110 protein-coding genes (1 of these 110 only partly in view) are annotated in these 113,851 nt (G+C 58.8%); 58 read left to right on the top strand and 52 right to left on the bottom strand.

Translation table 11 applies throughout. The features are described from left to right. Window positions 1–314, bottom strand: partial view of a ParA family protein gene (locus ACR0C9_RS04825; protein ID WP_480780502.1) — the 5' portion only. The gene continues 442 nt to the left of window position 1, outside the view; only the first 314 of its 756 coding nucleotides appear in the window; its start codon is at window positions 312–314; its stop codon lies off the left edge, out of view. A gap of 3 nt (window positions 315–317) precedes the next feature. Continuing rightward, window positions 318–1,838, bottom strand: a complete 1,521-nt coding sequence (locus ACR0C9_RS04820; protein WP_170451234.1) for a CHAD domain-containing protein — start codon at window positions 1,836–1,838, stop codon at window positions 318–320. A 302-nt stretch (window positions 1,839–2,140) separates the two neighbouring features. On the opposite strand from ACR0C9_RS04820, the gene ACR0C9_RS04815 reads away from it, so the two are divergent. Then, on the top strand, window positions 2,141–2,488 hold the full coding sequence (locus ACR0C9_RS04815; RefSeq protein ID WP_170451236.1) for a TfoX/Sxy family protein: 348 nt from the start codon (window positions 2,141–2,143) through the stop codon (window positions 2,486–2,488). A 55-nt stretch (window positions 2,489–2,543) separates the two neighbouring features. Here ACR0C9_RS04815 and ndk read toward each other — a convergent pair whose 3' ends face one another. Both ndk and ACR0C9_RS04805 read right to left on the bottom strand, forming a co-directional pair. Continuing rightward, complete coding sequence (gene ndk, locus ACR0C9_RS04810; RefSeq protein ID WP_480780501.1) at window positions 2,544–2,966, bottom strand: nucleoside-diphosphate kinase; 423 nt, start codon at window positions 2,964–2,966, stop codon at window positions 2,544–2,546. Window positions 2,967–3,069: 103 nt separating this feature from the next. Then, window positions 3,070–4,272, bottom strand: a complete 1,203-nt coding sequence (locus tag ACR0C9_RS04805; protein WP_170621687.1) for a multidrug effflux MFS transporter — start codon at window positions 4,270–4,272, stop codon at window positions 3,070–3,072. A 101-nt stretch (window positions 4,273–4,373) separates the two neighbouring features. Between ACR0C9_RS04805 and ACR0C9_RS04800 the strand changes: the two genes are divergently transcribed. The 11 genes from ACR0C9_RS04800 (at window position 4,374) to ACR0C9_RS04750 (ending at window position 18,667) form a co-directional block, all read left to right on the top strand. Next, entirely contained in the window at window positions 4,374–6,227 is a 1,854-nt protein-coding gene (locus tag ACR0C9_RS04800; protein ID WP_170451240.1) for an ABC-F family ATP-binding cassette domain-containing protein, read from the top strand. After that, a complete protein-coding gene (locus ACR0C9_RS04795; protein ID WP_170451242.1) occupies window positions 6,224–6,844 on the top strand; it encodes a MarC family protein in 621 nt (206 codons plus the stop codon). Before ACR0C9_RS04800 ends, ACR0C9_RS04795 begins: the two co-directional genes overlap by 4 nt. A 42-nt stretch (window positions 6,845–6,886) precedes the next feature. Beyond that, entirely contained in the window at window positions 6,887–7,468 is a 582-nt protein-coding gene (locus ACR0C9_RS04790) for a TIGR02281 family clan AA aspartic protease (RefSeq protein WP_170451244.1), read from the top strand. A 46-nt stretch (window positions 7,469–7,514) separates the two neighbouring features. Then, the gene (locus tag ACR0C9_RS04785; protein WP_480780500.1) at window positions 7,515–8,135 is read left to right on the top strand and encodes an ImuA family protein; all 621 of its coding nucleotides are present in this window, start codon (window positions 7,515–7,517) and stop codon (window positions 8,133–8,135) included. 62 nt (window positions 8,136–8,197) lie between these two features. Beyond that, the gene (locus ACR0C9_RS04780; RefSeq protein ID WP_480780499.1) at window positions 8,198–9,412 is read left to right on the top strand and encodes an MFS transporter; all 1,215 of its coding nucleotides are present in this window, start codon (window positions 8,198–8,200) and stop codon (window positions 9,410–9,412) included. Then, window positions 9,409–10,002: a YceI family protein gene (locus ACR0C9_RS04775; protein ID WP_170621683.1), complete on the top strand. Its 594-nt coding sequence runs from the start codon at window positions 9,409–9,411 to the stop codon at window positions 10,000–10,002. Before ACR0C9_RS04780 ends, ACR0C9_RS04775 begins: the two co-directional genes overlap by 4 nt. 83 nt (window positions 10,003–10,085) lie before the next feature. Next, entirely contained in the window at window positions 10,086–11,306 is a 1,221-nt protein-coding gene (locus tag ACR0C9_RS04770) for an MFS transporter (RefSeq protein ID WP_170451252.1), read from the top strand. 226 nt (window positions 11,307–11,532) lie between these two features. Beyond that, window positions 11,533–12,222: a sterol desaturase family protein gene (locus tag ACR0C9_RS04765; protein ID WP_170621682.1), complete on the top strand. Its 690-nt coding sequence runs from the start codon at window positions 11,533–11,535 to the stop codon at window positions 12,220–12,222. A gap of 124 nt (window positions 12,223–12,346) precedes the next feature. After that, window positions 12,347–14,065 (top strand): methionine--tRNA ligase, encoded by a 1,719-nt coding sequence (gene metG / locus ACR0C9_RS04760; protein WP_170451256.1) that lies wholly within the window; start codon window positions 12,347–12,349, stop codon window positions 14,063–14,065. A gap of 282 nt (window positions 14,066–14,347) precedes the next feature. Next, a complete protein-coding gene (locus ACR0C9_RS04755) occupies window positions 14,348–15,526 on the top strand; it encodes an efflux RND transporter periplasmic adaptor subunit (RefSeq protein WP_170451259.1) in 1,179 nt (392 codons plus the stop codon). Window positions 15,527–15,529: 3 nt separating this feature from the next. After that, a complete protein-coding gene (locus ACR0C9_RS04750; protein ID WP_480581501.1) occupies window positions 15,530–18,667 on the top strand; it encodes an efflux RND transporter permease subunit in 3,138 nt (1,045 codons plus the stop codon). A 60-nt stretch (window positions 18,668–18,727) separates the two neighbouring features. Here the strand turns inward: ACR0C9_RS04750 and ACR0C9_RS04745 are convergent, their stop codons facing one another. Together ACR0C9_RS04745 and glpD are read right to left on the bottom strand one after the other, a co-directional pair. Then, window positions 18,728–19,279 carry a DUF2087 domain-containing protein gene (locus ACR0C9_RS04745; protein WP_480581503.1) on the bottom strand — a complete coding sequence of 184 codons (552 nt, stop codon included), beginning with the start codon at window positions 19,277–19,279 and terminating at the stop codon, window positions 18,728–18,730. 186 nt (window positions 19,280–19,465) lie between these two features. Continuing rightward, entirely contained in the window at window positions 19,466–21,052 is a 1,587-nt protein-coding gene (gene glpD, locus ACR0C9_RS04740) for a glycerol-3-phosphate dehydrogenase (RefSeq protein WP_480780498.1), read from the bottom strand. Window positions 21,053–21,230: 178 nt separating this feature from the next. On the opposite strand from glpD, the gene ACR0C9_RS04735 reads away from it, so the two are divergent. The 4 genes from ACR0C9_RS04735 (at window position 21,231) to ACR0C9_RS04720 (ending at window position 25,183) form a co-directional block, all read left to right on the top strand. Further along, a complete protein-coding gene (locus ACR0C9_RS04735; protein WP_480780497.1) occupies window positions 21,231–21,992 on the top strand; it encodes a DeoR/GlpR family DNA-binding transcription regulator in 762 nt (253 codons plus the stop codon). A gap of 93 nt (window positions 21,993–22,085) precedes the next feature. Further along, complete coding sequence (locus tag ACR0C9_RS04730; RefSeq protein WP_170518099.1) at window positions 22,086–22,442, top strand: DUF3302 domain-containing protein; 357 nt, start codon at window positions 22,086–22,088, stop codon at window positions 22,440–22,442. A 21-nt stretch (window positions 22,443–22,463) separates the two neighbouring features. Next, window positions 22,464–23,609 carry an HlyD family secretion protein gene (locus ACR0C9_RS04725; protein ID WP_170451271.1) on the top strand — a complete coding sequence of 382 codons (1,146 nt, stop codon included), beginning with the start codon at window positions 22,464–22,466 and terminating at the stop codon, window positions 23,607–23,609. 11 nt (window positions 23,610–23,620) lie between these two features. Then, window positions 23,621–25,183 (top strand): efflux transporter outer membrane subunit, encoded by a 1,563-nt coding sequence (locus ACR0C9_RS04720; RefSeq protein ID WP_480780496.1) that lies wholly within the window; start codon window positions 23,621–23,623, stop codon window positions 25,181–25,183. Window positions 25,184–25,186: 3 nt separating this feature from the next. Here ACR0C9_RS04720 and mprF read toward each other — a convergent pair whose 3' ends face one another. Further along, the gene (gene mprF / locus ACR0C9_RS04715; protein WP_170451275.1) at window positions 25,187–27,796 is read right to left on the bottom strand and encodes a bifunctional lysylphosphatidylglycerol flippase/synthetase MprF; all 2,610 of its coding nucleotides are present in this window, start codon (window positions 27,794–27,796) and stop codon (window positions 25,187–25,189) included. Between the two features lie 126 nt (window positions 27,797–27,922). Next, the gene (locus tag ACR0C9_RS04710) at window positions 27,923–28,351 is read right to left on the bottom strand and encodes an Lrp/AsnC family transcriptional regulator (protein WP_170451276.1); all 429 of its coding nucleotides are present in this window, start codon (window positions 28,349–28,351) and stop codon (window positions 27,923–27,925) included. 86 nt (window positions 28,352–28,437) lie between these two features. Here ACR0C9_RS04710 and rocF point away from each other — a divergent pair, with 86 nt between their 5' ends. After that, a complete protein-coding gene (gene rocF, locus ACR0C9_RS04705) occupies window positions 28,438–29,358 on the top strand; it encodes an arginase (RefSeq protein ID WP_480780495.1) in 921 nt (306 codons plus the stop codon). Next, window positions 29,358–30,401: an ornithine cyclodeaminase gene (locus tag ACR0C9_RS04700; protein ID WP_480780494.1), complete on the top strand. Its 1,044-nt coding sequence runs from the start codon at window positions 29,358–29,360 to the stop codon at window positions 30,399–30,401. The genes rocF and ACR0C9_RS04700 overlap by 1 nt, the downstream gene beginning before the upstream one ends. Before the next feature lie 261 nt (window positions 30,402–30,662). Here ACR0C9_RS04700 and ACR0C9_RS04695 read toward each other — a convergent pair whose 3' ends face one another. The 3 genes from ACR0C9_RS04695 to ACR0C9_RS04685 are packed head-to-tail and all read right to left on the bottom strand — an operon-like array spanning window position 30,663 to window position 33,776. After that, window positions 30,663–32,066, bottom strand: coding sequence for a TRAP transporter large permease (locus ACR0C9_RS04695; protein ID WP_170451282.1), 1,404 nt, complete (start codon window positions 32,064–32,066; stop codon window positions 30,663–30,665). A 3-nt stretch (window positions 32,067–32,069) separates the two neighbouring features. Then, the gene (locus ACR0C9_RS04690) at window positions 32,070–32,699 is read right to left on the bottom strand and encodes a TRAP transporter small permease (protein WP_170630200.1); all 630 of its coding nucleotides are present in this window, start codon (window positions 32,697–32,699) and stop codon (window positions 32,070–32,072) included. A 60-nt stretch (window positions 32,700–32,759) separates the two neighbouring features. Beyond that, entirely contained in the window at window positions 32,760–33,776 is a 1,017-nt protein-coding gene (locus tag ACR0C9_RS04685) for a C4-dicarboxylate TRAP transporter substrate-binding protein (protein WP_170621674.1), read from the bottom strand. 67 nt (window positions 33,777–33,843) lie between these two features. On the opposite strand from ACR0C9_RS04685, the gene ACR0C9_RS04680 reads away from it, so the two are divergent. From ACR0C9_RS04680 to ACR0C9_RS04640, 9 genes are all read left to right on the top strand, one after another. Next, window positions 33,844–34,167: a hypothetical protein gene (locus ACR0C9_RS04680; RefSeq protein ID WP_480780493.1), complete on the top strand. Its 324-nt coding sequence runs from the start codon at window positions 33,844–33,846 to the stop codon at window positions 34,165–34,167. Between the two features lie 37 nt (window positions 34,168–34,204). After that, window positions 34,205–36,169: an acetate--CoA ligase gene (acs, locus tag ACR0C9_RS04675; protein ID WP_480780492.1), complete on the top strand. Its 1,965-nt coding sequence runs from the start codon at window positions 34,205–34,207 to the stop codon at window positions 36,167–36,169. 7 nt (window positions 36,170–36,176) lie between these two features. Continuing rightward, window positions 36,177–36,860 (top strand): adenylate kinase, encoded by a 684-nt coding sequence (locus ACR0C9_RS04670; protein WP_170451292.1) that lies wholly within the window; start codon window positions 36,177–36,179, stop codon window positions 36,858–36,860. 181 nt (window positions 36,861–37,041) lie between these two features. Beyond that, window positions 37,042–37,326 (top strand): DUF4212 domain-containing protein, encoded by a 285-nt coding sequence (locus ACR0C9_RS04665; protein WP_170451294.1) that lies wholly within the window; start codon window positions 37,042–37,044, stop codon window positions 37,324–37,326. Window positions 37,327–37,341: 15 nt separating this feature from the next. Further along, window positions 37,342–39,126, top strand: a complete 1,785-nt coding sequence (locus ACR0C9_RS04660) for a sodium:solute symporter family protein (RefSeq protein WP_170451296.1) — start codon at window positions 37,342–37,344, stop codon at window positions 39,124–39,126. A 109-nt stretch (window positions 39,127–39,235) separates the two neighbouring features. Then, window positions 39,236–41,059 carry a DUF294 nucleotidyltransferase-like domain-containing protein gene (locus ACR0C9_RS04655; protein ID WP_480780491.1) on the top strand — a complete coding sequence of 608 codons (1,824 nt, stop codon included), beginning with the start codon at window positions 39,236–39,238 and terminating at the stop codon, window positions 41,057–41,059. A gap of 93 nt (window positions 41,060–41,152) precedes the next feature. Further along, window positions 41,153–41,671: a hypothetical protein gene (locus ACR0C9_RS04650; protein WP_170451300.1), complete on the top strand. Its 519-nt coding sequence runs from the start codon at window positions 41,153–41,155 to the stop codon at window positions 41,669–41,671. A gap of 2 nt (window positions 41,672–41,673) precedes the next feature. Continuing rightward, window positions 41,674–43,086 carry a 3'-5' exonuclease gene (locus ACR0C9_RS04645; RefSeq protein WP_480780490.1) on the top strand — a complete coding sequence of 471 codons (1,413 nt, stop codon included), beginning with the start codon at window positions 41,674–41,676 and terminating at the stop codon, window positions 43,084–43,086. Between the two features lie 88 nt (window positions 43,087–43,174). Further along, the gene (locus tag ACR0C9_RS04640; protein ID WP_170621669.1) at window positions 43,175–43,675 is read left to right on the top strand and encodes a flavin reductase family protein; all 501 of its coding nucleotides are present in this window, start codon (window positions 43,175–43,177) and stop codon (window positions 43,673–43,675) included. Here ACR0C9_RS04640 and ACR0C9_RS04635 read toward each other — a convergent pair. The 3 genes from ACR0C9_RS04635 to ACR0C9_RS04625 are packed head-to-tail and all read right to left on the bottom strand — an operon-like array spanning window position 43,672 to window position 45,904. Continuing rightward, on the bottom strand, window positions 43,672–44,151 hold the full coding sequence (locus ACR0C9_RS04635) for a DUF6505 family protein (protein WP_480780489.1): 480 nt from the start codon (window positions 44,149–44,151) through the stop codon (window positions 43,672–43,674). The genes ACR0C9_RS04640 and ACR0C9_RS04635 overlap by 4 nt on opposite strands. Then, window positions 44,151–44,846 carry a biotin/lipoate--protein ligase family protein gene (locus ACR0C9_RS04630; protein ID WP_480780488.1) on the bottom strand — a complete coding sequence of 232 codons (696 nt, stop codon included), beginning with the start codon at window positions 44,844–44,846 and terminating at the stop codon, window positions 44,151–44,153. Before ACR0C9_RS04630 ends, ACR0C9_RS04635 begins: the two co-directional genes overlap by 1 nt. Then, window positions 44,843–45,904, bottom strand: a complete 1,062-nt coding sequence (locus tag ACR0C9_RS04625; RefSeq protein ID WP_170621666.1) for an Mrp/NBP35 family ATP-binding protein — start codon at window positions 45,902–45,904, stop codon at window positions 44,843–44,845. Before ACR0C9_RS04625 ends, ACR0C9_RS04630 begins: the two co-directional genes overlap by 4 nt. Window positions 45,905–46,009: 105 nt before the next feature. Here ACR0C9_RS04625 and ACR0C9_RS04620 point away from each other — a divergent pair, with 105 nt between their 5' ends. Further along, entirely contained in the window at window positions 46,010–46,738 is a 729-nt protein-coding gene (locus tag ACR0C9_RS04620; protein ID WP_480780487.1) for a c-type cytochrome, read from the top strand. On the opposite strand, the gene ACR0C9_RS04615 is transcribed toward ACR0C9_RS04620, so the two are convergent. Beyond that, on the bottom strand, window positions 46,732–48,687 hold the full coding sequence (locus ACR0C9_RS04615) for a 4Fe-4S binding protein (RefSeq protein WP_480780486.1): 1,956 nt from the start codon (window positions 48,685–48,687) through the stop codon (window positions 46,732–46,734). The two genes, ACR0C9_RS04620 and ACR0C9_RS04615, sit on opposite strands and share 7 nt — an antisense overlap. A 263-nt stretch (window positions 48,688–48,950) precedes the next feature. On the opposite strand from ACR0C9_RS04615, the gene ACR0C9_RS04610 reads away from it, so the two are divergent. From ACR0C9_RS04610 to ACR0C9_RS04565, 10 genes are all read left to right on the top strand, one after another. Further along, the gene (locus ACR0C9_RS04610) at window positions 48,951–49,505 is read left to right on the top strand and encodes a DUF3305 domain-containing protein (RefSeq protein WP_170451312.1); all 555 of its coding nucleotides are present in this window, start codon (window positions 48,951–48,953) and stop codon (window positions 49,503–49,505) included. Beyond that, the gene (locus ACR0C9_RS04605) at window positions 49,502–50,071 is read left to right on the top strand and encodes a DUF3306 domain-containing protein (protein ID WP_170451313.1); all 570 of its coding nucleotides are present in this window, start codon (window positions 49,502–49,504) and stop codon (window positions 50,069–50,071) included. Before ACR0C9_RS04610 ends, ACR0C9_RS04605 begins: the two co-directional genes overlap by 4 nt. Before the next feature lie 3 nt (window positions 50,072–50,074). After that, window positions 50,075–50,686: a molecular chaperone TorD family protein gene (locus tag ACR0C9_RS04600; RefSeq protein ID WP_170451314.1), complete on the top strand. Its 612-nt coding sequence runs from the start codon at window positions 50,075–50,077 to the stop codon at window positions 50,684–50,686. A gap of 61 nt (window positions 50,687–50,747) precedes the next feature. Next, a complete protein-coding gene (locus tag ACR0C9_RS04595) occupies window positions 50,748–50,936 on the top strand; it encodes a twin-arginine translocation signal domain-containing protein (protein ID WP_170451315.1) in 189 nt (62 codons plus the stop codon). 132 nt (window positions 50,937–51,068) lie between these two features. Next, window positions 51,069–53,963: a formate dehydrogenase subunit alpha gene (locus ACR0C9_RS04590; protein ID WP_170451316.1), complete on the top strand. Its 2,895-nt coding sequence runs from the start codon at window positions 51,069–51,071 to the stop codon at window positions 53,961–53,963. 17 nt (window positions 53,964–53,980) lie between these two features. Beyond that, window positions 53,981–54,577: a formate dehydrogenase FDH3 subunit beta gene (gene fdh3B / locus ACR0C9_RS04585; RefSeq protein ID WP_039530246.1), complete on the top strand. Its 597-nt coding sequence runs from the start codon at window positions 53,981–53,983 to the stop codon at window positions 54,575–54,577. Window positions 54,578–54,647: 70 nt separating this feature from the next. Beyond that, window positions 54,648–55,856 carry a formate dehydrogenase subunit gamma gene (locus tag ACR0C9_RS04580; protein WP_480780485.1) on the top strand — a complete coding sequence of 403 codons (1,209 nt, stop codon included), beginning with the start codon at window positions 54,648–54,650 and terminating at the stop codon, window positions 55,854–55,856. After that, a complete protein-coding gene (locus tag ACR0C9_RS04575; protein ID WP_480780484.1) occupies window positions 55,857–57,119 on the top strand; it encodes a c-type cytochrome in 1,263 nt (420 codons plus the stop codon). A gap of 14 nt (window positions 57,120–57,133) precedes the next feature. Continuing rightward, window positions 57,134–57,259 (top strand): hypothetical protein, encoded by a 126-nt coding sequence (locus ACR0C9_RS04570; protein ID WP_480581542.1) that lies wholly within the window; start codon window positions 57,134–57,136, stop codon window positions 57,257–57,259. Further along, window positions 57,260–58,132, top strand: a complete 873-nt coding sequence (locus ACR0C9_RS04565) for a substrate-binding domain-containing protein (RefSeq protein WP_480780483.1) — start codon at window positions 57,260–57,262, stop codon at window positions 58,130–58,132. It abuts the gene before it with no gap. Between the two features lie 52 nt (window positions 58,133–58,184). Here the strand turns inward: ACR0C9_RS04565 and ACR0C9_RS04560 are convergent, their stop codons facing one another. From ACR0C9_RS04560 to ACR0C9_RS04515, 10 genes are all read right to left on the bottom strand, one after another. Continuing rightward, window positions 58,185–59,000 (bottom strand): substrate-binding domain-containing protein, encoded by an 816-nt coding sequence (locus tag ACR0C9_RS04560; RefSeq protein ID WP_170451320.1) that lies wholly within the window; start codon window positions 58,998–59,000, stop codon window positions 58,185–58,187. A gap of 20 nt (window positions 59,001–59,020) precedes the next feature. Beyond that, on the bottom strand, window positions 59,021–59,755 hold the full coding sequence (locus ACR0C9_RS04555; protein ID WP_480780482.1) for an ATP-binding cassette domain-containing protein: 735 nt from the start codon (window positions 59,753–59,755) through the stop codon (window positions 59,021–59,023). Further along, window positions 59,748–60,461, bottom strand: a complete 714-nt coding sequence (locus ACR0C9_RS04550; RefSeq protein ID WP_480780481.1) for an ABC transporter permease — start codon at window positions 60,459–60,461, stop codon at window positions 59,748–59,750. The genes ACR0C9_RS04555 and ACR0C9_RS04550 overlap by 8 nt, the downstream gene beginning before the upstream one ends. A 158-nt stretch (window positions 60,462–60,619) precedes the next feature. After that, window positions 60,620–61,615: an ABC transporter substrate-binding protein gene (locus tag ACR0C9_RS04545; protein ID WP_480780480.1), complete on the bottom strand. Its 996-nt coding sequence runs from the start codon at window positions 61,613–61,615 to the stop codon at window positions 60,620–60,622. A 62-nt stretch (window positions 61,616–61,677) separates the two neighbouring features. Next, window positions 61,678–62,523, bottom strand: coding sequence for an ABC transporter permease (locus ACR0C9_RS04540; protein ID WP_170518042.1), 846 nt, complete (start codon window positions 62,521–62,523; stop codon window positions 61,678–61,680). Next, on the bottom strand, window positions 62,520–63,452 hold the full coding sequence (locus tag ACR0C9_RS04535; RefSeq protein ID WP_480780479.1) for an ABC transporter permease: 933 nt from the start codon (window positions 63,450–63,452) through the stop codon (window positions 62,520–62,522). The genes ACR0C9_RS04540 and ACR0C9_RS04535 overlap by 4 nt, the downstream gene beginning before the upstream one ends. Then, window positions 63,449–63,883 (bottom strand): GNAT family N-acetyltransferase, encoded by a 435-nt coding sequence (locus ACR0C9_RS04530; protein WP_170451326.1) that lies wholly within the window; start codon window positions 63,881–63,883, stop codon window positions 63,449–63,451. The genes ACR0C9_RS04535 and ACR0C9_RS04530 overlap by 4 nt, the downstream gene beginning before the upstream one ends. Then, complete coding sequence (locus ACR0C9_RS04525) at window positions 63,876–64,673, bottom strand: ABC transporter ATP-binding protein (RefSeq protein WP_480780478.1); 798 nt, start codon at window positions 64,671–64,673, stop codon at window positions 63,876–63,878. The genes ACR0C9_RS04530 and ACR0C9_RS04525 overlap by 8 nt, the downstream gene beginning before the upstream one ends. A gap of 53 nt (window positions 64,674–64,726) precedes the next feature. Further along, on the bottom strand, window positions 64,727–66,181 hold the full coding sequence (hydA, locus tag ACR0C9_RS04520) for a dihydropyrimidinase (RefSeq protein ID WP_480780477.1): 1,455 nt from the start codon (window positions 66,179–66,181) through the stop codon (window positions 64,727–64,729). 92 nt (window positions 66,182–66,273) lie between these two features. After that, complete coding sequence (locus ACR0C9_RS04515) at window positions 66,274–67,524, bottom strand: Zn-dependent hydrolase (RefSeq protein ID WP_480581554.1); 1,251 nt, start codon at window positions 67,522–67,524, stop codon at window positions 66,274–66,276. A 170-nt stretch (window positions 67,525–67,694) separates the two neighbouring features. Here ACR0C9_RS04515 and ACR0C9_RS04510 point away from each other — a divergent pair, with 170 nt between their 5' ends. Continuing rightward, a complete protein-coding gene (locus ACR0C9_RS04510; protein WP_170734564.1) occupies window positions 67,695–68,303 on the top strand; it encodes a TetR family transcriptional regulator C-terminal domain-containing protein in 609 nt (202 codons plus the stop codon). 3 nt (window positions 68,304–68,306) lie between these two features. On the opposite strand, the gene ACR0C9_RS04505 is transcribed toward ACR0C9_RS04510, so the two are convergent. The 4 genes from ACR0C9_RS04505 to ACR0C9_RS04490 form a co-directional block, all read right to left on the bottom strand. Then, entirely contained in the window at window positions 68,307–68,786 is a 480-nt protein-coding gene (locus tag ACR0C9_RS04505) for a hypothetical protein (protein ID WP_170451334.1), read from the bottom strand. Between the two features lie 73 nt (window positions 68,787–68,859). Further along, window positions 68,860–70,164 carry an NAD-dependent dihydropyrimidine dehydrogenase subunit PreA gene (gene preA / locus ACR0C9_RS04500; protein WP_480780476.1) on the bottom strand — a complete coding sequence of 435 codons (1,305 nt, stop codon included), beginning with the start codon at window positions 70,162–70,164 and terminating at the stop codon, window positions 68,860–68,862. A 20-nt stretch (window positions 70,165–70,184) separates the two neighbouring features. Beyond that, on the bottom strand, window positions 70,185–71,021 hold the full coding sequence (locus tag ACR0C9_RS04495) for a methyltransferase domain-containing protein (RefSeq protein WP_170621651.1): 837 nt from the start codon (window positions 71,019–71,021) through the stop codon (window positions 70,185–70,187). Between the two features lie 43 nt (window positions 71,022–71,064). Beyond that, the gene (locus tag ACR0C9_RS04490) at window positions 71,065–72,399 is read right to left on the bottom strand and encodes an NAD(P)-dependent oxidoreductase (RefSeq protein ID WP_170621650.1); all 1,335 of its coding nucleotides are present in this window, start codon (window positions 72,397–72,399) and stop codon (window positions 71,065–71,067) included. A gap of 288 nt (window positions 72,400–72,687) precedes the next feature. Between ACR0C9_RS04490 and ACR0C9_RS04485 the strand changes: the two genes are divergently transcribed. From ACR0C9_RS04485 to ACR0C9_RS04475, 3 genes are all read left to right on the top strand, one after another. After that, complete coding sequence (locus ACR0C9_RS04485) at window positions 72,688–73,683, top strand: hypothetical protein (protein WP_170621649.1); 996 nt, start codon at window positions 72,688–72,690, stop codon at window positions 73,681–73,683. 71 nt (window positions 73,684–73,754) lie between these two features. Next, entirely contained in the window at window positions 73,755–75,047 is a 1,293-nt protein-coding gene (locus ACR0C9_RS04480; protein ID WP_480780475.1) for an O-acetylhomoserine aminocarboxypropyltransferase/cysteine synthase family protein, read from the top strand. A 3-nt stretch (window positions 75,048–75,050) separates the two neighbouring features. Next, on the top strand, window positions 75,051–75,761 hold the full coding sequence (locus tag ACR0C9_RS04475; protein ID WP_170621648.1) for a GNAT family N-acetyltransferase: 711 nt from the start codon (window positions 75,051–75,053) through the stop codon (window positions 75,759–75,761). 2 nt (window positions 75,762–75,763) lie between these two features. Here the strand turns inward: ACR0C9_RS04475 and ACR0C9_RS04470 are convergent, their stop codons facing one another. Further along, window positions 75,764–76,465, bottom strand: coding sequence for an SIMPL domain-containing protein (locus tag ACR0C9_RS04470; protein WP_480625900.1), 702 nt, complete (start codon window positions 76,463–76,465; stop codon window positions 75,764–75,766). A gap of 158 nt (window positions 76,466–76,623) precedes the next feature. Between ACR0C9_RS04470 and ACR0C9_RS04465 the strand changes: the two genes are divergently transcribed. Beyond that, window positions 76,624–78,585: a hypothetical protein gene (locus ACR0C9_RS04465; RefSeq protein ID WP_480780474.1), complete on the top strand. Its 1,962-nt coding sequence runs from the start codon at window positions 76,624–76,626 to the stop codon at window positions 78,583–78,585. 23 nt (window positions 78,586–78,608) lie between these two features. Here ACR0C9_RS04465 and hppD read toward each other — a convergent pair whose 3' ends face one another. Further along, on the bottom strand, window positions 78,609–79,706 hold the full coding sequence (gene hppD / locus ACR0C9_RS04460; RefSeq protein WP_480780473.1) for a 4-hydroxyphenylpyruvate dioxygenase: 1,098 nt from the start codon (window positions 79,704–79,706) through the stop codon (window positions 78,609–78,611). Between the two features lie 147 nt (window positions 79,707–79,853). On the opposite strand from hppD, the gene ACR0C9_RS04455 reads away from it, so the two are divergent. Both ACR0C9_RS04455 and ACR0C9_RS04450 read left to right on the top strand, forming a co-directional pair. Further along, the gene (locus ACR0C9_RS04455) at window positions 79,854–80,309 is read left to right on the top strand and encodes an Lrp/AsnC family transcriptional regulator (RefSeq protein ID WP_170451354.1); all 456 of its coding nucleotides are present in this window, start codon (window positions 79,854–79,856) and stop codon (window positions 80,307–80,309) included. A gap of 19 nt (window positions 80,310–80,328) precedes the next feature. Next, window positions 80,329–82,209 (top strand): monovalent cation:proton antiporter-2 (CPA2) family protein, encoded by a 1,881-nt coding sequence (locus ACR0C9_RS04450; protein ID WP_170451356.1) that lies wholly within the window; start codon window positions 80,329–80,331, stop codon window positions 82,207–82,209. A gap of 31 nt (window positions 82,210–82,240) precedes the next feature. On the opposite strand, the gene cobT is transcribed toward ACR0C9_RS04450, so the two are convergent. Then, window positions 82,241–83,251: a nicotinate-nucleotide--dimethylbenzimidazole phosphoribosyltransferase gene (gene cobT / locus ACR0C9_RS04445; protein WP_480780472.1), complete on the bottom strand. Its 1,011-nt coding sequence runs from the start codon at window positions 83,249–83,251 to the stop codon at window positions 82,241–82,243. 78 nt (window positions 83,252–83,329) lie between these two features. On the opposite strand from cobT, the gene cobS reads away from it, so the two are divergent. Continuing rightward, window positions 83,330–84,094, top strand: coding sequence for an adenosylcobinamide-GDP ribazoletransferase (cobS, locus tag ACR0C9_RS04440; RefSeq protein WP_480780471.1), 765 nt, complete (start codon window positions 83,330–83,332; stop codon window positions 84,092–84,094). Here cobS and ACR0C9_RS04435 read toward each other — a convergent pair. The 8 genes from ACR0C9_RS04435 to ACR0C9_RS04400 form a co-directional block, all read right to left on the bottom strand. After that, window positions 84,091–84,852 (bottom strand): potassium channel family protein, encoded by a 762-nt coding sequence (locus ACR0C9_RS04435; RefSeq protein ID WP_170451362.1) that lies wholly within the window; start codon window positions 84,850–84,852, stop codon window positions 84,091–84,093. The genes cobS and ACR0C9_RS04435 overlap by 4 nt on opposite strands. A gap of 118 nt (window positions 84,853–84,970) precedes the next feature. Beyond that, entirely contained in the window at window positions 84,971–85,486 is a 516-nt protein-coding gene (locus ACR0C9_RS04430) for a CarD family transcriptional regulator (RefSeq protein ID WP_170451364.1), read from the bottom strand. A 284-nt stretch (window positions 85,487–85,770) separates the two neighbouring features. Continuing rightward, window positions 85,771–86,109 (bottom strand): ferredoxin FdxA, encoded by a 339-nt coding sequence (gene fdxA / locus ACR0C9_RS04425; protein ID WP_170451366.1) that lies wholly within the window; start codon window positions 86,107–86,109, stop codon window positions 85,771–85,773. Between the two features lie 66 nt (window positions 86,110–86,175). Further along, window positions 86,176–86,544 (bottom strand): RNA-binding S4 domain-containing protein, encoded by a 369-nt coding sequence (locus tag ACR0C9_RS04420; RefSeq protein WP_170451368.1) that lies wholly within the window; start codon window positions 86,542–86,544, stop codon window positions 86,176–86,178. Window positions 86,545–86,552: 8 nt separating this feature from the next. Next, window positions 86,553–86,858, bottom strand: coding sequence for a hypothetical protein (locus tag ACR0C9_RS04415; RefSeq protein WP_170451370.1), 306 nt, complete (start codon window positions 86,856–86,858; stop codon window positions 86,553–86,555). A 6-nt stretch (window positions 86,859–86,864) separates the two neighbouring features. Further along, window positions 86,865–87,056 (bottom strand): hypothetical protein, encoded by a 192-nt coding sequence (locus tag ACR0C9_RS04410; protein ID WP_170451372.1) that lies wholly within the window; start codon window positions 87,054–87,056, stop codon window positions 86,865–86,867. Window positions 87,057–87,146: 90 nt separating this feature from the next. Next, window positions 87,147–89,960, bottom strand: coding sequence for a helicase-related protein (locus tag ACR0C9_RS04405; protein WP_170451374.1), 2,814 nt, complete (start codon window positions 89,958–89,960; stop codon window positions 87,147–87,149). Window positions 89,961–89,982: 22 nt separating this feature from the next. Continuing rightward, window positions 89,983–90,591: a tetratricopeptide repeat protein gene (locus ACR0C9_RS04400; protein WP_170517983.1), complete on the bottom strand. Its 609-nt coding sequence runs from the start codon at window positions 90,589–90,591 to the stop codon at window positions 89,983–89,985. A 30-nt stretch (window positions 90,592–90,621) separates the two neighbouring features. Between ACR0C9_RS04400 and ACR0C9_RS04395 the strand changes: the two genes are divergently transcribed. The 3 genes from ACR0C9_RS04395 (at window position 90,622) to ACR0C9_RS04385 (ending at window position 93,790) form a co-directional block, all read left to right on the top strand. After that, window positions 90,622–90,912: an SCP2 sterol-binding domain-containing protein gene (locus ACR0C9_RS04395; protein ID WP_170451378.1), complete on the top strand. Its 291-nt coding sequence runs from the start codon at window positions 90,622–90,624 to the stop codon at window positions 90,910–90,912. Beyond that, the gene (locus tag ACR0C9_RS04390; protein ID WP_170734554.1) at window positions 90,912–91,871 is read left to right on the top strand and encodes an alpha/beta hydrolase; all 960 of its coding nucleotides are present in this window, start codon (window positions 90,912–90,914) and stop codon (window positions 91,869–91,871) included. The genes ACR0C9_RS04395 and ACR0C9_RS04390 overlap by 1 nt, the downstream gene beginning before the upstream one ends. Before the next feature lie 98 nt (window positions 91,872–91,969). After that, window positions 91,970–93,790 (top strand): M3 family oligoendopeptidase, encoded by a 1,821-nt coding sequence (locus ACR0C9_RS04385; RefSeq protein ID WP_480581584.1) that lies wholly within the window; start codon window positions 91,970–91,972, stop codon window positions 93,788–93,790. A 68-nt stretch (window positions 93,791–93,858) separates the two neighbouring features. Here ACR0C9_RS04385 and ACR0C9_RS04380 read toward each other — a convergent pair whose 3' ends face one another. After that, a complete protein-coding gene (locus ACR0C9_RS04380; RefSeq protein WP_480780470.1) occupies window positions 93,859–94,737 on the bottom strand; it encodes a LysR substrate-binding domain-containing protein in 879 nt (292 codons plus the stop codon). Between the two features lie 116 nt (window positions 94,738–94,853). On the opposite strand from ACR0C9_RS04380, the gene ACR0C9_RS04375 reads away from it, so the two are divergent. Together ACR0C9_RS04375 and ACR0C9_RS04370 are read left to right on the top strand one after the other, a co-directional pair. Continuing rightward, a complete protein-coding gene (locus ACR0C9_RS04375) occupies window positions 94,854–95,603 on the top strand; it encodes an SDR family oxidoreductase (protein WP_170621640.1) in 750 nt (249 codons plus the stop codon). A 17-nt stretch (window positions 95,604–95,620) separates the two neighbouring features. Further along, window positions 95,621–96,010 carry an ectoine synthase gene (locus tag ACR0C9_RS04370; protein WP_480780469.1) on the top strand — a complete coding sequence of 130 codons (390 nt, stop codon included), beginning with the start codon at window positions 95,621–95,623 and terminating at the stop codon, window positions 96,008–96,010. 80 nt (window positions 96,011–96,090) lie between these two features. Here the strand turns inward: ACR0C9_RS04370 and ACR0C9_RS04365 are convergent, their stop codons facing one another. The 4 genes from ACR0C9_RS04365 to ACR0C9_RS04350 all read right to left on the bottom strand — a co-directional run bounded on the left by ACR0C9_RS04365 (window position 96,091) and on the right by ACR0C9_RS04350 (window position 99,613). Next, window positions 96,091–96,360 carry a DksA/TraR family C4-type zinc finger protein gene (locus ACR0C9_RS04365; RefSeq protein ID WP_170451390.1) on the bottom strand — a complete coding sequence of 90 codons (270 nt, stop codon included), beginning with the start codon at window positions 96,358–96,360 and terminating at the stop codon, window positions 96,091–96,093. Window positions 96,361–96,416: 56 nt separating this feature from the next. Continuing rightward, window positions 96,417–97,391 carry a Gfo/Idh/MocA family protein gene (locus tag ACR0C9_RS04360; protein ID WP_480780468.1) on the bottom strand — a complete coding sequence of 325 codons (975 nt, stop codon included), beginning with the start codon at window positions 97,389–97,391 and terminating at the stop codon, window positions 96,417–96,419. 144 nt (window positions 97,392–97,535) lie between these two features. Next, window positions 97,536–98,432 (bottom strand): RNA polymerase sigma factor RpoH, encoded by an 897-nt coding sequence (gene rpoH, locus ACR0C9_RS04355; protein ID WP_170451393.1) that lies wholly within the window; start codon window positions 98,430–98,432, stop codon window positions 97,536–97,538. A gap of 146 nt (window positions 98,433–98,578) precedes the next feature. After that, a complete protein-coding gene (locus ACR0C9_RS04350; protein WP_480780467.1) occupies window positions 98,579–99,613 on the bottom strand; it encodes an RluA family pseudouridine synthase in 1,035 nt (344 codons plus the stop codon). Between ACR0C9_RS04350 and ACR0C9_RS04345 the strand changes: the two genes are divergently transcribed. After that, the gene (locus tag ACR0C9_RS04345) at window positions 99,612–99,917 is read left to right on the top strand and encodes a DUF6476 family protein (protein WP_170451397.1); all 306 of its coding nucleotides are present in this window, start codon (window positions 99,612–99,614) and stop codon (window positions 99,915–99,917) included. The genes ACR0C9_RS04350 and ACR0C9_RS04345 overlap by 2 nt on opposite strands. Window positions 99,918–99,927: 10 nt before the next feature. Here ACR0C9_RS04345 and ACR0C9_RS04340 read toward each other — a convergent pair whose 3' ends face one another. The 4 genes from ACR0C9_RS04340 to ACR0C9_RS04325 form a co-directional block, all read right to left on the bottom strand. Further along, complete coding sequence (locus tag ACR0C9_RS04340; RefSeq protein WP_170621636.1) at window positions 99,928–101,835, bottom strand: ATP-grasp fold amidoligase family protein; 1,908 nt, start codon at window positions 101,833–101,835, stop codon at window positions 99,928–99,930. Window positions 101,836–101,860: 25 nt separating this feature from the next. After that, on the bottom strand, window positions 101,861–102,916 hold the full coding sequence (locus ACR0C9_RS04335; RefSeq protein ID WP_480780466.1) for a glycosyltransferase family 2 protein: 1,056 nt from the start codon (window positions 102,914–102,916) through the stop codon (window positions 101,861–101,863). A 31-nt stretch (window positions 102,917–102,947) separates the two neighbouring features. Then, window positions 102,948–103,643, bottom strand: a complete 696-nt coding sequence (locus ACR0C9_RS04330) for a class I SAM-dependent methyltransferase (protein ID WP_480780465.1) — start codon at window positions 103,641–103,643, stop codon at window positions 102,948–102,950. Between the two features lie 62 nt (window positions 103,644–103,705). After that, window positions 103,706–105,568, bottom strand: a complete 1,863-nt coding sequence (locus tag ACR0C9_RS04325; RefSeq protein WP_480708051.1) for a glycosyltransferase family 2 protein — start codon at window positions 105,566–105,568, stop codon at window positions 103,706–103,708. 401 nt (window positions 105,569–105,969) lie between these two features. Here ACR0C9_RS04325 and ACR0C9_RS04320 point away from each other — a divergent pair, with 401 nt between their 5' ends. The 6 genes from ACR0C9_RS04320 to ACR0C9_RS04295 all read left to right on the top strand — a co-directional run bounded on the left by ACR0C9_RS04320 (window position 105,970) and on the right by ACR0C9_RS04295 (window position 111,880). After that, window positions 105,970–107,076: a glycosyltransferase family 4 protein gene (locus ACR0C9_RS04320; RefSeq protein WP_480780464.1), complete on the top strand. Its 1,107-nt coding sequence runs from the start codon at window positions 105,970–105,972 to the stop codon at window positions 107,074–107,076. Continuing rightward, a complete protein-coding gene (locus ACR0C9_RS04315; protein ID WP_170517945.1) occupies window positions 107,063–107,845 on the top strand; it encodes an FkbM family methyltransferase in 783 nt (260 codons plus the stop codon). The genes ACR0C9_RS04320 and ACR0C9_RS04315 overlap by 14 nt, the downstream gene beginning before the upstream one ends. A gap of 283 nt (window positions 107,846–108,128) precedes the next feature. Further along, entirely contained in the window at window positions 108,129–108,485 is a 357-nt protein-coding gene (mobC, locus tag ACR0C9_RS04310) for a plasmid mobilization relaxosome protein MobC (protein ID WP_480780463.1), read from the top strand. Next, a complete protein-coding gene (locus tag ACR0C9_RS04305) occupies window positions 108,440–109,741 on the top strand; it encodes a relaxase/mobilization nuclease domain-containing protein (RefSeq protein ID WP_480780462.1) in 1,302 nt (433 codons plus the stop codon). Before mobC ends, ACR0C9_RS04305 begins: the two co-directional genes overlap by 46 nt. Before the next feature lie 181 nt (window positions 109,742–109,922). Further along, a complete protein-coding gene (locus ACR0C9_RS04300) occupies window positions 109,923–111,338 on the top strand; it encodes a type IV secretory system conjugative DNA transfer family protein (protein WP_480780461.1) in 1,416 nt (471 codons plus the stop codon). Beyond that, window positions 111,335–111,880: a hypothetical protein gene (locus ACR0C9_RS04295; protein ID WP_480780460.1), complete on the top strand. Its 546-nt coding sequence runs from the start codon at window positions 111,335–111,337 to the stop codon at window positions 111,878–111,880. The genes ACR0C9_RS04300 and ACR0C9_RS04295 overlap by 4 nt, the downstream gene beginning before the upstream one ends. A 387-nt stretch (window positions 111,881–112,267) precedes the next feature. Here the strand turns inward: ACR0C9_RS04295 and ACR0C9_RS04290 are convergent, their stop codons facing one another. From ACR0C9_RS04290 to ACR0C9_RS04280, 3 genes are read right to left on the bottom strand one after another with little or no spacing between them, the layout of a single operon-like run. Then, complete coding sequence (locus tag ACR0C9_RS04290; RefSeq protein ID WP_480780459.1) at window positions 112,268–112,705, bottom strand: hypothetical protein; 438 nt, start codon at window positions 112,703–112,705, stop codon at window positions 112,268–112,270. Between the two features lie 50 nt (window positions 112,706–112,755). Then, a complete protein-coding gene (locus tag ACR0C9_RS04285) occupies window positions 112,756–113,082 on the bottom strand; it encodes a hypothetical protein (protein ID WP_480780458.1) in 327 nt (108 codons plus the stop codon). A gap of 9 nt (window positions 113,083–113,091) precedes the next feature. After that, window positions 113,092–113,682 (bottom strand): recombinase family protein, encoded by a 591-nt coding sequence (locus tag ACR0C9_RS04280; RefSeq protein WP_480780457.1) that lies wholly within the window; start codon window positions 113,680–113,682, stop codon window positions 113,092–113,094. Window positions 113,683–113,851 lie beyond the last annotated feature (169 nt).

The following is a 113,851-nucleotide window of genomic DNA, read 5'->3' as shown; positions in this document are numbered from 1 at the left end:
CGCGAGCGCTTGTTCCGCATCCGAGACAGAAACACGTCAAAATCGCGGAAGGTCAGATTTGCAGGCAGAATGTCCAACCCTTCGAAATCGCTGGCCCGGATGGCGTTGGTAAAGCGCTTCACATCTTCAAAAAACCGCGCATCCGTTAGTTTTTTCGAAGGCTTGACCCGAAAATAAAACCCCGAGGCCCCTTGTGGATCAAGATCGCACAACAGAACCAGCTTACCCGCCGCGGCATAGGCATGGGCCAGATTGACCGAGGTTGCGGTTTTCCCGACACCGCCTTTGTTGCTGTAACAGGCAATGATCTTCATTCCTCACTCCTTGGGCTGGTGAAACAGGCTGCGGAACAGATGGCGTGTTTCGGGGGCATCGAATTGCTGGAAATTGGCGATCACCCGGTCACGCTCGGCCCGCTGACGTTGATCCAGTACGGCGATCAGCCCGCCAACAGCCAAACCGACCTGAGCATCCACACGGCCTTGGGCGTTTGATTGCTGAGACGTAAAAGCCAGCAGAGCCTCTTGCTGGACCGAGAAATCGTTGAACAGTCCAAGGTTATCCTGAAGCTTTTTCAGGGGCTTGAGGATCGATTTGAAATCCTTTGCGTCGAACAGGGGCGCAAAGAACTCCATCAGGTATCGGAGTTTCTTGCAGTCGATCCGAAGGCCATGCACTGATTCATCCGGAGTTTCGGGCGTGATGCTGCGCGCGATCTTGCAGACCTTGCGATAGCGTTTCCAGATCAGCGCGCAGGCATAATCATACGCCCCGCGCTGCGCATTCGGTCCCGGTTTTACGTTATCCGTCCCGTCAAACAGCGCCCTGAGGTCAGACATCTGGCTTTGGTAAGTCTTGCTGCGCAATCGGCGCGTGATGCGCGACAGTTCTTGGGCGCGTTCCTTCTGGAATTGCGCAAACATGGCGTCCAGACCAGCATGAAGCGTGCTTGGCACCAGGTTGAAATACATATCCTTTTCCAGAAGATAGACGTCCAGATCCCGCATCCGCCCTGTCGGCGCCATCAGCTCCGAGAAGGTCTTTTTGAATTCGGCGGTCTGCGCCTCAGAAAACACCCCTTTGAACAGGCTGATGACCGAGCGAATTCGACGCAGCGACACGCGGTAGTCATGCAGAAACTCGGTATCAATATCCGCGATCAGGCCACTTTCATTTTGCTGCGCAACCTTTAGATAAGTCTTGATAATATCAGCCGCGACTTGAATCGAGGGTTCGTCGGTCCCCAATGCGATCTCGGGCTTGGCACGATAACGCGCGTCGGTCGCCGATACCGCATCCGCCAGTGATTCAATGTCCGGGCTTGCCCCAACCATTGCACGGACCGCAGCGCAGGCTTTGTCAAAGGCTTTGTCGTATCCACGCAATCGCCGAAGGCGCAGGATTGTCGCCCGACCATGTTCCGTAGACAACGACACCACACTGCCGCGCACTTGCGTCTTTTGCAGATCGTCCAGCAGGGCCACGTCGCTTTCCTGCCTTTCTCCCGTGGCGATTTCCATCAAGGCGCGTAGTTTGGGAAAGCCGCTCAAAGCCTCACGCACAGGACCTGTTGGCAGATCCTGCACAAACCGGCCCCGGCCCTTGCCTTTTTGGATCCGGCGCGCACCGTCCTTCTGCAACAGGTGCAACGCCCCTTCCGTTTCCAACAATATCCGACCAGAGGCGCGGATCGACTGATCATGGCAATCCAGCAGAATAAACGGCTTACCAGCGTACGACCTGGTGACTCTCACCGACATATCAGTCAGGGCCGACGCAAACGCAGCCTGATCAAACGCGCCAAGAACAAAGAAAAGCGCCTCGGACTCAGAATTCATGAACTGCTCTTTCGTTCTGCTTCAAGGTCGTCATTGACCAGAATCTCCGTGACCTTCTGAATGCCGATGCTTTCTACAATCGAACTTTTTTCAGCAATCCAAGGGGCTTTCCCTCAAGCCAATGTGGGGTGTTTTTCGCTATTCTCCACAGTTTGGCCGAAGCCTTTGGTTCTAACCATCCAATTTTCTGCGATGGCATGACGTTATGAATGCAAGACTCTGCATTCGTTGCAAGTAAAACCGGGCGCGACCCGACGAAATGCGCGGGTGACAGCCCTGCAACGGCTGGTTAAACCAAGGGCATGTCTGATCCCGTCTCATCCATCCGCAATCTGGGTCCCGCCTTCGAGCAAGCCTGCGCCCGCGCGGGCATCCATTCAGCGCAGGAACTGCGCGAGTTGGGGCCGGATGAGGCGTATTCCCGGCTGCTACAGGCCGGAACCAAAGCGCATTTCATCGGGTATTATGTGCTGGTGATGGGCCTGCAGGGCCGCCCTTGGAACGACTGCAAGGGTGAAGAGAAAAAGCAGCTGCGTCAGCGGTTTGACGCCATCAAGGCCAGCACCAAAGCCGCTCCGGAAAACCAGATGATCTCGGATCTGGATGCGATTGGCGTGCGTGTTGCCGCCAAGGATCTGAAACAGGTCTGAACGAAAAAGACCGCCCCAAAACGGAGCGGCCTCAAAATCCGATACAAGCCGTAGCTTAGCCGACCAGTTCGATGCCCGAGAAGAAATAGGCAATCTCGACTGCTGCGGTTTCCGGTGCGTCCGAACCGTGGACCGAGTTTTCACCGACCGATTCAGCGAACTCGGCGCGGATGGTGCCGGCGGCCGCGTCAACGGGGTTGGTTGCGCCCATGACTTCGCGGTTCTTGGCAATGGCACCTTCGCCTTCCAGAACCTGAACAACGACCGGAGCCGACGACATGAATTCGCACAGTTCGTCATAGAACGGACGCTCGGCGTGGACTTCGTAGAACTTGCCAGCCTGTTCCTTGGTCATGTGGATGCGCTTTTGCGCAACGATGCGCAGGCCCGCGTCTTCGAATTTGGCGTTGATCTTGCCAGTCAGGTTGCGGCGGGTTGCATCGGGTTTGATGATCGAGAATGTGCGTTCCAGTGCCATGTCGGCCTCTCCTTAACATAGGGCGCGACACTCGCGCCGAAATCCATCGCGCGCCGCGTAGCATGGTATCGGGCGTAAGAAAAGGACAATGATTGCCTGACATTCAGATCGTGTCGGGAAGCGGGTCGTGCAGATCGATCCAACGCACATAGAGGATGGACAAAAGCCCCGCAAAGCTGCTGGCGCACATCATGCCCAACACGACAAAGGGCGCGTTCTGGGCACTGACCAGTGCGCCGGTGGCTGAGGTGAGAATAGCGCCCAACAGAACGGTGATCGCGCCGGACAATCCGGCGGCGCTGCCCGCAAGCTGCGGCCTGACCGACATCAACCCGGCCGTTGCATTGGCGACAGTCAGACCGTTGCCAAAGCCCACGAAGACTGCGGACCCAAAAAACGTCCAGACCGTGCCGAACCCGCCAAGGAATGTCAGCAAGCCGATCAGCGGACCAAGCGAGGCGATTGCCCGTCCAACAAGGATCATCGTGCTTAGTTTTGTGTGGGCGGCGAGGCGTCCGGTCAGAAAGCTGCCAGCCATGAACCCCAGCGTGATAATCCCGATCCCTACCCCTAACAAAGCCGGGTTGAGATCGAACCACGCGCCCGCGACCAAAGGCGCGCCAGTGATGAAGGCATAAAAGCCCCCGATCGAAAATGCCGCGCAGAACGAATAGCCCCAGAACCGGCGAGAGCCGAACAGCTGCGGATAAAGCCGCATCTGCGCGGCGAAAGTTGCGTTGGCGTTTGTGTTGGTCTCGCCCATATCGGCCCAGACCAGCACCAACATGGCCACGCCCAACATGGCATAAAGGACAAAACCCGCGCGCCAGCCGAACAGCATTTCAAGCACGCCGCCCAGCATCGGGCCCAGCATTGGCGCAAGGGCCATCGCCATCGAGATGTAACCCAGTTTGCTGGCGGCTTCGTTGGGCTCGTACATATCGCGCACAGCAGCGCGCGACAGCACCTGCCCCGCGATGATTGCGCCCTGCAACATGCGAAAGCCAAGAAAGACCCAGATCGACTCGGCCAAGGCGCAACCGACAGATGCCGCAACAAAAATCACCATGCTGAGCAGCAGAACGGGCCGCCGCCCGAACCGGTCGGACAAGGGCCCCATGATCAGTTGCAGAACAGCGGACAGAGCCAGATAGCCCGCGACCGCCAGATTGACCAATCCATAGTCAGCCTGCAAATCCTCACCAATATGGGCCAGTGACGGCAGGAACATATTCAGCGACAGCACCGACAGCGCGGTCAGCAGAACCAGCGTGATCAGTGTCGGGTGCGATTGGGCCGCGCGCATAAGGTGTCTCCGGTGCTTGCAGAACGCGCTAACACATTGCCCGGCGGTTGAACATGCCAAGCCGCTGGCGGCGGCATCACGGCTCTGCTAAGAGCGGCCTCATGCTACGGATCGAAGACATCACCTATGCCGTTGAAGGCCGCCCCCTGTTCGACGGGGCCAGTGCAACCATTCCCGACGGGCACAAAGTCGGGCTTGTGGGCCGCAATGGCACCGGCAAGACCACCCTGTTTCGACTGATCCGGGGGGAACTGGCGCTGGAGTCCGGCAATATCTCGGTCCCGAAACGGGCGCGGATTGGTGGGGTGGCGCAAGAGGTGCCCTCGTCCGATGTGTCGCTGATCAACACGGTTCTGGCAGCCGATACCGAACGTAGCGCGCTGATGGCCGAGGCCGACAGCGCCACCGACCCCGCACGGATCGCGGAGATCCAGACCCGTTTGGCCGATATTGATGCGTGGTCGGCCGAGGCGCGCGCGGCCTCGATCCTCAAGGGTCTGGGGTTCGATGACGACGACCAGCTGAAACCCTGTTCCGATTTCTCGGGCGGCTGGCGAATGCGCGTCGCTCTGGCAGCGGTGCTGTTCTCGCAGCCCGACCTGCTGCTTTTGGACGAACCGACCAACTATCTCGACCTTGAAGGCGCGTTGTGGCTGGAGAGCTATCTGGCGAAGTATCCGCATACTGTCATCATCATCAGCCACGACCGCGGGCTGTTGAACCGGGCCGTTGGCTCGATCCTGCATCTGGAAGACCGCAAGCTCACCTATTACGCCGTGCCTTATGACAAATTCGCCGAACGCCGGGCGGAACGTCTGGCGCAGGCGGAATCGGAAAACGCCAAGGCCAAGGCCCGCATCGCGCATCTGCAAAGTTTCGTGGACCGGTTTCGCGCCAAGGCGTCCAAAGCCGTGCAGGCCCAATCGCGCCTGAAGATGATCGAACGCATCCAACTGGTCTCAACCCCGCAAGAGGCCGCGTTGCGCGCGTTCTCTTTCCCGGAACCCGAGGAACTGTCGCCACCCATCATCAATCTCGAAGGCGGCGTCACGGGCTATGGCGAGACCGAAGTGCTGCGCCGTCTGAACCTGCGCATCGATCAGGACGACCGCATCGCGCTGCTGGGCAAGAACGGTCAGGGTAAATCGACCCTGTCCAAGCTGCTGTCCGACCGCCTGCCCCTGATGGTGGGCAAGATGAGCCGCTCCAACAAGCTGCGCATCGGCTATTTCGCGCAGCATCAGGTGGATGAGCTCTATGTGGACGAGACGCCGCTGGACCACTTGCGCCGCCTGCGCCCGGATGAGGCGCCGGGCAAGTGGCGCTCGCGTCTGGCCGGGTTCGGCCTGAACGCGGATCAGGCTGAGACCAAGGTGGGGCGTCTGTCGGGCGGTCAAAAGGCGCGGCTGTCGCTGCTGCTGGCCACCATCGACGCGCCGCATATGCTGATCCTGGACGAGCCGACCAACCATCTGGACATCGAAAGCCGCGAGGCGCTGGTCGAGGCGCTGACCGCCTATTCCGGCGCGGTTGTGCTGGTCAGCCATGACATGCACCTGCTATCGCTGGTGGCGGACCGGCTATGGCTGGTCTCGGACGGGACGGTCAAGCCGTTCGATGGCGATCTGGAGGCCTATCGTTCCTTGCTGCTGGCCCGCGACAAACCCGTGAAGGCGAAGCCGCAAACCGCCAAGCCCAAGCGCCCCTCGCGTGAGGCGATGCTGGCCCTGCGCGCCGATCTGCGCAAATGCGAGGACCGGATCGAGAAACTGACGGACATGCATGACAAGCTGTCGGCCAAGCTGGCGGACCCGGCCTTGTACGAGGATGACAAGATCAACGATCTGGAAACCTGGAACCGTAAATTCGCCGAAGTCACCGAAGCCATGCAAAAGGCCGAGGCGCTTTGGGTTGCTGCGGCTGAAAAACTGGAACAGGCCGAGAGCGCCGCATGACTGACGCCGCCTTCTTCATCACCGCCTTCACCACCTTGTTCGTGGTGATCGACCCGTTTGGCACCGCGCCCATCTTTGTCGCGATGACGCAGGATATGGACGCGCGCACCCGGCGGCGAACGGCCTATCGCACCTGCGTTGTGGCTTCGGGCATCCTGATTGCCTTTGCCGCCTTTGGTGAGGCCGTACTGGGTTTCGTTGGCATTTCGATGGAGGCGTTCAAGGTCGCCGGCGGCGCACTGCTGTTCCTGACCGCGCTGGACATGCTGTTCGAACGCCGCACCAAACGGCGCGAGGATCGGGCCGAGGAAGAGGAACACAACGATCCGTCCGTCTTTCCGCTCGCCATCCCTCTGGTCGCCGGGCCGGGATCGATTGCGACCATTATTCTGCTGTCCGGGCAGCATCCGGGCATTCAGGGAATTGCTGCGGCAGTGGCCGTAATGCTGGCCGTCATGGCGGTGGTTCTGTTGTTCTTCTTGTCGGGCGGTCTGATCGCCCGCATTCTGGGCAAAACCGGTCTGAACGTGTTGACCCGGTTGTTGGGTATGCTGCTGGCCGCCCTGTCGGTGCAGTTCATTCTGGATGGCCTCAAGGCCTTTGGTTTTGCGTCCTAAATCCCCATATAGAGGGTCAGAACCAAGGATAAGGGCAGCAGCATGAATGGCGACGATATCGGGCGTTTGGTGTATCTGGTCGTGTTGGCCGCGGCCATATTGCTGTGGTTTGTCGCCCAGAACCGCCAATCCCTGAACAAGACCCTGCAACAGGTGATGGCCTGGGTGTTCATCTTTGTGGGCGTCATCGCGGTCATTGGCTTGTGGGAGGATATCCGGTCCTCGGTCGGCCCTGCTCCGCAAATGGCCGTCACCGGCGACACCATCGAGGTTCCGCGCGCGCAGGACGGGCATTATTACCTGCCGGTCACGGTGAACGGCGAGCCTATTGTCTTCCTTGTGGATACCGGGGCCAGCCAGATCGTCCTCAGCGCGCAGGATGCGGAACGTGTGGGCATTGACCCGGATCAGCTGAACTATTTCGGGCGCGCGATTACCGCGAACGGCGAGGTCCGGACCGCGCCCGTGCGGCTGGATAGCCTGGAACTGGGGCCGATCACGGACCGCAATGTCTCGGCCTGGATCAATGAAGGTGAACTGCATCAGTCGCTGCTGGGCATGGATTACCTGCATCGGTTTTCGAACATCCAGTTCACCGATGGTCGCCTGATCCTGTCGCGCTAAACGCACCCCACTTGAGAACAAAATAAGAACATGATACGAACATATCATGTCTGCTCAGCTTCTTGGTCAAAAATCCGCGCGCGCCGCGCCGGGGGTCAAACTTCATGAGGAAATCGCCCTGCAACTGGGCCGCGTGCACGAAGTCTGCGGTCCGGCCCGGCGCAGTTTTGCCATGTGGCTGGCCGGTCAGATGCAGGGGCCGGTCTTGTGGATTTCCCCCGCGTGGGAGCCCGGACAGCTACACCCCGACGGGATGATGCCCTTTGCCGATCCCGCCCGGTTCATCTTTGTCCACCCCACCCGCTCCGAGGATCTGCTGTGGTGTCTGGAAGAAGCGCTGCGCAGCGGGGCCATTCCGCTGATCGTCGGCGACCTGCCCGGCGCGCCGGGGCTGACCCCGATCCGGCGGATGCATCTGGCTGCCGAACAGGGCGGCGCGATGGCGCGCGCGCCGCTGGGCCTGCTGCTGACCCCCGGCGATGGTGGCGCGCAAGGGGTCGAGACGCGCTGGCACATGGCCGCCAATCATAAGGGAGAGGCCCGCCGCTGGACCCTGACCCGCCGCCGCGCCCGCGCGCTGCCGCCGGTCACATGGCAGGCCACCATGACCGCCGCCCGCGCCGGTTTGCACCTGAAACGGGTCGAAACCGAGGATGTTCTGACCTGAGACCGCATCGATCACGCAAGATGTGACTGGTCAAACCCCGGACTGCACCCTAGCGTCACCGCATGACTCACCCGATCCACGATAGCCGCTACTCGTGGCTGCGCCTTCTGATCACCCTCGCCATCGCAACGGTGGCGAATGTGGGCATGTGGGCGGTGATCGTGGTGATGCCCGCAATCGAGGCCGAATTCGGCGCAGGGCGGGCCGAAGCCTCGTTGCCTTATGTTCTGTCCATGATTGGCTTTGCCCTGGGAAATATGTGGCTGGGGCAGATGGTTGACCGGCTGGGCGTGACCATAGCGCTGATCGGGGCCGCAATGCTGAGTGCGGTCAGCTATCTGCTGGCGACTTGGGCCCCGAATATCCTGCTGCTGTCGGCTGCGCATCTGCTGCTGGGTCTGGGCACATCGATTGGGTTTGGCCCCCTGATCGCCGATATTTCGCATTGGTTCATGAAGCGGCGCGGAATTGCCGTGGCGCTGGTGGCCAGCGGCAACTATCTGTCCGGCGCGATCTGGCCCACGCTGCTGTCCGACATTCTGGCCCGCGATGGCTGGCAACAGGTCTACCTGACCCTAGCCGCCCTGACCCTGCTGGTCGCCATTCCCCTGTCGCTGCTGCTGCGCCGCCAAGTCCCGGTCGAGGCGCACAGCACAGCCGCCGCGACCGCGCAGATCAACGCCCGCAGCGTTGGCGTCTCACCCCGCGCGCTGCAGTATATTCTGGGCCTTGCCGGTATCGGCTGTTGTGTGGCCATGTCCATGCCGCAGGTCCATATCGTCTCGTATTGCGTCGGACTTGGATACGGGCCCGCCGTGGGGGCCGAGATGTTGTCGCTGATGCTGCTGGGTGGCGTTGTCAGCCGGATTATCTCGGGCTTGCTGGCGGACCGGTTGGGTGGCGTCATGACCCTGCTGATCGGCTCGGTCCTGCAATGTATCGCGCTGTTTCTGTTCCTGCCTTATGACGGGATGGTCTCGCTTTATGTCATCAGCATGCTGTTCGGTCTGGCACAGGGCGGCATCGTTCCCAGCTACGCGCTGGTCGTGCGTGAATACATGCCCCCGCAAGAGGCCGGGGCGCGTGTCGGCTTTGTCATGATGATGACCATTCTGGGCATGGCCCTTGGCGGCTGGATGTCGGGATGGATTTACGACGTGACCGGAAACTATCAACTGGCCTTCGTGAACGGCATTCTGTGGAACGGGCTGAACATCGCCATCGTGCTGATGCTGCTCAAACGTTCCCGCCCCAGACGAGAGGGGGTCATGGCATGACCACCCTGACCCGCCGCTGTGTCCTTGCCGGGTTGGCTGCCCTGCCCCTGACCCGGACGGCGCAAGCCGCTTTGCAACCCTATGTTCTGTCGGCTCGGGACACCCGCGTCGGTTTCAGTTTCGATCTGTCGGGCGTTTCCCAGACCGGGTCGATGCCGATCCGGTCGGCGAATGTTCAGATCGATACGCGCCGATTGCAGAACAGCCGGGTCGACGTGGTGCTGGATGTTAGCAAGGCGCGCACACGGCTGCCGTTTGCCCGGATGCCGATGCTGGGGCAGACCGTGCTGAACGCAAAAAGCCATCCGACCATTCGCTTTGTCTCGACCGACGTTCAGCTTGGCCCGTCGGGCCGCATCTCGGACGGGGCGCGGATTACCGGCGATCTGACGGTGCGGGGCGTCACCCGTCCGGTGACCCTGGATGCGAGCCTTTATCGTCGCCCCGGAACAGCCCCGGACGATCTGGACCAATTGTCCATCGGCCTGACGGGTGCGCTGAACCGGCATGATTTTGGCGCCTCGGGCTATCCCGATCTGGTGGCAGAAAACGTCGGGCTGGACATCCACGCCGAAATCTCACGCGCCTGAAATCGGCCAAAGGTCAAAAAACGACCCCCTCGCGTCGAATAGGCGCGCGCATCTGCCTGTCAGAGCGTCAGTGTAACCCCATTATGCGCACGATCATTTCCTTCGCCGCCCTGTTTCTTTCCGTCATTCTGTTGCAACTGTCGACAGGCGGCGTCGGGCCATTGGACGCCATCTCGGGCATCACGCTTGAGTTCACGACCGAGCAGATCGGTCTGCTGGGATCGGCACATTTCATCGGGTTCTTTGTCGGCTGCTGGTGGGCCCCGCGTTTGATGGGGACTGTGGGCCATTCCCGCGCCTTCGCGGTCTGCACCGCCTTGGGTGCGATGGGGCTGATCGGGCACACACTGACCGAAAACCCCTATATCTGGGCCGCGCTGCGGATCGCATCGGGCACCTGTGTCGCCGGGTGCTATACAGTGATCGAGGCCTGGCTGAACGCAAAAGTCAACAATGAAACGCGTGGGCGCGCGATGGGCACGTACCGCATTGTCGACATGGGTGCCTCGCTGACCGCGCAGTTGATCATCGCGGTTCTGCCACCTGCCTCTTACGTGTCGTATAACCTGCTGGCCATTCTGTGCTGCGCCGCGTTGTTGCCGCTGACACTGACGCGGGCCAGTCAACCTCAGACACCTGATGCGCCTCGGTTGCGGCCAAAACTGGCCTGGCGCAGCTCGCCCCTTGCCGTTGCGGGCGTGATCGTTGCCGCGCTGAGTTCCGCATCGTTTCGAATGGTTGGTCCTGTCTATGGGCAGGAGGTCGGACTGGGCGTGGACCAGATCGCGTTCTTCCTGGCCTCATTCGTGTTGGGCGGGGCATTGGCGCAATATCCGATGGGCTGGCTTGCGGATAAATATGACCGGCGCTGGGTTCTGATCTGGCTGTCCGCCGTCGCGGTCCTAAGCTGCGGGGTCACCATGGCGGCCAGCGGCACCGGAACTGTGGGTGTCATGCTGGCGGCTGGTTTCTTCGGCTTTACCACCTTCCCGATCTTTTCGGTTTCATCCGCCCACGCAAACGACTTTGCCACAACCGAACAGCGGGTCGAGCTGTCGGCGGCGCTGATGTTCTGGTATGCGCTGGGGGCCATTGCATCGCCCTACATCTCATCAACGCTGATCCAGCAATTCGGTCCCGGGGCGCTGTTTGCCTTTGTCGCGCTGGGTCACATCTTCCTGATCGGATTTGGCCTGGCCCGAATGCGGTCGCGCCCCACGCCCGAAGAGCGAACAAATTACGTCTATGCACCGCGCACCTCCTTCACCATTGGCCGATTGCTGAAACGGTCCCGGGAAGGATAAAGAAGCAGGACCAGCATTGATCGCATCTGCCCCCAACGGTGCGAAACATGAGTGTTATACCCAAAACCCCGCGAGCGGATCATGCCTGAACGACCGTCCCAAGGCGGAACCTGCGCGAGTCCTGAAAAAAACTGACCTTCAATCTGTCCAAGTTAACGTCGGGTCGCAGGCGCTTATTCCGGAAAAGCATATAGTCTGACCCCGAATACTCGGGAGGAAGACGACAATGATGACCAGAGCAGCCATGCAGGCCTTCAGGGCGAAATACCGCGCTGGCATAAGCAAAATGTACAGCGGGTATTTCCATATGCTGTCGGTGGCCATCGCTGGCCTTTTCGTCATCTGCTACAGCCTGACCTTCGTCACGGACGTGACCGCGTCACAGTTGCTGGTGATCCCGGCGACGCTTTTGTTTGTGAACTTTGCCGAATATGCCTCGCACCGCTGGCTTGGTCACGAAAAGACCAGGGTGCTCAAACTGTTCTACCAGCGCCACACCGGGGATCATCATTCCTTTTTTCTGGACACCGACATGGGATATGAAAGCCCATTTGACTGGCGTGTGGTTCTGTTCCCGCTCTATCTGATCTTTCTGTTCACGATGGGCATTGCGCTGCCCGGTGGCCTTGTTCTGGGATGGATATTCAATCCAAATGTCGGCGCGTTGTTTGCCGCTTCGACCATCGCCGGATATCTGCTTTATGAGGTGTGTCACTTCAGCTATCACGTCCCGCCCGGCAGCCGGGCTGAGGCGATGTTCCAATCCGTACCCGGCTGGTGGCGTCTCAGGCATCTTCACGCCCTGCATCACAAACGCGAACGGATGCAGGAGGCGAATTTCAACATCACCTTTCCGGTCTTCGATATCGCATTGGGGACCTTGTATTGGGAACGCCCTGAAACAAACGGCGGCTGAACCCCTGAGGTCGCATTAGGGTCGGCAACACAGACGTTAAAATCGCTTCTGCCCGAAAGCCGGGCTTTTGCTGGCCAGTGACTTACTGTAGACGAGCGCGCAGACAGTTACGTGGACACGCAAAATGGCTCGGATTCTCATCACCTCGGCGATCCCCTATATCAACGGGATCAAGCACCTCGGCAATCTGATCGGCTCGCAATTGCCTGCTGATCTTTACGCACGTTATCAGCGTGGCCGCGGGAATGAGGTCATGTTCCTGTGCGCCACCGACGAACACGGCACCCCGGCCGAGCTGGCGGCCGCCAAGGCGGGCAAACCGGTCGCGGAATACTGCGCCGAGATGTATGGCGTGCAGGCCGATATCGCCAAGCGGTTCGGGCTCAGCTTTGACCACTTTGGCCGCTCGTCCAGTGCGCAGAACAAGGTGCTGACGCAACATTTCGCGGGCAAGCTGGACGAGGCCGGGCTGATCCGCGAGGTCAGCGAGAAACAGGTCTATTCCAACGCCGACAAACGCTTTCTACCCGACCGCTACATCGAGGGCACCTGCCCCAATTGCGGCTATGACCGCGCGCGGGGGGATCAATGCGAGAACTGCACAAAGCAGCTGGACCCGACCGACCTGATCGAGCCGCGCAGCGCGATCAGCGGATCGACCGATCTGGAAGTGCGCGAGACCAAGCACCTGTATCTGCGTCAATCCGCGATGAAGGACCAACTGGACGCGTGGATCGACTCCAAGACCGATTGGCCGATCCTGACCACATCCATTGCCAAGAAGTGGCTGCACGATGGCGACGGCCTGCAGGACCGTGGCATCACCCGCGATCTGGATTGGGGTGTGCCGGTCAAGAAAGGCGACCAGGACTGGCCGGGGATGGAAGGCAAGGTCTTCTATGTCTGGTTCGACGCGCCCATCGAATACATCGCCTGCGCCAAGGAATGGGCAGATGCGAACGGCAAGACGGATGCGGATTGGGAACGCTGGTGGCGCACCGACAAGGGCGCGGATGACGTGCGTTATGTGCAGTTCATGGGCAAGGACAACGTGCCGTTCCATACGCTCAGCTTCCCGGCCACCATTCTGGGCTCGGGCGAGCCGTGGAAGATGGTCGATCACCTGAAATCCTTCAACTACTTGAACTATGACGGCGGCCAGTTCTCGACCTCGCAGGGGCGCGGTGTGTTCATGGATCAGGCACTGGAGATTCTGCCCGCCGATTACTGGCGCTGGTGGCTGCTGAGCCATGCGCCCGAAAGCAGCGACAGCGAGTTCACGTGGGAGAACTTCCAGCAATCGGTGAACAAGGATCTGGCGGATGTGCTGGGTAACTTTGTCAGCCGTATCACCAAGTTCTGCCGTTCGAAATTCGGCGAGGCTGTGCCCGAAGGCGGCACCTATGGCGAACGTGAGAACACGCTGATCGAAGAACTGACCAAACGTGTCCGCGCCTATGAGGGCCACATGGAGGCGATGGATGTGCGCAAATCGGCGCAGGAATTGCGGGCCATCTGGGTGGCGGGCAACGAATACCTGCAGGCCGCAGCCCCTTGGTCGACCTTTAAGGAAGACCCCGAACAAGCCGCCGCGCAGGTACGTCTGGGCCTGAACCTGATCCGGCTCTATGCGGTGCTGAGCGCGCCGTTCATCCCCGACACCTCGGCCCGGATGCTGAGCGCGATGAACACGCTGGACACCGGCTGGCCCGAGGATGTGGCAGCGGCGCTGTCCGCCCTGCCCGCCGGTCATGAGTTCACCGTTCCCGATGTCCTGTTCGCCAAAATCACCGATGAACAGCGCGAAGACTGGCAAACCCGTTTTGCCGGCACCCGTGACTGAATTCAGACCATCGTGACAGATACGACACGGGGGCCGCTTCGGCCCCCGTTTTTTATGCCGATACATCGCGTGACGCATGCTGTCTTACCGGGGTGCCAAACCCTTGGGGTCCTAAGTTAGCCGAAGCACGAAGAAATTTCTGCGCCCAAGGCCGCACCAGTCGTATTCAAGAAGCTTGAGATAAAGTCTCAAAACGTCCATCCTGTCGAGGAATTCTATCGACTCGCGCCGGGGCCTTTGGGGTCCGGGCAGCTATTTCATATCTACTGTGAGGCACGCGCCATGTCCCTTGATTTGACGAATATCGGTTTTCCCATCTTCGGGTCAGCCAAAATGCTGGGGCGGCATCTTGCCTTACTGACCTGCCTTGGGGTGGCGCATGGGGCTGCGGCGCAAGATCAAAGCGACGCGCCGCCACCAAAGGTTTCCATCGCTGCGGCCTATACCCAAGAGATCACGGATGAAGCCGTTTTCATCGGTCGGGCGGAAGCCATAGACAAGGTGGACATCGTCGCGCGGGTCAACGGGTTTCTTGAGTCTCAGAACGTCGAGGACGGCGCACTGGTCCAGAAAGACGATCTTCTGTTTACCATCGAGCCCGACCTCTATGAGGCCACACTTGAGGCGCGCAAGGCCGATCTGGACCGCGCCGAGGCAAATCTGGAACTGGCAAAGGTCGATCTGGCCCGGAAAGAAGAGTTGTTCCGCCGTGATGCAACCCCGGAATCCGAACGCGACATTGCGCGCGCCAACGAACTGGTTGCCGAAGCCGAAGTCAAAGCCGCAAACGCAGCCATCCAGCAAGCCCAGCTTGACCTGAGCTACACGCAGATTCAGGCGCCGTTTTCGGGCCGCATCGGGCGCGTTGCCACAAGTGTAGGTGACGTTGTTGGCCCGTCGAACCCTCCGCTGGTCAACCTGGTCAGCGAAGCGCCGATCTACGTGAACTTCTCGCTGAACGAAAAACAATTTACTTCGGTTCTTCAACAGTTTGGCGAGAATGCCAGCACTCTGGCAGAAAGTCAGAAGAGCCCCAATGTGCACGTCACCCTGCCCAACGGGACGGAATTGGGTGAAACCGGCGAAATCGTGTTTGTCGACAACCGCATCGACCCTCTGACCGGCGCGATTACCGTGCGGGCCGAGTTTGAAAACGCGGATCGGCTGATCATCGACGGTGCATTCCTTAACGTCCAGATCGAAGCGCTGGAGCCGACCTTGCAGGTGCTTGTCCCTCAGGCCGCGCTGCAACGGGATCAGCGGGGCGAGTTTGTTCTGGTCGTCAATGACCAGCAGATGGTCGAACAGCGCTATATCACGACCGGTGACACGGTGGACACCGCCATCATCGTCACCGATGGGCTTCGCGAAGGCGAGAGCGTGATCGTCGAGGGCCTGCAAAGGGTGCGTCCTGGCGTGGCCGTGGATGCGGTCGTGGCCTCTGAGCAGCCGGGAGAATAACGGATGTTCTCAGCCCTGTTCATCAGCCGGCCCAAGCTGGCGCTTGTCATTTCGCTTGTCCTGACGATCATGGGCGGCATCGGCTATATGGTTCTGCCGGTCGCCCAGTTCCCGGACATCACACCGCCCGTGGTCAGCGTGACGACCACCTATACCGGCGCAAACGCCGAGACCGTGGAAAACACCGTCGCCGCCCCGATTGAGGCGCAGGTGAACGGTGTGGACGACATGATCTACATGACGTCAACCTCGTCCGATAACGGCTCGTATTCGCTGAATATTACCTTCGAAGTGGGCACGGACCCGGACATTGCCTCGGTCAACGTGCAGAACCGGGTGGCACAGGCCATGTCATCCCTGCCGTCCGAGGTGACATCCTCGGGCGTGGTCACTCAAAAGGCATCGACCAACATGCTGTTGCTGGTGACGCTGACCTCGCCCAACGGGACCTATGACAGTGTGTTTCTGTCCAACTATGCCTCGATCAACCTGAAAGACGCGCTGGCGCGGGTTCAGGGTGTGGGCAAGGCGGATGTTCTGACCAATCTGGAATACGCCATGCGGATCTGGATGGACCCGGACAAGATGGCCGCCCTGTCGATCACCCCCGGAGATGTAATCAATGCGATCCGCGAACAGAATATCGAAGTCTCGGCAGGCTCGATCGGGTCTCCGCCCGTGCCTGAAGGCCAGACATTCCAATACACGATCAAAACCAAAGGACGCCTGACCTCAGCCGCCGAGTTTGGCGAAATTGTTATCCGCACCGGCGATGCCGGGTCCATCGTGCGTGTGCGCGACATTGCACGAGTGGAGCTTGGGGCGCAGTTCTATTCAGCCTCGGGCTACTTTCAGGCGGTTCCTGCCACAGTGATCGGCATCTATCAGGCCCCCGGCGCCAACGCGCTTGCGGTGTCTGAACGGGTACAGGCCGAGTTGGAACGCTTGTCCCGCTCTTTCCCGACGGATGTGGAATATGAAGTGCCGTTCAATACCACCGACTTTGTCGAGGCGTCGCTGAACGATGTGGTTTCGACCCTGATCCTGACCTTCATTCTGGTGATCTCGGTCGTGTTCATATTCCTGGGGAATTGGCGAGCGACCATCATCCCGGCGGTGGCAATTCCGGTATCCTTGATAGGAACGTTTGCCTTCCTGCTGGCCTTTGGCATGTCGCTGAACACGATCTCGCTGTTCGCTCTGGTTCTGGCTATCGGGATCGTGGTTGATGACGCCATCGTGGTGGTGGAAAACGTCGAACGGATCATCGCGGATGAAGGGCTGCCCCCTGCCGAGGCGACCCGCAAGGCGATGGGCCAGATCACCGGTCCCGTGATCGCGACAACGCTGGTTCTGTTGGCCGTGTTTGTGCCCGTGACCTTCATGCCCGGCATCTCCGGACGGCTGTATTCGCAGTTTGCGGTGACGATCTCGACCGCTGTTGTGATCTCATCGATCAACGCGTTGACCTTGTCGCCCGCTCTGTGTGGCCTGGTTCTGCGTGCCCGTTCCGGCCCGCCCAAGGGGCTTCTGGCCCTGTTTGAAGGGTTCATCGGAACGGTGCGCAGCGGCTATGTCGCGATTGTGCGCAAGCTGTTGATCCTGCCCGTCGTCGCGCTGGGTGTCATTGTGGCGCTTGGGATGGGAACGGGGACGATCATGTCCAACACCTCCAGCGGCTTTATCCCGCTTGAGGACAACGGCTATCTGTTCGTGGACATCCAACTGCCCGACGCGGCCACTTTGGAACGGACCGAAACGGTCTCGGCCCGCGTGGACGACCAGATCCGCGAAATCCCGGGTGTCGCCAGTACCGTGTTGGTCAACGGCTTCTCGCTGCTGAATGGTACAACCACAAACGGCGCCGCTATCTTCGTGAACCTGACCAATTGGGATGAGCGTCAGGACGATGACCTGAGCGCCAATGCCATTTTGGCCAAGGTTCTGGCCATTGCCAACGGCGAATCCGCGGCCTCGATCGTGGCCTTCAACCCGCCGCCCATTCAGGGCCTGGGCATGTCTGCAGGGGTCGAGATGGAAGTGCAGCAGACCGGCGGCGGTACACCGCAGGATCTGGCCTCGGCCGTGGGGTCCTTTGTTTACGCGGCGAACCAACGCCCCGAGATCGGACAATCCTACACGACCTTCCGTGCAAACGTGCCACAGCTGTTTGTCGATCTGGACCGCGAGAAAGCCAAAACCCTGCAAGTCTCGGTTGCCGAGATCTTCCAGACCATGCAGGCGCAGTTGGGGTCGTACTATGTGAACGATTTCAACCTGTTTGGCCGTGTCTACCGCGTCATGATACAGGCGGATGGGACATACAGGGACAATGTCGAGGATATCTCGAACCTCTACGTCCGCTCGCAACAAGGTGAGATGGTTCCACTGGGCACGCTCATCGACGTTGAGAACGTGCTGGGTCCGGTTTTGTTGAAGCGGCATAACCTGTTCCGCTCGGCCACTGTCACGGCGGTGCCTGCCCCGGGTTTGTCCACCGGTGATGCCATCAATGTAATGACCGAGGAATCCGCGACCGCCCTGCCCCCCGGCTATGCGTTCGAATGGACCGGAACGGCGCAGCAGCAGTTGGCTTCGGGCAGTCTGGTGATCGTGATCCTTGGGCTGGCGATCCTGTTTGGCTACCTGTTCCTTGTCGGTCAGTACGAAAGCTGGTCAATGCCTGTCTCGATCCTGTTATCGGTGGTTGTCGCCCTGTTCGGCGCGGTGGCGGCGGTGGCCATCGTGGGCAGCGACATCAACCTGTATACGCAGATCGGGATGATCATGCTGGTCGGGTTGGCCTCGAAAAACGGGATTCTGATTGTGGAATTCGCGATGGAACAACGCGCCAACGGTTTGTCGATCAAGGATGCCGCAGCCGAAGCCGCCTATCAGCGTTTCCGCGCGGTGATGATGACGGCTCTGTCCTTCCTGCTTGGGGTTGTTCCCCTGCTGGCGGCAAACGGCGCGGGTGCGGCAAGCCAGAAAGCCATTGGTGTGGCCGTGTTTGGCGGGATGCTGGCCGCAACGCTTGTCGGCGTGATCCTGGTGCCGGTGCTTTACGCCCTGATGCAAAGCCTGCGCGAATGGCTGAAGGGCGGCAAGAAAGACCCGGATCCAACGGGCGAAGCAACCTGACCCCGTCAATGATGCAGAAAAAGCCCCGTGCAGGTCACGGGGCTTTTTTGATTCAGAACATTACGCAGCCACAACCCGACTGCGACGCCGGGCGGTGACGGCGCTAATGACGGCTTGCGCCTCTGCCGGTGGGGCCTGTTCGACACGTCGATAATCGCTGCAATCGCTTTGCCGGGTCAGCATTCCGCAGCCAATCATCGTGCGCCGCAATGTGGCCGGGTCGTGAAACAGATGCTCGCGCCCCAGCATGTCGTTGATTTCTTTCTCGCTCAGACTGGTGCCTGCGGGAAGGCTGGCCCACAAAGCCCACAACGCAAGGGTTTGCACCGCGCGTCGGGACGGCCATTGGCGCAAGCGGCCATGTGCATCGAATTGAAACAGAGCCCGCTCGACAATGCGCATATCGACGGGCACAAGGTCAGGCCCGGCCTCGATTCGCCGTTTCGCAGCACTTGCAGCCCGCATATGTTGCAGGTTCTGGAACCCGGCAGCGCGGGACAGCATGTTCATCAGGGTCAGATGGGACGGGCTGCCCTCACCCAATTGGCGACTTAAGCTGCGGGCAAATCCGGTCAGGTCATCCACGTGTAAAGGGACAGGTGTTTTGGTCATCGTGCATCCATATCGGGCGTTTCGCACGCTCGTCGGTCGCTGACTTGACGAAACAACGCCCCTTTTGGTTTGCGATGCCGTCTCAAACTGAATGGCAGGTTTAGCTCTCTGATGTCAGAGCAGCGACGCCTCGGTGTCTGCCGACCGTTCCCGATGGCTAACACGAACCGGCGGGTCAGCCAAGGGTCAGGCGACCTGCGCCTGAATGCGCTGCCCCATCCACTGATCGATCCGCGCGATCTGATCGGCGTTCAGACGCAGCCCCAGCTTGTTGCGCCGCCAGACCACGTCCTCGGCCGACCGGGCATATTCCTTGTCCATCAGCCACGCGACCTCGCGCGCCGTCAGGGTCGCGCCGAAATCCTCGCCCAGATCAGAGGCTTCCTTTGCGTCGCCCAGCATCACCGCCGCCTCGGTGCCATAGGCGCGGATCAGGCGCGCGGCCCAAGCGGCATTAAGGAATGGATAGTCTGCGCGCAGCGCGTCGGTAAGGGCCTGCACCCCATCAACTGGGAAGTCCCCGCCCGGCAAGGCCACTCCTGCTGTCCATGGTCCCAACAAATCCGGGAAATGCTCTGCCACTTTCTCAAGCGCGCTTTCAGCCAGACGGCGATAGGTGGTGATCTTGCCGCCAAACACGTTCAGCACAGGTGCCCCGCCATTTGCGTTCACCTTCAGCGTATAATCCCGCGTCGCCGCTGTCGCGCTGCTGGCACCGTCATCATACAGCGGGCGGACTCCGGAATAGGTCCAGACGATGTCGTCCCGCGTCACGGGCTGCGCGAAGTATTTCGAGGCAAAGGCGCACAAATAGTCCTTCTCGGCGTCGGTACAGACGGGATGTTCGGACGGTTCCGCGTGGTCCTGATCCGTTGTTCCGATCAGGGTGAAATCCTGCTCGTAGGGAATGGCAAAGATGATGCGACCGTCTTCGCCTTGAAAGAAATAACACTTGTCGTGATCGAACAGCCTGCGCGTCACGATATGGCTGCCGCGAACCAAGCGCACCCCTTCGCGCGAATTCACGTGGATTTTGGATTGGATGATGTCCCCAACCCATGGCCCCCCGGCATTTATCAGCATTTTGGCACGGATTACCCGCGTTTCATCGCTGTCGCGATCCCTGACCGTAACCTCCCACAGATCGTCGACCCGATGGGCCGAAATCACCTCGGTCCGCACCATGATCCGGGCCCCGCGCGCCTCGGCGTCGCGGGCGTTCAGAACCACCAGCCGGGCGTCTTCGATCCAGCAGTCGGAATACTCATAGGCCGTTTCGAACCTGTCCTGCAGCGGAGCACCTTCGGGCGCGCTGCGCAGGTTCAAAGAGCTGGTTCCCGGCAGGATCTTGCGCCCACCAAGGTTGTCATACAGGAACAGGCCCAACCGGATCAGCCACGCCGGTCGCCGCCCACGCATCCATGGCATCACGGTGCTGAGCAGCTTTGATGTCGGCGTCTCGGAATCGAACCGCATATCCTTGTGATAGGGCAGCACAAAACGCATCGGCCAACTGATGTGGGGCATGGCGCGCAGCAGCGTCTCACGTTCGATCAGAGCTTCGCGCACCAGACGAATTTCGAAATACTCAAGATACCGCAGACCGCCATGAAACAGCTTGGTCGAAGCGGAAGACGTAGCCGACGCCAGATCGTTCATCTCCGCCAATGTGACAGACAATCCCCGCCCGGCAGCATCCCGCGCGATGCCGCATCCGTTGATCCCGCCGCCGATGATGAACAGGTCGGTGATCTGATCGTCCGTCGATGTCATAGCTTTTGATTCCCAATCAAACCCATCTGCGCACATTAATCAGAAGGGTATTCGCATTATCAACCTTAATGTTCGTTTATTTTCGTTTTGCAACACTGATATGAATTTCACGTATTGCAACTTGCCAATTCGGCCAGAAAGAACAAAAACGAAAGAACTCTGACTATTTGGAACTGCTATGTCCCTTTCCTTCCGCCAAGCCGACATTCTTGAGATCGCAAGCACCGAAGGCCGCGTCACGGTAGAGGGGCTGGCAGAGCGGTTCGGGGTCACCGTCCAAACCATCCGGCGCGACCTGACCGAGCTGGCCGAAGCCGGCAAACTCGACAGGGTGCATGGTGGTGCGGTTCTGCGCTCCGGCGTATCCAACATCGGGTATGAGGATCGCCGCACCCTGAACGTGGATGCCAAGACCCTGATGGCGCAGGCCTGCGCACGGGATATTCCCGAAGGTGCCTCGATCTTTCTGAATATCGGCACCTCGACCGAAGCCGTCGCGCGGCAATTGCTGAACCACAAGACCCTGATGGTGGTGACCAACAATATGAATGTTGCAAACATACTGGTCGAAAACCCGGGCTGCGAGATTGTTGTGGCTGGCGGCGTGTTGCGGCGCTCGGACGGTGGTCTGATCGGCAACCAGACCGTCAACACGATCCGACAGTTCAAATTCGACTATGCGGTAATCGGATGCTCGGCGTTGGATACCGAGGGCGACTTGCTGGATTTCGACTTTCAGGAAGTGCATGTCAGCCAAACCATCATCGCACAGGCGCGGCGCACGATTCTGGTGGCCGATCATTCAAAGTTCCAACGCTCGGCCCCGGCGCGGATCGCCTCACTGGCCGAAATCGACACGGTGTACACCGATCAGCCACTGCCTGCGGACCTGTCGGAAAAATGCACCGCCTGGGACACAAACGTTCGACTGTGCCCGTGACCCGGGATTGCGACCGCCTTCCACCATAAATGGATTGACGATCGCCCCCCTACACCTGAGGATGGGGCAACCGTCCAGAAAGGAGGCACGAGCATGGGACTTCTGGGACAGCCTTTGGGCTACTACGATTACCTGACCTTCGTTGCATTGATCCTGTTGCTGGCCGCTGTGATGGCCCTGTTTCTGTTCATCATGGGTCTGCCCGGTCGCATCGCGATCAAACGCAACCATCCGCACGCCGAAGCCGTCAAGATCATGGGATGGATGGGGTTTCTGGCGGTTGTGCCATGGGTCCATGCCTTCATGTGGGCATTTCACGACGGTATCACGGTTGATATGCGTCGCGGCCCCGACGAAGAAAAAGAAGCCATCCGCAAAGACATTGAACGCTTAGGCGGGACCGTCAAAGAAGAATATCAGGCCGCGTCGGACGAGACGCAGAAAAGCTAAGGCCAAAGGAAACATCCGCACATGTTCGTCGCCCTAGGCATCACGCTTTTCTACATCATTTTCGTCTGGTTCATCTTCTTCAAGATGGAGTGGCTGAAGTTCAACATCGCCTGGGGAATTGTATCCTTTTGGGTCGGCGCGCATCTGCTGCTGATCTTTCTGGTCGCATTGCGCTTTTTCCAGCCTTTCTCGGTCGACAGTCACGTCGTACGGTCCACCATTCAGATCGTACCCAAGCTAACGCAGCCGACGATCCTGACCGAAGTTCTGGTGGAACCGAACACACCCGTCACCAAGGGCGATCCACTCTATCGCTTCGACGACACGGTGTTTTCGCTGGCGGTGGACAATGCGCAGGCGCAATTGGTGGCTGCCCAGCAGAACGCGAAAATTCTGGAACAGGATGTCATCGCCTCGACCGAAGCGGTTGAGCGGGCCATTGCGCAACTGGATTATGCCTTCACCCAGCAGGCGCGATACGAAAATCTCGTTCCCGCCGGGGGTGCACGACAGGATGAGCTGGATCGCTGGAACGAACAAGTGACCGAGGATCAGGCGGCGGTGAAACAAGCCGAAGCCAATTTGCAAAAGTCTATTCTCGCGCAGGAATCCCAGATCGACGGGGTCAATACCGGCATCCTGCAAGCACAGGCACAACTGGCCGAGGCCGAGTATTTCTTAGACAATACAACGATCTATGCCCCGGAAAACGGCATGATCGTCTCGCAACAGGCCCGCCCCGGTCTGGTCGTTGGTGACATTCGACTGGGCGCAATCGCCAGCTTCGTGACCGAGGATAACCCCTATCTTCTGGCGACGTTCCGCCAACAAAACCTGAAATTCGTCGAGGTCGGACAAGAGGTTGAAGTGGCACTTGATCTATATCCCGGCGAAATCCTACCTGGCAAGGTCGAGGCGATCTGGTGGGCGACACGACAGGGTCAGTATCTACCCTCGGGCCGCCTGCCCGGTTTCGAATTGCCGAAACTGCCCGGTCGGATTGCGGTTCAGATCACGGTCGATCTGCCCGAAGACCACATCCTGCCAGCGGGCGGTCACGCGGCGGTGGCTATCTACACGGGTCAGGGCAAAAGCTTTGAGTTTCTGAGGCGCATCAATATCCGCCTTTACTCCTTCGCCAATTTCATCCGACCGCTGGACATTTGAGGACGCAGAGCATGACACGGGCCAAACCCTTTCGATACCTGATGGGAACGGCCCTGTGTGCAGCGGTACTGACCGCCTGCACGCCGGTCGGCCCGGATTTCGTGCGCCCGAACTCTCCGGTCGTGAAAGAGTGGATCGAGGTCAACAGCCCCAGCACAGGGCCAAGCGGCCTGACCTCGCGCAGCGCGCCGGTGGTGAAATGGTGGGAGACGTTCAATGACCCGACCCTCAACAAACTGGTGGTCGAGGCTTATGCCCAGAACTTAACGCTGCAGGTTGCCGGAGCCCGCGTATTACAGGCCCGCGCGCAGTTGGGGATCGCCTTTGGCGAGCTTTACCCTCAGTCGCAGGCTATTGGTGGATCTCTGGAACGGCGACAGATCAGCGATAACCTTGGACCGATCTCGGATATCAACCGCATCATCCCGCTGGATACCGAATTTTCGACGTCGCAAGTGGGCTTTGATGCCCAATGGGAGCTGGATGTCTGGGGCGCTCAGCGGCGTGGCGTTCAGGCCGCGCGATCCAATCTGGCCCTGCAGGTGGCCAACTATGACGACGCGCTGGTGACGCTGACCGGGGATGTGGCGGCACTGTATGTCAATATCCGCGCCTTGCAGGAATCCTTGGCCGTTGCCCGCGAAAACATCACCCTTCAGCAAGAGTCGCTGGACCTGACCCAGCTACGTTTCAACAACGGCGTCACCACTGAACTGGACGTTCAGGAATCCACCGCACTGTTGAACAACACCAAAGCATTGGTGCCCGAGTTAGAGAGCGACCTGCAACAGACCAAGAATGCGTTGGCCGTCTTGCTTGGCGCAACGCCCTCACGGATGACCAGCCTTTTGGGTAACTCCGGGCGCATTCCCTCGGCCCGGTCCAATGTCGCCGTGGGCGTTCCGGCAGAATTACTGCGTCGGCGTCCGGATGTGCGCGCGGCGGAACTGGCGGCCGCCACGCAATCGGCGCAGGTGGGTATCGCGATGGCGGACCTGTATCCACAGTTCGTGTTGTCCGGCTCGATCGGCTTGCAGGCCTCGGGCGGGCGCGATCTGTTCAGTTCGAACAGCACGACGGGTCTGGCCAGTGCGGGCGTGGTCTGGAACGTGCTGAACTATGGGCGCATCCAGAACAATGTCCGCGCGCAGGACGCCGCCTATCAGGCACTGATCGCCAATTACCAGAACACCGTTCTGACCGCCTATTCCGAGGTCGAAAGCGCCATGGTCGCCTATGCACAGGCGCGCAAGCAGGTCGGGCTGTACCAGCAAAGCGTCGATGCCTCGCGCAAGGCCGCGGATATTGCCGTCAGCCAATATCGTGATGGGATCGCTGACTATTCGCGGGTTCTGAATACGCAAACCGCGCTCTTGCGGTCTCAGGCCAATCTGATCGAGGCACGGCAACAGGTCTCAAGCAATCTGGTCGCCGTTTACAAGGGCCTCGGTGGCGGATGGCAAATTCGTCAGAACCAGGAGTTCCTGCCGGAAACGGTTCTGGCCGAGATGGCCTATCGCACCGATTGGGGCGACCTGTTGCAACAGGACCCGACCCGCGCCAGCCTGAACTAAGCGTTACTTCGTCAGACCGCGCAGCCCGCCTGAAATCAGGATATTCACCTCATACAAAATGCGCGGCGCGGCCAGTCCGCCGGGGCTGGCCAGATAGTTCGGGCTCCATTCCGGGTCGAACTTCTGTTTGAACGCGCGCAGCCCTTCGAAGTGGTAGAACTGCTCGCCATGTTCATAGACAAACCCGCCGATCCGGTTCCAGAGCGAGGCCAACTGGCGGTTTTCAATGCCTGAAAACGGGGCCGCGCCCAGCGAGAACCAGTGAAACCCCTGCTCGGATCCCCAGACCATCATCTCAGCAAACAGCGCATCCATGACAAAACTGGGGCTGTCGGGTTCATACCGCATCAGATCCAGTGACAGTTCCGACTTGTTGCCGCCTTGAAACAGGTTGGCAAAGGCCATGATCTGCCCGGTCTCACCATTTCGCAGCACCGCATGATCGAAATAGGACAGGTAGTCGTCGTCGAATCCGCCCAGGGCAAAGCCTTTTTCAGCCCCTGCTTTCTGCGCCAGCCAGTCATCCGAGATTTTCCGCAGCTCCGGCAATATCGGCGCGAGGTTTTCTTTCGGAATGATCTCGAACACATACCCTTCCCGCTCGGCCCGGTTCTTGGCCTGCCGGAACCGTTTGCGGGATTTTCCATCCAGCGAGAAATCTTGCAGCGGCACGCGCGCGACCTCACCGATTTTCAGGATCGACAGGCCCAGATCCAGAAAAGTCGGCAGATACTTGGTCGAAACGCTGTAAAACGCACACAGCTTGCCTTCACGATCCGCCATCTCTCGCAACTGCCAGACCAATTGTTGCCCGGCCTTTTCATCCCCTACCGGCTCGCCCTTGGAAATGATGGCGTTGCCGGTGTCGGCATAGGCAATGAATGCTGTCTGATCCGGAGCGATCAGGAATTGCTTGTCTCCGGTCAGGGAGATTTGGGATTCGGTGTCCTCACTCTCCATCACCAGCCGCTCGACGACCTCGGGGATTTCGGTGCGGACCGGTGCCGGTATCTCGCGCCCGAACAACGAGGTCACGGCCACGATGCCCACGATTACCGCCACCACAAGGCTGGATCGCAGGAAGCGTGAGGCGTCGCCGTTCCACGCGAATTCCCACCACAGCGCATTCTGGTATTCAACATGGGAATAGGCAAAAAGACCGATCCAGAAGATCACCGCCAGCAATACGACCACGCTGATCAGCCAGGGGATGTTCAGCCGGAAGATCGACGCCCCGCTGACCCGGTAAAACGCACCTCGGAACAGCGCCAACACGGCAATCGTGACCAACAGGCCAATGGCTTCATGCGTGTCCAACCCCTTGGCGAGTGAGGCGGCAAAGCCCGCCACCATCAGCAACATCGCCACGACCCACGCCCGGTAGAGTTTGCGGAACAGACCCCGCGAAACCAGCAGCAGCAAAACCCCCACCGCGCTGCCCGCCAGATGCGACGCCTCGACAAAGGACAAGGGCAGCACGTCACGCAAGACACTCAGGTTTTGGGAATTCGACGGCAACGCGCCCGAAACCAACAGGATGATACCTGCGGTTGCGGTCACACCCGCTGCGACCATCGGCACAATCGGGCGGATGGCCCGGTACACCCAAACCGCTGCCCCGCCAATCCGGTGGCGCTGTGTCAGGGCCGAGGCGACTGCGATGGACAAGCTGGCAATTGCAAAAGGAACAAAGGTGTAAACAACCCGATACAACAGCAACGCAGCGATCACGTCCGACCGACCCGAGGCCCCCAGCCCCGCGATCAAGGTGGCTTCGAACACGCCGATCCCTCCGGGCGCGTGGCTGAGGATACCGACCGCAATGGCGGCCACGTAGATCGTGAAGAAATAGGGAAATCCGACGCCCAGATCGTCGGGCATGAGCACGTACAAAACCATCGACGCACCCAGAAGGTCGCCCAAGGCCGCCAGCGTCAGCAAGCTGGCCAGCTTGCCACCCGGCAGGTTGAACTCAAACCCTGCGAACGAGAACCGGCGCCCTCCACTTGCCAACCAGAAGAACACTGCGACCAACCCGGTCAGCAAACACAGGCCAATGATCGTCTCGACCGTTTCGCTGATCGGCAGGACTTTGGAGATCCCATCGGGATGCAGCGTTAGCAATACCCCAAGGATCAGAACCAACCCCATCCAGAACGCAACCCAGGACGTGGCGATCACCCCGGCCACACGCCCAAGGTCGAGGCCCAGCGAGGCGTAGATCCGGTACCGGATCGCTGTGCCGGTGATGTAGGAAAACCCCAAGCAGTTGGAGACCGCATAACCGCTGGCCCCCGCCAAGCCCGCAATCGGCAAGGGTACCTTGCCACCGCCTACGCTTTGCACCGCAAAGACGTCATACAAGGACAAGGAAAAATAGCTTACTCCGGCCCAGAACAGGGCGACCAGCAGCAAAGTCCAGGGCGTCGCGGCGATGTCGGATTGCACATCCGCCCATTTCACATGTGATGACAGCTCGTGCAGAACCGTCAAAGCGATCGCTGTGACCAGAACCGGAATGGCGATACGCACCCAGGGTTTTTCTAGCATCCCGGTCAGCTTTTCAGCCCATTGCATCGCCTTGGACTCGTCGCTGTGGTCCTGTGCTGTCATGCTGCGCGTCCCTGCCGTTTTCTTAACCGTGTGCGACGCCAGCCCCTTGGTCTGACGCGCCCCTTTGGGGCGACACGCAAAGAAACTCTGTCACAAATTCCTTCCGGGTCAAAGCGCTATGCCCTGTCAGAACCGACCCTTGCGAGTAGACAGCAGCAGGTTCGTCTCGGATCGGGTGATCCCCTCCATCCTGCGGATCTGAAAAATCACCTCGTCCAATTCGACCAGCGTTTCGGTTCCGATCTCGGCAATCAGATCCCAGCTGCCGTTGGTGGAATGCACGGCCCGTACCTGCTGCATTGCACCGATACGGGCCATCGTACGCTCGGTCCCGCGCCCTTCGATTTCCAACATCATCAACCCACGCACCGGGCTTTGCGCCACATCGCGGCGAGTCAGAACCGTAAAGCCGACAATCTCACCCGACTGTTTCAACCGCTGCATCCTGCTGCGCACGGTTGTGCGGGTCACCCCCAGCGTCTCAGCCAGTTCAGACAGGGACGCCCGCGCATCCCGGTGCAGCGCGCTGATCAGTCGATTGTCCAGTTCGTCCATAACTTGTTTCCGTTTCGGATTTCTTAAGTTCATTTTGAACAATTTGCCGTCTTCCAGCAAGATATATCGAACGGTTAAATGGACACATGGATATCAAGAACATCATATTGATCGGTGCACCCCTGGATGCCGGCAAACGGCGTCAGGGGTGCCGAATGGGCCCCGATGCCTATCGTGTTGCCGGGTTGGAAACCGCGCTGGCCGAGTTGGGGCATACTGTCACCGATTGGGGCGATGTGGCCCCTGACGCGGTGCAGATGCCGGAACATGAACACCTGTTTTCGCTGCCCGAATGCGTGGGTTGGACAAGCGCGCTCAGCCGCGCAACGCAGGAGGCCGCGCCCGAAGGAACACCGGTCTTTTTGGGCGGGGATCACGCCTTGTCGATGGGCACCGTTGCCGGAATGGCAGCATATGCACAACAGATCGACCGCCCGCTATTTGTCCTGTGGCTCGACGCCCACAGCGATTTTCATACGCCGACCAGCACCGGCAGCGGAAACCTGCACGGCACGCCGGTCGCCTATTTCACTGGCCAGCCGGGGTTCGAGGCGTTTCCGCCCCTGCCCGCCACAGTGCCCACAAATCGGGTCGGCATGATCGGCTTGCGTTCTGTCGATCCCGCCGAACGCGCGGTTCTCGAGCAGGACCAGGCCATGCTGGCCGACATGCGCAGTATCGACGAACACGGGATCAAAGCACCTCTGATGGCATTTCTGGATCGGGTTCGGGCCGAAAACGGCCTGCTGCACGTGTCGCTGGATGTGGATTTCCTCGATCCGGCCATTGCGCCAGCGGTCGGAACCACCGTGCCCGGCGGCGCAACTGAACGTGAGGCGCATCTGGCCATGGAACTGCTGCATGAAAGCGGATTGGTCAGCTCGCTCGATCTGGTGGAACTGAACCCGTTTCTGGACGAACGCGGGCGCACCGCACGACTGATGGTGGATCTGACCGCGTCGCTGATGGGACGCCGGATCTTTGACCGCCCCACACGGAGCTTCTGATGACTGCACCTTCCGACAAGGCCCTGGTCCCGTTCGTGTCCGTCGACAACATGATGCGGCTGGTCCACCACATCGGCGTCGAAGCGATGATCGCCAAAATCGCCACTCAGATCGAAGCCGATTTCAAACGGTGGGAAAGCTTTGACAAAACCCCGCGCATCCCAGCGCACTCACCACATGGGGTGATCGAGCTGATGCCAACATCGGATGGTGAGGCTTACGGGTTCAAATACGTCAACGGCCACCCGAAGAACACGTCCGAGGGGCTGCAGACTGTCACCGCCTTTGGTTTGCTGGCAGATGTTTACACCGGCTACCCCACTCTGTTGACGGAAATGACCATTCTGACGGCGCTGCGAACTGCGGCCACTTCGGCACTGGTGGGTCAATATCTTGCGCCCAAGGGCGCGACCACCATGGCTATGATCGGCAATGGCGCGCAGTCCGAATTCCAATGCCTTGCGTTCAAAGCAATGTGCGGGATCGAAACCGTTCGCCTCTACGACATCGACGCAAACGCGACCGCCAAATGCGCGGCAAACCTTCACGGCAAGGGCTTGAACGTGGTGGCTTGTGAAACGGCCGAGGAAGCGATCGAGAGTGCTCAGATCATCACCACCTGCACTGCCGACAAGAAATACGCCACCATCCTGACCGACAACATGGTCGGACCCGGTGTTCACATCAACGCAATCGGCGGCGATTGCCCCGGCAAAACCGAACTGCACCGCGATATCCTGCTGCGCTCGGACATATTTGTGGAATACCCCGAGCAGACGCGGATCGAGGGTGAGATTCAGGCGCTTGAACCTAATTACCCCGTCACCGAGATCTGGCAGGTTATGACTGGCCAGATCGAAGGTCGCACCGATGACAGGCAAATCACCCTGTTCGACAGCGTGGGTTTCGCAATTGAGGATTTCTCGGCCCTGCGCGTGATCAAAAGCGTGGTCGAGGGGACCGATTTCTACGAACCGCTGGATATGCTCGCTGACCCCGACGACCCGCGCGACCTGTTTGGGATGCTGATGCGGGCGGGATAGTAGCCCAACCGATCACTGCTTGAGCCATGGCCGGCAAAGGGGGCTCTGCCCCCGCCGCCCTGCGGGCGACTCCCCCGGGATATTTATAGCCAGATGAAGCAGGGATCCGCCCTCTGACCGACCGGCCAGAGAGCTTCACCTGGCGCGGTCATCGGCGTCCCCGCCTGTACCGCAGAACTCTTTTCCATCAGAATGGTTAAGGATCCGTTTCTTCATCTGGCCAAAAATATCCCGGAGCGCGAGGCAGAGCCTCGCATGGCTCTACCCGGCCAAAGACGGCAGGTAGAGAACGATCCCCGGGAACGCCACAAGCAAGGCAATCGTCGCAGCATCTGCGATGAAGAAAGGTGTGACGCCTTTGAAGACATCCTGAACACTCAGATCCGGCCGCACGCCTGCGACGACGAAACAGTTCAATCCGATTGGGGGCGTGATCAAACAGAACTCGGCCATTTTAACCACCAGTATTCCGAACCAGATGGCGCACATGGGGCCAGACATGCCAAAGGCGCTCTCGGCCGCGCTGACGGTTTCACCGCCGTTCAGGGCCATGACCGCCGGATAAACCACCGGAAGGGTCAGCAACAGCATGCCGATTGCGTCCATGAACATGCCCAGCACGGCATAGGCCAGAAGGATGCAGATCAGGATCAGCATCGGGGACATTTCCAAAGAGGTAATCCAGTCCGAGAACGCGCCCGGCAGGTCGGCGAAGCCAAGAAAGCGCACATAGATCAAAACGCCCCAGATGATCGAAAAGATCATGGCCGTCAGTTTGGCCGTTTCCAGCAGGGCGGATTTGAACTCGGGCCAGCGCATGCCATGAAACAGGGCGAAGCAGAACACGATGAAAGCGCCAATTGCGCCGCCTTCGGTTGGGGTACCCCAGGCTTTGTCTCCGAACGGGTTGTAGACAAAGCAGATGATGATCAGGATGACGGCAACGATGGGGATTGCGCCCGGCAGAGCAGCGAAACGTTGCTTCCAACTGAAGCCGGTGACGGGGGGGCCAACGGATTTGAACACAACCGCGATCCCAACGATCAATAGCCCGTAGACAAGGGCTGAAAATGCCCCCGGTATGAACCCGGCCAGAAGCAGTTTTCCGACGTCCTGTTCGACGATGATTGCGTAGATCACAAGGATCGCTGATGGTGGGATGAGAGAGGCCAATGTGCCCCCAGCGGCCACAACACCAGCGGCGAAGCGTTTGTTGTATCCGACGCTCAGCATCTCGGGGATGGCGATGCGGGCGAATACGGCAGAGGTGGCCACCGACGCGCCGGACACGGCGGCAAATCCTGCGGTGGCGAAGATGGTCGAGACGGCCAACCCGCCCGGCACCCAGGCAATCCAGCGTTTGGCCGCTTCGAACAACGCTCGGGTCAGACCGGCGTAGTAGGCCAGATATCCGATCAGGATGAAGGTCGGGATCAGGCTGAGTGTATGGGCCGCCACCTTGGAATGCGGCACCTGCCCCGCCGTTTTGACGGCAACGGTGACGGCCTTGCCGAACCGGTCAGGGTCGTAGCCGAACTTGGCCCAGAAGATCCAGATCAGGCCGAACAACCCGGCCAGACCCGCTGCAAAGGCCACTCGCATACCGGTTACAACCAGAACCAGCAGGCCACCCGTGACCCAAAGGCCGATCTCGATCGTGTCCATGCGCTAGTCCTGCCCTTCGAACTGATCGGCCTCGGCTGCGGCCTGTGCTGCGGCGTCCTGGATCAGGGGCACGGCCACCGGCGCATCCAGCCCCAGTACAAAAGCGCGCCCGTACCCCCAGACCTGCAAGACCAGCCGCAGACACAGCACGGAAAACGCCACGGGTGCCAACAGCTTGGCGGGCCACAGAGGTATTCCGATGTCGATGGAACTGTCGCGGCTCCATAACGGCGCACCAAAATCGAAGGACCGGTCGAAATGGGACCAACTGCCCCAGACCAGCGCCAGCATCAACACCAGGATCAGGATGACCGACACCGTTTCGAACAACCACAAGGCACGTCCCCGCAGGCGCGAGATCACGATGTCCATCCGGATATGTCCGCCGTCCCGCTGAACGTAGGAGATGCCCAGAAAGGCAATCAGGGGCATGGCCTGCTCGATCCAGTCCACATAGCCGGGCAGAGGTGCGTTGATTGCGTTTCGCCCGCTGACCGAGACGACGGCCAGAACCATCAGACCAAATACGGCAAGACCGCTGATCAGCGCCAAAAAACGCTCGACCGTCAGCAGACGCTGATCCAGCTGGCTGAGGCGGCTGCCGTCTTCCAGCACCGTGGCTGTACCTGCCATTCCGGTGATCCTTTATGTCAGGGATGTCCGGGCACCCAGACCGAGCGCCCGGAGATACGATCAGTTGCCGCCGCGCTGTTGCTGCAACGTGGACTGAACCAGATCATAAAGCTCTTGCGCGGGAAGACCTTGCGCGGACATGTCGGCAATCCATTGTTCACGGATCGGATCAGCGGCCTTGGTACGGAACTCTTCGATGACCGCATCATCGATCATCACCTTGGTCACGCCCTTTTCTTCCAGAACGCTGTCCCACTGTTCCAGCAAGCCGCCGTAATTGGCCAGATAGTGATCAATGGCTTCGTCAATTGAGCTGTCGAGCGCTTCGCGGTGTTCCGGTGACAAGGCTTCATACGCGTCGATATTGACAACAACCGGGCAGTTCACCGTGCCGGGGTTCAGGTTTGCGGTCCACCAGTCGGCCTCATTGATCGTGCCAAAGGACAGATGCGCGTGCTGGGCAAAGGCCACTGTGTCGACCACGCCGGATTCCATCGCGTTGAAGGCTTCGGTGGCCGGCACCGAGGTCGGGACCCCTCCAACCGCTTCAAACGCTTGCCCCAGACCACCGGTTGCACGGACGCGCATGCCTTCGAACTCGGCCAGTTGATCGCGTGGGTCGCCGGTGCCGACCAGATTGTATTGCGGCATGGGCGAGGTCATGAGCAGGCGCGCGTTCCACTGCGCCATCTCATCCTGCACGGCGGGATGGTCATAGACCGCGTGGCTGACGGCAACCTCTTCCGCCAGGTTGTTCACGCCAAGGAATGGCAGTTCCAGCACAGTGATCGCCCGGTTTTTGTCGCGGTGATAACCTGCGCAGAACTGCGCCATCTCGAAGGCACCGATCTCGATCCCGTCCAGATTCTCACGCGGCTTGGACAACCCGCCATAGCTGACATTGATGGTAAAATCCCCGCCGGTCTTTTCATTCACCAGCTCGGCCAGTTTTTCGACATGTTCGGTAAAGGCGCGGCGCTTGCCCCAGACCGAGGCATTCCATTCGGTCGCTGATGCCTCGGCGACAAAGGCAATGCTTATTGCGGCGGCGGCAGCACCGCTCAACATCTTTTTCATGTGATCTCTCCCTTATGTGCACCTCCTCCCGAGGCGCTTGGAAAAAAGCTAGCGCCAACATTCGCCGATGCCAACCCTGCACAGAGATTGGCAAAGTTTTGCCGGACACTTCGAGAGGCGCTTGATCGGTGCATCCAGCGGATCCACCCACCCAACATGGAAGCCTAAGGGCGAGCCAGCGCCGTTGGCATCATTACAACTTAGCTTTTGTTTTTTAACAATATTTAACCAAAAATTTAGATTTTGTTTACAAATTTACCCAACGGAAAGAAATTTTTTGACAAACAAATTCAAGGATTACGGCAATTTATTTCATTATTTTCTGAACCCGGCCATACTGCGATCGGGGAGGAATGGGATCGACTTTGCCCGATATTGGGGAAAGAAATGACCCAGTGATATCCAGTCCAGAGGGAGGAGCCTCAAAAATGACCACCGCTGCCCAGGCAGATGCCAAGACTTATCCGCCATCCGCAGAAACCGTCGCACGTGCGCATATCGATGCCGAGAAATATGACGCGATGTATGCAGCTTCGATCAGCGACCCTGACGCGTTTTGGGCCGAACAAGGCAAGCGCGTTGACTGGATCAAGCCTTTCTCTCAGGTCAAAGACGTCGATTACGGCTTTGGCTCGGTCAAGATCAACTGGTATGCCGATGGAACGCTGAACGTATCGGCCAATTGTCTGGACCGTCATCTGGAGACGCGTGGAGATCAGACGGCGATCATCTGGGAACCGGATGATCCAAACGACCCTGCCCAGCACATCACCTATGCCGAGTTGCACCGCCGCACCTGCCGGATGGCGAATATTCTGGAATCACTGGGTGTGCGCAAAGGCGATCGCGTGGTGATCTACCTGCCGATGATCCCCGAGGCGGCCTATGCCATGCTGGCCTGCGCACGCATTGGTGCAATCCATTCCATCGTGTTCGCCGGTTTCTCGCCGGACGCGCTGGCGGCGCGGATCAACGGCTGCGATGCCAAGGTTGTCATCACCGCCGACGAAGCACCGCGTGGCGGGCGCAAGACGCCACTGAAATCGAACGCGGATGCGGCGTTGCTGCATTGCAAAGACACGGTGAAATGTCTTGTCGTCAAACGCACCGGTGGTCAGACCACCTGGATCGATGGCCGCGACTATGATTACAATGAGATGGCCTTAGAGGCAGACGACTATTGCGCGCCCGCCGAGATGAGCGCCGAGGATCCCCTGTTCATTCTCTATACTTCCGGCTCGACCGGCCAACCGAAAGGCGTTGTGCACACCACCGGCGGCTATCTGGTTTACGCTGCCATGACGCATGAGATCACGTTCGATTATCACGAAGGCGACGTGTATTGGTGTACGGCGGACGTGGGCTGGGTGACCGGCCACAGCTATATCGTCTACGGCCCGCTGGCCAATGGTGCGACCACGCTGATGTTCGAGGGCGTGCCGACCTATCCCGATGCCAGCCGCTTCTGGCAGGTTTGCGAAAAGCACAAGGTCAACCAGTTCTATACGGCTCCGACTGCGATCCGTGCCTTGATGGGTCAGGGCAACGAGTTTGTCGAGAAATGCGACCTGAGCGATCTGCGGACCCTGGGAACGGTGGGGGAACCGATCAACCCCGAAGCCTGGAACTGGTACAACGACGTTGTCGGTAAGGGCAAATGCCCCATCGTGGATACATGGTGGCAGACGGAAACCGGCGGTCACCTGATGACCCCCCTGCCCGGCGCACATGCGATGAAACCCGGTTCTGCGATGAAGCCGTTCTTTGGCATTCTGCCCGTGGTTCTGGACCCGCAATCGGGTGTTGAGATCGAAGGCAACGGCGTCGAAGGTGTCCTGTGCATCAAAGACAGCTGGCCCGGTCAGATGCGCACCGTCTGGGGTGATCATGAACGGTTCGAGAAGACCTATTTCTCGGACTACAAAGGCTATTACTTCACCGGTGACGGCTGCCGTCGCGACGAAGATGGCGATTACTGGATCACCGGCCGTGTGGATGACGTAATCAACGTATCCGGTCACCGTATGGGCACGGCCGAGGTGGAAAGCGCTCTGGTGGCGCATGCCGCTGTGGCTGAGGCTGCTGTTGTGGGCTATCCTCATGAAATCAAAGGACAAGGCATCTATTGTTATGTCACTTTGATGAATGATCGCGAGCCTTCGGATGACCTGCTGAAAGAGCTTCGCACATGGGTTCGGACCGAGATCGGCCCGATTGCCTCGCCCGATGTAATCCAGTGGGCCCCGGGCCTGCCCAAGACCCGCTCGGGCAAGATCATGCGCCGTATCCTGCGCAAGATTGCCGAGAACGACTTTGACAGCCTGGGCGATACGTCGACACTCGCCGATCCTTCGGTTGTCGAAGACCTGATCGAAAACCGTGCGAATAAGTGAGGATGTGATGGACGCTGCCACGACCATATCCCCCGCTGTTCTGATCCTTCTCGGGCCTCCGGGCGCCGGGAAGGGTACGCAAGCGCGGATGCTTGAGGACAAATTCGGCCTCGTTCAACTCAGCACGGGCGATCTTTTGCGCGCCGCTGTGGCCGCAGGCACCGAGGCAGGTAATGCGGCAAAAGCAGTAATGGAGGCTGGCGATCTGGTCAGTGACGAGATCGTCATCGCCATCCTGCGCGACCGTATGGCGGAACCCGATTGCGCCAAGGGTGTCATCCTTGACGGCTTCCCTCGAACAACTGTTCAGGCCGAGGCGCTGGATGCCTTGCTGGCGGAAAACGACCAGAAGATCAGCGCCGCAATCAGCCTTGAGGTTGAAGACGCCGAAATGGTGATCCGCATTTCGGGCCGCTACACCTGCGCAGGCTGTGGCGAAGGCTATCACGACCGGTTCAAACAGCCCGCCGTTGAAGGCACCTGCGACAATTGCGGCGGCACCGAGTTCAAGCGTCGCGCGGATGACAACGCGGAAACGGTGGCTTCGCGCCTGACCGCCTATCACGCGCAGACCGCACCGCTGATCAGCTACTACGAAACCCAAGGCGTGCTGAAACGCACAAACGCCATGGGCCAGATTGAGGACATCGCGCGCGACCTGGAGGTGATCGTCAGCGACGCGATGAAGTAAGGGGAGGAGAAAGGCCGCAAGGCTTTGATCCTACAACAGAATACTTCAATGAACCGCCCTGGCGGAACAGAGAAGTTATGCCGGACGTCACGGGGCGTTTGGAAACATCGAGAAGCGGCCCGCAGCACTGGAGGAGTTGGGCAACGGGCCGCCCAACGAGGAAGCGAAGGAGGAACCCGCAATGGCGGATCAATCTACAAACTCCGCGCAGACTGCCGAAGCCGATAAGGGCTATTGGCAGGCCAACCTGCGCCTCATCTACATCAGCCTCGCGATCTGGGCGCTGGTGTCGTTTGGATTCGGCATTCTGCTGCGTCCGCTGCTGTCCGGCATTTCTGTTGGCGGCACCGATCTGGGCTTTTGGTTCGCCCAGCAGGGTTCGATCCTGGTCTTTCTGGTGCTGATCTTCAACTACGCCTGGCGCATGAACAAGCTGGACGCCGAATACGGCGTGGATGAAGAGTAAGGGAGAGCGGGGACAATGGATCAGTTTACCATCAACCTGCTGTTTGTTGGCGCATCCTTTGCGCTATACATCGGCATCGCGATCTGGGCCCGCGCGGGTTCCACATCGGAATTCTACGCCGCCGGTCGCGGCGTTCACCCGGTCACCAACGGTATGGCAACAGCGGCAGACTGGATGTCTGCGGCCTCGTTCATCTCGATGGCGGGCCTGATTGCCTTTACCGGCTATGACAACTCGACCTTCCTGATGGGTTGGACCGGCGGCTACGTGCTGCTGGCTCTGCTGCTTGCGCCCTACCTGCGTAAGTTCGGCAAATACACCGTCTCGGAATTCATCGGCGACCGCTTCTACAGCCAGACCGCACGTGTCGTTGCGGTTGTCTGTCTGATCGTTGCGTCGGTGACCTACGTGATCGGTCAGATGACCGGCGTGGGCGTGGCCTTTGGCCGCTTCCTCGAGGTTGACAACACCACCGGCCTGCTGATCGGTGCCGCAGTTGTGTTTGCCTACGCGGTGTTTGGTGGGATGAAGGGCGTGACCTACACTCAGGTCGCTCAGTACTGCGTGCTGATCACCGCCTACACCATCCCGGCCATCTTCATCTCGCTGCAGCTGACAGGCACACCGATCCCGGCGCTGGGTCTATTTGGCGATACCGCAAGCGGTGAGCCGCTGCTGACCAAGCTGGACGCGATCGTGACCGAGCTGGGCTTTAACGAGTACACGGCCCACCATTCGAACACGCTGAACATGGTGCTGTTCACGCTGTCGCTGATGATCGGTACCGCCGGTCTGCCGCACGTGATCATGCGCTTCTTCACCGTGCCGAAAGTGTCTGACGCACGTTGGTCCGCTGGCTGGACGCTGGTCTTCATCGCTCTGCTGTATCTGACTGCCCCTGCGGTTGGTGCCATGGCGCGTCTGAACATCAGTGACATGATGTGGCCCAATGGCGGCATCGAAGGCGGAGCCGTGTCGGTCGAGGAAATCGACAACGATCCTCGCTATGACTGGATGGCCACATGGCAGAAAACCGGTCTGCTGGATTGGGAAGACAAAAACGGCGACGGCAAGATCCAGTACTACAACGATGCCAATGCAGATATGCAGGCACTCGCTGAAGAAAAAGGCTGGGTTGGGAACGAGCTGACCAAGTTCAACCGCGACATCCTGGTTCTGGCGAACCCGGAGATTGCCAACCTGCCAGGTTGGGTTGTGGGTCTGGTTGCTGCCGGTGGTCTGGCTGCTGCCCTGTCCACGGCTGCGGGTCTGTTGCTGGCGATCTCGTCGGCGGTGTCCCACGACCTTGTCAAAGGTGCGATCAACCCGTCGATCTCTGAAAAGGGTGAACTTCTGGCGGCGCGGATCGCAATGGCCGTGGCTATCGTGGTCGCAACATGGCTGGGTCTGAACCCACCGGGCTTTGCGGCGCAAACCGTGGCCTTGGCCTTTGGTCTGGCGGCAGCCTCGATCTTCCCGGCGCTGATGATGGGGATATTCTCGACCCGCATCAACAACACCGGCGCGGTTGCTGGCATGATGGCTGGTCTGGTTGTGACCCTGGTCTACATCTTCCTGCACAAGGGCTGGCTGTTCATTCCGGGCACCAACTCGTTCACCGATGCTGACCCGCTGCTGGGTCCGATCAAGTCGACCTCGTTCGGCGCCATTGGTGCAATGATCAACTTCGGCGTTGCCTACGTCGTTGCCGGTATGACCAAAGAGACTCCGCAGGAGATCAAAGATCTGGTCGAAAGCGTTCGCATTCCCCGTGGTGCTGGCGCAGCTCAGAATAAATGAGCATGATGCGGTGCATGGATAACCTCTATGTGCCGCGTCTTTCGACTTACTGTTCCCGCCCGGCATTCCACCGGGCGGGATTTTTACTCAGACCATCCGGAGGTATCTGATGCCCCTGTCCCACGACCAGATCACCCGGTTTCTGAAATCCGTACACCCCTATGACGCGCTTCCCGACTCGGTGCTGGCGGATATCGCCCAGCAGATCGAAGTGTGGGAGGTCGACGAGGACTCTGAAGTCTATGATCTGGGCCATACCCTGCCCGGCGTATTTCTGATCTACGAAGGTCAGGTCGAAATATCCGATGAAAACGGCGCTGTGGTTTCGCAACTTGGGCTGCGTAATTCCTTTGGCGAACGCGGGCTGCTGAAGGACGGCAAGGCAGCCACCAAAGCGCGGGCGCATTCGCCATCTGTGCTGATCGTTCTGCCGCCTGATCTGGTGCGCGAGCTGATCGACGGGCACGAAATCGTATCGAAATTCTTTGACCGGTCACGCGGCGACCGGGCCGGTCCGCAAAGTCTGGCAACCAGTGCCATCGACACGCTGATGGCGCATAACCCGGCCACCTGCCCCCCTGCGACGCCGGTGCAAGACGCAGCGCGCATCATGCGTGACAAGCGCATTTCATCCCTGTGCGTGACGGATGCCGATGGCTTGGTGGGAATTGCCACGCTGCGGGACATCTCGGGAAAATACGTGGCCGATGCGCTGCCAACGGACACGCCGGTCTCGCAGATCATGACGTCGAACCCCATAACGCTTTCGCCTTCGGACATCGGATCGGATGTGCTGCATGTGATGATGGAGCGTGGGATCGGCCATATCCCGATTTGCGAAGGGGGGCGTCTGGTCGGGATCGTAACGCAAACCGACCTGACCCACTATCAGGCCGTCAGTTCGGCGGAGCTGGTGCGCCGCATCGCCAATGCCAACAGCGCCGAGGACATGGCCAAGGTCACGGCAGAGATCCCGCAGCTTCTGGTGCAGCTTGTGGCCGGGGGCAACCGGCACGAGATCGTGACCCGGCTGATCACCGATATTGCCGACACAGCCACAAGACGGCTGTTGGCGCTGGCCGAGGAAAAACTGGGGCCACCGCCGGTTCCTTACCTGTGGCTGGCCTGCGGTTCACAAGGGCGGCAGGAACAGACAGGTGTATCCGATCAGGACAATTGCCTGATGTTGGATGACAGCGCCTCCGACGCAGATATGCCCTATTTCCAATCACTTGCGAAGTTCGTCTCGGACGGGCTGGACGTGTGCGGATATTTCTATTGCCCCGGCGACATGATGGCGACCAATCCGCGCTGGTGCCAGCCTGTGCGGGTCTGGCGCGAGTATTTCAGCGGCTGGATTGCCAAACCCAACCCCGAGGCGCAGATGCTGGCCTCGGTCATGTTTGACCTTCGCCCCATCGGCGGCGCGTTCGAGCTGTTTGCCGATTTGCACGCCAACACGCTGAAAGCGGCCAGTTCGAACTCGATCTTTGTGGCGCATATGATCTCGAACTCGCTGAAGCATACTCCGCCGCTGGGCTTGCTGCGCGGGTTTGCCACCATCCGCTCGGGTGAGCATCGCAACACTTTGGATCTGAAGCATAACGGCGTCGTGCCCGTGGTCGATCTGGCCCGGATCTACACCTTGCAAGGGCAATTGACCGAGGCAAACACCCGCGCGCGCCTGAAAGCTGCCGAGGCAGCAGGCGTTCTCAGCCCGTCTGGGGCGCGGGACCTATTGGATGCTTATGACCTGATCGCGGAAACCCGGCTGGAACATCAGGTCCGGATTGTGAAAGCTGGACGGGAACCGGATAATTACCTGCCGCCCTCGGACCTGTCGGATTTTGAGCGCAGCCATTTGCGGGACGCGTTTGTTGTCATCAAGACGATGCAATCGGCTGTGGGTCACGGCAAGGGGATGTTAGGCTAAACCTGCGCCTGTGTCGCACAAGGGATCGCCTTCGGCGACCGTATTTGGAACGAGAAGAAGGGGCGTGTCGCGCCCGAAAACTGGAGGAACCGCATGTTTCTGGAACTGATCGGCACAATATTCGCGGGCTTTGCCTTTGCCGGGATCGTGATGGTGCTGAACAAACTGACGGGCGGTCTGTTGCCGCGTTGGGCCACTCCGGTTGCGGCAGGTTTGGGGATGATCGGGATGACGATCGCCAGCGAGTATTCCTGGTATGACCGCACCCGGGACACTCTGCCAGACAGTCTGGCGGTGATCCAAGAGGTCGAAAGCCGCGCGTTTTATCGTCCCTGGACCTATGCGGTGCCCTTCGTGGACCGGTTCGCCGCGATTGATACGGTCTCCGTGAAGACCAACGATCAGGTGCCAGATCAGCGTCTGGTCGATCTGTATTTCTTTGGCCGCTGGTCACCGGTCTCCAAACTGCCCGTCGCCGTGAACTGCGCCGAATATCGCCGTGCGAGCCTGGCGGATGGGGCCGAATTTGGCGATGACGGTCAGTTGCTGAACGCCGACTGGATCACAGCCGAGACCGGCGACCCGATTATCGAGGCAACCTGCGGAGTGTAACCATGCTGACCCGCCTCAGCCTTCGGATCCGGATTTTTCTGTTCTTCTGCCTTCTTGCCGCTGGCGGGGTGACCGTCAGCACCGTTGCGCTGTGGGTCAGCTATGCCCGCGCAGACATGCCGGAACTGCTGGATGCCTTTGTCTTCTCGGGCCTGTTGATCGGGTTTGGATTGCTGGCATTGATCGCGGGGGTTTGGCTGTTGTTCGACGACAACGTCGCCAAGCCCATTGAGCGCCTCTCGGCTGAATTACGGGCCCGTGCTCATGCCGGGGTCAGCACCGATATGGATGTTGATGCGGCGAAATATCTGGGTGATCTGGCCCCTGCCGCTGCGGGATTGGCGGATCAGCTATCCGACAAAACCCTGAATATCGCCGAGGCAGTCGCCGCCGAAACCGCCAATCTAGCCGCGGAAAAGCAACGCCTGACCGCGTTGTTGACCGAGATTCCGGTGGCCATGCTGCTGTCCAGCCCATCGCACAAGATCGTTCTTTATGACTCGCAGGCGGCAGAGGTTTTGGCGCAGATCGCACACCCACGCCTCAACGCGTCCCTGTTCGAATACCTCAATCCCGAGCCGCTTGAGAAAGCTTATGCCCGATTGACCAAGACCGGCATGGATGTCGAATGCACCCTGATCAGCATTGACGGCAATCAAAGCTATCAGGCTCGTATGAAGCCTTTGGGCGATGCGCCGGGCTATATGCTGATCTTCGACGACAGCGCCGCGCGGATTGCGCCTGAGGCCGCCCGCCCCCTGGTTTATGACTTCGACCTGCTGACCACGGCTGCAGAGGAAGCGTTCGAGCAGCGCGCCCTGTCGGATTTGTGCTTCGTCGTCTTTGATACCGAAACCACCGGCCTTTTGCCGCACAAGGATGAAATCGTTCAGATCGGCGCAGTGCGTGTCATCAAAGGGCGCATCGTCGAGGGCGAGCAGTTGGACATGCTGGTCGATCCGGGCATCCCGATCCCCGCAGCCTCGACCAAAGTGCACAAGGTCAGCGACCACATGGTTCAGGGCGCGCCGGATATCGCGCAGGCCGGACGGGTGTTTCACCAATTCGCACGCGACGCCGTGATCGTCGCACATAACGCGCCGTTCGACATGGCCTTTTTGCGCCGTCATGCGAAACGCATGGATGTCGAATGGGATCACCCCATTCTGGACACCGTTCTGCTGTCGGCGGTCCTGTTTGGGGCCAGCGAAACGCATACGCTGGACGCTGTGTGTGACCGGCTGGACGTCACCATCCCCGAGGCGCTGCGCCACACCGCCCTTGGGGACGCCGTCGCAACGGCCGAGGCCTTGGTCAGGATGCTGCCGATGTTGCAGGCAAGGCAGATGACCACGTTTGGCGCGGTTATTGCCGAGACACGCAAACATGGGCGTCTTCTGGAAGACCTCAACTGATCGGGAAATATGCGCGCGACATTAAGCTTTTGATGGACAAACCAGATGGCGCGTGGCACCTCAGGCGCGCCGGAACCAAGAGCGTGCAATGACCGAAAACACATTCACCCCCAGCCCCGAACAAAGCACCGCCTTCCGCGAGGCATTGGGCTGTTTCGGAACGGGTGTCACGGTCGTAACCACGCACACGGAAAACGGCCCGCGCGCGATCACCGTGAACTCTTTTGCCTCGGTCTCGCTGGATCCGCCTTTGGTGCTGTGGTGTCTTGCCAAGGATTCATACCGTTTCAACGCCTTCAACGGGTGCCAGCACTATGCAATCCATGTCATGGCACAGGAACAGCAGGACGCCGCGCTGAAATTCGCGCGCGACGGCACCGATTTCTCTCATGCCAAATGGGAACTGGATGCAGCCGGTCGCCCACAACTGGCCGAGTGTCTGGCCCGGTTCGACTGCCAGCTTCATGCCAAACACGAGGCCGGGGATCATCTGATCCTTGTCGGTCAGGTGGAACAGGTGATGTACCGCACCGGCAAGGGCCTGATCTTCAAGCGCGGTCAGTTCGGCGGCTTTGTCGACAACGTTTAATCGTCCAGCGACCCATGAACCGCCAGCGCCTCTAGCTGGGTTTCTTGCGGCGTGATCACGCGGAATGCCTCGTGTACTCCGCTTTCGGTCAGCTCACGCGCCACGGTCAGCAGCGTGTTCGGCGCGTGCTCATCGCAGAGTTCCGACATATGCTCGATTTCTGCCTGCGCCACGCCCAGCGCGTCCTCGACCGATGGCGCGCCGTAAAACTGCACGAAATGTTCGGCCAGGTTTTGGATGATCTGATCTTTTTCCGCCGCTTCGATCTGGGTCACCGCAACAAATGTCACGCGCCCGAAGGTCTCTAACCCCAACCAGCCATTGGCGAAGGCCTGCCGGGATTTCCCCTCAAGATCGCCCTGCCCCCAGTTCGAAAATTCGAACCCGCCCGAGATGCACCATTCGCCGGCCCGCGCTGGGGAATGAAACACATTCATGTCGCTTTCATCGAAATGGATCGCGCGGGCGAGTTTCATCAGGTCGTCTCCAATAATTCTGTCAGCGGGCGCAAGTGGGTGTCTTCGCCGTCCCGGATCAGCATACCGAACCGCTCATCCGTGCCCAGAAAGACGCCCCGGTCGGTCAGCGGTTCCCCGACGCCACGCAGAAGGCCCAGCCATTCGCCGTGCAACGGCGCGTTGCCGTCCTCTTGCCAGCGGTTGAGCCATGTCAGCATGTGCCGTGACCAGCTTTCCACCAGTTGGGTCGCAGATACGTCGGCGCAGCCTTCGTCATACAGCGCGGTGATGTCCGGGGTATTCCCCGGCGCATCGCTGGTTTGCAGCAGCGCCAATTCCCAACCGATCACCAGCCAGTCGGGCATCTGATCCGGGTCTGTGGTCGAGGCTGCGACGTGGAACTGTCCACATTTCGCGCCATTCACGCAGATCAGCCCGTCCCAACCAAGATGCACGGCCACTTCGGGCGGGGCCAGCGCGCCCAGCGCATTCTGGAACCCCACAGCGCACAACGGCAGCATCGCCATGGCATCCTGCAATGGCACCTCGGGCGCGAAGACGATGGCCACGCGCAAGCGGTCGGCCTGAATGTTGTAGACCACCGACCCTGCATCACAGCCCAGCGCCGCCATGGCCTGCGCCTTCTCAAACGGGTCTTCCCCGCCCTGCGCAGGATGGCCCGTCAGCAGCGGAGGGAAGACCGGTTCGGTCATGCGTTCCCCTTGGCAATCATGTCGCGGGCGATCTTGCGGAACGCTTCGGCCTGCGGGCTGTCGGGCTTGGTGACGACGATGGGCGCGCCTCCGTCAGCGGCCAGACGGATGTCCAGATGCAGCGGAATTTCACCCAGCAGCGGGACGCCCAGCGCCTCGGCCTCTGCGGTGACACCGCCATGGCCAAAGATATGCTCCTCATGCCCGCAATTGGAACAGATATGGGTCGACATATTCTCGATCATGCCCACGATGGGCGTTTTGAGCTGATTGAACATGTCGATCCCTTTGCGGGCGTCGATCAGGGCCACATCTTGCGGGGTCGAGACGACAATGGCGCCGTCCACCTGGAACTTCTGGCTCAGCGTCAGTTGCACATCGCCAGTGCCGGGTGGCAGATCGACGATCAGCACATCCAGCGCACCCCACTGCACCTGGCTCATCATCTGTTGCAGCGCACCCATCAGCATGGGTCCGCGCCAGACAACCGCCTGCCCTTCGTTGGTCATCAGACCCATCGACATCATGGTGACGCCATGGTTGCGCAGCGGCAGGATCGTCTTGCCATCCGGGCTGGCCGGACGCCCCGAGACACCCAGCATCCGGGGCTGCGAAGGGCCGTAGACATCCGCATCCAGCAGGCCCACGCGCCGACCCTCGGCCGCCAAGGCGCAGGCGAGGTTGGCTGACACGGTGGATTTACCCACGCCACCCTTGCCCGAGGCAACGGCGATGATCCGATCCACACCCGGAACCGCCTGCGGCCCGGTTTGCGAGGGTTTGGGCTTGGGCTTCAGATCCGGCGGGGCCTTGTCGGAATGCGCGGTCAACATGGCCGAGACCTTGGCGACACCGTCCACCATCTGCGCGGCCTGTTCGGCAGCGGCGCGCACGGGTTCCATGCGTTCGGCCTGCTTGGGATCGATCTCGAGCACAAACCGCACGGTATCACCTTCGACATTCAGCGCGCGCACGACACCGGCGCTGACGATATCCTGACCGGACACCGGGTCCGTGATCTTTTTCAGGTTTGCAAGAACCGCGTCACGGACACTCATGCCTTCATCCCCTTACCCTGCATCGCATGGTTGCATTTCATTGCATGTGTCTCCGTCTTTCTTCGTTCATTTGACGCATTTGCCAATTGGCCGTTAGGTTTGGCCATGCGCTTTGTCCTGTTGTGCCTCAGCCTGACGCTCACCGCCACCCCTTCCGGGTCGCAAGAGGCCATCGGCCTTGCCGCCCCGCCCGAGGTTTCAGACACGGGCCTTTTGCAACATATTCTTCCGCGCTTTTCACTCAAGACCGGGATACGCGTTATTGCCGCAGAAGACGGTGTTATGACGCTGTCGGCTGAACCCAGCGGCGATCCTGTCTTTGCCCGCGATACGGTGATCTATCATCTGAGCATTCAGGACGACCCGCGCCAGTCCCGGTTCCGTGACTGGCTGCTGTCGGACATTGGCAAGCGCACGGTCGAGAGTTTTGCACCGGATCAAGGCGCGCCGTACAGCGCCAGTTTCGAAGTCGTCACTACCGACGACACCCCGACCACCGATGGTGACACTGCATTGGGCGAGGAACTGTCGATGACCCATTGTGGTCGGTGCCATGTGATTGGCCCTCAGAACCGGATGAACGGTCTGGGCTCGACCCCGTCTTTTGCGGTGTTGCGCACCCTGCCCGACTGGTCCGAACGGTTTCAGGCCTTCTTTGCGCTGAACCCGCACCCGGCTTTCACGCAGATAGACGGGCTGACGCCGCCGTTCGACCCGTCGCGCCCCTCGCCCATTCATCCGGTTGAAATGACGCTGGACGATCTTGAGGCCATCCTTGCCTTTGTCTCGGTCATCGATGCGGCGGATCTGGGCGCGCCGCTGCAGCATCAATGATCCTTCCGTTTTGAGAAATAGTCGTCCGTCGTGACCACCCGAGGTTTCGGATTGGACTGGAACGGATTGTCCTGGATTTTGAACTGCGCATTCACCCGGCAATTGTCACACATCTGGATCATCCGCGCCTGCTCGGACGAGGCAAACATCGGATGCGTGCCTGAAAGTTTCTCCATGATGCGCTCGACCGTTGATTTTACTCCGAACAACGCGCCGCATTCCACGCAGGCAAACGGCTCTTCTTCGTTCAACACCTGCTGGGACAGGGCCGCATCGCTCAGGTCAAGTTGCGGCACCAATGTAATTGCATCTTCCGGGCAGATATTCCGGCAAAGGCCGCATTGCAGGCAGGCGTCCTGCTGGAAGTTCAGTTGCGGGTTGTCCGGGTTGTCGATCAATGCCCCCGATGGGCAGAGCGACACACAGCTGAGACACAAGGTGCAGGCGTCGGTGTTCACTGCAACTGCCCCATATGGCGCACCTTCCGGCAGTGACAAAGGCGCGTCGGCTTCTGGGTTCAGGGCCTGCGCAGCCAACCGGGTGATTTGCCGACGGTTGCCCAAGGGCAGAACCGGATCGGCCAGCGGTGTCGGAACCTCTTGCGCGTAAAGCTGATCCGACACGGTGTCCGGGTCAGCCTCATCAATTAGTCCCAATGCGCCATCTCCGGCTATGGCTTTCGCCAGTTCAAGCTCTTGGTCCAGCGCGTCCCGCTCGGTTGTGGGGGCAAGCAGTATATCGACCCGCGCAAAGCCATGGGCCAGGGCGGCCAGCATTTCTGCATGGCCAAAGCCTGAAATCACGCTCAACTCCATCGGGATCACGTTAGCGGGCAGACCCCGGCCAAAGCGCGCGGCCAGACGGATCATCTCGGCCCCGTGGGCATCATGCACCAGCAGGCGCGGCGCTGCACCTCCGGCCCGGCGGTAAGTGCGGGCCAGAACATGCATCCGGGACAGGATCGCCGACACGGGCGGGTCCTCATAGGTAATCGCGGTCGAGGGGCACAGGGCGGCGCAAGCCCCGCAACCCGCGCAGATCATCGGGTCAATCGCAACATGCTCACCCGCCGGGGTGATTGCGCCAGTCGGGCAGATGTCGAGGCAATTGGTGCACGCAACCTGTTCGGCGCGGGAATGAGCACACAGGGTTTCCTCCAACCGGACATATAGCGGCTTTTCGAAGGTCCCCACCAACTGCGCGGCGTCAAAGGCCAGACGGGCAACCGCCACCGGATCGCGCGGGTCAGCGCGCAGATACCCTTCGCGCTTGGTCGGGGCCTGAACCAAGGCCGTGCCGCCGGTCAGGTCAATCAGGATATCGCATGCGGATTTCGCACCATCGCGGGGATCTGACCATGTGAAGGCCCCGCGCCCACCCGGTTCGACCTGCTGAACCTGATCGATCTGCAGCGAGAATCCCCCCAAGGCACCAGTGACCGAACGCACTTGCCCGCGCACCACATCAAAAGCGCGGCTGAAGGGAACACTGTCCTCGGACGTCAAAACCGTGACCGCCAAGGTACCGGACAGACGTTCCGCCAATTCAAACGCAGCCTCGGCGGGGCCAATGATGCAGCATGTCCCTTCGCTGATCACATCCACGCTGGGTGTGATTGGCAAGGGCACCAACACCTCGGCGGCCAACGCGGCCATCTTGGGTGCGGCGTCCCGGGCCTGATCCGACCAACCGGCGCGGTCCCTCAAATCGACGAAGGCGGGCAAATCGACGTCGAGGTCCTCGGCCAGATCGCGGAACACTTCCTGCTCTTGCCCGCAGGCGATCAGAACCGGATCATCGCCTTTCATGAACTCGGCCACCACGCCAAGCTCGCGGGTGCACAGGGCTGTGTGGGTTCTGGAACACTCGACATCGCAGGCAGAGCCTATCCGGTCGGCGTCAACGGGCTGTGACCCTTCGCAGTCACATAGGATGAGTTTGGTGGCCATGTCCCTCCCCCGGACAGCTTCCTTACTTGTCTACATTAGATGGTATCCCGCCGCTGGCAATCCAGCCCCTGCGCGCAGGCAGCGGCAAGTTGTTTGATAAATCGGAAATCCCCTTGTTTTCCGACTGAATCGGTCGGAATTTCACATGTTAAATTCTAGGTGATCACGCCTGTTTTCACGTGATTGAGACTTGGCATGATAGCGCTATGTGTACCATAGTAGACGCTAGGTAAGGCAGGGGAGAGCCTTACGGGGAGGAGCCAGTGGCCAAGGCCGCAAGCCGTATCGAAATGCCTGTTGGCGTCGTTGTGCGCAAAACACCCGGTGTGACCCGCTGGGCCAAGTGGAACTGGCGCGCTGTTGCGGCGCTGCCCGGAGCAGGTCCGGCCGATTGGCTGGAGTTGCGGCGCGAAGGCGAAGCAGTTGAATATCACGCCGCCACCCTGCCCCTGACCTTGTGGGCAGATGAGACCGAGGCTTACATGGTCAACCTGTCTGACGGTCAGCCTTCGATCTATCTGGTTCTGCGCGATGCTTTGGACGGGAAACGCCCGATGGATGCGGTGCTGATCACCGCCTCACCCTTCGAAGGTCAGGATTACGCCGATACCGGCGAAGAGATCGTCGAAAAAATCCCGATGACCGATGGCCTGATCGCCTGGATGCGGGACTTTACCCTTGAGCACCACCGCGATGAGGTTTTCGTCAAACGCCGTCGCGACAAGAAACGGACCGATCTGATTGAGGACGGCAAGGGCGATGCGCGGATCCGGCAGGATTCGGACGTCTACCGCGCCCCGCGGAGGGTTGTGCAATGACCCAAGCCCGCGATTTCTGGTCCCGCCGCAAAGCTGCCGTTCAGGCCGAAGCCAAGGCCGAAGTGATTGCGGCAGAAGAACAGGCTATCGCAGCACAGCACACCGAACAGGACGAAAAGACCGACGCCGAAATTTTGGCCGAGTTCAACTTGCCCGACCCGGATCAGTTGCAGGCCGGCGACGATGTCTCGGGCTTCATGGCCAAAGCAGTGCCGGATCGGCTGCGTCGTCGGGCGCTACGTCGGTTGTGGCGGCTGAATCCGGTGCTGGCCAATGTGGATGGGCTGGTCGATTACGGCGAGGATTACACGGACGCCGCCTGCGTGATCGAGAACCTCCAGACAGCGTATCAGGTTGGCAAAGGCATGCTGGCGCATGTTGAAGCACTAGCTGCTGAGGCAGAGGAAGAAACGCCCCAAGATCTGGCTGAGCCACCTGAGATCGAACAGGAACCGGCTTTGGATCAAGCCCCTCCTGAACCCGTTTCGGTAGCCGCAGCCCACGAGCCGGAAGAGACTGAACTGCCCCCTTCCCCGCGCCGTATGAGATTTGAATTCGAAGGATAACGCATGACCGCAGATAACGCGCAGACCATAGACATCTCAGCCGAAGATCGGCTGCGCGCGGATTTCTACAATTTTCTGGGTCTGCTGCTGGCAGGCCCGCCCGATCAGTTGCTTTTGGATCAGATGGCGGGCCTAAGCGGCGACGACACCGATCTGGGTCAGGCCATTCAGGCGATGGCGCGGGTGGCAAAAGTCACCAAACCCGCTGCCGCCGAGCGTGAGTTCAACGCGCTGTTCATTGGGCTGGGTCGTGGAGAATTGCTGCCTTACGCAAGTTTCTACTTGACCGGGTTCCTGAACGAAAAACCCCTCGCGCAGCTTCGCAACGACATGGCCGCGCGTGGGATCACACGGGCGCAGAATGTGTTCGAGCCCGAGGACAACATCGCCTCACTGATGGAGATGATGGCGGGCATGATCGTAGGCCGCTTTGGCGCACCTGCCACGCTGGAAGACCAAAAAGCGTTCTGGAACAAACATATCGGCCCCTGGGCCGCACATTTCTATTCGGATTTGGAAGCCGCCGAAGCGTCGGTTCTCTATGCCTCGGTCGGGACAGCCGGTCGGGTGTTCATGGAGATCGAACGCGAGGCCTTCCGAATGACGACAGCGTGATGCGCTGTCACTCGCCAGCGCCCCGTTTGGCGCTAGATCGCAACTGGGACAGGAGGAGCCCATGAGCAAGACCAAGGAAGAAGGCACCACGCGCCGGAACTTCCTCAAACTGGCCGGAACCGCAGCACCCGCTGCCGTCGCCGCCGCCAGCCTGAGCGGTCAGGCCGAAGCAGCCGAGCTGCCAACGGACGAGACCCGCATGCAGGACACCGCGCACACCCGCGCATACTTCGAAAGCACGCGCTTTTGAGCGACGATGAAAGCACCCGGTTCTAGGATCGGACGTTTTCACCATCCGACTGACGGTTGCGATTGGCCCTGACGTCGGCATCACCAGCACCAAGCCAGCCATGGCTTACATGGCCAGCAAGGGAGGAAACCAATGTTAAGGAAAAAGACCAACGGGGTTGCGAGACGCCCCCAGCGGACAAGTATCCTGTCCCAGGTCGGCGAGAAAACCGTCGATCGCCGCGCATTTCTGCGTGGCTCGGGCCTGACGATCGGCGGCCTTGCCGCGATCAGCGCCACGGGTGGAACCGTGACGCCAGCCAGCGCCCAGACAGCGGCCAACACAGCCGTTGAAAACATCAAATCCGTATGCACCCACTGTTCGGTCGGCTGTACGGTCGTTGCCGAAGTACAGAACGGTGTCTGGGTCGGTCAGGAACCCGGCTGGGACAGCCCGTTCAATCTGGGTGCACACTGCGCCAAGGGGGCCTCGGTCCGCGAGCACGCCCATGGCGAACGCCGCCTGAAATATCCGATGAAAAAGGAAGGCGGCGAGTGGAAGCGCATCAGCTGGGAACAGGCGATCGACGAGATCGGCGACGGCATGATGAACATCCGTCAGGAATCCGGGCCGGACAGCGTGTACTGGCTGGGCTCGGCCAAGCACAATAACGAACAGGCCTATCTGTTCCGCAAGTTCGCCGCCTATTGGGGCACGAACAACGTGGACCATCAGGCCCGTATCTGCCACTCAACCACCGTTGCGGGTGTTGCGAACACATGGGGCTACGGCGCCATGACCAATTCGTATAACGACATCCACAATTCCCGGGCCATCTTCATCATCGGCGGCAACCCGGCCGAGGCGCACCCCGTCTCGCTGCTGCACGTTCTACGCGCGAAAGAGCAGAACAACGCTCCGCTGATCGTCTGCGACCCGCGATTCACGCGCACGGCAGCGCATGCGGATGAATATGTCCGGTTCCGTCCCGGCACAGACGTTGCGCTGATCTGGGGTATCCTGTGGCACATCTTCGATAACGGTTGGGAGGACAAAGAGTTCATCCGTACCCGTGTCTGGGGTATGGACCAGATCCGCACCGAAGTTGCCAACTGGAACCCGGAAGAGACCGAGCGTGTGACCGGCGTTCCCGGCTCGCAGCTGAAACGCGTTGCCCGGACCATGGTTAACAACCGCCCCGGCACCGTGATCTGGTGTATGGGTGGAACCCAGCACACCAACGGCAACAACAACACCCGCGCCTATTGCGTGCTGCAGCTTGCGCTTGGCAACATGGGCACCTCGGGTGGTGGCACCAACATCTTCCGCGGCCATGACAACGTGCAGGGCGCAACGGACCTTGGTGTTCTGTCCCACACTCTGCCCGGCTATTACGGCCTGTCCGCAGGGGCATGGGGCCATTGGAGCCGCGTCTGGGGTGAGGATCTGGATTGGCTTAAAGGTCAGTTCGCCACGATCAAGGACAAGGAAGGCAAGGACAAGCCGCTGATGAATGAGCGCGGCATCCCGGTCTCTCGTTGGATCGACGGTGTTCTGGAAGACCCGGCCAACATGGATCAGGACAACAACGTCCGCGCCATGGTTCTTTGGGGCCACGCGCCCAACTCGCAGACCCGGATGACGGAAATGAAAACGGCGATGGAGAAGCTGGACATGCTGGTCGTGATCGACCCGTATCCCACCGTTTCCGCCGTGCTGCATGACCGCACCGATGGCGTTTACCTGCTGCCCGCCTGTACGCAGTTCGAAACCCGTGGTTCTGTCACCGCGTCGAACCGCTCGCTTCAGTGGCGCGACAAGGTGGTGGATCCGCTGTTCGAAAGCCTGCCGGACGAGGTCATCATGGCCAAGTTCGCCAACAAGTTCGGCTGGGCGGATCGTCTGTTCCGCAATATCGAGATGGAGGATGCCGAGACCCCCAACGTTGAAAGCATCACGCGTGAGTTCAACGCGGGCCTCTGGACCATCGGCTATACTGGTCAGTCGCCGGAACGTCTGAAAAGCCACATGGCCAACCAGCACACGTTCGACAGAACCACGCTGCAAGCCATTGGTGGACCAAACGACGGCGAGTATTACGGACTGCCATGGCCCTGCTGGGGCACGGCCGAGATGGGTCATACGGGGACACCGAACCTCTATGATATGTCCAAGCCGGTGGCCGAAGGTGGCCTGACTTTCCGCGCTCGTTTCGGGGTGGAACGCGATGGTGACAACCTGCTGGCCGAAGGGGTCTATAGCGTTGGATCGGAAATTCAGGATGGTTATCCCGAATTCACGATGCAGATGCTGATGGACCTCGGCTGGGACGGCGATCTGACGGCTGAGGAACGCGCAGCCATCGACGCCGTTGCGGGACCAGAGACCAACTGGAAAACCGACCTGTCCGGCGGCATCCAGCGGGTTGCGATCGAGCATGGCTGTGCGCCCTTCGGGAACGCCAAAGCCCGCGCGGTTGTCTGGACCTTCCCGGATCCGATCCCGCTGCATCGCGAACCGCTCTATACCAACCGGCGCGATCTGGTGGAGGATTATCCGACCTACGAAGACCGGCACGCGTATCGCCTGCCCACCCTTTATGCTTCGATCCAAAAGAACGACTTTTCAAAGGATTACCCGATAATCCTAACGTCAGGTCGTCTGGTCGAATATGAAGGCGGCGGTGATGAGACACGGTCGAACCCGTGGCTGGCCGAGCTTCAGCAGGACATGTTCGTCGAGATCAATCCCCGCGATGCCAACAACCTGGGCATTCGTGACGGATCACAGGTCTGGGTCGAAGGTCCTGAGGGTGGCAAGGTCAAGGTGATGGCGATGCTGACCAACAGGGTCGGTGCCGGTGTGGCCTTCATGCCGTTCCACTTTGGTGGCCATTTCCAGGGCGAGGACCAGCGGCACAAATACCCCGCCGGTGCAGACCCATATGTGCTGGGTGAAAGTACCAACACCGCCCAGACCTATGGCTACGATTCAGTGACCCAGATGCAGGAGACCAAAGCGACTCTCTGCAAAATCTGGTCAGCGTAAGGGAGGAGAAGAGAAAAATGGCAGCAAGAGCAAAATTTCTCTGCGACGCCGAACGCTGCATCGAGTGCAATGCCTGCGTCACCGCTTGTAAGAACGAACACGAGGTGCCGTGGGGCGTGAACCGCCGCAGGGTGGTGACGATCAATGACGGTGACCCGGGCGAACGCTCGATCTCGGTGGCCTGTATGCATTGCTCGGATGCGCCCTGCATGGCGGTGTGCCCGGTCGACTGCTTCTATCAGAACGAAGAAGGGGTTGTCCTGCACTCCAAGGACCTGTGCATTGGCTGTGGTTATTGCTTCTACGCGTGCCCGTTCGGCGCGCCGCAATACCCGCAGGCGGGCAACTTCGGATCGCGCGGCAAGATGGACAAATGTACCTTCTGCGCCGGCGGTCCCGAGGAAACGCACTCGACCGCAGAGTTCGCCAAATACGGTCGCAACCGGATCGCCGAGGGCAAACTGCCCATCTGCGCCGAGATGTGTTCCACCAAGGCCCTGCTTGCCGGTGACGGCGACGTGGTCTCGGCCATCTACCGCGAGCGCGTCGTCGCGCGCGGGTTTGGTTCGGGCGCGTGGGGTTGGGGCACGGCCTACGACCAGAAAGACGGATAAACCGTCTGCATCAAACTCAGGTGACCCGCCCGTGCGGGTCGCCTGCTTTGGAATTTTGACCGAGGTTCAGATGTTCCGCTTATTCTTCGCACTATCGCTTACGATTGGACTGGCGCAGGCCGCACTTGCGCAATCCGACGAGACCGAAGCACCTGCCCCCACGACCGAGCGCAGTTCGACCGGCGGCGCGACGACGCTTGAGGATATTCTGGCCCGACAGCGCGGCGAACAGGTGGATAACGCCTATCGTTCGGAAAACACCGGCCAGGGCAATGTCGAGGGTCTGCTGGGCCAGTTTGGCCCAAGCGGCGTGTCATCGGACAGCGATGTCTACCGTGCGTTGCGCTTTGGTTCGGCAGTCGTCACCGTCTCATCTCGTGGGCCTGCCGACAGTGTTCTGATACAGGACGGCGGCATGTGGTGGTGGGAATTCCGCACCGGACCGTTGCGCGAATACGGCGGCTATATCGTCGCAGGAATGCTTGCGATCATCGTCTTGTTCTTCCTGATCCGCGGAAAAATCCGTATTGATGGCGAGAAAACCGGCCGGACTGTCCTGCGCTTTACCAGTTTTGAACGCTTCGGGCATTGGCTGTTTGCCGGGTCCTTCCTGATCCTCGGCCTTACCGGCCTGCTGACGCTTTATGGGCGCGACTTCCTGATCCCGATCTTCGGCAAGGAAGGCTTCGCGACCATCGCCCAGGGCTGCAAATGGCTGCACAACAACCTGGCCTGGGCCTTTATGCTGGGGCTCATCATCGTCACCGTGAACTGGATCGCCCACAACATACCAAACCGCACGGACCTGAAATGGCTGGCTGCCGGAGGGGGGCTTTTCACCAAAGGCTCTCACCCGCCCGCCAAAAAGTTCAACGCCGGTCAAAAGATCATCTTCTGGGCCTGCATCCTGCTGGGCGTCTCGATCAGCCTGTCGGGCCTGTCGCTGCTGTTCCCGTTTGAATTGCCGATGTTTGCCAAGACTTTCTCGGTCGCAAACGCCACCGGCATTCCGCAAGCATTGGGCCTGAACCTGCCGACACAAATGGCACCGCAGGAAGAGATGCAGTATGCGCAGGTCTGGCACGTTATGGTGGCTTATGTCTTCATTGCCATCATCATCGCCCATATCTACCTCGGCTCGGTCGGGATGGAGGGCGCATTCGATGCCATGGGAACCGGTGAGGTCGAAGAGCAATGGGCGCGCGAGCACCACTCGCTGTGGCTGGAAGAGGTGCAGGAAAAAGAGGCCGGTAAAGCAGCGGCTTCACCCGCAGAATAGATGCGCGGGCTGATCCTGGCCCTGGCGCTGGTCCCCCTGCCCGCCTGGTCCGAGTTCTTCACGCTCAAGGGTCATGGCGGCCCGATCATGGGGATCGCCACCGCGCCGGACGGGCGCATTGCGACGGCCAGTTTCGACAATTCCGTGGGTCTATGGTCGGGCAAATCCCCCGAATGGCTTGAAGGCCACGAAGCCGCCGTCAACAGCGTCGTGTTCAACGGAACCGCGATCTATTCCGCCGGGGACGATTTCACCTTGCGTCGCTGGCCCGGCGGTGCAATTGTCGGCCAGCACAAAGGCAAGATCGTCGGGCTTGCAGCTTCGAAAACCCACGTTGCCACAGCCAGTTGGGATGGCACCATCGGGCTTTGGCCGGTCGACGGGTCAGACCCTGTTTTGCTTGGACCAACCGGCAGCGGTGTGAACGCAGTGGCCTTTTCGCCAGATGGCGCGCATCTTTATTCTGCGGGGGTCGATGGCGCTCTGCGGCTTTGGGATGTTGCCACCGGTCAGGAAACAGATCGGTTGGTCGAGCATGGCTTTGGCATCAACGAATTGATCCTGAACACGCAGGACAACTGGATCGCCTATGGCGCGGTTGACGGCGTCACGCGCATTCTGGACCTGTCCACGCGGGAAGAACGAGACTTCACCCTCGACCGCCGCCCGATCCTTGCGCTTGCCCTCAGCCCCGACCGCAGCTTGCTGGCGGTTGGTGATGGCGAAGGCTACATCATGGTGATCGACACGACCGAATGGCGCATCGCGCAGGATTTCCGCGCCACCCTGCGCGGGCCGGTCTGGGCGCTGGCCTTTTCCGCCGACGGGCAGAACATCCACGCGGGCGGCATCGACGACGCCATGTATAGCTGGCCGGTTTCAGCCCTTGGCGATCAAGACCAAATGGCCGCTGTCGAGCCAAGCTTTCTGAAAAACCCAGACGAAATGAGCAATGGCGAGCGCCAATTCGCCCGCAAATGCTCGATCTGCCACAGCCTGACACCTGATGGGCAACGACGCGCCGGTCCAACGCTGTATGGACTGTTCGGTCGCCCGGCCGGAACCTTGCCGGGCTATTTCTACTCGGAAACCTTACAAGACACTGATATCATTTGGAATGATGAGACGATAAATGCCCTTTTCGAAGAAGGGCCGGATCACTACATTCCAGGGTCAAAGATGCCGATGCAGCGGATTACCCAAGCACAGGACCGGGACGATTTGATCGCCTTTCTACGCCGCGCAACGGTTGACCAGGACTGAACCCGGAGGAGACCATGAAAGCCTTTTTTGCCGCCCTGGCCGCGATGGTCGTCATCACCGTTGCAGCCCCTTACACGCTGGAGCAGATGGGCTTTAGCGCCGAAGAGGCCACTTCCGGCTCAGCCGTGCGCCTTGACTGAATGTCCGACTACCTGACCACCAAAGAACTGGCCGACCTGCTGCGGATCGGCGAGCGAAAGGCCTACGATCTGGCCTCCTCGGGCGAGGTGCCCTGCGTCCGCGCCATGGGAAAACTGCTGTTCCCCCGCGCCGAGGTGATCGCATGGCTCAACGCCTCTCGATCCGGTCCGCAGGTGGCCGAACCACCCCTGCCCGCCATCGTCGCGGGCAGCCATGATCCTCTGCTGGATTGGGCGCTGCGGGAAAGCGGATCGGGGTTGGCGACTTATTATGACGGCTCTTTCGACGGGCTGACCCGCCTTGCAGATCGCAGCGCGCAAGCCGCGGTCTTGCACATCCACGAAGAAGATGGGTTCAACACAACCTCCCTGCGCGATGCGTTGGGCGAAGCGCCCATGGTTCTGGTCGAAATTGCCCAGCGGCAGCGCGGGTTATTGCTCGCCCCCGGTGTCACCGACATTAGCGGGTTTGCCGACCTTAGAAATCGGCGCGTCATCCTGCGCCAGAACAGTGCCGCAAGCCAGCGCCTGTTTGACGCGCAGCTCGAAGCGCATGGCATGACACGGGATGATCTGAACGCCCTGCCAAACTGCGCCCGCACCGAAGAGGAACTGGCCATATCCTTACATGACGGCAAGGCCGAGGCCGGGTTCGGGTTGGGTTCTCTGGCCAGTCTCTACAACCTTGGCTTTGCGCCGACTCATTCCGAAAGGCTGGATCTGGCCATCTGGCGACGCGCCTATTTCGACCCGCCGATGCAGAAACTGCTGCGCTTCTTGCGCTCCGACCAATTCCACGCCCGGGCTTCCGAATTCGGCGGCTACGATCTGAACGGATTGGGACAGATCCACCATAATGGCGCCAGCGGGTAACGCTTCATCTTTTCAAAAATACTCTCGCCGAAGGCATTGGCCGCAGGCCAATTCACTGCGCGTTGGGAAAGAACACCTGCTGCCCCTGCAGCCGGAATGACTCGATGGCCGCCTGACCGTCCGGCCCCAGCAGCCAGTCGATAAACCTCTGCCCTGCGTTGGCGCGCACGGTGGGGTGTTTGTCGGGGTTCACAAGGATCACGCCATATTGGTTGAACAAACGCGGGTCGCCCTCGACCAGTATTTTAAGATCGCCCCGGTTGCCAAAGGACAGCCAGGTTGCCCGGTCGGTCAGCGCATAGGCCCCCATGCCGCTGGCCACGTTCAACGTCGCCCCCATGCCCGAGCCGGTTTCGCGATACCACGTCCCGGACGCCTCGGTCGGATCAATACCGGCCTCCGCCCAATGGCCGAGCTCGGCCTTGTGCGTACCGCTGTCATCCCCGCGCGAGACAAAAACGGCCTCTACCGCCTCAATCGCCGCCAATGCAGACAGAATATCCGACCCGCCCTTGACGCCAGCCGGGTCCGATTTCGGTCCGACCAGAACAAAATCGTTATACATCAGGTCAAATCGCTCAACGCCCCAGCCATCGGCCACGAACTGCTCCTCGGCCGGCTTAGAATGCACCAGCAGCACATCCCCGTCCCCATTGATCGCGTTGCGAATGGCCTGACCGGTTCCAACAGCCACGACGCGCACATCGATCCCGCTCTCCGCCTCAAACCCCGGCAGGATATAGTCCAACAGGCCCGAGTTCTGGGTAGACGTGGTGGATTGCACGACAATGAACGGCTCCTCTGCCAAAGCAGTCCCTGCCATCAGGCCAAGACCCACCAGTGCTGCGCGCAAAACTGCCCGAACCATCGCGACCTCCAAGTTTCCTGCTAAGTGACCAAACCGCCTGCCAGGTAGCGCCGGGATGCCTCGCTTTGCGGGGCATCCAGAACCTGCTTTGCGGAACCATGTTCAACCACATGGCCGCCTTGCATCATGACAATATCCGCCGCCAGCCGCCGCGCCTGCCCGATGTCATGAGTGACCATCACGATCCGCACACCCCGAGACGACGCGCGCAGGATCATGCGTTCGATCATCTGCGTGGCATTTGGGTCAAGCGCGCTTGTGGGTTCGTCCAGAAACAAAGTCTCGGGGTTCACCGCCAGCGCGCGCAGGATCGCCAGCCGCTGCGCCTCACCCCCTGACAGTGAACGCGCGGATTGCCGGGCTTTGTCCTCAAGCCCACCCTCGGCCAGCAATTCAACGATCCGGGCTTTGCGCGCGGCGCGTGCCAGCCCCTGACGTTTCAACACAAAATCCAGATTGGCGGAGACCGAGCGTCGCAGCAGAACCGGCTGCTGAAACACCATCGCCTGCCGCGACAGGTGATCGGCGTTCAGCGGTGTGTCGTCCTGCATCACCCGCCCCTGATCCGGCACAATCAACCCGTGCAAACAGCGCAGCAACAGGCTTTTACCCGCTCCGTTCGGTCCCAGCAAAAGGGTCGGCCCCGGCCCGTCCAACGTCAGATCAGCAACGTCCAGCAGAGCTTTCCCGTTGCGGCGGATCTGCACGTCGCGGACATGAAGGCGATTTGTCATATCCGAGACCAGATCACGCATGGCGCAATCCCTCCTGCTCGGCCCGCAGGCTGGCGGCGCTGACCATCGCATTCACGGCCACCGCAATCCCGATCAGGATCGCACCCAAAGCCAGCGCCAGCGCCAGATTGCCTTTCGAGGTTTCCAGCGCGATCGTCGTGGTCATCACCCGTGTCACATGGTTGATATTGCCGCCCACGATGATCACCGCCCCGACCTCGGCGATCGCGCGGCCAAACCCGGCAAGCAGCGCGGTAATCAGGGCAAGCCGCGCGTCCCACAGCAGCACCGGAACCGAGGCCAGACGCGACACCCCAAGCGAGCGGAGTTGTTCCGAATACTCCTCGGCCAGCATCTCAACCACTTGTCGGGTCAGCGCGGCCACGATGGGCGTCACCAGCACGACCTGAGCGATGATCATCGCGGTCGGAGTATAGAGCAGTTCCAGCACACCCAGCGGCCCTGAACGGGACAGCATCAGATACACCAACAGCCCCACCACCACCGGCGGAAAGCCCATCAGCGCGTTCATCAGAACGATCAGAACCCGCCGTCCGGGGAACCGGGCAACAGCCAGAGCTGCCCCAACCGGCATCCCGATTAGCGCAGAAATCAGTACCGCCAACAGGGAAACCTTCAGGGACAGAAGCACAATGGACCACAGCTCTGCATCCCCATTGAGGATCAAAGACAGCGCGCCGCTGAATTCTGATGCAAATCCCTGCATTATTTTCCCAGTTGCAACGCAAATCGGATGAAATGCGATAAATTACAAGGAAATACTAGCCCGATTTGACCCCAAGTACATACACAATTCCGACAGTCGGAATGAATAACGCGGCCCCGTTTGGGACCGCGTCGTGACGTGCGAAATGCCCGTTTGGCTTAGTTCAATGCCGCATCGGTGATCTGATGCGTCCAGGCACCTTCGGGTTGTTTGGTGATCGCCGGGTTGTCCGCGGATACGGCCGAAAGAAGCGTATTGACCGTCTGCTCGTAATCCGCCGGGTCCAGAGACCCGTCCGAACCCTCGATCAGTTTGGCAACTTCGCCAACCATGTAAATCTGGTGGTCCAACGTTTGCACTCCGGTCTGGTCAAATTCCAGGACGATTTCAGCCGCCTCCTCCTGGTTTTCTGCTGCATACTTCCAGCCCTTCATAGAGGCACGCACGAACCGCTGCATCTTATCGACGAATGCAGGATCGTTCAGGTTGTCTTCCATGACATAAAGACCGTCTTCAAGCATACCGAAACCCATATCCAGATAGTTGAAGGTCACCAGCTCTTCCGGAGCGATGCCAGCTTGTAGAATTTGCCGGTACTCGTTGTACGTCATAGTCGAGATACAGTCCGCCTGCCCCTGGATCAAAGGATCAGCTGAAAACGCCTGCTTCATGACAGTGACACCATTTTCATCCGCGCCGTCCGTTTCGATACCAAGCGAGGCCATCCAGGCGTAGAACGGATATTCATTACCGAAGAACCAAACCCCCATGACCCGACCAGCGAAGTCTTCGGGAGTTTTCACTCCTGTAGATTTCAGGCAATTTACCTGCAGCCCGCCTGTCTTGAACGGCTGGGCGATATTGACCAATGGGACGCCACGCTCACGCGCTGCTAACCCGGCAGCCATCCAAGTGGTGATAACATCTGCTCCGCCGCCGGCGATGACCTGTTCAGGTGCAATATCCGGACCACCCGGCAGGATGGTCACGTCCAGATCTTCTTCCTCATAAAACCCCTTGTCCTTCGCCACATAGTAGCCAGCGAACTGAGCCTGCGTGACCCACTTAAGCTGCAAGGTCACCTCATCTGCGGCCAGTGCTGAACTGGCGGCCAGGCTAAAGGCGGCAACCGCCCCGCTGAGTAGCTTTTTCATCTTCATCTTCTCCTAGTTGCGTGTTGTGCCCCGTTTTCGGGGTCTGTTAAGTCTTCTTTTTGTTATCCGCGTTGTGAGGGGTGCCAGAAGGTTACCACCTTTTCGAGCCCCGCCACCAATGTATAGAACACCGTCCCCGCCATGGCCGCCACAGCAATCTCGGCCCAGACCAGATCGATGGACAGGCTGCCCACCCCGGTCGAAATCCGAAAGCCCATGCCGCGCGTGGGCGATCCGAAATATTCGGCCACGATAGCCCCGATCAGCGCCAGCGTCGTGGCGATCTTGAGGCCGTTGAAAACAAACGGCATCGCCGCAGGCAGGCGCAGCTTGATCAGCGTTTGCATATAACTGGCCGCATAGGTGCGCATCAGATCGCGCTGCATGGCGTCCGCTTCGCGCAGGCCCTGCACCGTGTTCACGAGGATCGGGAAAAACACCATCACGACGACAACAGCCGCCTTGGATTGCCAGTCAAACCCGAACCAACTGACCAGAATGGGCGCAATCCCCACGATGGGCAGGGCCGCGACAAAGTTCCCGATGGGCAGCAGCCCGCGTGTCAGGAACACGGACCGGTCGATCAGGATTGCAGTTACGAAAGCGGCGCTGCTGCCGATGGCAAAGCCGGTGAACGCCCCTTTAAAGACGGTCTGGGTAAAATCCTGCCACAGAATATCCGTCGAATTCGCAAAGGTCTGCGCCACCATAGACGGCGGCGGCAGGATCACGGGTGAGACGTTGAGGCCACGCACCAGCCCTTCCCACAGGATCAGCAGCGTGACACCAAACAGCACCGGCACAAAGACCCGAATACCCTTCGAGTCGCGATAGATCGACCGCGCCAGCCAGGCATTCAGCCACCAGGCACCGGCCCAGAAGATCAGGGAAAAGATCAGCCAGTTCATGCGCCCATCCCCATGCGGTTCAGGGTCACCCGTTGCAGCACGTCCAGCAAGGTCACCAGGATGCCCGCCAGAATGGCCGCCGCAAACAGCGCTGCCCAGATGGCCAGCGGTGTGCCGAACTGATCCCCGATCAATATCCGCGCACCCAGGCCCGAGATTGCACCCGTCGGCAACTCGCCCACAATCGTCCCGACCAAGGCCGCCGCGATCCCCACCTTCAGCGAGGTAAACAGATACGGCACCGAGGACGGCAGGCGCAGTTTCAGAAACGCCTGCAGTCCGTTTGCATTGTAGGTTCTGAGCAAATCCAGTTGTGATACGGCAGGCGACCGCAGCCCTTTGACCATCCCGACCAGAACCGGGAAGTAACACAAGTAGGCCGAGATAATGGCCTTGGGCACCCCACGCCCCTCGATCCCCAATTGCGAACTCAGGACAATGATCATCGGGGCCAGCGCCACAATCGGCACCGTTTGGCTGATGATGGCCCATGGCATCAGGCTCATGTCGACAACGCGGGAATAGACAATGGCGACGGCCCCCAGAATGCCCACGGCAGTGCCCAGCACGAAACCCCAAAGGGTGGATTGCAGCGTGATCCAGCCGTGGTAGATCAACGACCTCTTTGACATGGCCCGCCCGCGCATCGCCATCTCACCAGTGGTTTTCCACAGCTCCTGCCCCACCTGAATCGGGGTCGGCAGGCGCGGACGGTCGAGTTCGTAGCCGCGAACGATATGTGCTGAATTCTGCGTCATCAGAACCCAGACCGAGACCTGCTGACGGTCCCGTGACGCCTCGGGCGTGACGGTTTCGCCTGCGCGTTCGGCCTGATCCAGCGAGACACGGATATTCATCGGTGCAACCGCCAGATACCACAGCACAACAATGGCCAGCAGAACGGTCATGACTGCAAAGAACTGTTTCATGCCCGCCACTCCATCCGCAGGACAGGAACGGTGTCCGGAGGCACCGGCGGTTCCTCGGCCGTCACCTCAAACCCTTCGCGCCGGTAAAATCGCTGCGCCGCCGTGTTGGGGGTATGGGTGGTCAACCAAAGAAAGTCCCGCCCCTCTTTGGCCTGATCGACAAATCTCTTGCCGATCCCCTGTCCGGTTCGGCTGCAATAGAGCCCACCGATTTTGTTTTCCTTTGGATCGACCGACATATAGCAATCAATCGGGTCTCCGGTGACCCAGATTTCGCGCGCATCAAACGCCTTGCGGATCATGTCGGCGATTTGACCTACGGGCAGTTCGTCCGACATCCAGTCGGTTTGGCTGGCCCAGTCATGAACCACCCGCGCGCATGCCTCCACATCCTCGGGCCTTGCGCGTCTGATTTGGACGGCGTCAGTCATCATAGGAATGCCCCGCCCGCAGCCCGTCGCGCACCCGATGCGCGACCTCGATGAATTCCGGCGTGTCACGAATGTCCAACGGCCGCTCCTTGGGTAAGGGGCTGTCGATCACATCCGTAATCCGCCCGGGTCGGGGGCTCATGACCACGATCTTGGTGCTCAGATACACCGCCTCGGGGATCGAGTGGGTCACAAAGCCAATCGTCTTCTCGGTCCGTGCCCAAAGTGCCAAAAGCTGCTCGTTCAGGTGGTCACGCACGATCTCGTCCAACGCCCCGAACGGTTCATCCATCAGCAGGATATCGGCATCAAAGGCCAAGGCTCGCGCGATGCTGGCCCGTTGCTGCATGCCGCCGGACAACTGCCATGGAAATTTCCCACCAAACCCTTCAAGATCAACAAGTTCCAGTACGTTCCTAACGCGCTCATCCTGTTCCGCCGAGGAATAACCCATAATCTCAAGCGGCAGTTTGATGTTCTTGGCAATGGTCCGCCACGGATACAGGCCCGCCGCCTGAAACACATACCCATAAGCCCGCTTGCGCCGCGCCTCATCCGGGGTCATGCCATTCACGGTCAGCGTTCCTCCGGTCGGGGTCTCCAACGCCGCAACGCAGCGCAGGAACGTGGTTTTACCGCAGCCCGAGGGGCCGATGAAGCTAACAAAATCGCCCTTGTCGATTGTCAGGTTCACATCCTTGAGGGCATGAACCGGGCCGTCATTCGTCTGGAAGGTCAGGTCAAGTTGCCTGGCTTCGATCACGGACGGGGTCTTATTTTCAGTATTCATTCCATTGCCTTGAAAAGAGTGGATTTGAGCCGCCGCAAGACGGCTCATCTGCGTCATACGCCCGTTGCCGGAATACCCGTCCGCTCGACCGGTCGGGGCGCGGTCAGCTCTTTCCATGTGCTCAACGCCTTGTTCACGGTCGTATTCGCCTCACGCGCTACAAAGTCACCATGGCCTTCCTGCGTGCGGATCTCTCCATCATGCACAGCGACCTGACCACGTGTCAGGGTAAAGCGTGGCAGGCCCTTGACCTCTTTGCCTTCGAAGACGTTGTAGTCGATGGCCGATTGCTGAGTGCCCGCGCTGATGGTCTTTGATTTCTCAGGATCCCAAACCACCAAATCGGCATCCGCGCCAACCAGAACAGCGCCCTTTTTCGGATAGCAATTCAATATCTTGGCGATATTTGTTGAAGTTACCGCCACGAACTCGTTCATGGTCAGACGCCCGGTATTCACCCCATGCGTCCACAGCATCGGCATCCGGTCTTCAAGCCCTCCGGTCCCGTTCGGGATCTTGGTGAAATCCCCCACGCCATAGCGTTTCTGTTCCGTGGTAAAGGCACAATGGTCCGTGGCCACAACGCTTAGCGTGCCGGATTGCAACCCGTTCCACAGGCTGTCCTGATGCTGCTTGTTCCGGAACGGAGGGCTCATGACCCGCCGCGCCGCGTGATCCCAGTCCTGATTGAAATATTCGCTTTCATCCAGGGTCAGGTGCTGGATCAGAGGTTCTCCCCACACCCGCTTGCCCTGCATCTTGGCCCGGCGAATGGCCTCATGCGCCTCTTCGCACGAGGTATGCACGACATAAAGCGGCACGCCCGCCATATCCGCGATCATGATCGCCCGGTTGGTCGCCTCGCCTTCCACCTGCGGCGGGCGGGAATAGGCATGCGCCTCGGGGCCGGTATTGCCCTCGGCCAGCAGTTTGGCGCTCAGTTCCGCCACCACATCGCCATTCTCGGCATGGACCATGGCGGTGCCGCCCAGCTCGGCCAGACGCTTGAACGAGGCAAAAAGCTCGTCATCATTCACCATCAACGCGCCCTTGTAGGCCATGAAATGCTTGAACGTGTTGATGCCCCGCGTCTCAATCACCGTCTTGAGGTCATTGAACACCTGCTCGCCCCACCAGGTCACCGCCATGTGAAACGAGTAATCGCAATTCGCACGCGTCGACTTGTTGTCCCAGCGCTTCAACGCATCCAGCAGGCTCTCGCCCGGGTTTGGCAGCGCAAAATCGACCACCATAGTCGTCCCACCCGCCAAAGCCGCCCGCGTGCCGCTTTCGAAATCGTCGCTGGAATAGGTCCCCATGAACGGCATCTCCAGATGCGTATGCGGATCGATCCCGCCCGGCATGACGTAGCAGCCCGTCGCGTCCAACTCGGTATCGCCTGTCAGCCCCATCCCGATCTCGGCGATTACACCCCCTTCGACCAGCACATCCGCTTTGTAAGACAAATCTGCCGTAACAACGGTTCCGTTCTTGATGACTGTGCTCATGTTAAACTCCCTGATGCGGTCTGCGCCGCTTGCTTCATCTGGCTAAAAATATCCCGGGGGAGTCGCCCATCGGGCGACGGGGGCAGCGCCCCCTATTCCACAATCTCCGCCGTCTCGACGACCGCGTGAAACAGAACATCCGCCCCGGCGGCAGCCCAATCCTTGCTGATCTCTTCGGCCTCGTTATGGCTCAGCCCATCCACACACGGGCACATCACCATCGCGGTCGGTGCAACCCGGTTGATCCAGCAGGCATCATGCCCTGCGCCCGAGATGATGTCCGTGTGCGAATAACCCAACCGTTCCGCCGCATCGCGCACGGCTGCAACACATCCATCATCGAATTTGACCGGATCAAATCCGCCGACCTTCTCGAATTCGATCTCAAGGCCCATCTCATTGACAATGTCCTCGGCCGCGACGCGCAACCGGTTTTCCATATCGGTGATCACATCCAGTTCGGGCGAGCGGAAATCGACTGTGAACACCGCCTTGCCCGGGATCACATTGCGTGAGTTCGGATAGACGTCGATATGTCCCGCCGCCCCGACGGCATGGGGTGCATGGGACCAGGCGATCTCATCCACCTTCTCAAGAATGCGCGCCATCGCCAGCCCGGCATTCTTGCGCATCGGCATTGGGGTCGATCCGGTATGCGCATCCTTGCCGGTCACGGTTATCTGAGTCCAGCTCAGCCCCTGACCATGGGTGACGACCCCGATATCCTTGCCTTCGGCCTCCAAAATCGGCCCCTGTTCAATGTGCAACTCAAAGAACGCATGCATCTTGCGCGCGCCGACCTCTTCATCGCCGCGCCAGCCGATACGCTGCAACTCGTCGCCAAATTTCTTGCCCTCAGCATCTTCGCGACCGTAGGCCCAATCCTGCGTGTGCATCCCGGCAAACACGCCCGAGGACAGCATGGCAGGCGCGTATCGCGTGCCTTCTTCATTGGTCCAGTTCGTCGCCACGATAGGGTGTTTGGTCTTGATCCCAAGATCATTCAGGGTCCGGATGATCTCCAATCCCCCAAGCACGCCCAGAACGCCATCATATTTGCCCCCCGTCGGCTGCGTATCAAGATGCGAGCCCACATAGACCGGCAGCGCATCCGGGTCCGTGCCCTCGCGCCGGGCAAACATGTTACCCATCTGGTCCAGCCCCATGGAACAGCCCGCATCCTCGCACCATGTCTGGAACAGGGCGCGGCCTTCGGCGTCTTCATCGGTCAATGTCTGGCGGTTGTTACCGCCCGCGACGCCGGGCCCAATCTTGGCCATTTCCATCAGGCTGTCCCACAACCTGTCGCCATTGATCCTGAGATTCTGCGCCGGAGCTGCCATTGTCTTTTTCCCTGTCGCTTGCGATTTGGCTCGCTTTTGGTGTCTTGATTTGACCATCTGGTCAAACTCACGCTATCACGGGTTCGACATCAGTCAAGAAATTGCGAAACACAGCGGAATTTTTCCGCATAATTCACACTCACTTGGCTAAAAAGAGACACGCAGGAACCATGCCCAAAGACCGCGCACCAACCCGAATTCAGAAAAAGAACCGCGCCGCGATTCTCGAAGCCGCTTTGAACGTGTTCTCGGCGCATGGGTTTCGCGGGGCGACCGTCGATCAGATCGCGGCCGAGGCCGGTCTGAGCAAGCCCAACCTGCTGTATTATTTCCCCTCGAAAGAGGCGATCCACACCGCGCTTTTGTCCGGTTTGCTGGACGTTTGGCTGGCCCCGCTGCACGATTTGGATGAAAACGGCGATCCGATGCAGGAAATCCTGTCCTATATCCAGCGCAAACTGCAGATGAGTCGCGAATTGCCGCGCGAAAGCCGCCTGTTTGCCAATGAACTGGTACAGGGCGCGCCGCGCATACATGATGCCCTGTCCACCGACCTCAAGGCCTTGGTCGACTCGAAATCCGAGATCCTGACCAGATGGATGGATGACGGTAGAATTGCCCGCGTGCACCCATATCATCTGTTCTTTTCGATCTGGGCCCTGACCCAGCACTACGCCGATTTTGACGTGCAGGTCCGCGCCATTCTGGGCGAGGAAGACCCGTTCGAAGGGGCCGAACCCTTTGTCGAGATGCTCTATCGCAAACTGCTGACACCCTAAGGTTTATTTCGCGGGTTTCAGAGCCAGTATTCGTTTCAAAATCACGATGGCCATGGCCAGCAATATGGTCAGATCGCCCATTGTGTTAACCGTGTTGATCTTGGGCACTTTCCCGGCATCCCGTACGATGGCGGTATACATCTTGGGCTGCTGGACGCCGATGGAATGCTCACGCTCAGACGCTTTGATGAACTTGTCAAAGTCCTGTAATGCTTTGACCTTTTTCTTGACCTGCCCCAGAAAACGCTGATCCAGCTGACGGTCCTCTTTCAGCTTTTTCAGCATCTCTTCGATCGAGCGGCGCAGCTTGATCATCTGATCCAGGTCCTTCTTGACCTGCTTTTGGTGCAGCACGAAATTCTTTGCCGCCAGCGCATCACGCTGTTTGGCTTTGGACAGGGCGACGTTCTTTTTGGATGTGTCCCGGTCAAGCTTTGTGACCCGGTTGCCACCCTTGTTCCGGCCCGGTGGTGCCGCTGGCATGACATTCTCCTTTGATCCTGTCTGTCAGCGGCACTGTATCACCGAACCGTTTTTTGCGGGATACCGGTATCTCTTACTCGGCGGCTTTCGCCATCGGGTTGTTCGGGTGGGACGTCCAGTTGGCATATTCCTCCTGAACAACCTTGCCGGTGCGCGGATCCACCGCGCCCGCGGCCATCGGCTCCATCGAGATGCAGCCTTCGACCGGGCAGACATCCACGCAGAGATTGCAGGCGACGCATTCCTCATCGATCACCTCGAACACGCGATCCGGCGACATCGAAATCGCCTGGTGGCTGGTGTCTTCACAGGCGGCATAGCAGCGGCCGCATTTGATGCACTGGTCCTGATCGATCTTGGCCTTGGCGATGTAGTTCAGGTTCAGATACTGCCAGTCGGTCACATTCGGCACCGCGCGCCCAACAACTTCTGAAACGCTGGTATAGCCTTTCTCATCCATCCATTCGGACAGGCCCGCCGTCAGTTCATCGATGATCTTGAAGCCGTAAGTCATGGCCGCCGTGCAGACTTGCACATTGCCACAACCCAGCGAGATAAATTCTGCCGCATCGCGCCACGTGGTCACGCCACCAATGCCTGAGATCGGCATGCCATGCGTCGCCTCGGCCCGTGCGATTTCCGAGACCATCGACAGCGCAATCGGCTTGACTGCCGGGCCGCAGTAACCGCCATGGCTGCCTTTGCCGTCAATCGAGGGTTCGGGGCTGAACGTGTCCAGGTTGACGCTGGTGATCGAGTTGATCGTGTTGATCAGCGATACCGCGTCTGCCCCACCATTCCGCGCCGCAGCTGCAGGTTTGCGGATGTCGGTGATGTTCGGCGTCAGCTTCACGATGACCGGGCGGTCATAGTACATCTTGCACCAACGGGTGACCATTTCGATGTATTCCGGCACCTGCCCTACGGCAGACCCCATGCCCCGCTCGCTCATCCCATGCGGACAGCCAAAGTTCAGCTCGATGCCGTCCGCGCCGGTTTCGGCAACACGCGGAAGGATGGCTTTCCACGCTTCTTCCTCGCACGGCACCATGATCGAAGCGATCAGCGCGCGGTCCGGGTAATCCGCCTTGACCCGCGCCATTTCTTCAAGGTTTACCTCCAAGGGCCGGTCGGTGATCAGTTCGATGTTATTCAGGCCCAGCAACCGCCGGTCCGCGCCATAAATGGCCCCGTAACGCGGGCCGTTGACGTTCACGACCGGAGGGCCCTCGGCCCCCAGCGTTTTCCAGACCACACCGCCCCATCCGGCCTCGAAGGCGCGGCGGACGTTGTATTCCTTGTCGGTCGGCGGGGCCGAGGCCAGCCAGTAGGGGTTGGGGCTGGAAATGCCCAGAAAGTCTGTCGTCAGGTCAACCATGGGTACTCCTTTCCGGCTCCTCAGCCGGTTTTCTTGAAAATCATCTCGGTCGGGCGGATCCGCCCGGCATGCAGGTTTGCGACGTAGTTTTGAAACTTCTCGGGCGCCGTCTCGCCCATCATCAGGTGGATGCCCAACGGCGCGGGGCCGGATTCGGCAATCTTTGCAAAGGCTTCCTCGAAGAACTTGATGGCGAATTCGGTACGATCCGTCTCGGTCACCAATTCAAGCCCCGCCGATGCGGCTGCGTCCTTGTAAACCTCGGGCGCATGCACGAAGGACGTCTCCTCCACCGTCGACCAGGGTAGCGGAAACGCCAAGGGTTCGTCTGTTTCTCCGGCCATCACGTCGAACAGGGCAAAACTGCCACCCGTTGCCAATGCGCGCGACACCTCGGCGAACAGCCCGGCCTTGTCTTCGATGTTCATGCCCACATGCAGCATCACCGCCAGATCGAACCCGGCATCCGGCACCGGCATGTCCAAAGCACTCCCGACATGGAACTCGACCTTGTCGGAATGCCCCACGATCTCGCTAAGCGCCGTTGCCGTTTCGACAAATTCAGGCGTCAGGTCGACCCCCGTCACCCTCGAGTCATACCGGTCCACGACATAACGCGATGTCCCGCCGATCCCGCAGCCGACATCCAGAACTCGCGTTGCATGGGTGGGCGACAGCTGGGCAAACAGATGATCCGTGGCGAGAACCCCGCCCGTGTGAAACTCGTCACCGGCTTTCAGGTCCGCGACCGTGGCCGCGTCCGGGTCTACGCCACTGGCTTTCAGCGCATCGCGCACGCGATCGGTCAGGGCGCCGGTGGTATAGTGTTGGGCAACTGCGTTTTCGATCTGGGACATAACGGTACCTCAGCGAATGGGATGAGTTGAATGCCTCACCCTATCACGAAACAAGGCTCGCGTGGATGTCCATCGCCGCATCCCGGCCCTCGGCCACGGCGGTCACGGTCAGGTCTTCCCCGCCCGCAGCGCAGTCTCCTCCTGCCCAGACACCAGCCATCGAGGTGCGCCCGGCACCGCTGACGGCGATTTTGTTACCGTCCAGTTCCAGCCCTTCGGGTGCGCCATCCAAGGTTTGACCAATCGCTTTCAGCACCTGATCGGCAGGCAGGCGAATGGTCTCGCCGGTCCCGGTCAGCTGACCATTCTGGCTTGAGGTATATTCCAGCTCGATCTCGACCGCTGCGCCGTTGCCATGAACCGCAACAGGCTGAACATTAGTCATGATCCGAACCCCGTGCGATGCCGCGAGATCCTGCTCATACCGGCTGGCACCCATTGCGTCCCGCCCACGGCGGTAGGCAATCGTGACATGCTCGGCACCCAGCAGTTTCGACTTCACCGCCGCGTCAACAGCAGTCATGCCGCCCCCGATCACAACGACATTGCGCCCCACTGGCAAATCGGCCAGATCCGACGCTTGCCGCACGTCCGAGATGAAATCGACCGCAGCGCGCACGCCGTCCTTGTCTACCCCTTGCGCCCGCAGCGCGTTCACGCCAGCAAGACCGATGGACAGGAACACGGCGTCGTAATTCTCGATCAGGCCTTCAAGCGAGAGGCCCTCGCCCAACAGCGACCCCGTTTCGATGGAAATACCGCCGATCTTCAGCAGCCAATCCACCTCGGCCTGCGCGAAGTCATTGGTCGATTTGTAAGCGGCAATCCCGTATTCGTTCAGACCGCCGGGCTTAGGTTTGCCTTCATGGATCACCACATCATGGCCCAGCATTGCCAGCCGATGCGCGCAGGCCAGACCGGCAGGCCCTGCCCCGATCACAGCGATGGTTTTGCCCGTCGCGGCGGCACGTTCGAACGGATGAACGCCCGAGGCCATCACATCATCAGTCGCAAAGCGTTGCAGACGCCCGATCTCAACCGGTTTGCCTTCGGCTGTTTCGCGCACACAGGCCTCTTCGCACAAGGTCTCGGTCGGACAGACACGGGCGCACATGCCGCCCAGAATGTTCTGGTCCAGAATGGTCCGTCCCGCAGATTGCGGCTGACCCGCCTGAATCTGGCGAATGAACAACGGAATATCGATATCCGTCGGACAGGCCGTCACACATGGCGCGTCATAGCAGAAATAGCAGCGATCTGCGGCCACGGCAGCCTCGTGCGGGGCCAGCGGCGGATGCAAATCGGTAAAATTCGAGGTCAGCTCATCGCTGGAAAGCCGCCCGGAAACGATTCCGGGTGCCATCTGGCCCTGTGCCATCGCTCTACTCCCTGTAGATATGTTTGTTGTGACCTCAGCTTGCCACATTTTGATTTTTTATCAATTGGTAAAATTTGCCAAATGGTCAAAAATTTGAATCCGGCAGCCGATACAGACCGGATTTGGCCCCGTTTTGCTCACATTCTAAGCATTTTGCAGGGCGGCGTGTCGGGATAACCCGTTCAAGTCGGGTCGCCGGACCTCAACAGTCTTTTGACGCCCTATCCGGCTTGCTGTAAGCCCGAAGGCAGGTGCGTGAGACAACGCGCATGTTTGGGACGGGCACAGATGCGGGCAGCTTCGCAAGATTTCAACATCGTCATCATCGGTCAGAACAACCGCCTGCAATACGAGGCCGTGCTGTTCGCTGCCTCGCTGCGCCATTCATCGCCCGATTTCAAAGGGCGTCTGTTTGTCGCCACGCCCAATCCCGGCCCGCGCTGGCCTCAGAACCCCGCCATTCAGGACGAGGACGTTCTGAAAGCCCTGAAACATCTGGGTGCCGAGATCCTGCCCTTCGACAGCCATGTCTTTGGCGAAAGCTATCCCTATGGCAACAAGATCGAGGCGCTTTTGGCCCTGCCCGAAGGCGAACCCTTTGTTTTCTTTGATACAGATACGCTGATCACGGGCGATCTGGGCAGCGTTCCGTTTGATTTCGACCGCCCCGGCGCATCCTTGAAGGTCGAAGGCACCTGGCCCAAGCCGACCCTGTACGGGCCGGGATTTGATGGCATCTGGTCCGCGCTGTACCGGCGTTTTGGTCTGGATTTCGACAGCTCGATTGACACCAGCCAACCGCACGAGCACTGGCGGCGGTATCTGTATTTCAACGCGGGCTATTATTTCTACAAATGTCCGCGCCAGTTTGGCGAACGGTTTCTGGACTTCGCGCGCACCATCCGGGACGAGCATTTTCCGGAACTGGTCGGACAGAACCTCGATCCCTGGCTGGATCAGGCCGCCCTGCCCCTTGTGATCCATTCCTTCGGCGGCGGACGCGATGCCCTGCCCGAGGGGCTTCTGGAAGGCTCGGTCAGCTGTCACTACCGCCTGTTTCCAATGCTTTATGCCCGCGAAAGCGACCATGTGATCGATGTTCTGGAAACCGTTACGGCCCCGAACAAGATCAAGAAGGTCCTGAAACAGTACGACCCGATCAAAAAGCTGGTGATCCAGGGCAAGGGTAAGAAAATCCGGGACCTGTTCGACCGCAACGCGCTGCCCAGCCGCGAACAGGCCATTCGGAACCGGATCAAAGCGCAAGGCCTGTGGATGCGCTGACAGCAGCGTTGTGTGACGGCGGGCAATGTCCTACAGATTCGGCAACACACATTCCAACAGGAGATTTTTTGATGTCTGACGGCCCCACCTACGGTTTCGACACGCTGCAAATTCACGCGGGCGCACGCCCGGACCCGGCAACCGGCGCGCGGCAGACACCGATCTACCAATCCACGGCCTATGTGTTCCGCGATGCCGACCACGCTGCAGCCCTGTTCAACCTGCAAGAGGTTGGGTTCATCTACTCGCGCCTGACCAACCCGACGGTGGCCGTGCTGCAAGAGCGTGTGGCGACCCTGGAAGGCGGCGTTGGCGCGGTCTGCTGTTCGTCGGGCCACGCGGCACAGATCATGGCGCTGTTCCCGCTGATGGGACCGGGCTGCAATGTGGTGGCCTCGACCCGTTTGTATGGCGGCACCGTCACCCAGTTCAGCCAGACGATCAAACGCTTTGGCTGGTCGGCCACGTTTGTGGACACCGATGATCTGGACGCGGTGAAGGCTGCCATCGACGAAAACACCCGCGCGGTGTTCTGCGAATCCATCGCCAACCCGGGCGGCTATGTCACCGACATCCGCGCGCTGGCGGATGTGGCTGACGAGACAGGCATTCCGCTGATCGTCGACAACACCTCGGCCACGCCCTACCTGTGCCGCCCGATTGAACACGGGGCGACGCTGGTTGTGCATTCGACCACCAAATACCTGACCGGCAATGGCACCGTCACCGGCGGCTGCATCGTGGATTCGGGCAAGTTCGACTGGTCGGCCAACGACAAGTTCCCCTCACTCAGCGAACCGGAGCAGGCGTATCACGGCCTGAAATTCCACGAGACCTTTGGGCCACTGGCCTTCACCTTCCATGGCATCGCCATCGGGTTGCGCGATCTGGGCATGACCATGAACCCGCAAGCCGCGCATTACACGCTGATGGGGATCGAGACCCTGTCGCTGCGGATGGAGCGTCATGTCGAGAACGCGCAAAAGATCGCAGCATGGCTCGAAGCCGATGATCGCGTGGACTACGTGACCTATGCGGGCCTGCCCTCGTCGCCCTATCACGACCGGGTCAAGGCGCAGTACCCTCGCGGCGCGGGTGCGCTGTTCACCTTTGCCGTCAAAGGTGGCTATGACGCCTGTATCAAGCTGGTCAACGCGCTGGAGATTTTCAGCCATGTCGCCAATCTGGGTGATGCCCGGTCGCTGATCATCCACTCGGCCTCGACCACGCACCGTCAGTTGACACCGGAACAGCAAGAGGCTGCGGGCGCAAGCCCCAACGTGGTGCGTGTATCCATCGGGATCGAGGATGCCAATGACCTGATCGCCGATCTGGATCAGGCCCTGGCCAAAGCCAGTAACTAAGCCATGAGCGGGCACGACACCAACGCGCTGGGTCAACCCATCGGTCTGCCGGTCACAGGCGATTTCCCGCGCCCGACACCGCCTTATACGCCGATGATGGGCCAGTATTGCTCGGTCGTGCCGCTGGACGTGAACAGACATGCGCCCGGATTGTTCCGGGCGTTTGCCAATGACGCCGATCATCGGAACTGGACCTACCTGCCCTACGGCCCGTTTGAGTCCGAGCCGGATTTTGAAACCTGGGCCCGCGCCAACTGTATGGATGCGGATCCGATGTTTCACACAGTCTTGGATGCGGATGAGGTGCCGGTGGGCATGGCCTCGTACCTGCGGATTGCGCCTGCGGCCGGGGCAATTGAGGTGGGGCACATCCACTTCTCCCCCCTGTTGCAGCGCAAGCCGCAATCGACCGAAGTTATGTACCTGATGATGAAACGTGTCTTCGACGAGTTGGGCTATCGCCGGTATGAATGGAAATGCGACGCGCTCAATGCCGCCTCGTGCCGGGCGGCGCAGCGATTGGGTTTCACGTTCGAGGGCATCTTCCGGCAGGCGACCCATTACAAGGGCCGCAATCGGGATACGGCGTGGTACGCGATCATCGACAGTGACTGGCCCCGTATCAAGGCCGCGTTCGAAGAATGGCTGTCGCCCGACAATTTCGACGCGGCGGGCCAGCAACGAAAACCGCTGATGACCCGCGCCGAGGCGTAGTCTTACTCGGAAATCTCGAATTCCATCGAGACGCTGACCGAAACCGAAATCTCTCCGCTGGCCACGGGTACACTACCGGCATCCGCCGCGCTGAAAGCGCGCATCTCGGCCATAGGGCGCACACCGCCACCGCGTTCCGAGATTGTCTGGACCGGACCCAAAGTGACATTTGCCGCTTGCGCCAGTTGCTCGGCCTTGGCTGTAGCTTCGCCCACCGCCTTGGCGCGGGCCTGCACCTCAATCGGTTTGGGGTCCTGCAAACCAAAGCTGAGGCCGCCGAAATCATTGGCCCCGTCCTGAATGACGGCATCCATGATCTGTCCCAACTGGCTCAGATCTCGCACCCGCACAAATACCCGGTTCGACGCAACAAAGCCTGTGATCTCGGGCGCGCTGCCGTCCCGCTGATTTCGATTCGACCAGACCGGCGACAGGGACAGGTCGCGCGTTTGCACATCCCGATCCTCGATCCCCATGTCGGTCAGACGGGCCAGAACCTGCGCCACAGCGTCCGATGTCGCCTGCATCGCCACAGAGGCTTCGGCGTTTTCGTTTGTCACGCCCAGCGTGATCGTCGCCATATCGGGCGCGACCTGCACGGTTCCCGTGGCGTCCACATTGATGCGACGTTCTTCCGCATGTGCCAGCCCGGCGGTTGTTGCGGCCATCATGGCGGCCAGAAAAGCGAATGTCTTCAAGGTCATCCCTCCAAACTAATTACCTTCAACATGGGTTGGCAGGGCTTTGCCATACAAGGGGGGTGCTTGGCTTTTTCTTTCCCTCGGCGGCTTCCTGCTTTAGGGTCGGTCTGCAGGCGTGTTATCGTTTGCGCTGATGATATGAGTTATGGTTCCACGGGATTATGAAACCCGCCTTTGCGCTGTCATTTTCTACAACCGGAATTTCGCTGCACCACCTGTCCGAGGGCGAGTGGTACAGTATTGGAACCGTTTCTCTGGATGCAGATGATCTGAACGCGCAGATCCATGCGTTGCGGGATCAGGCCTTTGCGCTGGAAAATGACCTAAGCTGCAATGTGGTGATTCCGGCGGACCAGATTCGCTACCTCTCGGTTGAAACGGGTGATCTGTCGCCTGAAGACAGCGCACAGAAGGTTCGCGATGAGCTGGTTGCAGCAACGCCTTATGAGCATTCGGAACTGAGTTTCGCCACTGTCTGTCAGGACGGAACGACATTTGGCGCTGCGGTGTCGCTGCAAACGCTGAACGAAGCGCAGAGCTTTACTGCCGAGCACGGGTTTGTCCCGGTCGCCTACACGGCAGACCCCGACGAAGACACATTTCCCGGCAAGCCGGTGTTTGATCTGGACCCTGCGCCGGTTGCGCCCGTTGCTGTGCTCGAAATCGAACATCCTGCCGCACAGGTAGAGCCCGAGGTCGACGAAGAACCCGAACCAACGGTCCACGCCATTGCCGAAACGGCAGCACCCGATGCTTTCCGCTCGCCTGCTCCGCCGGATGCTGATGTGCCTTCGGGTGGCAACGGTTTTGATCCCAAACGTCTGACCGTTCCAGCCATCGCAGCGGCTGCTGTGTTGGCGGTGGCAATCGGCGCATGGTCCCTGATAGGCGCGCAAGATGAGGATGTTCTGGCCGAAGGCGAGCCCGACTTTCTGACCGCGACACCGGATGAAGAGGTCGCTCAAGACCTCGCCGAAACACCGCCGATTGAAACCGAGGTGGCGGGTGCGCCAACAACCGACCTTGTGCCGGATGAGGATACCTTGGCCTCGGTCGAACCTTCTGCGACACAACCGCAGGCGCCCGACGACCAGCCCGCCTTATCGCCAACAGACGCGGCGATTCTGGAGGCGTTGAAGGTGCAGCCAACCCCGGTGGAAGAGATCGAACGGGACTCCGACACCGCGCAAGACGTTGAACCGGGCGTCGTGGTTGTTGATCTTGCACCCGACCGCCCCAGCGAACCATCTCTGATCGAGCCGGACGATCTGTATCTTGCCTCAATCGACAAGTCCGATTTCTCGAACGACGCAGTGGCGCTGGCACCTGCCGAAAGCTTCGAAACGGATCTGCCGTTTGACGCCCCTGCCCTGACGCGCGCAGCCGTGGCGGGTTTCGATCTGGATGAGCGTGGGCTTGTGACACCTTCCCCGGACGGCACCCTGAACCCTGACGGCATTATGGTCTATCTCGGTCGCCCCGCCTCGGTTCCGCCGGATGTTCCCACGCGTTTCGAAGAGGAACCCGTGGTCGAGGAAACCGACACACGCCTTGCCAGGTTCCGCCCGAAACCCCGCCCGGACAATCTGGACGAACGGTTCGAGCGTCAGCAGTTGGGCGGTCGGTCCCTGGAAGAACTGGCAGTAATGCGGCCAAAACTCCGACCCGAATCCCTGCAAGCCGCGCCCGAGGTGGATGACACGCCCACCGCCCTGGCCGTTGTGCGCGTGCCACGCCCCAAAACCCGGCCCGCAGGTCTTGTGCGCGTCGCCGCAGCAGCCCCGGCCGCATCCAATCTGGGCTCAACCGCTGCTGTTGACCAAAACAGTGACGAGGCCGGATCGTTCCAGCCCAAGGCCGTCGCCCCCAAAATCCCGTCCACCGCGTCTGTTGCGCGGCAGGCGACCATCGACAACGCCATCAACCTGCGCAGGCTGAACCTGATCGGGGTCTATGGTACGCCCGCCAACCGGCGCGCTTTGGTCCGCTTGCCCAGCGGTCGGTACAAAAAGCTGAAGGTCGGTGACCGGGTTGACGGCGGCAAGGTCATCGCCATCAGCGACAGTGAGTTGCGGTATCAGAAAAAGGGCCGCAACGTGACCCTGTCGATGCCGCGTGGATGATCGCTTCGCCTATCAGGCGCGCGTCAAGCCGCCGAAATCTCGCCGCTTTCGATCTGCTCACGCTCGATGGATTCGAACAGGGCCTGAAAATTACCCTCGCCAAATCCGTCATCGCCCTTGCGCTGGATGAATTCGAAGAAGATCGGGCCGATCACGGTTTTTGAGAAGATTTGCAGCAAAATCCGGGTCTCACCCCCATCCACAACGCCTTCACCGTCGATCAGGATGCCGTGTTTCATCATCCGGTCCAACGGCTCGTCATGATCCGTCACACGCTCTTTCGACATGTCGTAATAGGCGCGGTTCGGGCCGGGCATGAATTTCAGACCGTTCCCGGCGATGGCATCGGTCGAGGCATAGATATCCTCGCTGCCCACCGCGATATGCTGAATGCCTTCGCCTTTGTATTTCTTGAGGTAAGACACGATCTGCCCGGTCTCGCCGCGATCCTCATTGATCGGGATACGAATGCGGCCACAGGGTGAGGTCAAGGCGCGGCTGTAAAGCCCGGTGAACTTGCCCTGAATGTCGAAGAACCGGATTTCGCGGAAGTTGAACAGATCTCCGTAAAACCTGAACCACTTGTCCATGTTGCCCTTGTAGACATTGTGGGTCAGGTGATCGAGGTAATAGAACCCCTCGCCCCGCGGCTTGGATTCCTTGATCCACTCGAATTCCTGATTGTAGGGCGATGTGTCGTAATACTGATCGATGAAATACAGCAACGATCCACCAATGCCTTTGATGGCAGGCACGTCCATGGTTTTGTCCGCCCCGTCATAGGGTTCGGCCCCTTTGGACACCGCGTGATCATACGCCTTTTGCGCATCCGCCACACGCCAGCCCATGGCAGGCGCGCAGGGGCCGTGCTCGGCCACGAACTTGTCGGCAAAGCTGTCCGGGTCGGCGTTCAGGATATAGGTGACATCGCCCTGTTGCCACAGCTCGACCAGGGGTTTGGCCTTGTGGCGGGCGACCAGATCGAACCCCATCTTGGCGAACAGATCGCGCAGTTCTTGCGGGTTCGGATGGGCGAATTCGACAAATTCAAACCCGTCGGTGCCTGCGGGGTTTTCTGAACTGATAACGGATTTCGGGGCGTTGTGCGGGAAAGGACCCATGGCGCGTCTCCTTGGGAAGCCGGTAATTCATTGCTGATTCTAAAATACGCCTTAGCCAACGCTGTTTCTGCGCATTGTTTTCATGTAAAATAAAGAAAGACGCGCAAAACTCGCATCTGTGAAAAGAAAACTGAAAAAACGCCGCACATGCTTGATCATATCGATATCGGATTGCTTGCAGCTTTGCAGCGGGACGCGCATCTGACGGCGCAACAGTTGGGCGAGGTGCTGAACCTGTCGGCCAGTCAGGCGGGTCGCCGCCGTCAGCGGCTTGAAGCCGAGGGTTATATCACAGGGTACGCCGCCCGGCTGGACCCGCTCAAGCTTGGGCTACATGTTCAGGGATTTATTCAGGTTCATTTGGGGACCCATGGCCCCGAACAATCCGCCAGCTTTGCCCGAATGGTCGACGCCCGCCCCGAGATCACCAGCGCCTGGACGATGACGGGTGAGGCAGATTACCTGCTGCATGTCTATTGCGACGATCTTTCCGCGCTCAACAGCTTGCTTCATCAGGTGATCCTGCCGCATCCTGCTGTAGCACGGGTTCAAAGCCAGATCGTGATGGACCAACTGAAACGCGACGCCCCCCTGCCGACCTGAGCAGGCAACGAGGACACATATGGACGATTTCCTTTACCAGGCTTCAATTTATCTGGCTGCCGCCGTGATTGCCGTGCCCCTGTCGGCACGTCTGGGGCTGGGGTCAGTGCTTGGATACCTGGCCGCCGGCATCATCATCGGCCCCATTCTTGGCCTGGTCGGCGCGGAGACCGAAGATTTGCAGCACGTGGCCGAGTTCGGCGTCGTCATGATGCTGTTCCTGATCGGTCTTGAGCTGGAGCCACGGGCCTTGTGGGACATGCGGGACAGGCTGCTGGGGCTGGGCGGGCTACAGGTCTTGTTGTCAACTGCCGTCATCGCAGGCGTTGCCTTTTATGCAAATCACCCTTGGTCCGTCGCCTTGGCCGTTGGTTTGACCTTATGTTTGTCCTCGACGGCGATTGTGCTGCAAACCCTGTCGGAAAAGGGCTTGATGCAGACAAATGGCGGGCGGGCCACCTTCTCGGTACTGCTGACGCAGGACATTGCGGTCATCCCGATTCTGGCCATGCTGCCCCTGCTTGCCCTGCCAGCCATCCCTCATATCGAGGCTGACGGCTCGATCGATCGCGGCGCTGAGCATCTGCATGACGCCGGACATCACAGCCTGTCTCTGGTCGAAGGGTTGCCGGGCTGGGCGGTTACGCTGGTGACGTTAGGCGCTATCGCTTTTGTCATTCTGGCAGGCGTCTACCTGACCCGCCCGCTGTTCCGTTTCATCCACGCCACCCGCCTGCGCGAGATGTATACGGCGCTGGCGCTGATGATCGTGGTGGGCATTTCCTTCCTGATGACCCTTGTCGGCCTGTCGCCCGCTTTGGGTGCCTTTCTGGCGGGCGTTGTGCTGGCCAGCTCGGAATTCCGGCACGAGATGGAAAGCGACCTTGAACCCTTCAAAGGGCTGTTTCTGGGGCTGTTCTTCATCACCGTCGGGGCCGGGATTGACGTTGCCTATTTCTTCAACGACCCGCTGGACCTGATTGGCTTGGCCCTGCTGGTGATCCTTGCCAAGGGGATCATCCTGTATATCGTCGGCAAGGCGTTCAAACTGAAGGGCCGGGATCATTGGCTGTTCACCCTGGGTCTGGCGCAGGCAGGCGAATTTGGCTTTGTGCTTCTGGCCTTTTCGCGGCAGCAGAACGTCATCCCGCAGGATCTGGCCCAGAAACTGCTGATGATCATTGCTCTGACGATGCTGATCACGCCCCTGCTGTTCATCATCTATGACGTGCTGTCGCGCAAAATCGGCGAACCCACCACCACGATGGAACCCGATGAGATTGACGAGAGAGGCCCGGTGATCATCGCCGGCATCGGGCGGTTCGGTCAGATCGTCAACCGACTTGTGGTGGCCAGCGGCTTCAAGACCATCGTTCTGGACCACGATATCGAAACCATCCAGTTGATGCGGCGTTTCGGCGTCAAAGGTTTTCTGGGGGATCCGACACGGCCCGAACTTTTGCGCGCTGCGGGGCTCGAGAAAGCCTCGGTTCTTGTCGCCGCGATGGATGATCGGAAAACGGTGACGCGGCTGGTCGGCTTTGCCCGACGACAGCGCCCGGACCTGCACATCATCGCGCGCGCCCATGACAGAACCCATGTGTACGAGCTGTATCAGGCCGGAGCCAACGACATCGTGCGTGAGATGTTCGACAGTTCCTTGCGCGCCGGGCGCTATGTTCTGGAGAATATCGGCCTCAGCGAATACGAGGCCGCGCAGGCCGAACAGACCTTTTATCACCACGACCGGACGTCAGTGCGCGAACTGGCCGAGCTGTGGATCCCGGGCATGCCGACGGCCGAGAACAAAAAGTACATCGAGCGTGCGCAGAAACTGGAAAAGGATCTGGAAACGGCGCTTCTGGAACTGGCCGAAGAACATGCCAAGAAATCCGCCTGACCGGGGCCGCAGCCCGGGTCAGACGCTTTGTTTATCCGTCTGAAACGCCTGCCTCGGCAAAGGTTGCCATGCCCGAATGGCAGGCAACCGCGCTTTTGAGGATGTTGATCGCCAGGGCTCCGCCCGAGCCTTCGCCCAACCGCAGACCAAGGCTCAGCAGGGGATCCTTGCCCAGCTTCGACAGCATGGCCCCATGTGCGCCCTCTGCGCTTTGGTGACCGGCAACCGCGTGATCCAGCGCCGAGGCGGACACGCGCGCCAGACATGCGGCAGCTGAGGTGCAGATAAATCCGTCCAGGATGATCGGAATACGCAGGACGCGCGCAGCGGCGATAGCGCCTGCCATTGCCGCTATCTCGCGCCCGCCGAGGCAGCGCAGAATATCCAGCCCGTCCTCGCTGGCATGGCGCGCCACGCCTTCGGCCACAACGCGGGTTTTGTTGGCAAGGCCCGCATCGTCAACGCCGGTCCCGCGCCCGGTCCAGTCTGCAGCATCCCCGCCGAACAGCGCACAGGCAATGGCCGCTGCGGGGGTGGTGTTGCCGATCCCCATCTCGCCGACCACCAGCAGATCGGATTGCGGGTCCACGGCATTCCAACCGGTTTGCAAGGCGCTGAGAAGTTCGGCCTCGGTCATGGCAGGCTCTTGCGTGAAATCCGCCGTGGGGCGATCCAGTTCCAGCGCGTGGACGTCCATCTTGGCTCCCGCTGCCTTGGCCAACTGATTGATCGCCGCGCCGCCATGTTCGAAATTCATCACCATCTGAACGGTGACCTCGGGCGGAAAGGCCGAAACGCCCTGCGCCGTCACCCCGTGGTTGCCCGCAAATACGATGACCTGAGGGGCTTCGATCTGTGGCCGCGCATCCCCGCGCCATGAGGCGTACCAGATCGCCAAATCCTCAAGCCGCCCCAGCGCACCGGGGGGTTTGGTCAACTGACCATTACGCTCGGCTGCTCCGGTCGCCGCGGCGGTGTCCGGTTCCGGCGCGTTGGTCAACGCTTCGCGGAACGTGTTCAAATCATTCAGTTCGGGCAGCATCAAAGCCTCATTGCATCAGAGTGGTCCTGTGTGTTTAACCGAAGCTGAGATACCAACAAGACCCCGAAAGGCGCGAGGGTGCATAAAAACGACACCAATCCGGTTTCCGTACGGGATATACCGCTGGCGCTGGTCCTGCTGACTCGCCTGCCCCTTCCCCGCTTGCCTAAGCATGTATTTGCCCGTCAGGCACAGGCGGTTTGGGCCTTTCCCATCGTCGGGCTGGTGATCGGCGCATTGGCCTGCTTTGTCGGCTGGATCGCGCTGACGCTTTCGGTGCCGCCATTCATTTGCGCCGCGTTGCTGGTGGCAACCCTGATCATGACGACCGGAGCGATGCACGAGGACGGGTTGGCGGACACGTTCGACGGGCTGTGGGGCGGGTTCACGCGCGAACGACGGCTGGAGATCATGAAGGACAGCCAGATCGGTACTTATGGCGTGTTGTCCCTAATTGGTTCGCAACTGATCCGCATTTCGGCAATCGCAAGCCTTCTGGCTGCCGGCGCGGTCTGGGGTGTTTTGGCGGCCTGCGTGTTTTCGCGCGCTGTCATGCCCGTTCTGATGGCCGGGCTGCCGAACGCACGGCAATCGGGGCTAAGCCAATCTGTTGGCGCGCCGACCTTTATGGCCGTTGTAATTTCCTTGGGTTTGGCTCTTGCTATCGGTCTGCTGCTGATCGGTGCGCAATTCCTACTGCCTGCCCTGTGCGCGGCGTTGATCGTGGTGGGGCTGGCACTTGTCGCCAAGGTAAAGATCGGCGGGCAGACCGGGGATATTCTGGGCGCGTCCCAGCAACTGGCCGAGATCACGTTCCTGATCGCCCTGACCGCTTTGATCTAGGAAACGCCGCCCGTCTTGATGTGCAGGGTGCAACCGCAATGTTTACAATGCACCGCGTCCGGGTCGTGCCGGTACAGGCCACAGCTGGGGCATTTGTGGCGCACTTTCTGCGGCATGAAGATCGCCTGCGCCAGCCGCACAAACAAGGCCACACCAACCACCATGATAAAAACCGAAAACAGCTTGCCCCACGGCGTGGACAGCGTGATGTCGCCAAACCCTGTCGTGGTCAGGGTCGCCATCGTGAAATACAGCGCGTCGATATAGGGGTTGGGCGTGTTCTCGGGGATGAAGAACACCAGAACAGCGGTCGAGGTTGCAAATACGAAAACCAGCAGGTTGATAGCTGCGATAACAGCATCTTCATGCGTGCGGAAAAAGTTGCTGTCGCGCCGCAGATCCCGCAGCAGATGATAGGAATGGATCAGACGCAGGGCCCTGAGGATACGAAGGAATGCCAGATTGCCTGTCAGGAACGGATCAAGCACCAGCGATACGATCACAACAATATCGGCCAGCGTGTAAATCTGGCGCAGCAGCTTCCACCGGTCCTTTGAGATCCACATCCGGGCTGAAAAATCCAGCATGATCAGCAAGCCAAGTATGATGCTGATCGCCGTCACCCATGGCCCATGCGGGAAATGGGCCGTGGCGACAAAAAATACGATTGTCGCCACGTCGAACAGGATCAGCCCATATCGGAACCAGACCGAAACCGGGTCTTTTCCAATGTAAAGAAACTTGACCGTCTGCTTCATCCCGAGCCTGTATCTGCTTGCATCTACAGCAAAACTAGCCGGTTTTCAGAAATCCACCAAGCAACGAAAAAGGCCGCCCCGGTGCCAGGGCGGCCTTTCCAATTCAAGCGTCGCAAACTTAAGCAGCGGCAGCGCGCGAGGTCAAAACGTCATCCACCTGCTTGGCAGCCGAAATCTCTCCGGCACCGGAAACGGCGGCGACTTCGCGGGTCAGACGCTCAAGCGCGGCTTCGTACAGCTGACGCTCGGAATAGCTCTGCTCGCGCTGATCGTCTGTGCGGTGCAGGTCGCGGACCACCTCGGCAATCGAGATCAGATCGCCCGAGTTGATCTTTTGTTCATATTCCTGCGCCCGGCGCGACCACATGGCGCGTTTGACCTTGGCCTTGCCCTTCAGCGTCTTCATCGCCTGGCTGATCACGTCCGGCGAGCTGAGCGACCGCAGACCGGATTCGGTGACCTTGTTGGTCGGCACCCGCAGGGTCATCTTGTCTTTCTCAAATGAGATGACAAACAGCTCGAGCGAGAAACCCGCGACGTCCTGCTCCTCGATCGAGATGATCTGGCCCACGCCATGGGCGGGGTAGACAACATAGTCGTTGGGGCGAAACTCAAGCTTTTTCGACTTTGTCATTCAGTTTATTCCTTGGTTACGGACCGGGACGCAGACGACAAAACGCCACAAGCGGGGTCTGGTTCAGCCCCGTCTGGCGGCATATTCGTCACAAAATCAGAACTCCAAAGCGAGCATACTTACGGAGTACATCCCAATCTCAGTCATCATGTAGGATCGGAGTATATCACAAAAATGCGACACCCGAAAGTTTACCTAAGGTAAAATTTCATTATTCGGCCTGTTTTCAACAGGCTAACCTGCGTTGGCGCTGAAATCACTCCAACGCGTTTCAGGCGAATCGCTTAGCCGCCCTCGCCAGGAGCTTCGGAGAAATACTTCTCCATCTTGCCTTCTTCGCCATCCCGTTCTTCCGCGCCGGGCAGAGGGTCTTTCTTGGTGACGATCACCGGCCATTGTTCCGAGAACTTGCGGTTGAACTCGACCCACTGTTCCATCCCCGGCTCGGTATCGGGACGGATGGCATCGGCGGGGCATTCGGGTTCGCACACGCCGCAATCGATACATTCATCGGGGTGGATGACCAGCGTGTTCTCACCCTCGTAGAAACAGTCCACCGGGCACACTTCGACACAGTCGGTGTATTTGCAGGCGATGCAGTTTTCGGTGACGACATAGGTCATGGTGGGATTCCCATTAGCGGTTTGGGCGTCTAGCTAATTCAGTCTGCGCGCCTCTTCAAGAGAGGATCACCCTTTGTGGGTGCGAGAAAGATCAAGCGCGCGGCGTTCTTTCTTGGTTGGACGACCTTTTCCCTCATATCCCGGATTTTCAGGAGGGCTTTCCCGTTTTTCCGTCATATCGAAGTAAAGCGTCTGCGCCTCGGGGGCCGGACCGCGACGTTCGCCCAGCTTTTCGACGCGTACAACCCGGACGATACGCCCCTGCGGGAAGGTCAGAACATCACCGGGCGCCACCGCTTGCGCCGGTTTCAGCACCCGGTTTCCGTTCAAACGCACGTGACCGCCGCTGACCTGTTTGGCGGCCAGGCTGCGGGTCTTGAAGAACCGCGCCTGCCACAACCATTTGTCGATCCGCAGCTTGGTATCAGTGGTCATGATGACCTTCAGGGTGTAAGTAAGTTGAATTTCAACAGCAGATCATAGCCGGTCATGATCACATTTATGAACAATGCCACAACGATTGTGGAAATATTGTCCCGCATGACCCCGCCAAATTCTTCGGCTGAAGATTTTTCGCAGGTTGCCAAAATGAAAAACAGACAAATGATCGCCGATATATTGAAGAAATTCACCGCGACGGCAATGAAGTCATTTTGGGTTTCCGTGACGCCGTTCCCGAATGTCCAAAAGTAGTAGACGGCCACTCCTATCAAGGCGGCCGCCAGGGAAATCGTCAGGGATTTTGGCATTTTGTCTTACTTTTGAGGAATTTCATTTGTCAGGACAACACCTGACACACCGGCAGCCGCACCCAGTAAAACCGCCAGCGCCATCGGGCCGGAAACAGCCAAAACTGCCGCACACGCGCCCAAAGCGGGAACCCCCCCGTTAACGATCATGTCGCGGGAGGAGAACTTCTTTTTAACTTTCTTACTTTGAGCGGGCATATCGCTATTCCACCTCAAATCCATCTGGCCTTTATGATATAGGAACCCTCTGGAAACCTGCAAGAAAAAACGCCAAAGGCTGGATAACGATCAGTTACCGTCCTTCAGGCCCATCAGCGCGGCAGCGAACGGGTTATCGGGATCGATGGCCTTTTCCTTTTTCGGAGGCCGCGACGAGAAGGTCTTGGAGCCTTGCGGCTTGCCACCTTTCTTGCCCTGCGGTTTGCCGCGTCCGTCCTGAGGCTTGCCGCGCGGTTTGCCCTTGCCCTGCCCCTGCTCGCGGCGCGGGCCACGGGATTGCTGGCGCTGGCGACCCCAGGTGAAGGTGTAGAAGACCTCGACCTCGGGTTCATCTGACGCGGGTGCCTCGGCTGCCGCCTCGGTGCTGTCGGTGGCCTCGGCTGACGCCTCGGCGGGTGCGGCGGTTTCTTCCGCAACGGCTTCGGCTGCCGGGGTTTCTTCGGCGGCGGGTTGCTCGGTCGTTTCTGCCGCTGGCTGTTCAACAGGCTGTTCGACGGGCGCAGGTTTGACTTTCTCGCGCTCGCCGCGTTCAGCCTTGTAGCCCAGCCCCTGCATCAGGTCGGCAAACTGCTCCAGCGTCATGCCGGTGATCGACAGCATGTCGGGCTTGGCTTCGAACCCGCCCCGGCTGTCCTCGGCACGCAGCATGTCGGCCAGACGTTCCAGCATGTCGATCCGGATCGAGCGTTCGCCCGCGTCGCGGTAGCCGCACATGGTGTCATAGCCCTGCGGCGCGTCCTTGGCGACGGGCACGGTGACCAGACCCGGAGGCGGTGCGTCCGGAAACTCCTGCAAGCCTTGTGCCAACGCCCACAGAACCAGACGCAGGCGCGTGGGTGCGGGTTTCAGCAAGAGCGGCATGAAGATGGTGAACTGACCAAAACGGATGCCATGCTTGCGCAGCGCACCACGGGCGTCCTGATCCAGATCCTTGACCTCTTGCGCGACCTGCGCGCGGGGCAGCACGCCCAGCGCCTCGACCATGCGGAAGGCAAAACCCTTGGCCAGACCGCTCAGTTCCTCGTCTCGTGACAGGTTCAGCAGCGGCTCGAACAGCGCGGCCACTTTGCGGTCGATGAAGTGTTGCAGACGGCGCTGAACTTTCTGTTCCACATCGGGACCTGCGGCCTCATCTACAAAAACCTCGACCACGGGTTTCAGGGGGTCTGCCCCGGCAACCAGTTTGCCGACAGCATATTCGCCCCACATCAGGCCACCCTGATCGGTGAAATCAATTTCGGTATCGGGCGCGTTGTAGAAGCGGTCGGCACGCAGATGGAATTGCGGCGCGAGTGCTTGCAAGGACGCCGATTTCAAAGCTTTCGCCTCGGTCCCCTGCGCGCTTTTGTCCGGCGAGAACCGGAACCCTTCCAGACGACCGACGAATTCGCCTTCGACGGTCACTTCACCCTTGTCATTTACTTCGGCCAAAAGGGCCTCCTTCTGTTTGAGCCGGCGCAGCAATACGGATGTACGCCGGTCCACAAATCGTTGGGTCAGACGGTCATGCAGAGCGTCCGACAGCCTGTCTTCTACAGTGCGCGTCTCATCACGCCAATGCGATTCGTCGCGTACCCAGTTGTTTCGTTGCGCAACATATGTCCAGGTGCGAATATATGCCAACCTTTTGGACAATGCATCGATATCGCCGTCGGTCCGGTCAATCCGGCGGATTTGCCGCGCCATGAAGTCATCGGGGATGCCGCCGCGTTCGTGCAGGTGGCCATAGATCACCTCGAGCAGGCTGGCATGTTCGGCATGGCTGATGCCGCGGAAATCGGGGATTCGGCAGACATCCCACAGCAGACGGATCGACGGGCCATCACTGGCCCGGGCCGCCACTTCGGTCACTTGCGACAGCGATTTGAGCACGTTCAGGTCATCGGCAGGCCGCGCCTTGATCAGATGTTCGTCATTCGGGCTGACCTCAAGCGAGTCGATCAGCGCGTCGATCGAGCCGAAACGCAAAGCGGCATTCCGCCAGTTCAGCTTTTTCATCGGCGTGAATCGGCTGTCCATGATCGCCTGCGCTGTACCTTCGTCCAGCGGCGGGGCCTCTCCGGTCACGCCAAAGGTGCCGTCGGACATACCGCGCCCTGCCCGGCCTGCGATCTGCGCCAGCTCATTCGGCGCAAGCGGGCGCATCCGGCGGCCGTCGAATTTGGTCAGGGACGAAAACGCCACATGGTTCACATCCAGATTGAGGCCCATGCCAATGGCGTCTGTGGCGACCAGATAATCAACCTCGCCATTTTGATAGAGTTCAACCTGAGCGTTCCGCGTGCGCGGGCTGAGCGCGCCCATGACTACAGCCGCCCCGCCTTTTTGGCGACGCAGCAGTTCGGCGATGGCATAGACGTTATCGACCGAGAATCCGACGATGGCGCTGCGCGGCGGCATCCGGCTGATTTTCTTGGATCCGGCATAGACCAGTTGCGACATGCGTTCGCGGCGGACGAACTGCGCCTCGGGGACCAGCGCCGCAATCGGGCCGCGCATGGTGTCCGAACCAAGAAACAGCGTCTCATTGGTGCCACGGGACCGAAGCAGGCGGTCGGTGAACACATGGCCGCGCTCGGGGTCGGCGCAGAGCTGGATTTCGTCAATGGCCACGAAATCGGCGCCCATTCCCTCGGGCATCGCTTCGACGGTGCAGACCCAATACTGCGCGCGCGGCGGCACGATCCGTTCCTCGCCCGTGACCAGCGCCACGACCGAGGGGCCACGAATGGCGACGATCTTGTCATAGACCTCGCGCGCCAGCAGGCGCAGCGGCAGGCCTATGACACCGGTGCGGTGCCCCAGCATGCGTTCGATCGCGTAATGGGTTTTGCCTGTGTTTGTCGGGCCAAGTACGGCCACTATTCGGGATGACCCGCTCACCTTTGCCCCCTGCCCCGGTTCGTCAGAGCGCTGAGCCCTCGACCTGAGGCTTCAGTCGATTCACGGCATTGGTTACTTCTTCGTGGTGCGGATGTATAGCCAGCGCGCGCGAATAGGCATCGAATGCCTGTTCGGGCTTTCCAACGATCTCGAAAATCAGACCCAGGCCATAGATCGCTTCGTAATTGTTGGGGTTCAGGGTCAGGGCATATTCCAGATCGGCCGCAGCCATACCGAACCGTTCTAGCCCAAAAAACGCCGAGGCGCGCAGATGCCAGCCTTCCGCGAAATCGGGCGCGTGATCCGTCAGAGCGGTCAGATGCTCGATAGCTGCGTCAACGTCGCCCTCATCCAACGCGTCGCGCCCGCGCTCCAGCAGTAAATCCGCCGAGGCCGACCCCGATTGCGACCACAGCGCCTGCAACTGCCGGTCAAGGCCAATGGCCTGCTCGGGCGTTGATTGCGCCAATTGTTGCAGCAACTGCGATTCATCCCGGGAATCGGCCTGCTGAGCGGCAGAAACTCCGGAAAACATGACTAGGACGGCAAGTGCCGCAACGGTACCTTTGAGATTGATCATTGCAATGCCCATAACAATCGTCAGTGTAGCGTTGCGACCGCGGATGTCCATTCACGGCGCACTAACAAAATGAGGAACACCATGAGCGAGATTCTTGAAAAGGCGGCAGCCGCACTGAACGAAAAACTGTCGGGTGGCGCGTTTGACGCCTCGGCCAAGTTTGCGATTGCCGAGCACGGTGCCATCGTTCTGGATGCAGACGGCGCACGCGTCAGCGATGAAGACGCAGATGTGACCCTGACCGCCGATGCTGATACGTTCGAACAAATCCTCAGCGGTGAACTGAACCCGACGGGCGCGTTCATGTCAGGCAAGCTGAGCGTGGACGGTGACATGGGTATTGCCATGAAACTTGCCTCGGTGCTGGCCTGATGGAGTTGTCGCCGGCCCCCTTGTTCGAAGATGTGGCCGGCGGTCCTGCTGGTGGTGCGGCCCATTGGCTGCACACCGCAGATCAAAAGCGTATCCGCGTGGGCCATTGGCGGCCCGAAGGCGATACGCACGGCACGGTCTTCATGTTTCCGGGCCGAACGGAATATATCGAGAAATACGGCAGCACAGCGGGTGAGTTCGCAGAACGCGGTTTTGCCATGCTTGCCGTCGACTGGCGCGGCCAGGGTCTGGCAGATCGCCTGCTGGACAACCCGCGTGTGGGTCATGTGGACCACTTCCCGGACTATCAGCACGATGTGACTGCGGTTTTGGATCTGGCGACACAGCTTGACCTGCCGAAACCCTGGTATGTCATCGGCCACTCGATGGGCGGTGCCATTGGCCTGCGTGCTGTGATCGAGAAGAATTGCTTTGCCGCGTGCGCCTTCACGGGGCCTATGTGGGGCATTTTCTTCACGCCGATCATGAAACCGCTCAGCCGTGTAACCGCGTATTGGGGAACGGCCCTTGGGCTGGGCGAACGGACGCCGCCGACAACCTCGCTGGACAGCTATGTGTTGACGCAACCGTTCGAAGGCAACGTTCTGACCCGTGATCCGGTCATGTACAAGATGATGCAGGATCAGCTAGAGGCGCATCCCGAACTGTCGCTTGGCGCACCGTCAAACCTGTGGCTGCGCGAGTCACTGGACGAATGCGCCTGGTTGATGGATCAGCCTGCCCCGGACACAGCCTGCCTGACTTTTTTGGGCAGTCACGAACAGATCGTGGATCGCAAGGCAATCCGTGCGCGTATGGCCAACTGGCCCAACGGGAAGCTGGTCGAGATACCGGATGGCGAACACGAGGTTCTGATGGAGGCCCCCGACGTGCGCGGACCGGTTCTGGACCAACTCGCGGCGCATTTTCTGGCCAATCAATCCAACGGTACACCCTAGCCCCCACTTGTATTGATCGCCCGTGTGCAAACTGGCCGCTTGTGATCCCCGCGCGCCAGCCCTAGATGTTTGCCAAAGCAGTCTTCAAAAGGTGATCTATGCGCGACCTTCCCTTTCCCGTCCGTGATGCGAATGCCGTCGGCGGTGCCGACAATCTGGGCAACCTGCCGGAATGGGATCTGAGCGATCTCTACACCGCAGAAGACGCGCCCGAGCTGGATCGCGATCTGGGATGGCTGGAAGGCGAATGTGCGTCTTTTGCTGCGGATTATGAGGGCAAGCTGGCCGAACTGGACGCAAACGGCCTGCTGACCTGCGTGCTGCGCAACGAAAAGATCAACTCGATCGCCGGGCGGATCATGTCCTTCGCGGGCTTGCGCTATTACCAGCTGACCACCGATGCCGACCGCGCCAAATTCCTGTCGGACATGCAGGAGAAGATCACGATCTTCACCACTCCGCTGGTCTTCTTCACGCTGGAACTTAACCGCATCGACGACGATGTGCTGAAGGGGCATTTCGACGCCAATGCCGATCTGGCCCGGTACGAGCCGGTCTTCCGGCGCATCCGCGCGATGAAACCCTATCAACTGTCCGACGAGTTGGAAAAGTTTCTGCACGATCTGGGCGTCGTCGGTGACGCATGGGAACGCCTGTTCGACGAAACCATCGCCGGGCTGACCTTTACCGTCGATGGCGAAGAGCTGAATATCGAAGGCACCCTGAACCTGCTGACCGAACAGGACCGCAGCAAACGCGAGGCGGCGGCGCGCGAACTGGCTAGCGTATTTCAGGACAACATCAAAACCTTCGCCCGTGTGCACAACACGCAGGCCAAGGAGAAAGAGATCCTAGACCGCTGGCGCAACATGCCGACAGCTCAAACCGGTCGCCATCTGTCGAACGACGTCGAACCCGAAGTGGTCGAGGCCCTGCGTGAGGCCGTCGTGGCGGCCTACCCCAAACTCAGCCATCGCTACTATGAGTTGAAACGCAAATGGCTGGGTCTGGACGTCATGCAGGTCTGGGACCGCAACGCGCCCCTGCCGATGGAAGACACCCGCATCGTTGGATGGGATGAGGCCGAAAAGACGGTGATGGACGCATACAACGCGTTTGATCCGCGTATGGGAGAGATCGCCTCGCCCTTCTTTTCGAAAGGCTGGATCGATGCAGCGGTGAAACCGGGTAAGGCGCCCGGCGCCTTTGCGCATCCAACCGTGACCGACGTGCATCCTTATGTGATGCTGAACTATCTGGGCAAACCGCGCGACGTGATGACCCTGGCGCATGAGCTGGGCCACGGCGTGCATCAGGTTCTTGCCGCGGATCAGGGTGAGATGCTGTCATCCACGCCGCTGACATTGGCTGAAACGGCGTCGGTGTTTGGCGAAATGCTGACCTTCCGCAAGATGCTGGATCAGGCCGAAACGCCGGAACAGCGCAAGGTGCTGCTGGCCGGCAAGGTCGAGGATATGATCAACACGGTGGTCCGCCAGATCGCCTTCTACGACTTCGAATGCAAACTGCACGCCGCCCGCCGCGCAGGCGAGTTGACCCCGGATGACATCAATGCCCTGTGGATGAGCGTTCAGGCCGAAAGCCTTGGTCCGGCATTCGAATTTATGGAAGGGTATGAGACCTTCTGGGCCTATATCCCCCACTTTGTTCACTCACCCTTCTACGTCTACGCCTATGCCTTTGGCGACGGCCTCGTGAACGCGCTCTATTCCGTTTACGAAAGCGGTGCCGAGGGGTTCGAGGACAAGTATTTCGAGATGCTGCGCGCTGGTGGATCAAAACACCACAAGGAATTGCTGGCCCCGTTTGGGCTGGACGCGAGCGATCCGAAGTTCTGGGACAAGGGCCTGTCGATGATCTCGGGCTTCATTGACGAGTTGGAAGCGATGGAGGGGTAAGGCGGTCCTACAAAGGACTGCCTACAACGCTTTGCGCAACAAACCGGGCTTCGATGGGAGCCCGGTTATCAAAGGGACATGAGCCACTTCTTGAATATTCTCACCGTGACCCTCTCCTGATCGCCGGGGCGGCAGACAAAGTAGAGCCCGCGACCCAGAGGAACACGGCTTTCATCAAGGCGGATCAACCGGCCAAGGTTCAAATCCCTTTCCGCTAAAAGATGTCTGGCCAGCGCCACGCCTTGCCCGTCTATCGCCGCCTCTAACAAAACAGCACTGTCCACGTATTTGATGCTCTGCGCATTGATCCGATCAGGGTTCAACCCGACTTGTGCGGCCCAGCTTTCCCAGCCGATATTGAAGGCATCGTGCAATAAAGGCAGGTCCGCCACATCCTCGGGCCGCATCGGCAGGCGCGTTTTCCCAACAAGGGACGGCGCGGCCACGACAATCAGGTCTTCTTGTCTGATTTGCTCATGATACAGCCCGTCCCAACCGGGCTCCCCAAACCGCAGGGCGACATCGACCTCGGATATATCGAAATCCGCAAAGGCATCGTTTGTATCCAGCAACAACGTGATCCCCGGATGTTCCTGCTGAAACGACCCCAGCAGCGGTACAAGCCATTTGAGCGCCAGGGACGTGGACAAAGACACTGTGATCGACTGGCGGTGATGCAGCCGCTTCACCTCGGCCACGCCCAGTTGCAAGGCCGAAAAGGCGCCGCGTGTCGAGTGATACAGGCGTTCCCCGGCCTTGGTCAGTTCAACGCCATTCGGGCGACGGTGAAAGAGCGTCACACCCAGATGCAGTTCCAGCAGTTTGATCTGCCGACTGATCGCCCCGTGCGTGACGTTCAGCGCATCTGCGGCCTTGGACAGGCTCGAATGGGTTGCGGTTTCGTCAAAGGCCTGAAGCGCGCGCAGGTGTCTGAGGTTTTCCGTCATGTGAGGAAACCTAACAGCTATGCCCGATAAACTCGATAGGTCCGCTTAAACCTGCAGGGTTATTCTGCCGTTAACTCAAAAAACCTCACACAACTTTCGCACGGGAAGGACACACTATGGCTGACGTCAAAGTTGCACTTATGACAGGGACCGGACAAGGCATTGGCCGGGGCTGTGCCATCGAAATGGCAAAGGCAGGCTACAAGGTCTCGCTGATGTCCCCATCCAATCGGTCTGTGGAATTGGCCGAAGAACTTGGCGGCATTGGCCGCCGAGGCTCGGTGCTGGATATCGATGATCTGCAGGCAATGATCGACACAACCATGAGCAAGTATGGCAGGATCGATGCCATCGTCAGCAATATGGGTCATGGCGGGACGGTTCCGGAAGCCATCAAAACCGTGGGCTTCGATCCTGATTTTGACGGGCCACTGTTGGAGCTGAGCGATGAGCTTTGGCACGAAAGTCTGGACATGTATGTGCTGAACGTCGTCAAGATCGCCCGCATCGTCACGCCCATCCTGATCGAACAGGGCGGCGGTGCATTCGTGAACATCTCGTCCATGAACACGATCGAGCCGCGTGCGCCCTACCCCATGAGCATGCTGCGCGGTGCTCTGCACAGTTTCTCAAAGCTTTACGGCGACCGCTATGCACGGCACAACATTCGCATGAACAATCTGCTGCCGGGATTCTGCGAGAACGTGAACCTGTCCGAACGGGCCCGCCGGGAAATCCCCGCGCAGCGTCCCGCGACATTCGAGGAGATTGGACAGGCCTGCGTATTTCTCGCCAGCGAGGGGGCCAGATACATTAATGGTCAGAGTATACTGTCCGACGGCGGGATGAACCGCGCGGTACGATAACAACGAGGCGGCGAAAGATGATTGTAAAGACGCTCAAAGATATCCTTGGCACAGATCGGGACGTTTCCGGCCCGGGGTGGAAAAGCCGGCGGCTATTGCTGGCATCTGACGGCATGGGCTTTACGCTGACGGATACGATCATCAAGAAGGGTGCCGAGCTTGAGCTTGAATACACCCATCATCTGGAGGCGTGTTATTGCATCGAAGGCAGGGGCCAGATCAGGGCGTTCAACGACGAAACCTGGCATCCGCTTGAACCATTTACCCTGTATGCCCTGGATCAGCATGACCGGCACATCGTGCGCGCGACAGAAGGTGATCTGCGTCTGGTCTGCGTCTTTTCCCCGCCCCTCAGCGGGCGAGAAGTGCACCGCGAAGACGGCAGTTATGCGTTAGATGAATCCTGACAGCAATGTTTCGGGCAGGTCCGCGATTTATGCAAATTGCAGCATCGGCTGAGATGGGGTCAAAGCAGCCACAACACAGGTCACTTTAACTGGCTATCCTTGGACCCCCGCCGATTGATCCCGCCGCGCGACTTGAAACTGCTGTCCCGCTCCTGCTGGCACTCCAGACACAGCTTCACACCCGGCAGCGCGGCGCGACGTTTCTCGGGGATCGGTTCCTCGCACTCCGCGCAATGGGTCAGGCTTTCGCCCTCGGGTCGCTTTTGCGCCTGCATCCGGGCCAGTTCGTCAGAAATCGACGCCTCGATCTGTTCACTTACCGCACCGTCGCGTGCCCAGCCGCCTGCCATGGGTCCTCTCCTGTTCCGAAGAGTGACAGGATAACCGAGCCAGCGGCTATGGCAAGTTACAGGGCCACTGCTCCGTCAAACACCTGATCAATCATCAGCTGCGTCCTGCGTGAGAATTCCAGCGGGCACGGGTAATCGACACCCTCGCGCACGGATCGACAAAACGCCTCGATCTGCAGCTTGTAGTGATCGTCGCCCGGAAAACGCGTGACCTGAACCTCAAGTCCCGGACGGTGCAGTTCAACCCGCGCCTCGCCAAAGACACGCGCGTTGAACGGGGCGGTCAGGCGGATCACGCCGCCTTCGCCGTGAAACACCATCTCTTGATGCGGGTGCATCCGGATCGAGACATAAGCCGAATAGGTGAAGTCGGGGAATTGCGCCCGAATCTCGGTGAAGGCATCAATCCCGTTTTCCCAACGGATCGCAGATTGAACGGTGACGGGCTCCTGCCCTGTCGCGAAGCGGGTCGAGCCGATCACGTAAACGCCGATATCCCGCAGGCCACCCCCGCCCGTTTCCGCCTTGTTGCGGATGTTTCCAGTGTCCGCGCGGTTGTCAAAGCTGAACGCACCGATCACATGCGCCAGTTTGCCGATGGCCCCATCGGCGATCAGCTTGCGTGTCAACTGCCACTGTGGATGGTGGACGATCATATAAGCCTCAGCCGCCAGCAGGCCGGTCTGATCACGTTTGTCAATCAAAGCGTCGAATTCATCAGCGCGCATGGTCATGGGCTTTTCACACAGCACATGCTTGCCCGCATCCAGCGCCTTCAGGCTCCATTCCACATGCAGGTGGTTTGGCAGAGGGATATAAACCGCATCGATCTGCGGGTCCGCCAGTATCGCCTCGTAGCTGTCATAAATGTTCAGATCCGGACAGAACGCCTGAAACGGAGCGGCCTTCGCAGGATCCGAGGTCGCCAGCCCATAAAGCTGCGCACCGTCTGCTGCGTGGATCGCCGGGGCCAGATATTGACGCGCAAATTTCGAGGCCCCAAGAACGCCCCATCGAACCGGTTTCTGCATTGTCCCCTCCGCCGTTAGCGCAACCAAAGTTGGGTTCTACTTAACGGGAGAAGGCTGCGCTGTCATGCAGGTTTCGTGGAGGTTGGCTAAAAGAAAACCGGCCCAACAGGGTTGAGCCGGTCATTCGGTGCACAGGCAGCCCGATCAGACAGTGCCGAGCATACCCTTCTCGCGCGCCAAATCGCGCATCTTCTTCTGCAGCTTTTCAAAGGCGCGCACCTCAATCTGGCGGATTCGTTCGCGGCTGACATTGTACTGTGTGCTCAGCTCTTCCAATGTAACGGGCTGATCCATCAACCGGCGTTGAGTCAGAATGTCCTTCTCACGATCATTCAGCACTTCCAAAGCGGCTGCCAGCAGCTCGCGCCGCGCGTCCAGTTCATCGCGCGCCTCATAATCACCGGCCTGATCTGCGTCTTCATCCTCAAGCCAGTCCTGCCATTGCATGGTGCCTTCGCCTTCGGACCCGACGGTCGCGTTCAGCGAGGCATCGCCGCCGGACATGCGGCGGTTCATGCTGATCACTTCCTCTTCGGTCACACCGAGATCATTGGCGATCTGCGCGACATTTTCAGGGCGCAGGTCGCCCTCTTCCAGCGCTCCGATGCGGGCCTTGGCCTTGCGCAGGTTGAAGAACAGCTTTTTCTGCGCCGAGGTCGTGCCCAGCTTTACCAGAGACCACGACCGCAGGATGTATTCCTGGATCGAGGCGCGGATCCACCACATTGCATAGGTGGCAAGGCGGAAGCCCTTTTCTGGGTCGAACCGTTTGACAGCCTGCATCAGGCCCACGTTCGCTTCGGAAATCACTTCGGCCTGCGGCAGGCCATAGCCGCGATAGCCCATGGCGATTTTGGCCGCCAGACGCAGGTGAGACGTCACCATTTTATGCGCGGATTCAGTGTCCTGCTCTTCCACCCAGCGCTTGGCCAGCATGTATTCTTCTTCCGGCTCAAGCAGCGGAAACTTGCGGATTTCCTGCATATAGCGGTTCAGGCCGCCCTCGGGCGTCGGTGCGGGGAGATTTGCGTAATTTGCCATATATGATGTCCCTCCGACAAATGTTTAAGTCTTTAACATAGGAGATAGGTAAGGAACCCACCCCTTTCAAGAGGTACCGTTAACAGTTTGGAATTAAGCTTAGGTAAAGGAAAGATAAGAAAGCCTTACTCACGACAGTTTGCGGATTATGTCAGCGGTGTGCGCAGAGTGTCGATCAAATTCTGCATGTCGGCGGGCAATTCGGCCTCAAACCGCAGGTATTCGCCCGTTACAGGGTGTTCAAAGCCCAAAACAGCGGCATGAAGCGCCTGTCGGGGGAAGGCGCGCACGGCCTCGGCAGTCGTCGGGCTAAAGGCTTTGGTCGCCAGTTTGCGCTTGCCGCCATAGACCGGATCTCCGACCAGCCCGTGCCCGGCATGGGCCATGTGAACCCTGATCTGATGTGTCCGACCGGTTTCCAGCCAGCATTCGATCAATGCCAGCCCTGCAGGAGCGCCAAACGTCTCGACGACCCGTGCCCGTGTAACGGCGTGCCGCCCGCCATGGAACAGCACAGCCTGTCTTTGCCGATCCGTCTTGTGCCGCGCCAACTGAGTCGTCAAACGCATGATATTGCCGGGTTCGAAACTGACACCCTTCACCCCACGCAAACGCGGATCATTGGCATCGGGCACCCCGTAGCAAATGGCGCGATAGTAACGCTCGACGCTATGCGACTCGAACTGAGCGGCCAGCCCGTGATGTGCCGCATCTGATTTAGCGACGACCAGCAAGCCGCTGGTTTCTTTATCTATTCTATGAACGATGCCGGGGCGTTTGACGCCACCGACCCCGGAAAGATCCTTGCCGCAATGGTGCAACAGAGCGTTGACCAGCGTTCCATTGGGCGAGCCCGGCGCCGGATGCACCACCATGCCTGCCGGTTTGTTGATCACGATCAGGTCTGCGTCCTCATAGACAACCTGCAGCGGAATATCCTCGGGGCCGATATGGCTGTCTTCGGCTTCGGCGACGGTGATGGCCACCGTAGCACCTTCGGGTACTTTGTATTTCGGATCGAGAATCGTGACCCCGTCAATGGACACCGCGCCCTCTTCAATCAAACGCGCCAATCGGGTGCGCGACAGGTTCTCATCGGCTGGCACATCCCGCGAAAGCGCCTTATCAAGGCGGGGCGGCGGATCGGCCGCGATCTGAAACTCTATCTGGCGGGTGCCCATGACTGTTCCTTCCGACCCCCAAGACGAACCGCAAGAGACGCCACAACTGCGATTGCTGCGGCGCATGGTCATGCTGCTGACCGCGGTGATGATTGGCGGGGTTCTAGTGACATTCGCACTGATTGTCATCCGCTTAACGGACCGCACCCCCACCCTGCCCGATCAGGTCGAATTGCCCGATGGTGCAAGGGCGCAGTCGGTCACGATTGGCAACAACTGGTACGCGGTGGTGACCGATGACAATCGCATTCTGATTTTCGACAAGACAACTGGCCGGTTGCGTCAGGAAATCACGGTCGAATAAACCCGCGATTTTAGGTCGGGAACAAACGTGTCCCCGTCCACGCCTCGCCCAACTGCGCGTCCAACTCGGGCGTGCGCATCTGACGCTTGCCGCCAAAGGGGCAGAGCGTGATTTCACCAAGGTAAATCTTGTCGCCAATCGCATAGAGATCCACCCGCGCAAATTCGACCCGCTGACCAATCGCTTCGGCGATCTGAACCATGTCGTCAAACCGTTCGGGCCTTGGCTCGGTGTCTTCACTGGTTTTGAAATACAACTCTTTGGGAATGAAGTTGAAGTCCCGGTCATGGATCATCTGCACATGCCCACGAGACCGATCCCGGTCGACCTGAACAAGCTGCACCCGCCCGGCGACAACCCAGAATTTCCAGTCGATGATATCCTCGCCTTCGGCGGCAAGGTCTTCTTCGATGAAATATTGCGTGTCTATGGTCGAATACCACCATTCGGCCGCCCAATATCCGTGCGGGACCGGCTTTTTGCTCCAGTTGACAAGCTTTTCGTTGGCCAGATCATGTTCTTCGGCGGTCATGGGCCAGGTCATACGATGATTTTGACCCTGACCATTGTTGCACTTTAGCCAATAGCTACCCGGTTCCAGATCAATATCCGCCGGCAACTCTGGCGTTGGTGAATTCCAGTACCGTTTGACAGGGGTTAGAAGATGTCTGGCGGTGTCCGGCACATATCTTTCAGCAGTCAGCTTATCCGCGGCAGAGACAACCGGCATCTCGGCAAACAGCTTCATGACCAACAGTTTTTCCGTCACGGTCTTCGGGTTGGACAAGTCCGGCAAATAGCGCTGGTTGTTGGCAAAGCGCGATAAGGACATCGACAAGGCATGCATGCGGGACACGTCGCTTTGATAATGATCCCAGCCCCGTCGGTGTCCTGCGCGCGGCTCGCTGTTCACACCGTAGAGACCGCGCTCTCTGATCTTGTCCAGTTCAAGCTGAGCGACCTTAAGATACTGTTCCGAATTGGAAACCTGCGCAACGGACATAACACCTTTGGTGGATGCACTGATCTCTTCCTTGCTGATGCGCAGTTCAGGCAGGTCACCCGGAAACACGATCTTCTTCGGAGCGCCCTTGCCCTTTCTCGGCAAAGGCGCATCCGCCGGGCGGATGCCCAATCCCCGCAATCGCCGATCCAAAAACGAATGACGGTTAATTCCTTTGGCGATCCACCACCGCATCCGACGGCCCCAAAGATGCACAGCAAGGGTTTCGTCCGTTAGATACTTCCGTCGGAACTCGCGCGCGGAAATATCGTTCGCCTGCCCCGTGTGCCGGAACGGAAGGGGATAGAAAACCGAAACAGGGCTCGCGTGTTCAATCTCACCATGGTGCCTCAGGAACCATGTCAGCACGCCTGGCCCATACACACTGTGCGCTTGTTCCGACGCATGAGGCAGCTCACCGGTGCGTTTCTGGCGTTCCAGCTCTTCCCGCTCTTCACCCTCGATCCACGGGCGGATCGGGAACGGATCAAGGCTGTATTCAGTGTAACCCCGCAATGCCGGACTGTCAGATGGCAACCGCATGATCGCGTTGCAGATCGTGGTATTGTTGAAATACCCAAAAATATGATCCGCTTTCGGGATCGGGGCCAGCGAGATTACATCCGTATCGCACCACAGAAAATCGGTTTTCTTCATAAGTTGCAGCCGGAAGATATCCGACTGCGGGACCGGAGTTTTGAACTGGTTGTTCATGATGAATTGCTGCGGCTCGTGAATTTCATTTGCCGACACCAGCTCGATACCTTCGGGTACGTTTTCGACCTCGCCATAGTGGAACAGCACCACTTTGTGTCCGTTCGCCACAAAGGACAGCAGGCACATCTGCTCGAGAAAACTCAGCGGTCCTTCCAGCCAGAGCATTCCAACCGTCGGAAGCTTGTTGTCGACAACCATTAATTCGATTCTCCGGGGTCTTTATTCACATATCCGGTTGATTTTGATCAGACGGGCGCGGCAAAGGTTCGCTTCTGACGCGCTCGCGTACGCCACGATCCTGTTCAACAAAGCTGGCTGCGGGTCGCTCCACAAGCCGTTGATACAGTTCATTATAATCCGGAACCTTCATAAGGTCGGAAATAAGGTCTTTGTGCCAGCGAAACGCCCTGCGATGCAACCGCTGCAGCACCTCGTCCGATTTGAACTGCTTCAGCATCTCTGCCGTTTCATCCTGATAGCACAGAATGGTTTCATCGCGCGATCCACCTCGGTTCCAGCGATCCCAGTATTCGGTTCCAAGGGTCTGAGACGAATGGTTCGCCCGGCCGCGGCTGCGTTTTGCCAGATATGCTTGGGTCGAGCGCACGGCATAGTGGTTGATCTGCGCGACCTCAAAGCCAAACGGCGGCGAGACGTGGTTTCCGAAGGGCGCGGGTTCCCTTGCGTGCCCACCCGCCACAGAGCGGAACACGCTGGACTGGAACTCGGGCCTGGGATGCGGGTTGTGCAGACCGAAGCGGTTGTAAAACTCCCCCTGCCGGAAGATCGACTTTACAAATCGCCGCCCGGCCCCGCCCTGTTCAAAATCCAGTTCGCCGTCAAGAAACTGCGCCGTGACCGGAGAATCCCGCAACACATGACGACCATTGTTCGAGAATATCTTCCACGGGATCGAGATAACATCCACATCCGGGGTCGCCTCGATCAGGTCGTCGACCTTGTGGTTCCCGACATGGATATTCAGAAACTCGTCAGCATCGCAGACATAGATCCACTTCGCCTCTTTCACCACCGGCAATCGACGCGCCTGCCGAAGGGCAGACCGGTGAATCCCTCCGACGCCGACCCGGTTGCGGCGAAACTCGACATGCCCGAGCTCTTGCAGCCGTCGCAGGATGCGATTTGTCCCGTCCGAGCAATCGTTGGTGTAGACGATGATCTTGTCAAAGCCGAGCACTTTGTGATGGGCCACCCATTCAAGAATGTAAGGCCCCTCATTCTTCATGGCGGTGATGACGATTTTTTCAGGGTTTTGCATCTGATGCGCTCGGTCTCAAAACTGGGTCAGATCAGCCTTTGCTGTCATCCTGAGGCTCGATCTTCTCGATCGCGATCTGTGCGCCTGCGATGGCCCGGATACGCAAGTGGCGCGGATACTGGCCCAGGAATTCGTTCACGGCACGGATCACCCCGTCCCCCCACCAGCCACGGCGGTGATAGTCATCAAACGCCATGATCCCGCCGATCTTCATCTTGGGGAACAGCGCGGCCAGATCTGCCGAGACCCCCTCGTAGGAATGATCGCCGTCGACATAGGCGAACGAGATACTCTTTTCGTCAAACAGTTCCAGCGCGGGAACCGAGAAATCGCGAATGATGCCAACCTTGCCCTCTTCGATCTCGGCCTCGAACGCCTTCACGACCTTTTGGAAGATCGCTTCCATCTTCTCGTCTTCGGTCCGGCCAACAAACGCGGTGGTATGGGATTCTTCGCCAATGTGCTTCCACGGGTCGATCAGGAACAACTGACTTGGCTCGATCAGTTTCAGAATGGTCGGAGAAAACTCGCCCTGCCAGACGCCAATCTCAACCGCGACGCCACCCTTGGGCAGCCTTGAAAGAAAAGTCCGTCGGATGGCCTCTTTCGAATTCTTGCGCTTGGTCACCTTGTCCGCCTTCGGTTTCAGCGGGCTTCCGGGTGCTGCACCTATGACCTTGGGTTCGTTTGACATCTCGACCTCGCTTGGCAGACGGGTTTCAGTCACACACAGAACCCGTTTTGTTCATTGAGCAATGGCTATCACGCCAACAAGACAAGAGCCAGAAGCTAAGTCTCTTCTGCGTTAAGTGGCGGTAACTTGTCGATCCCAAGCCACGGTGGTTGCAGACTGGTCACCCTGTAACGGGTCGCATTCTGCCCCAAAAAGCTGTTGATGGCCGCGTTCATCCCAGCATAGGACCCACCCCCACGGCGCCGATAGGTCGTGAAAGCGATGCTTCCACCGGGGGCGAGGACGCGGTCAATCCGGCGTAACAATTGGTTCGTGATACGTTCAGAGCGCACACCCCTAATGATCGCAACACCAACAGATTCATTTTTGAAGAATTTAAGCATCAGTTGTGGCATCGCACGGTAGATACGCAATCGCCCTGCTAGAATTGGTTCACGAAAAAACTCCAAAAATGCGTAGAACGCGCGGTCCATTGCCTGAAGGTCCGGGTTCTGCGTTGTGTCATCACAAGCGTAGCCGTCCCACGACAACCCCCAAGGTGCCAGGATCGTCAGCCTTGCAACCGACTGTAAGGCAAGAATCTCTTCAACGATTTCAGTTTCAACCTGCCCAATAAGAACCCAATTTTTCTTCCCACTAATTGACTGCAAGAAATCCCGCCGCTGCTCTGCCGTTCTTGCGATTTCGGGCGAAGCAATAGGCAGATGGCAGGAATCCTTGGGATCAAAGGGCACAGAAACCTGTGTTGGTTCGGTGATGATCGCGTGCTGCGCGGCAGCCTCTTCATACTGTAGCGGCGTCTCCAGAGCATCCAGTCGCACAAACCACGGATAATTCTTTGGTTTCGAGTTCTGCGCTTTCGCCATTTGCCCAATGCGGTTCCACTTGGCGACCTGAGCAAATGTAACGTTTGGATCTTTGTACATCGTAGGATCAAAGGAAATATTGGCCTCTTCAATAACCCCCAGATCCAGCGCTTTCACATTCTGCCCGCCTTTGAAGTTCCTGTATTTCTTTATAAAACTGCTTGCAGCTTCGGTTTCCCGAATGACCGAGATCCGATCCTTGTGGAATGCCACCGCTTGCTGGTGCAATTCATCCAGAACAGTGTCCGACCGCAGCCGATCAAAGGTTTCACGAAGACGCGCAACCTTTGACAGGATCGAGGTTTCTTCAACCTCGTTATAGCAGTGCAAATGCCAATACGCCTGCCCGGTCGCCTCCATCTTCGGATGAAAGGCCGTGGTATTCACGTCACCCCGTACGCGCTTCATCAGGTAGCTTTCAATGGACCGCACCGCATAGTGGTTCATGCGGAACAAGTTGCCCCCGAACCCTGCACCGGTGGTGGAAAAGGCCCAGCCCCTGCGCCGCATCGCGGGCGGCAAAGGATCCCCGTCCCCGTCAATCCAGGCAAAGCGCTCTGCCTTGCCACGAACAGGTCCACGAGGACGGTGCGTATTGAGCGCATAATACGATCCGTTGTTTCGGATCAGAGATTTGAACGCGCGCAGATTTTGTGGCAGCACCGCACCCAGCTCGCCTGCTTTGGTGAACTGTTCGGTTATGAAGCGATCTTCAAAATCCACGATCCCATTGTGACCAAACAGCTGCCAAAGCGCCGCGAACCCGTCGGCATGCGGCTGCGCCTGAAACAGGTCATCCAACGTTCCGTCGCCGACGCGGATGTCAAAAAACTCATCCACATCGCACACCATGATCCACTCGGCTTCCTTGTACCAGGGATGCTGCATCGCATTTGAATAGGCCGACGCCTGCGGCCCGAACTCCCACGGGCCCGGATTGTCTATGTGCGCCAGAAACCCAAGCTCTTCACACCGTTTCAGGATGGCGTCCGTACCGTCCGAACAGTCATTCGAGTTGACAATGAAATGCGTGAACCCGATTGAAATATAGTAGGCTATCCACTCCAGGATGAACGGCCCTTCGTCTTTCATCGTGGATACGACAAGTCTCATCAACTATCACCAGTGACCTTCATTCCGAACCGTTGGAGTTCCTGCAATATCAGGCCTTGCCGGGCGCTTGCAGACAAACTTGAACGCCCAACTTTGTTACGGTTCCGCACGGGGCTTTGCAAGCGAGCAGACGTGATCGCACGGACACGATGCCCCGACAATTGTCCCTTTTCCAAATAAGCGCCTTGCCACTTGACCGGCGCGTCATGCACCACGAACAACGTGATCGTACACAGCAACTGATCAGTCCATTGCCTTGCGCAACCGATATGCGACCACACAGACCTTACTGGTTGAGGTCGGCAGGCGGATTGTTGATACAGGTAAATGCGACGACGACTTTGCGTTGCGCTTTAAGGGCCTGAATAGGGATTGAGTTAATGCCGACGATTTTTTCCAACGCGCCGCTGGGGAACAATCCGTATCAGAGCATGATTTACAGCAGTTTCTCAGGCTACGATGTCCGGGTTTTGCGGCTCAGGGCGTTTTATGCTGGTGAACTGCCCCCTATGCAAAAGGGTGACATATACTGGATACATTGGGAGACAGTTGAGTTCGGCAGCAGGAATGACATCCCGGCTCAAGATCGTTTTGCAAAGATCGAAGCAGGTTTGGCGGCGTTGAGAGAAAAAGGCGTAAAGATCGTTTGGACCGTTCACAACTTCCACCCGCACAATTCTGCGAGGGACATGGACACCATCCACGAAGGGCGCGCCCTGCTGGTTCGGCAAGCAGACAAAATTCACTTGCATACGCCTTATGCAGTTGAGCTGATGACCGAAACTTACGGAATACCCTGGGAAAAAATCCTACTGGTCGCGCATCCAAGCTATCTGGGGGTCTACGAGCCGGCCGAAGACACTTTGGCGCGGCGTGGCGCTCTCGCACCATCCCAGCACCGCAGGTTTGTTCATATCGGAAAAGTGCAGGAAAATCGCGGCGGGCAGTTTATGTGGCAAGCGCTGAAATCGCTCTATATCCGGGATCAAGCGTGGGAGCTGGACATTGCAGGGGCCGTTATCGCGGGCGAGCGCAAGGGACAGCAACCGATCCGGGAAATGCCCAATGTCAGGTTTCACGACAGGTATCTGCCAGACCAAGACCTGCGCGATGTTATTGCAGGTAGCCATGCCTGCGTCGCGCCATTCAGCCGAATTCTGACGTCGGGTTCGGTGAATCTGGCGCTGACCTATGGCCTACCCATTGTCGGGCCGAACGTCAGACCGCTTAGAGACCACCTTCCGGACGCCGTACACGAGTTCCTATACGCAGACGGAAATCCGCGCGGCATGATGTTCCAAATGCGTAAACTGATCGATTTTGATCCCGAAGACCTGCTGAAAATCCGTGCGGTCTGTATGGATCATGCGGTATCAATTCGGCCGGAATTGCAAAGCCGGGCGTTACGGGACGCGCTGAACAAAGATAAGGCTTCCGCTTCTCAGGCCACTTCCAAACCCATGGGGCTGCTGAATGCCAAAGATTGATGCTTTTTCGTTTCGTAAATTGCTGCGATCCGTCGGCCTGAAAGTTGTCGAGTTTGAAAGTGGTGACTTCATCGGCCCCCGACCAGTCATGCGCAGGCTCAACAGCGCAGGCCTGACCGTGATCAGCGGCGGTGTGACTGCGAAGAACCTTGGCAGTTTCGGCTTTGATGTGGACACAATCCTTGATGTCGGCGTGGACGCCGGAACCCCTTTCCTGTACGAGGCTTTCCCCGACAAGAAGTTCATCCTGTTCGATCCGATTGAAGAAACAGCCCAACGGGTTGCACCATGGCGCGAGCGTATCGATTATGACCTCAACATCGTGGCGTTGGACGCAGATGAAGGCCAGGCCGAACTGATCATCCCCACCACGGATCGCAAACGGCGATCTTTGGCGAGTGTCGCGGGTTTCTCCGAAGAGTATGAAAATCGCATCGTGAAGATGGAAAAGCGCATCGTGGATAAACGGCGCCTTGATTCCTACACCTCCGACATTCCTGGCCGGTTTGGTCTGAAGATCGACACGGAGGGCAATGAACTCGCCGTTATCCGAGGGGCCGAAGAAACCTTGAAGCGGACCGATTTCGTCATTGCAGAGGTCTCGGTAAAACGGCGTTTCAAGGACGGGTACCGGTTCAGCGATTTTGTGGCAGAGATGGGCAAACACAGTTTTGAATTGATAGAGGCCCTGCGCCCCGTCGACAGGGACGCGCCCGATTGTGACTTGCTGTTCGTTCGGTGGGACTCAAAGTGGTTCGATTTAGAGTAGCCGTTGGTTCACAAAGCAGCTTCGGGAAACCAGTTGACGAGCTGAGGGAACCAACGCAGCCCGGCACCACACCGAAAGCCCAATGCTTCGGATTAACGCCCTAAACTGCATGTTTTCTTGAAAATTTGGTGCGGTCGAGCAGACAATGTTCGAACGCTTTTCTAGACCAGTTTAACGATTCTTGTAATCCTGCAAATCCCGATTTGCAGGACGTGTTCGAAGAGCTAGAGCGTTGGCATGAAGTTCTAAAGGATCATCCAGAAATATTGCGAGGGCCGCGTCCATGAGCCGTCCTGCTCCATTTTCTCTTCGCCTGACTGATGTTGAACGCAAACGTTTGGAATCCCAAGCGGGTTCAATGCCCTTGGCATCGTATATCAAATCCGTGGTTTTTGCCGACGAGGCCCCCAAATACCGTAGGAGGAAAAAACCACCTGTTGCGGAGCAACAGCTCTTGGCCGAAATGTTGGTGCGTCTTGGACAGACACGCCATGCAAACAATCTCAATCAAATCGCCAAAGGCATGCATCAAGGCACGTTGATCGTTGACGAAGAACTCGAAGCTGACCTGAAAGCTGCCATTGCCGAAGTCGCATGGATGCGGGCGACATTGATGCAGGCTTTGGGAGCAAAGGGATGATCCTCAAAGGCTCGCAACGATCTGGTGCACGTGCATTGGCAGATCATTTGATGAATGAACGCGACAATGACCATCTCACCGTTTTGGAAGTCAACGGTTTCATGGCTGATGATCTGCATGGAGCCTTGGCTGAAGCCTATGCCATTTCCAAAGCAACCCAATGCACCCAGTTCATGTTTTCGCTGAGCCTCAATCCCCCTGCGGATCACATCGGTACGGAAAAGGATTTTATGGATGCAGCGGATCGCGCTGAACAAGCACTTGGCCTGTTAGACCAGCCCCGTGCCATTGTCATGCATGAGAAGGAAGGAAGGCGTCATGCCCATGTTGTATGGTCGCGCATTGATATCGTTGAGATGAAGGCAATCAACTTGCCGCATTTCAAGAACAAGTTGCGGGATTTGTCGCGAGACCTGTTTCTGGATCATGGTTGGGTGCTTCCAGATGGCCTTGCCACCTACGGCAATAAATCACCCTTGAATTTCACACTGGAAGAATGGCAACAGGCCAGACGCCAAAATCTTGATCCGCGCGAGATCAAGCAAGCGTTTCAAAAAGCATGGGAACGCAGTGATAGCCAGATAGGTTTCAAAAATGCTCTTGAAGACCGTGGGTATTTCCTAGCCAAAGGGGATCGTCGCGGCTTTGTGGCTTTGGATGTTGATGGCAATGTCTACGCCATTTCCAAATGGACAGGGCTCAAAGCCAAAGATGTGAAGGCAAAACTTGGCTCTTCCGATAACTTGCCAACAGTTGATGAAGCTCAATCCAACATACACACCAAGATCACCAATCAAATGCGGGGTTATATCGCTCAAACCAAAGATCGCCATGCTCATGATTTTGAACCACTGCGCAAAGATCATCATGCCATGAAACGCGCTCACCGCATGGAACGGCAAAGACTTAAAGACGGTCAGGAGAAGCGCTGGCTTGAAGAAACCAAGGAGCGATCCAATAGGCTCAGTAAAGGTTTGCGCGGGCTGTTTGATCGCCTTTCAGGCAAAGCCAAACGCATTCAATCCCAAAATGAACAAGAAGCCCGCGACTGCGCCCGCCGTGATCAAAAACAACGTGACTTCATGGTTCAGGAACAGTTGAAAGAACGGCGTATTTTGCAGGTTCGTGTTGAGGAATTACGGCTAAAGCATCAACAGGATCGTCGGGATTTAGCAAAGTCCGTCTCACAATCCTTGCGGCAAGCAAAGCTGTATCGTCATTACACTCGTGATCGCCACCGGGGGCTTGGACTTTGAGCGTATGAGTTCATGTAAGATTCCGAACGTAGATTTGTTTTGCCCGTGACATTCAAATTCATGGACAACATAGTGAAGTTCAAATTGCAGGCAAAGAATTGTAAGAATGGAATTTTCGAACCTACCGCGTGGTTTACCCGGCACCACTACAGCGTCAGGGTCAGCGCCCAGAGCGCTCTGGATGGCCCCAGAGGTTCTGGAAGAAAGTGACTTCTGGTCATACGAAACAGGTAAGCTGTTCATGGGTGAATCCCTCCAAGGCAGTTTGTTGGGTATTGCCGATAATCGGCATCTCCTGACGATTGCCGGATCACGTGCTGGCAAAGGCACGTCTGCTATCATTCCCAATCTTCTTTTGTATCCCGGCTCTGTGTTGGTTCTTGACCCGAAGGGCGAAAACGCGACTCTCACGGCTGAACGGCGTGGATTGGGGCGCAACATTGCCCGAGGTGGGCTTGGGCAGGATGTTTTTGTCATTGATCCTTTCCGTGTCGCTGATGTCGATGAAACTTATCTTTCGGGCTTCAATCCCATTGCCGGACTAGACCCAAACGCCAATGACTTCGTTGATGAGTGCGACGCCATCGCCGATGCGCTTGTGGTCGAAGACGTCGGTCGTGATGGAGGTGATCACTGGACAAATTCGGCACGCTCAATCTTACGCGGATATATTGCATGGGTTGCTGCTGCGCCAAGAGTCTCAAAACGTGACTTAAACGAAGTGAGACGCCTGATTTTTCTACCAGCAGGGATGGACGGCCCCGGTGAGTTTGAGATGCAGCTTTTTGCGATGCTCAAAGACCCAAGCGAAGACGCTCCGCCAATTGCTCACGGGGTTCCACACGAAGCCGCCTCAGCCTTGATTGGTATGAGTGATCGCGAGCGCAGCGGTGTTCTTTCAACCGTTCGTGAGAATATTGCGTTTCTATCATCCCCACCAATTGCTGAAACGCTTTCTGGCGAGCAACGATCCCCGGACCTCAAGACATGGAAATTTGGAAACAGCAGCGTTTACCTGTGCCTTCCGGCCTCGCGCCTACACCGTCACTTTCGTATGTTCAGACTGTTCATCAACAGGCTCTTGGGTGCAATTGAGAGTTCCAGAGAAGTCCCTGAAATCCCGGCTCTGATGATCCTTGATGAGATGCATGTGTTGGGGCACATGAAAGCACTGGAAACGGCTGCTGGGTTACTTGCAGGATATGGTGTCCGCATCTGGTCAATCTGGCAGGACATTGCGCAACTCAAGCAGATTTACCGCGACAGATGGGAAACATTCCTTGGAAACGCGTCGATATTTCAGACCTTTGGTCTCAATGATCTCAGTACTTTGAAGTATGTCTCTGACCGCCTCGGTTTTTCCTCTTCGGTTCAGATCAACCAAAGCGAGGTCAGTATCGCCCAAGCCGCAAGTGGGTTTTCTGGTGAGTCGATGTCGGTTCAAGCCGCCCCATTGCTTAGCCCAGATGAAATTGCCTATTTCTTCTCAAGGCAATCTGGAAACCAGCTCATCATCTATCCGGGTGCAGACCCGATCATGATGAAGCGTCTTCCATTCTACGATCAAGCATTTACTGAGTTTAGGCCAACAGCATGACCAACATCGAGCCAATCAATACCGATCCGCCTTATGGCATCACACTGCATCACTACGATGGCGAAGCCGCTGAAGTGTCCTTCAACTCGGAAGTAAGGTCGCTTTGGTTGAAATCACTTCTAGCCCCCCTTGCCATTGTCTGGATATTCGGCGTCATCGGGGTTTTCTTGTCTCTCGCGGAAGGTCTAATCGGCGTCACACTAATGTTGCTCGTCTTTTGCGTTGGTTTCTATGTGTTTTTGACGCGAGTTTTTTCCGTAACCGTCGATATCAAAATTTCGCCGGATACGATTGAAATACATGACACCGAGTATGATCGACAGTTGTGGGGCGGATTTCGCCTGATTGACAAAACGATCTTGGGATATAGCTACAGGGCGAAAACCGAGAGCACTGGATTTGCGCTGCCAAACTATAAAGTAAGCTACAAAAACTCTGTAAGCCCCGCCGAAGTGATTGTTTGGCTTAATGATCTCGTTCAAGACACGGGCGTTGAACAAGTCGCGTCACCTGCCTCCGGCACCCGTCAGCAAAAGTTTTAGGTTTGCCATGAACACAAGCACAGAAAATCTTGGTAAGTCTCCCAGAACGGGCCGCCCCTTCGTATATCGCTCCAAGCCTCGGAAGTCTCAGTTTCAAGCCCGTGTTATGAGATTTGGCGCACGGACGTTTCCTCACTCGCCACGACTGATCCCGCTAATTATCTTTACGGTGATTTCACTGTTTATTGGATTTCTTACTGTCGTGTTCAGCGAGGTCGCGGAGCTTGCTATACTTGAATTCTATGACAACATGACGATTGGTTACAGTCGGCCACGAGAGAATGCGCTAGTGCTGAATTTTGCAATTGGCATACTGACCTTTGCCGCACTGACCTACATTTTTTACCGCCGTCTTAGCCCGAAAAAGACAAAGGTAGATGACGGGTCCTAACCAATCCCTTTGTCGTGCTCTTTGTCTTTGGCAAACTTGTTGAAGATGTCTTGCGCGGACATTTTGTCTTTCGAGGAGCTTTTCGATTTTTCACCCTGTTTTTCGGGTGACACCACGCCTGCAAGCTCTTGCTCGGTCACCAGCCGATGATCTTTGCCATAGTGCGCATCCACCTCTTTGTCGCCTGTTTTAGCCGCTAAAGGTCGGTTGTCAGGTTTTTCAAAGGATTTTTCCGATTGTGTTTCTTTAAGCGAATTTAGTGGGCGCGATTTCGCAATGGATTTGATCAACCCCGGAGCGGGTGTGAAGATGATCTCCATACCAAGATGCCCGGTCGGAGCGTTTTCATGGTCTTTAGAGTTTTTGGGTTTGTGCTCCCGCCCGACGTTGCTCTTCTTGCCACGTCGATGTTCGTCTTCATCATTAGTGCTCACTGATGGTCACCTCGGATAGTTCGCTTGATGAATACTATATAGGTGTTGGCTTAGATGTCCGCTAGTTCCCACGGTTTAGCTGCTGGGCACCACTCAGGCCGAGGGAGGCCATCTTTCTCGCGTTCAAGATATGCTTGGTGAATCGATCCCTCAATCCAATCATCAAAATTACATTCGGTTGGATCATGAGCTTGCTCGTTATCGGCGAAAAATTCATCAATTTTGCATTTCTCTACTTCGCCAAGCCAATCCAGATACGCCCACGATATGCGAGCAAGCTTAACCACAATTGGAACGCCCATGACACTAGGTACGTGCCTGCCTACTTTTTCGTAAGGGTCTTCGCCGAAATAATCCCACCAAGTTTTTGAATTCATTTAAATATTTTAGCATATCTCGCGCGTTTCGAGCAAGTTTTTCATGACTTTCTGCGAGCGAACAAAAGACTGTTTTGGCCTTCCGATATGCACACCTCTTGCCTTGGCCGCCGCCATGCCTGCCTTGGTGCGTTCGCTGATTAAGCTACGCTCATATTCGGCAAAGACGGCTAATTGACCAAAGATCATGCGACCCACCGCCGTTGATGTATCTATGCCTTGAGTGATGGCATGGAAATGGATGCCTCGGGTTTGCAGGTCCTCTAGAATTGATAGCAGATGAATCGTGGAGCGCCCCAGCCTGTCCAGCTTCCAAACGGTAAGCGTGTCTCCCTGTTTCAGGTCGATGAGCATCTGATCGAGGGCTGGCCGTGCGGTCTTTGCACCTGACAATCCATGATCGGTGTAGAGCTTAACGCATCCGGCAGCTTTGAGCGCATCAATTTGAAGGCCTTCGGATTGATCCGCATCGGACACACGTACATAGCCGATTTTTCGCCCAGTTATGGTATCCGATTGAACAGACTCGATTTTCTTGGATTTGTATCGTTTCACCTGTCCAGTCTGACAGGTGAATTCTATCGAACAAGCGGTTTTCATGGCATTTTTTCCTTGTAATAAGGGGTCCCTTTGAAAGCCGCACTGAGATTGAATTTGGCGATCTCATTGGTCTGAGATTTCTGTGGATAAACAACGCCTGAGTGATCTGACATGCCACTGATGCAAAAATAGGAAAAGGGACCCCTTTGCTTTGCTGCTGTCGCAAAGG

It is taken from the genome of Ruegeria sp. C12, from assembly GCF_056537745.1.
Note: the sequence above shows the minus strand (reverse complement) of the source record. Positions and strands in the feature narration are given on the sequence as shown.

Coding starts and splice junctions, on each gene's coding strand:
- ACR0C9_RS04545 (WP_480780480.1), bottom strand. CDS start 61,615: ATGAAAAAGCTACTCAGCGGGGCGGTTGCCGCCTTTAGCCTGGCCGCC.
- ACR0C9_RS04790 (WP_170451244.1), top strand. CDS start 6,887: ATGAATGGCGACGATATCGGGCGTTTGGTGTATCTGGTCGTGTTGGCC.
- ACR0C9_RS04325 (WP_480708051.1), bottom strand. CDS start 105,568: ATGAAAGACGAAGGGCCGTTCATCCTGGAGTGGATAGCCTACTATATT.
- ACR0C9_RS04595 (WP_170451315.1), top strand. CDS start 50,748: ATGAGCAAGACCAAGGAAGAAGGCACCACGCGCCGGAACTTCCTCAAA.
- ACR0C9_RS04695 (WP_170451282.1), bottom strand. CDS start 32,066: ATGGACACGATCGAGATCGGCCTTTGGGTCACGGGTGGCCTGCTGGTT.
- ACR0C9_RS04315 (WP_170517945.1), top strand. CDS start 107,063: ATGCCAAAGATTGATGCTTTTTCGTTTCGTAAATTGCTGCGATCCGTC.
- ACR0C9_RS04420 (WP_170451368.1), bottom strand. CDS start 86,544: ATGACCACTGATACCAAGCTGCGGATCGACAAATGGTTGTGGCAGGCG.
- mprF (WP_170451275.1), bottom strand. CDS start 27,796: ATGACAGCACAGGACCACAGCGACGAGTCCAAGGCGATGCAATGGGCT.
- ACR0C9_RS04395 (WP_170451378.1), top strand. CDS start 90,622: ATGAGCGAGATTCTTGAAAAGGCGGCAGCCGCACTGAACGAAAAACTG.
- ACR0C9_RS04510 (WP_170734564.1), top strand. CDS start 67,695: ATGCCCAAAGACCGCGCACCAACCCGAATTCAGAAAAAGAACCGCGCC.
- ACR0C9_RS04600 (WP_170451314.1), top strand. CDS start 50,075: ATGACCGCAGATAACGCGCAGACCATAGACATCTCAGCCGAAGATCGG.
- ACR0C9_RS04345 (WP_170451397.1), top strand. CDS start 99,612: ATGACTGTTCCTTCCGACCCCCAAGACGAACCGCAAGAGACGCCACAA.
- ACR0C9_RS04380 (WP_480780470.1), bottom strand. CDS start 94,737: ATGACGGAAAACCTCAGACACCTGCGCGCGCTTCAGGCCTTTGACGAA.
- ACR0C9_RS04305 (WP_480780462.1), top strand. CDS start 108,440: ATGGATGCGGGCGACATTGATGCAGGCTTTGGGAGCAAAGGGATGATC.
- cobT (WP_480780472.1), bottom strand. CDS start 83,251: ATGCTGCCCGAACTGAATGATTTGAACACGTTCCGCGAAGCGTTGACC.
- ACR0C9_RS04300 (WP_480780461.1), top strand. CDS start 109,923: ATGGCCCCAGAGGTTCTGGAAGAAAGTGACTTCTGGTCATACGAAACA.
- ACR0C9_RS04660 (WP_170451296.1), top strand. CDS start 37,342: ATGGATCAGTTTACCATCAACCTGCTGTTTGTTGGCGCATCCTTTGCG.
- rpoH (WP_170451393.1), bottom strand. CDS start 98,432: ATGGCAAATTACGCAAATCTCCCCGCACCGACGCCCGAGGGCGGCCTG.
- ACR0C9_RS04780 (WP_480780499.1), top strand. CDS start 8,198: ATGACTCACCCGATCCACGATAGCCGCTACTCGTGGCTGCGCCTTCTG.
- ACR0C9_RS04710 (WP_170451276.1), bottom strand. CDS start 28,351: ATGGACGAACTGGACAATCGACTGATCAGCGCGCTGCACCGGGATGCG.
- ACR0C9_RS04720 (WP_480780496.1), top strand. CDS start 23,621: ATGACACGGGCCAAACCCTTTCGATACCTGATGGGAACGGCCCTGTGT.
- ACR0C9_RS04700 (WP_480780494.1), top strand. CDS start 29,358: ATGACTGCACCTTCCGACAAGGCCCTGGTCCCGTTCGTGTCCGTCGAC.
- ACR0C9_RS04570 (WP_480581542.1), top strand. CDS start 57,134: ATGAAAGCCTTTTTTGCCGCCCTGGCCGCGATGGTCGTCATCACCGTT.
- ACR0C9_RS04340 (WP_170621636.1), bottom strand. CDS start 101,835: ATGGTTGTCGACAACAAGCTTCCGACGGTTGGAATGCTCTGGCTGGAA.
- ACR0C9_RS04370 (WP_480780469.1), top strand. CDS start 95,621: ATGATTGTAAAGACGCTCAAAGATATCCTTGGCACAGATCGGGACGTT.
- ACR0C9_RS04630 (WP_480780488.1), bottom strand. CDS start 44,846: ATGACCGAACCGGTCTTCCCTCCGCTGCTGACGGGCCATCCTGCGCAG.
- ACR0C9_RS04590 (WP_170451316.1), top strand. CDS start 51,069: ATGTTAAGGAAAAAGACCAACGGGGTTGCGAGACGCCCCCAGCGGACA.
- ACR0C9_RS04320 (WP_480780464.1), top strand. CDS start 105,970: ATGCCGACGATTTTTTCCAACGCGCCGCTGGGGAACAATCCGTATCAG.
- hppD (WP_480780473.1), bottom strand. CDS start 79,706: ATGGGTCCTTTCCCGCACAACGCCCCGAAATCCGTTATCAGTTCAGAA.
- ACR0C9_RS04730 (WP_170518099.1), top strand. CDS start 22,086: ATGGGACTTCTGGGACAGCCTTTGGGCTACTACGATTACCTGACCTTC.
- ACR0C9_RS04765 (WP_170621682.1), top strand. CDS start 11,533: ATGATGACCAGAGCAGCCATGCAGGCCTTCAGGGCGAAATACCGCGCT.
- ACR0C9_RS04620 (WP_480780487.1), top strand. CDS start 46,010: ATGCGCTTTGTCCTGTTGTGCCTCAGCCTGACGCTCACCGCCACCCCT.
- ACR0C9_RS04465 (WP_480780474.1), top strand. CDS start 76,624: ATGAAACCCGCCTTTGCGCTGTCATTTTCTACAACCGGAATTTCGCTG.
- preA (WP_480780476.1), bottom strand. CDS start 70,164: ATGGTTGACCTGACGACAGACTTTCTGGGCATTTCCAGCCCCAACCCC.
- ACR0C9_RS04565 (WP_480780483.1), top strand. CDS start 57,260: ATGTCCGACTACCTGACCACCAAAGAACTGGCCGACCTGCTGCGGATC.
- ACR0C9_RS04580 (WP_480780485.1), top strand. CDS start 54,648: ATGTTCCGCTTATTCTTCGCACTATCGCTTACGATTGGACTGGCGCAG.
- ACR0C9_RS04470 (WP_480625900.1), bottom strand. CDS start 76,465: ATGACCTTGAAGACATTCGCTTTTCTGGCCGCCATGATGGCCGCAACA.
- ACR0C9_RS04385 (WP_480581584.1), top strand. CDS start 91,970: ATGCGCGACCTTCCCTTTCCCGTCCGTGATGCGAATGCCGTCGGCGGT.
- ACR0C9_RS04335 (WP_480780466.1), bottom strand. CDS start 102,916: ATGCAAAACCCTGAAAAAATCGTCATCACCGCCATGAAGAATGAGGGG.
- ACR0C9_RS04530 (WP_170451326.1), bottom strand. CDS start 63,883: ATGACTGACGCCGTCCAAATCAGACGCGCAAGGCCCGAGGATGTGGAG.
- ACR0C9_RS04410 (WP_170451372.1), bottom strand. CDS start 87,056: ATGCCCGCTCAAAGTAAGAAAGTTAAAAAGAAGTTCTCCTCCCGCGAC.
- ACR0C9_RS04805 (WP_170621687.1), bottom strand. CDS start 4,272: ATGCGCGCGGCCCAATCGCACCCGACACTGATCACGCTGGTTCTGCTG.
- ACR0C9_RS04415 (WP_170451370.1), bottom strand. CDS start 86,858: ATGCCAAAATCCCTGACGATTTCCCTGGCGGCCGCCTTGATAGGAGTG.
- glpD (WP_480780498.1), bottom strand. CDS start 21,052: ATGACATCGACGGACGATCAGATCACCGACCTGTTCATCATCGGCGGC.
- ACR0C9_RS04615 (WP_480780486.1), bottom strand. CDS start 48,687: ATGGCCACCAAACTCATCCTATGTGACTGCGAAGGGTCACAGCCCGTT.
- ACR0C9_RS04295 (WP_480780460.1), top strand. CDS start 111,335: ATGACCAACATCGAGCCAATCAATACCGATCCGCCTTATGGCATCACA.
- ACR0C9_RS04670 (WP_170451292.1), top strand. CDS start 36,177: ATGGACGCTGCCACGACCATATCCCCCGCTGTTCTGATCCTTCTCGGG.
- ACR0C9_RS04625 (WP_170621666.1), bottom strand. CDS start 45,904: ATGAGTGTCCGTGACGCGGTTCTTGCAAACCTGAAAAAGATCACGGAC.
- ACR0C9_RS04360 (WP_480780468.1), bottom strand. CDS start 97,391: ATGCAGAAACCGGTTCGATGGGGCGTTCTTGGGGCCTCGAAATTTGCG.
- ACR0C9_RS04690 (WP_170630200.1), bottom strand. CDS start 32,699: ATGGCAGGTACAGCCACGGTGCTGGAAGACGGCAGCCGCCTCAGCCAG.
- ACR0C9_RS04550 (WP_480780481.1), bottom strand. CDS start 60,461: ATGCAGGGATTTGCATCAGAATTCAGCGGCGCGCTGTCTTTGATCCTC.
- ACR0C9_RS04525 (WP_480780478.1), bottom strand. CDS start 64,673: ATGAATACTGAAAATAAGACCCCGTCCGTGATCGAAGCCAGGCAACTT.
- ACR0C9_RS04515 (WP_480581554.1), bottom strand. CDS start 67,524: ATGGCAGCTCCGGCGCAGAATCTCAGGATCAATGGCGACAGGTTGTGG.
- hydA (WP_480780477.1), bottom strand. CDS start 66,181: ATGAGCACAGTCATCAAGAACGGAACCGTTGTTACGGCAGATTTGTCT.
- ACR0C9_RS04560 (WP_170451320.1), bottom strand. CDS start 59,000: ATGGTTCGGGCAGTTTTGCGCGCAGCACTGGTGGGTCTTGGCCTGATG.
- ACR0C9_RS04725 (WP_170451271.1), top strand. CDS start 22,464: ATGTTCGTCGCCCTAGGCATCACGCTTTTCTACATCATTTTCGTCTGG.
- ACR0C9_RS04745 (WP_480581503.1), bottom strand. CDS start 19,279: ATGACCAAAACACCTGTCCCTTTACACGTGGATGACCTGACCGGATTT.
- fdh3B (WP_039530246.1), top strand. CDS start 53,981: ATGGCAGCAAGAGCAAAATTTCTCTGCGACGCCGAACGCTGCATCGAG.
- ACR0C9_RS04755 (WP_170451259.1), top strand. CDS start 14,348: ATGTCCCTTGATTTGACGAATATCGGTTTTCCCATCTTCGGGTCAGCC.
- ACR0C9_RS04285 (WP_480780458.1), bottom strand. CDS start 113,082: ATGAATTCAAAAACTTGGTGGGATTATTTCGGCGAAGACCCTTACGAA.
- ACR0C9_RS04685 (WP_170621674.1), bottom strand. CDS start 33,776: ATGAAAAAGATGTTGAGCGGTGCTGCCGCCGCCGCAATAAGCATTGCC.
- ACR0C9_RS04605 (WP_170451313.1), top strand. CDS start 49,502: ATGACCCAAGCCCGCGATTTCTGGTCCCGCCGCAAAGCTGCCGTTCAG.
- ACR0C9_RS04535 (WP_480780479.1), bottom strand. CDS start 63,452: ATGAAACAGTTCTTTGCAGTCATGACCGTTCTGCTGGCCATTGTTGTG.
- rocF (WP_480780495.1), top strand. CDS start 28,438: ATGGATATCAAGAACATCATATTGATCGGTGCACCCCTGGATGCCGGC.
- ACR0C9_RS04435 (WP_170451362.1), bottom strand. CDS start 84,852: ATGAAGCAGACGGTCAAGTTTCTTTACATTGGAAAAGACCCGGTTTCG.
- ACR0C9_RS04815 (WP_170451236.1), top strand. CDS start 2,141: ATGTCTGATCCCGTCTCATCCATCCGCAATCTGGGTCCCGCCTTCGAG.
- ACR0C9_RS04495 (WP_170621651.1), bottom strand. CDS start 71,021: ATGTCCCAGATCGAAAACGCAGTTGCCCAACACTATACCACCGGCGCC.
- ACR0C9_RS04795 (WP_170451242.1), top strand. CDS start 6,224: ATGACTGACGCCGCCTTCTTCATCACCGCCTTCACCACCTTGTTCGTG.
- ACR0C9_RS04365 (WP_170451390.1), bottom strand. CDS start 96,360: ATGGCAGGCGGCTGGGCACGCGACGGTGCGGTAAGTGAACAGATCGAG.
- ACR0C9_RS04635 (WP_480780489.1), bottom strand. CDS start 44,151: ATGAAACTCGCCCGCGCGATCCATTTCGATGAAAGCGACATGAATGTG.
- ACR0C9_RS04820 (WP_170451234.1), bottom strand. CDS start 1,838: ATGAATTCTGAGTCCGAGGCGCTTTTCTTTGTTCTTGGCGCGTTTGAT.
- ACR0C9_RS04575 (WP_480780484.1), top strand. CDS start 55,857: ATGCGCGGGCTGATCCTGGCCCTGGCGCTGGTCCCCCTGCCCGCCTGG.
- ACR0C9_RS04455 (WP_170451354.1), top strand. CDS start 79,854: ATGCTTGATCATATCGATATCGGATTGCTTGCAGCTTTGCAGCGGGAC.
- acs (WP_480780492.1), top strand. CDS start 34,205: ATGACCACCGCTGCCCAGGCAGATGCCAAGACTTATCCGCCATCCGCA.
- ACR0C9_RS04775 (WP_170621683.1), top strand. CDS start 9,409: ATGACCACCCTGACCCGCCGCTGTGTCCTTGCCGGGTTGGCTGCCCTG.
- ACR0C9_RS04750 (WP_480581501.1), top strand. CDS start 15,530: ATGTTCTCAGCCCTGTTCATCAGCCGGCCCAAGCTGGCGCTTGTCATT.
- ACR0C9_RS04650 (WP_170451300.1), top strand. CDS start 41,153: ATGTTTCTGGAACTGATCGGCACAATATTCGCGGGCTTTGCCTTTGCC.
- ndk (WP_480780501.1), bottom strand. CDS start 2,966: ATGGCACTGGAACGCACATTCTCGATCATCAAACCCGATGCAACCCGC.
- ACR0C9_RS04770 (WP_170451252.1), top strand. CDS start 10,086: ATGCGCACGATCATTTCCTTCGCCGCCCTGTTTCTTTCCGTCATTCTG.
- fdxA (WP_170451366.1), bottom strand. CDS start 86,109: ATGACCTATGTCGTCACCGAAAACTGCATCGCCTGCAAATACACCGAC.
- ACR0C9_RS04640 (WP_170621669.1), top strand. CDS start 43,175: ATGACCGAAAACACATTCACCCCCAGCCCCGAACAAAGCACCGCCTTC.
- ACR0C9_RS04430 (WP_170451364.1), bottom strand. CDS start 85,486: ATGACAAAGTCGAAAAAGCTTGAGTTTCGCCCCAACGACTATGTTGTC.
- ACR0C9_RS04390 (WP_170734554.1), top strand. CDS start 90,912: ATGGAGTTGTCGCCGGCCCCCTTGTTCGAAGATGTGGCCGGCGGTCCT.
- ACR0C9_RS04375 (WP_170621640.1), top strand. CDS start 94,854: ATGGCTGACGTCAAAGTTGCACTTATGACAGGGACCGGACAAGGCATT.
- metG (WP_170451256.1), top strand. CDS start 12,347: ATGGCTCGGATTCTCATCACCTCGGCGATCCCCTATATCAACGGGATC.
- ACR0C9_RS04505 (WP_170451334.1), bottom strand. CDS start 68,786: ATGCCAGCGGCACCACCGGGCCGGAACAAGGGTGGCAACCGGGTCACA.
- ACR0C9_RS04800 (WP_170451240.1), top strand. CDS start 4,374: ATGCTACGGATCGAAGACATCACCTATGCCGTTGAAGGCCGCCCCCTG.
- ACR0C9_RS04450 (WP_170451356.1), top strand. CDS start 80,329: ATGGACGATTTCCTTTACCAGGCTTCAATTTATCTGGCTGCCGCCGTG.
- ACR0C9_RS04645 (WP_480780490.1), top strand. CDS start 41,674: ATGCTGACCCGCCTCAGCCTTCGGATCCGGATTTTTCTGTTCTTCTGC.
- ACR0C9_RS04735 (WP_480780497.1), top strand. CDS start 21,231: ATGTCCCTTTCCTTCCGCCAAGCCGACATTCTTGAGATCGCAAGCACC.
- ACR0C9_RS04655 (WP_480780491.1), top strand. CDS start 39,236: ATGCCCCTGTCCCACGACCAGATCACCCGGTTTCTGAAATCCGTACAC.
- ACR0C9_RS04485 (WP_170621649.1), top strand. CDS start 72,688: ATGCGGGCAGCTTCGCAAGATTTCAACATCGTCATCATCGGTCAGAAC.
- ACR0C9_RS04665 (WP_170451294.1), top strand. CDS start 37,042: ATGGCGGATCAATCTACAAACTCCGCGCAGACTGCCGAAGCCGATAAG.
- ACR0C9_RS04490 (WP_170621650.1), bottom strand. CDS start 72,399: ATGGCACAGGGCCAGATGGCACCCGGAATCGTTTCCGGGCGGCTTTCC.
- ACR0C9_RS04350 (WP_480780467.1), bottom strand. CDS start 99,613: ATGGGCACCCGCCAGATAGAGTTTCAGATCGCGGCCGATCCGCCGCCC.
- ACR0C9_RS04680 (WP_480780493.1), top strand. CDS start 33,844: ATGCCAACCCTGCACAGAGATTGGCAAAGTTTTGCCGGACACTTCGAG.
- ACR0C9_RS04400 (WP_170517983.1), bottom strand. CDS start 90,591: ATGGACATCCGCGGTCGCAACGCTACACTGACGATTGTTATGGGCATT.
- ACR0C9_RS04540 (WP_170518042.1), bottom strand. CDS start 62,523: ATGAACTGGCTGATCTTTTCCCTGATCTTCTGGGCCGGTGCCTGGTGG.
- ACR0C9_RS04785 (WP_480780500.1), top strand. CDS start 7,515: ATGTCTGCTCAGCTTCTTGGTCAAAAATCCGCGCGCGCCGCGCCGGGG.
- ACR0C9_RS04555 (WP_480780482.1), bottom strand. CDS start 59,755: ATGCGTGATCTGGTCTCGGATATGACAAATCGCCTTCATGTCCGCGAC.
- ACR0C9_RS04475 (WP_170621648.1), top strand. CDS start 75,051: ATGAGCGGGCACGACACCAACGCGCTGGGTCAACCCATCGGTCTGCCG.
- mobC (WP_480780463.1), top strand. CDS start 108,129: ATGAGCCGTCCTGCTCCATTTTCTCTTCGCCTGACTGATGTTGAACGC.
- ACR0C9_RS04480 (WP_480780475.1), top strand. CDS start 73,755: ATGTCTGACGGCCCCACCTACGGTTTCGACACGCTGCAAATTCACGCG.
- ACR0C9_RS04280 (WP_480780457.1), bottom strand. CDS start 113,682: ATGAAAACCGCTTGTTCGATAGAATTCACCTGTCAGACTGGACAGGTG.